Origin of the sequence: Halomonas meridiana (assembly GCF_009846525.1) — a bacterium.
GTDB lineage: Bacteria > Pseudomonadota > Gammaproteobacteria > Pseudomonadales > Halomonadaceae > Vreelandella.
Genome location: NZ_CP024621.1, coordinates 1 through 114,323 on the forward strand (window position 1 = coordinate 1; position 114,323 = coordinate 114,323).

101 protein-coding genes, 6 rRNA genes and 1 other RNA gene (1 of these 108 running past the window's edge) are annotated in these 114,323 nt (G+C 58.4%); 58 read left to right on the plus strand and 50 right to left on the minus strand.

Going from position 1 to position 114,323, the window contains the following annotated elements; genetic code table 11:
* Positions 1-179 precede the first annotated feature (179 nt).
* The 4 genes from dnaA (at position 180) to gyrB (ending at position 6,479) form a co-directional block, all read left to right on the plus strand.
* Positions 180-1,649 (plus strand): chromosomal replication initiator protein DnaA, encoded by a 1,470-nt coding sequence (gene dnaA, locus CTT34_RS00005; protein WP_159340518.1) that lies wholly within the window; start codon positions 180-182, stop codon positions 1,647-1,649.
* Between the two features lie 59 nt (positions 1,650-1,708).
* On the plus strand, positions 1,709-2,812 hold the full coding sequence (gene dnaN, locus CTT34_RS00010; RefSeq protein WP_159340519.1) for a DNA polymerase III subunit beta: 1,104 nt from the start codon (positions 1,709-1,711) through the stop codon (positions 2,810-2,812).
* Positions 2,813-2,915: 103 nt separating this feature from the next.
* Positions 2,916-4,019 carry a DNA replication/repair protein RecF gene (recF, locus tag CTT34_RS00015; RefSeq protein ID WP_159340520.1) on the plus strand — a complete coding sequence of 368 codons (1,104 nt, stop codon included), beginning with the start codon at positions 2,916-2,918 and terminating at the stop codon, positions 4,017-4,019.
* Positions 4,020-4,058: 39 nt separating this feature from the next.
* On the plus strand, positions 4,059-6,479 hold the full coding sequence (gene gyrB / locus CTT34_RS00020; RefSeq protein ID WP_159340521.1) for a DNA topoisomerase (ATP-hydrolyzing) subunit B: 2,421 nt from the start codon (positions 4,059-4,061) through the stop codon (positions 6,477-6,479).
* Between the two features lie 112 nt (positions 6,480-6,591).
* On the opposite strand, the gene gmhB is transcribed toward gyrB, so the two are convergent.
* The 3 genes from gmhB to glyQ form a co-directional block, all read right to left on the minus strand.
* Positions 6,592-7,152, minus strand: a complete 561-nt coding sequence (gene gmhB / locus CTT34_RS00025) for a D-glycero-beta-D-manno-heptose 1,7-bisphosphate 7-phosphatase (RefSeq protein WP_159340522.1) — start codon at positions 7,150-7,152, stop codon at positions 6,592-6,594.
* A 166-nt stretch (positions 7,153-7,318) separates the two neighbouring features.
* Positions 7,319-9,385: a glycine--tRNA ligase subunit beta gene (gene glyS / locus CTT34_RS00030; protein WP_159340523.1), complete on the minus strand. Its 2,067-nt coding sequence runs from the start codon at positions 9,383-9,385 to the stop codon at positions 7,319-7,321.
* On the minus strand, positions 9,385-10,356 hold the full coding sequence (glyQ, locus tag CTT34_RS00035) for a glycine--tRNA ligase subunit alpha (RefSeq protein WP_159340524.1): 972 nt from the start codon (positions 10,354-10,356) through the stop codon (positions 9,385-9,387). Before glyQ ends, glyS begins: the two co-directional genes overlap by 1 nt.
* Before the next feature lie 109 nt (positions 10,357-10,465).
* Between glyQ and rfaD the strand changes: the two genes are divergently transcribed.
* Both rfaD and waaF read left to right on the plus strand, forming a co-directional pair.
* Complete coding sequence (rfaD, locus tag CTT34_RS00040) at positions 10,466-11,422, plus strand: ADP-glyceromanno-heptose 6-epimerase (RefSeq protein WP_159340525.1); 957 nt, start codon at positions 10,466-10,468, stop codon at positions 11,420-11,422.
* The gene (gene waaF / locus CTT34_RS00045) at positions 11,415-12,461 is read left to right on the plus strand and encodes a lipopolysaccharide heptosyltransferase II (protein WP_159340526.1); all 1,047 of its coding nucleotides are present in this window, start codon (positions 11,415-11,417) and stop codon (positions 12,459-12,461) included. The genes rfaD and waaF overlap by 8 nt, the downstream gene beginning before the upstream one ends.
* On the opposite strand, the gene CTT34_RS00050 is transcribed toward waaF, so the two are convergent.
* Positions 12,451-14,103 carry a sulfatase-like hydrolase/transferase gene (locus CTT34_RS00050; RefSeq protein WP_159340527.1) on the minus strand — a complete coding sequence of 551 codons (1,653 nt, stop codon included), beginning with the start codon at positions 14,101-14,103 and terminating at the stop codon, positions 12,451-12,453. The two genes, waaF and CTT34_RS00050, sit on opposite strands and share 11 nt — an antisense overlap.
* A 143-nt stretch (positions 14,104-14,246) precedes the next feature.
* Between CTT34_RS00050 and CTT34_RS00055 the strand changes: the two genes are divergently transcribed.
* Positions 14,247-15,008 (plus strand): glycosyltransferase family 2 protein, encoded by a 762-nt coding sequence (locus CTT34_RS00055; protein ID WP_159340528.1) that lies wholly within the window; start codon positions 14,247-14,249, stop codon positions 15,006-15,008.
* On the opposite strand, the gene CTT34_RS00060 is transcribed toward CTT34_RS00055, so the two are convergent.
* Positions 14,946-16,013 (minus strand): glycosyltransferase family 9 protein, encoded by a 1,068-nt coding sequence (locus CTT34_RS00060; protein ID WP_159340529.1) that lies wholly within the window; start codon positions 16,011-16,013, stop codon positions 14,946-14,948. The two genes, CTT34_RS00055 and CTT34_RS00060, sit on opposite strands and share 63 nt — an antisense overlap.
* A gap of 84 nt (positions 16,014-16,097) precedes the next feature.
* Between CTT34_RS00060 and CTT34_RS00065 the strand changes: the two genes are divergently transcribed.
* A complete protein-coding gene (locus tag CTT34_RS00065; RefSeq protein WP_159340530.1) occupies positions 16,098-17,216 on the plus strand; it encodes a glycosyltransferase family 4 protein in 1,119 nt (372 codons plus the stop codon).
* On the opposite strand, the gene CTT34_RS00070 is transcribed toward CTT34_RS00065, so the two are convergent.
* Complete coding sequence (locus tag CTT34_RS00070; protein ID WP_159340531.1) at positions 17,198-17,941, minus strand: 3-deoxy-D-manno-octulosonic acid kinase; 744 nt, start codon at positions 17,939-17,941, stop codon at positions 17,198-17,200. The two genes, CTT34_RS00065 and CTT34_RS00070, sit on opposite strands and share 19 nt — an antisense overlap.
* Between CTT34_RS00070 and CTT34_RS00075 the strand changes: the two genes are divergently transcribed.
* Genes CTT34_RS00075 through waaA form a run of 3 tightly spaced genes read left to right on the plus strand, consistent with a single transcriptional unit; the run spans position 17,940 to position 21,743 of the window.
* On the plus strand, positions 17,940-19,037 hold the full coding sequence (locus CTT34_RS00075; protein WP_159340532.1) for a glycosyltransferase family 9 protein: 1,098 nt from the start codon (positions 17,940-17,942) through the stop codon (positions 19,035-19,037). The two genes, CTT34_RS00070 and CTT34_RS00075, sit on opposite strands and share 2 nt — an antisense overlap.
* The gene (gene hldE / locus CTT34_RS00080; protein ID WP_159340533.1) at positions 19,027-20,457 is read left to right on the plus strand and encodes a bifunctional D-glycero-beta-D-manno-heptose-7-phosphate kinase/D-glycero-beta-D-manno-heptose 1-phosphate adenylyltransferase HldE; all 1,431 of its coding nucleotides are present in this window, start codon (positions 19,027-19,029) and stop codon (positions 20,455-20,457) included. Before CTT34_RS00075 ends, hldE begins: the two co-directional genes overlap by 11 nt.
* On the plus strand, positions 20,457-21,743 hold the full coding sequence (gene waaA / locus CTT34_RS00085) for a lipid IV(A) 3-deoxy-D-manno-octulosonic acid transferase (protein WP_159340534.1): 1,287 nt from the start codon (positions 20,457-20,459) through the stop codon (positions 21,741-21,743). Before hldE ends, waaA begins: the two co-directional genes overlap by 1 nt.
* Here waaA and rpiA read toward each other — a convergent pair.
* Positions 21,738-22,409, minus strand: a complete 672-nt coding sequence (rpiA, locus tag CTT34_RS00090) for a ribose-5-phosphate isomerase RpiA (RefSeq protein WP_159340535.1) — start codon at positions 22,407-22,409, stop codon at positions 21,738-21,740. The two genes, waaA and rpiA, sit on opposite strands and share 6 nt — an antisense overlap.
* A gap of 157 nt (positions 22,410-22,566) precedes the next feature.
* Here rpiA and ilvA point away from each other — a divergent pair, with 157 nt between their 5' ends.
* Positions 22,567-24,081, plus strand: a complete 1,515-nt coding sequence (gene ilvA / locus CTT34_RS00095) for a threonine ammonia-lyase, biosynthetic (RefSeq protein WP_159340536.1) — start codon at positions 22,567-22,569, stop codon at positions 24,079-24,081.
* Positions 24,082-24,489: 408 nt separating this feature from the next.
* On the opposite strand, the gene CTT34_RS00105 is transcribed toward ilvA, so the two are convergent.
* From CTT34_RS00105 to CTT34_RS00115, 3 genes are all read right to left on the minus strand, one after another.
* A complete protein-coding gene (locus tag CTT34_RS00105) occupies positions 24,490-25,125 on the minus strand; it encodes a 5-formyltetrahydrofolate cyclo-ligase (RefSeq protein ID WP_254436500.1) in 636 nt (211 codons plus the stop codon).
* Positions 25,126-25,131: 6 nt separating this feature from the next.
* Positions 25,132-25,314, minus strand: a non-coding RNA gene (ssrS, locus tag CTT34_RS00110) — 6S RNA.
* A 59-nt stretch (positions 25,315-25,373) separates the two neighbouring features.
* Complete coding sequence (locus CTT34_RS00115; RefSeq protein WP_159340538.1) at positions 25,374-25,682, minus strand: cell division protein ZapA; 309 nt, start codon at positions 25,680-25,682, stop codon at positions 25,374-25,376.
* A 167-nt stretch (positions 25,683-25,849) separates the two neighbouring features.
* Here CTT34_RS00115 and CTT34_RS00120 point away from each other — a divergent pair, with 167 nt between their 5' ends.
* The 4 genes from CTT34_RS00120 (at position 25,850) to CTT34_RS00135 (ending at position 30,419) form a co-directional block, all read left to right on the plus strand.
* Positions 25,850-26,428: a UPF0149 family protein gene (locus tag CTT34_RS00120; protein ID WP_159340539.1), complete on the plus strand. Its 579-nt coding sequence runs from the start codon at positions 25,850-25,852 to the stop codon at positions 26,426-26,428.
* 24 nt (positions 26,429-26,452) lie between these two features.
* Positions 26,453-27,790 carry a Xaa-Pro aminopeptidase gene (pepP, locus tag CTT34_RS00125; protein ID WP_159340540.1) on the plus strand — a complete coding sequence of 446 codons (1,338 nt, stop codon included), beginning with the start codon at positions 26,453-26,455 and terminating at the stop codon, positions 27,788-27,790.
* A gap of 90 nt (positions 27,791-27,880) precedes the next feature.
* Positions 27,881-29,119: a 2-octaprenyl-6-methoxyphenyl hydroxylase gene (gene ubiH / locus CTT34_RS00130; protein WP_159340541.1), complete on the plus strand. Its 1,239-nt coding sequence runs from the start codon at positions 27,881-27,883 to the stop codon at positions 29,117-29,119.
* 43 nt (positions 29,120-29,162) lie between these two features.
* Complete coding sequence (locus CTT34_RS00135; protein WP_159340542.1) at positions 29,163-30,419, plus strand: UbiH/UbiF/VisC/COQ6 family ubiquinone biosynthesis hydroxylase; 1,257 nt, start codon at positions 29,163-29,165, stop codon at positions 30,417-30,419.
* On the opposite strand, the gene CTT34_RS00140 is transcribed toward CTT34_RS00135, so the two are convergent.
* The 3 genes from CTT34_RS00140 to gpmI form a co-directional block, all read right to left on the minus strand.
* Positions 30,420-31,721, minus strand: a complete 1,302-nt coding sequence (locus tag CTT34_RS00140; RefSeq protein WP_159340543.1) for a S41 family peptidase — start codon at positions 31,719-31,721, stop codon at positions 30,420-30,422.
* 102 nt (positions 31,722-31,823) lie between these two features.
* Positions 31,824-32,966: a murein hydrolase activator EnvC family protein gene (locus CTT34_RS00145; protein WP_159340544.1), complete on the minus strand. Its 1,143-nt coding sequence runs from the start codon at positions 32,964-32,966 to the stop codon at positions 31,824-31,826.
* Positions 32,966-34,528 (minus strand): 2,3-bisphosphoglycerate-independent phosphoglycerate mutase, encoded by a 1,563-nt coding sequence (gene gpmI, locus CTT34_RS00150; protein WP_159340545.1) that lies wholly within the window; start codon positions 34,526-34,528, stop codon positions 32,966-32,968. The genes CTT34_RS00145 and gpmI overlap by 1 nt, the downstream gene beginning before the upstream one ends.
* Positions 34,529-34,782: 254 nt before the next feature.
* Here gpmI and CTT34_RS00155 point away from each other — a divergent pair, with 254 nt between their 5' ends.
* The 7 genes from CTT34_RS00155 (at position 34,783) to ruvX (ending at position 39,520) form a co-directional block, all read left to right on the plus strand.
* On the plus strand, positions 34,783-35,205 hold the full coding sequence (locus CTT34_RS00155) for a rhodanese-like domain-containing protein (RefSeq protein WP_159340546.1): 423 nt from the start codon (positions 34,783-34,785) through the stop codon (positions 35,203-35,205).
* 64 nt (positions 35,206-35,269) lie between these two features.
* Positions 35,270-35,779, plus strand: coding sequence for a protein-export chaperone SecB (gene secB, locus CTT34_RS00160; RefSeq protein ID WP_044628537.1), 510 nt, complete (start codon positions 35,270-35,272; stop codon positions 35,777-35,779).
* A gap of 3 nt (positions 35,780-35,782) precedes the next feature.
* On the plus strand, positions 35,783-36,550 hold the full coding sequence (locus CTT34_RS00165) for a 16S rRNA (uracil(1498)-N(3))-methyltransferase (protein ID WP_159340547.1): 768 nt from the start codon (positions 35,783-35,785) through the stop codon (positions 36,548-36,550).
* Between the two features lie 138 nt (positions 36,551-36,688).
* Positions 36,689-37,393, plus strand: coding sequence for a CvfB family protein (locus tag CTT34_RS00170; RefSeq protein WP_159340548.1), 705 nt, complete (start codon positions 36,689-36,691; stop codon positions 37,391-37,393).
* Between the two features lie 69 nt (positions 37,394-37,462).
* Positions 37,463-38,419 (plus strand): glutathione synthase, encoded by a 957-nt coding sequence (gene gshB / locus CTT34_RS00175; protein ID WP_159340549.1) that lies wholly within the window; start codon positions 37,463-37,465, stop codon positions 38,417-38,419.
* A 66-nt stretch (positions 38,420-38,485) separates the two neighbouring features.
* Complete coding sequence (locus CTT34_RS00180; RefSeq protein WP_159340550.1) at positions 38,486-39,043, plus strand: YqgE/AlgH family protein; 558 nt, start codon at positions 38,486-38,488, stop codon at positions 39,041-39,043.
* A gap of 21 nt (positions 39,044-39,064) precedes the next feature.
* Positions 39,065-39,520, plus strand: coding sequence for a Holliday junction resolvase RuvX (ruvX, locus tag CTT34_RS00185; RefSeq protein WP_159340551.1), 456 nt, complete (start codon positions 39,065-39,067; stop codon positions 39,518-39,520).
* Between the two features lie 12 nt (positions 39,521-39,532).
* Here the strand turns inward: ruvX and CTT34_RS00190 are convergent, their stop codons facing one another.
* Positions 39,533-40,558: an aspartate carbamoyltransferase gene (locus tag CTT34_RS00190; RefSeq protein WP_159343665.1), complete on the minus strand. Its 1,026-nt coding sequence runs from the start codon at positions 40,556-40,558 to the stop codon at positions 39,533-39,535.
* 596 nt (positions 40,559-41,154) lie between these two features.
* On the opposite strand from CTT34_RS00190, the gene CTT34_RS00195 reads away from it, so the two are divergent.
* The 4 genes from CTT34_RS00195 to CTT34_RS00210 all read left to right on the plus strand — a co-directional run bounded on the left by CTT34_RS00195 (position 41,155) and on the right by CTT34_RS00210 (position 47,576).
* Positions 41,155-42,687 (plus strand): 16S ribosomal RNA (locus CTT34_RS00195).
* Between the two features lie 293 nt (positions 42,688-42,980).
* A 23S ribosomal RNA gene (locus CTT34_RS00200) occupies positions 42,981-45,871 on the plus strand.
* Between the two features lie 142 nt (positions 45,872-46,013).
* Positions 46,014-46,129 (plus strand): 5S ribosomal RNA (gene rrf, locus CTT34_RS00205).
* The 16S, 23S and 5S rRNA genes sit together here, the layout of an rRNA operon.
* 112 nt (positions 46,130-46,241) lie before the next feature.
* Positions 46,242-47,576 (plus strand): deoxyguanosinetriphosphate triphosphohydrolase, encoded by a 1,335-nt coding sequence (locus CTT34_RS00210; protein ID WP_159340552.1) that lies wholly within the window; start codon positions 46,242-46,244, stop codon positions 47,574-47,576.
* A 4-nt stretch (positions 47,577-47,580) separates the two neighbouring features.
* Here the strand turns inward: CTT34_RS00210 and CTT34_RS00215 are convergent, their stop codons facing one another.
* The 3 genes from CTT34_RS00215 to CTT34_RS00225 are packed head-to-tail and all read right to left on the minus strand — an operon-like array spanning position 47,581 to position 49,613.
* Positions 47,581-48,489, minus strand: coding sequence for a nuclease-related domain-containing protein (locus tag CTT34_RS00215; protein WP_159340553.1), 909 nt, complete (start codon positions 48,487-48,489; stop codon positions 47,581-47,583).
* Between the two features lie 49 nt (positions 48,490-48,538).
* Entirely contained in the window at positions 48,539-48,913 is a 375-nt protein-coding gene (locus CTT34_RS00220) for a translation initiation factor Sui1 (protein WP_159340554.1), read from the minus strand.
* A gap of 1 nt (position 48,914) precedes the next feature.
* Positions 48,915-49,613, minus strand: coding sequence for an HAD family hydrolase (locus CTT34_RS00225; RefSeq protein WP_159340555.1), 699 nt, complete (start codon positions 49,611-49,613; stop codon positions 48,915-48,917).
* A 249-nt stretch (positions 49,614-49,862) separates the two neighbouring features.
* On the opposite strand from CTT34_RS00225, the gene CTT34_RS00230 reads away from it, so the two are divergent.
* Positions 49,863-50,198, plus strand: coding sequence for a hypothetical protein (locus CTT34_RS00230; RefSeq protein ID WP_159340556.1), 336 nt, complete (start codon positions 49,863-49,865; stop codon positions 50,196-50,198).
* Between the two features lie 8 nt (positions 50,199-50,206).
* Here CTT34_RS00230 and CTT34_RS00235 read toward each other — a convergent pair whose 3' ends face one another.
* From CTT34_RS00235 to tkt, 7 genes are all read right to left on the minus strand, one after another.
* Entirely contained in the window at positions 50,207-50,551 is a 345-nt protein-coding gene (locus CTT34_RS00235; RefSeq protein WP_167520867.1) for a hypothetical protein, read from the minus strand.
* A gap of 121 nt (positions 50,552-50,672) precedes the next feature.
* Positions 50,673-51,737: a class II fructose-bisphosphate aldolase gene (gene fba, locus CTT34_RS00240; protein ID WP_062363362.1), complete on the minus strand. Its 1,065-nt coding sequence runs from the start codon at positions 51,735-51,737 to the stop codon at positions 50,673-50,675.
* A gap of 64 nt (positions 51,738-51,801) precedes the next feature.
* Positions 51,802-52,971 carry a phosphoglycerate kinase gene (locus tag CTT34_RS00245; protein WP_159340557.1) on the minus strand — a complete coding sequence of 390 codons (1,170 nt, stop codon included), beginning with the start codon at positions 52,969-52,971 and terminating at the stop codon, positions 51,802-51,804.
* A gap of 59 nt (positions 52,972-53,030) precedes the next feature.
* Positions 53,031-54,059 carry a type I glyceraldehyde-3-phosphate dehydrogenase gene (locus tag CTT34_RS00250; RefSeq protein WP_074211222.1) on the minus strand — a complete coding sequence of 343 codons (1,029 nt, stop codon included), beginning with the start codon at positions 54,057-54,059 and terminating at the stop codon, positions 53,031-53,033.
* A 59-nt stretch (positions 54,060-54,118) separates the two neighbouring features.
* Positions 54,119-54,841 (minus strand): LrgB family protein, encoded by a 723-nt coding sequence (locus tag CTT34_RS00255; protein ID WP_159340558.1) that lies wholly within the window; start codon positions 54,839-54,841, stop codon positions 54,119-54,121.
* Positions 54,831-55,184: a CidA/LrgA family protein gene (locus CTT34_RS00260; protein ID WP_159340559.1), complete on the minus strand. Its 354-nt coding sequence runs from the start codon at positions 55,182-55,184 to the stop codon at positions 54,831-54,833. Before CTT34_RS00260 ends, CTT34_RS00255 begins: the two co-directional genes overlap by 11 nt.
* A gap of 36 nt (positions 55,185-55,220) precedes the next feature.
* Positions 55,221-57,212: a transketolase gene (gene tkt / locus CTT34_RS00265; RefSeq protein WP_159340560.1), complete on the minus strand. Its 1,992-nt coding sequence runs from the start codon at positions 57,210-57,212 to the stop codon at positions 55,221-55,223.
* 246 nt (positions 57,213-57,458) lie between these two features.
* Here tkt and metK point away from each other — a divergent pair, with 246 nt between their 5' ends.
* Both metK and ligB read left to right on the plus strand, forming a co-directional pair.
* The gene (metK, locus tag CTT34_RS00270) at positions 57,459-58,679 is read left to right on the plus strand and encodes a methionine adenosyltransferase (RefSeq protein ID WP_159340561.1); all 1,221 of its coding nucleotides are present in this window, start codon (positions 57,459-57,461) and stop codon (positions 58,677-58,679) included.
* Between the two features lie 205 nt (positions 58,680-58,884).
* Positions 58,885-60,567: an NAD-dependent DNA ligase LigB gene (gene ligB, locus CTT34_RS00275; protein ID WP_159340562.1), complete on the plus strand. Its 1,683-nt coding sequence runs from the start codon at positions 58,885-58,887 to the stop codon at positions 60,565-60,567.
* On the opposite strand, the gene CTT34_RS00280 is transcribed toward ligB, so the two are convergent.
* Entirely contained in the window at positions 60,564-61,499 is a 936-nt protein-coding gene (locus tag CTT34_RS00280; protein WP_159340563.1) for an AEC family transporter, read from the minus strand. The two genes, ligB and CTT34_RS00280, sit on opposite strands and share 4 nt — an antisense overlap.
* A 140-nt stretch (positions 61,500-61,639) precedes the next feature.
* On the opposite strand from CTT34_RS00280, the gene metF reads away from it, so the two are divergent.
* Together metF and CTT34_RS00290 are read left to right on the plus strand one after the other, a co-directional pair.
* On the plus strand, positions 61,640-62,479 hold the full coding sequence (gene metF, locus CTT34_RS00285) for a methylenetetrahydrofolate reductase [NAD(P)H] (RefSeq protein WP_159340564.1): 840 nt from the start codon (positions 61,640-61,642) through the stop codon (positions 62,477-62,479).
* A 147-nt stretch (positions 62,480-62,626) separates the two neighbouring features.
* Positions 62,627-63,838, plus strand: coding sequence for an ArsB/NhaD family transporter (locus CTT34_RS00290; RefSeq protein WP_159340565.1), 1,212 nt, complete (start codon positions 62,627-62,629; stop codon positions 63,836-63,838).
* A 103-nt stretch (positions 63,839-63,941) separates the two neighbouring features.
* Here CTT34_RS00290 and CTT34_RS00295 read toward each other — a convergent pair whose 3' ends face one another.
* From CTT34_RS00295 to prlC, 4 genes are all read right to left on the minus strand, one after another.
* Positions 63,942-66,146 (minus strand): TRAP transporter permease, encoded by a 2,205-nt coding sequence (locus CTT34_RS00295; RefSeq protein WP_159340566.1) that lies wholly within the window; start codon positions 66,144-66,146, stop codon positions 63,942-63,944.
* Between the two features lie 99 nt (positions 66,147-66,245).
* Positions 66,246-67,226 carry a TAXI family TRAP transporter solute-binding subunit gene (locus tag CTT34_RS00300; RefSeq protein ID WP_159340567.1) on the minus strand — a complete coding sequence of 327 codons (981 nt, stop codon included), beginning with the start codon at positions 67,224-67,226 and terminating at the stop codon, positions 66,246-66,248.
* A gap of 280 nt (positions 67,227-67,506) precedes the next feature.
* Complete coding sequence (locus CTT34_RS00305) at positions 67,507-67,755, minus strand: YheV family putative zinc ribbon protein (RefSeq protein WP_159340568.1); 249 nt, start codon at positions 67,753-67,755, stop codon at positions 67,507-67,509.
* A 65-nt stretch (positions 67,756-67,820) separates the two neighbouring features.
* Positions 67,821-69,869 (minus strand): oligopeptidase A, encoded by a 2,049-nt coding sequence (gene prlC / locus CTT34_RS00310; RefSeq protein WP_159340569.1) that lies wholly within the window; start codon positions 69,867-69,869, stop codon positions 67,821-67,823.
* Between the two features lie 201 nt (positions 69,870-70,070).
* Between prlC and CTT34_RS00315 the strand changes: the two genes are divergently transcribed.
* The 3 genes from CTT34_RS00315 (at position 70,071) to CTT34_RS00325 (ending at position 72,777) form a co-directional block, all read left to right on the plus strand.
* A complete protein-coding gene (locus CTT34_RS00315; RefSeq protein WP_159340570.1) occupies positions 70,071-71,411 on the plus strand; it encodes a sodium-dependent transporter in 1,341 nt (446 codons plus the stop codon).
* A gap of 52 nt (positions 71,412-71,463) precedes the next feature.
* Positions 71,464-72,015, plus strand: a complete 552-nt coding sequence (locus CTT34_RS00320) for a gamma carbonic anhydrase family protein (RefSeq protein ID WP_159340571.1) — start codon at positions 71,464-71,466, stop codon at positions 72,013-72,015.
* 90 nt (positions 72,016-72,105) lie between these two features.
* Positions 72,106-72,777 carry a metal-dependent hydrolase gene (locus CTT34_RS00325; protein WP_159340572.1) on the plus strand — a complete coding sequence of 224 codons (672 nt, stop codon included), beginning with the start codon at positions 72,106-72,108 and terminating at the stop codon, positions 72,775-72,777.
* Here CTT34_RS00325 and CTT34_RS00330 read toward each other — a convergent pair.
* The 3 genes from CTT34_RS00330 to CTT34_RS00340 are packed head-to-tail and all read right to left on the minus strand — an operon-like array spanning position 72,753 to position 76,808.
* Positions 72,753-74,135, minus strand: coding sequence for a sigma-54-dependent transcriptional regulator (locus tag CTT34_RS00330; RefSeq protein ID WP_159340573.1), 1,383 nt, complete (start codon positions 74,133-74,135; stop codon positions 72,753-72,755). The genes CTT34_RS00325 and CTT34_RS00330 overlap by 25 nt on opposite strands.
* Complete coding sequence (locus CTT34_RS00335; protein WP_159340574.1) at positions 74,128-76,041, minus strand: sensor histidine kinase; 1,914 nt, start codon at positions 76,039-76,041, stop codon at positions 74,128-74,130. The genes CTT34_RS00330 and CTT34_RS00335 overlap by 8 nt, the downstream gene beginning before the upstream one ends.
* A complete protein-coding gene (locus tag CTT34_RS00340) occupies positions 76,038-76,808 on the minus strand; it encodes a GntR family transcriptional regulator (RefSeq protein WP_159340575.1) in 771 nt (256 codons plus the stop codon). Before CTT34_RS00340 ends, CTT34_RS00335 begins: the two co-directional genes overlap by 4 nt.
* A 323-nt stretch (positions 76,809-77,131) precedes the next feature.
* Between CTT34_RS00340 and lldD the strand changes: the two genes are divergently transcribed.
* The 4 genes from lldD to rrf (CTT34_RS00360) all read left to right on the plus strand — a co-directional run bounded on the left by lldD (position 77,132) and on the right by rrf (CTT34_RS00360) (position 83,763).
* Positions 77,132-78,295 carry an FMN-dependent L-lactate dehydrogenase LldD gene (lldD, locus tag CTT34_RS00345; protein WP_159340576.1) on the plus strand — a complete coding sequence of 388 codons (1,164 nt, stop codon included), beginning with the start codon at positions 77,132-77,134 and terminating at the stop codon, positions 78,293-78,295.
* A gap of 493 nt (positions 78,296-78,788) precedes the next feature.
* Positions 78,789-80,321, plus strand: a 16S ribosomal RNA gene (locus CTT34_RS00350).
* 293 nt (positions 80,322-80,614) lie between these two features.
* Positions 80,615-83,505 (plus strand): 23S ribosomal RNA (locus CTT34_RS00355).
* A gap of 142 nt (positions 83,506-83,647) precedes the next feature.
* A 5S ribosomal RNA gene (rrf, locus tag CTT34_RS00360) occupies positions 83,648-83,763 on the plus strand.
* A gap of 138 nt (positions 83,764-83,901) precedes the next feature.
* On the opposite strand, the gene CTT34_RS00365 is transcribed toward rrf (CTT34_RS00360), so the two are convergent.
* The 4 genes from CTT34_RS00365 to flgA form a co-directional block, all read right to left on the minus strand.
* Positions 83,902-84,642: an SDR family NAD(P)-dependent oxidoreductase gene (locus CTT34_RS00365; RefSeq protein WP_159340577.1), complete on the minus strand. Its 741-nt coding sequence runs from the start codon at positions 84,640-84,642 to the stop codon at positions 83,902-83,904.
* 71 nt (positions 84,643-84,713) lie between these two features.
* Positions 84,714-85,163, minus strand: coding sequence for a flagella synthesis protein FlgN (locus tag CTT34_RS00370; protein ID WP_159340578.1), 450 nt, complete (start codon positions 85,161-85,163; stop codon positions 84,714-84,716).
* Between the two features lie 10 nt (positions 85,164-85,173).
* Positions 85,174-85,440, minus strand: a complete 267-nt coding sequence (gene flgM, locus CTT34_RS00375; protein ID WP_159340579.1) for a flagellar biosynthesis anti-sigma factor FlgM — start codon at positions 85,438-85,440, stop codon at positions 85,174-85,176.
* 84 nt (positions 85,441-85,524) lie between these two features.
* The gene (flgA, locus tag CTT34_RS00380) at positions 85,525-86,301 is read right to left on the minus strand and encodes a flagellar basal body P-ring formation chaperone FlgA (RefSeq protein WP_254436431.1); all 777 of its coding nucleotides are present in this window, start codon (positions 86,299-86,301) and stop codon (positions 85,525-85,527) included.
* Between the two features lie 134 nt (positions 86,302-86,435).
* Between flgA and flgB the strand changes: the two genes are divergently transcribed.
* The 11 genes from flgB to flgL all read left to right on the plus strand — a co-directional run bounded on the left by flgB (position 86,436) and on the right by flgL (position 96,751).
* Positions 86,436-86,864 (plus strand): flagellar basal body rod protein FlgB, encoded by a 429-nt coding sequence (gene flgB / locus CTT34_RS00385; protein ID WP_159340580.1) that lies wholly within the window; start codon positions 86,436-86,438, stop codon positions 86,862-86,864.
* A gap of 25 nt (positions 86,865-86,889) precedes the next feature.
* Positions 86,890-87,300, plus strand: a complete 411-nt coding sequence (flgC, locus tag CTT34_RS00390) for a flagellar basal body rod protein FlgC (protein WP_159340581.1) — start codon at positions 86,890-86,892, stop codon at positions 87,298-87,300.
* 2 nt (positions 87,301-87,302) lie between these two features.
* Positions 87,303-87,995, plus strand: a complete 693-nt coding sequence (locus tag CTT34_RS00395; protein WP_159340582.1) for a flagellar hook assembly protein FlgD — start codon at positions 87,303-87,305, stop codon at positions 87,993-87,995.
* 36 nt (positions 87,996-88,031) lie between these two features.
* Positions 88,032-89,249: a flagellar hook protein FlgE gene (gene flgE / locus CTT34_RS00400; protein ID WP_159340583.1), complete on the plus strand. Its 1,218-nt coding sequence runs from the start codon at positions 88,032-88,034 to the stop codon at positions 89,247-89,249.
* Between the two features lie 31 nt (positions 89,250-89,280).
* Positions 89,281-90,039 (plus strand): flagellar basal-body rod protein FlgF, encoded by a 759-nt coding sequence (gene flgF / locus CTT34_RS00405; protein WP_159340584.1) that lies wholly within the window; start codon positions 89,281-89,283, stop codon positions 90,037-90,039.
* A 30-nt stretch (positions 90,040-90,069) separates the two neighbouring features.
* Positions 90,070-90,852: a flagellar basal-body rod protein FlgG gene (gene flgG, locus CTT34_RS00410; protein ID WP_159340585.1), complete on the plus strand. Its 783-nt coding sequence runs from the start codon at positions 90,070-90,072 to the stop codon at positions 90,850-90,852.
* A gap of 37 nt (positions 90,853-90,889) precedes the next feature.
* Positions 90,890-91,579: a flagellar basal body L-ring protein FlgH gene (locus CTT34_RS00415; RefSeq protein WP_159340586.1), complete on the plus strand. Its 690-nt coding sequence runs from the start codon at positions 90,890-90,892 to the stop codon at positions 91,577-91,579.
* A gap of 114 nt (positions 91,580-91,693) precedes the next feature.
* A complete protein-coding gene (locus tag CTT34_RS00420; protein ID WP_254436475.1) occupies positions 91,694-92,749 on the plus strand; it encodes a flagellar basal body P-ring protein FlgI in 1,056 nt (351 codons plus the stop codon).
* Entirely contained in the window at positions 92,749-93,771 is a 1,023-nt protein-coding gene (flgJ, locus tag CTT34_RS00425; protein WP_159340588.1) for a flagellar assembly peptidoglycan hydrolase FlgJ, read from the plus strand. The genes CTT34_RS00420 and flgJ overlap by 1 nt, the downstream gene beginning before the upstream one ends.
* Before the next feature lie 62 nt (positions 93,772-93,833).
* Positions 93,834-95,492 carry a flagellar hook-associated protein FlgK gene (flgK, locus tag CTT34_RS00430; RefSeq protein WP_159340589.1) on the plus strand — a complete coding sequence of 553 codons (1,659 nt, stop codon included), beginning with the start codon at positions 93,834-93,836 and terminating at the stop codon, positions 95,490-95,492.
* A gap of 14 nt (positions 95,493-95,506) precedes the next feature.
* Positions 95,507-96,751, plus strand: coding sequence for a flagellar hook-associated protein FlgL (flgL, locus tag CTT34_RS00435; protein ID WP_159340590.1), 1,245 nt, complete (start codon positions 95,507-95,509; stop codon positions 96,749-96,751).
* A gap of 53 nt (positions 96,752-96,804) precedes the next feature.
* Here flgL and fliR read toward each other — a convergent pair whose 3' ends face one another.
* From fliR to fliF, 13 genes are all read right to left on the minus strand, one after another.
* The gene (fliR, locus tag CTT34_RS00440) at positions 96,805-97,596 is read right to left on the minus strand and encodes a flagellar biosynthetic protein FliR (protein WP_159340591.1); all 792 of its coding nucleotides are present in this window, start codon (positions 97,594-97,596) and stop codon (positions 96,805-96,807) included.
* A 3-nt stretch (positions 97,597-97,599) separates the two neighbouring features.
* Positions 97,600-97,869, minus strand: a complete 270-nt coding sequence (gene fliQ, locus CTT34_RS00445) for a flagellar biosynthesis protein FliQ (protein ID WP_044629584.1) — start codon at positions 97,867-97,869, stop codon at positions 97,600-97,602.
* Between the two features lie 31 nt (positions 97,870-97,900).
* Positions 97,901-98,602 (minus strand): flagellar type III secretion system pore protein FliP, encoded by a 702-nt coding sequence (gene fliP / locus CTT34_RS00450; protein WP_371825157.1) that lies wholly within the window; start codon positions 98,600-98,602, stop codon positions 97,901-97,903.
* 74 nt (positions 98,603-98,676) lie between these two features.
* Positions 98,677-99,111, minus strand: a complete 435-nt coding sequence (fliO, locus tag CTT34_RS00455) for a flagellar biosynthetic protein FliO (protein WP_159340593.1) — start codon at positions 99,109-99,111, stop codon at positions 98,677-98,679.
* Complete coding sequence (fliN, locus tag CTT34_RS00460; RefSeq protein WP_159340594.1) at positions 99,108-99,626, minus strand: flagellar motor switch protein FliN; 519 nt, start codon at positions 99,624-99,626, stop codon at positions 99,108-99,110. Before fliN ends, fliO begins: the two co-directional genes overlap by 4 nt.
* The gene (gene fliM / locus CTT34_RS00465) at positions 99,623-100,678 is read right to left on the minus strand and encodes a flagellar motor switch protein FliM (RefSeq protein ID WP_159340595.1); all 1,056 of its coding nucleotides are present in this window, start codon (positions 100,676-100,678) and stop codon (positions 99,623-99,625) included. Before fliM ends, fliN begins: the two co-directional genes overlap by 4 nt.
* A gap of 21 nt (positions 100,679-100,699) precedes the next feature.
* On the minus strand, positions 100,700-101,176 hold the full coding sequence (gene fliL, locus CTT34_RS00470; protein ID WP_159340596.1) for a flagellar basal body-associated protein FliL: 477 nt from the start codon (positions 101,174-101,176) through the stop codon (positions 100,700-100,702).
* Between the two features lie 159 nt (positions 101,177-101,335).
* On the minus strand, positions 101,336-102,625 hold the full coding sequence (locus CTT34_RS00475) for a flagellar hook-length control protein FliK (protein WP_159340597.1): 1,290 nt from the start codon (positions 102,623-102,625) through the stop codon (positions 101,336-101,338).
* Positions 102,626-102,647: 22 nt separating this feature from the next.
* Positions 102,648-103,100, minus strand: a complete 453-nt coding sequence (gene fliJ / locus CTT34_RS00480) for a flagellar export protein FliJ (protein WP_159340598.1) — start codon at positions 103,098-103,100, stop codon at positions 102,648-102,650.
* Complete coding sequence (gene fliI, locus CTT34_RS00485) at positions 103,101-104,489, minus strand: flagellar protein export ATPase FliI (RefSeq protein ID WP_159340599.1); 1,389 nt, start codon at positions 104,487-104,489, stop codon at positions 103,101-103,103.
* 4 nt (positions 104,490-104,493) lie between these two features.
* Entirely contained in the window at positions 104,494-105,252 is a 759-nt protein-coding gene (locus CTT34_RS00490) for a flagellar assembly protein FliH (RefSeq protein WP_159340600.1), read from the minus strand.
* Complete coding sequence (gene fliG, locus CTT34_RS00495; RefSeq protein ID WP_159340601.1) at positions 105,245-106,249, minus strand: flagellar motor switch protein FliG; 1,005 nt, start codon at positions 106,247-106,249, stop codon at positions 105,245-105,247. The genes CTT34_RS00490 and fliG overlap by 8 nt, the downstream gene beginning before the upstream one ends.
* Positions 106,242-108,008, minus strand: a complete 1,767-nt coding sequence (gene fliF / locus CTT34_RS00500) for a flagellar basal-body MS-ring/collar protein FliF (RefSeq protein WP_159340602.1) — start codon at positions 108,006-108,008, stop codon at positions 106,242-106,244. Before fliF ends, fliG begins: the two co-directional genes overlap by 8 nt.
* A 256-nt stretch (positions 108,009-108,264) precedes the next feature.
* On the opposite strand from fliF, the gene fliE reads away from it, so the two are divergent.
* Complete coding sequence (gene fliE / locus CTT34_RS00505; protein WP_159340603.1) at positions 108,265-108,591, plus strand: flagellar hook-basal body complex protein FliE; 327 nt, start codon at positions 108,265-108,267, stop codon at positions 108,589-108,591.
* A gap of 129 nt (positions 108,592-108,720) precedes the next feature.
* Here the strand turns inward: fliE and CTT34_RS00510 are convergent, their stop codons facing one another.
* Positions 108,721-109,071: a flagellar protein FlaG gene (locus CTT34_RS00510; RefSeq protein ID WP_159340604.1), complete on the minus strand. Its 351-nt coding sequence runs from the start codon at positions 109,069-109,071 to the stop codon at positions 108,721-108,723.
* Positions 109,072-109,334: 263 nt separating this feature from the next.
* Between CTT34_RS00510 and CTT34_RS00515 the strand changes: the two genes are divergently transcribed.
* The 7 genes from CTT34_RS00515 to flhC form a co-directional block, all read left to right on the plus strand.
* On the plus strand, positions 109,335-111,026 hold the full coding sequence (locus CTT34_RS00515) for an HD domain-containing phosphohydrolase (RefSeq protein ID WP_159340605.1): 1,692 nt from the start codon (positions 109,335-109,337) through the stop codon (positions 111,024-111,026).
* A gap of 172 nt (positions 111,027-111,198) precedes the next feature.
* The gene (gene fliS / locus CTT34_RS00520) at positions 111,199-111,615 is read left to right on the plus strand and encodes a flagellar export chaperone FliS (protein WP_159340606.1); all 417 of its coding nucleotides are present in this window, start codon (positions 111,199-111,201) and stop codon (positions 111,613-111,615) included.
* A gap of 7 nt (positions 111,616-111,622) precedes the next feature.
* Complete coding sequence (fliT, locus tag CTT34_RS00525) at positions 111,623-112,030, plus strand: flagellar protein FliT (protein WP_159340607.1); 408 nt, start codon at positions 111,623-111,625, stop codon at positions 112,028-112,030.
* Complete coding sequence (fliK, locus tag CTT34_RS00530) at positions 112,027-113,244, plus strand: flagellar hook-length control protein FliK (RefSeq protein WP_159340608.1); 1,218 nt, start codon at positions 112,027-112,029, stop codon at positions 113,242-113,244. The genes fliT and fliK overlap by 4 nt, the downstream gene beginning before the upstream one ends.
* On the plus strand, positions 113,228-113,521 hold the full coding sequence (locus CTT34_RS00535; protein ID WP_159343668.1) for an EscU/YscU/HrcU family type III secretion system export apparatus switch protein: 294 nt from the start codon (positions 113,228-113,230) through the stop codon (positions 113,519-113,521). Before fliK ends, CTT34_RS00535 begins: the two co-directional genes overlap by 17 nt.
* 105 nt (positions 113,522-113,626) lie before the next feature.
* Positions 113,627-113,959, plus strand: a complete 333-nt coding sequence (gene flhD / locus CTT34_RS00540) for a flagellar transcriptional regulator FlhD (RefSeq protein ID WP_159340609.1) — start codon at positions 113,627-113,629, stop codon at positions 113,957-113,959.
* Positions 113,956-114,323: the 5' portion of a flagellar transcriptional regulator FlhC gene (flhC, locus tag CTT34_RS00545; RefSeq protein ID WP_159340610.1), read on the plus strand. The gene runs 157 nt beyond the window's last position; the window shows 368 of its 525 coding nt (coding positions 1-368); the start codon lies at positions 113,956-113,958; its stop codon lies off the right edge, out of view. The genes flhD and flhC overlap by 4 nt, the downstream gene beginning before the upstream one ends.

Sequence of the window (114,323 nt, forward strand, 5' to 3'; positions counted from 1 at the left end):
TTGGTGTGGCCAAGCAGAGACATCTTGCCCAAAAAGAGGCTTGTACCCATGACGTCACCGGGTTTTCCTAAGAGCTTATGGTAAGTTGTCCACAGGCGAAAAAGAGCCGCTAGCCCGTGTGGATAACCGTCTCGTTGGGCGCTACAATGGTCGGCCGTTTTCAACCGATGGTGAGATGAGTGTCACTCGCGCTTTGGCAACAGTGCCTGGACTACCTGCAGGACGAACTGAATTCACAGCAGTTCAATACCTGGATACGTCCGCTGCAGGCAGAAGAAGGAGAGACCAATGAGCTGCGCTTGTTGGCGCCGAATCGCTTTGTGCGCGACTGGGTGAGTGATAAGTACGCCAAGCGTATTAGTGAACTGATGCGCGAGCTGGCGCCCTCCAAGCCTCCCAAAGTCAGCTTGACGGTGGGTAGCCGCCGGGCCGCAGCCCCCGCCCCTCAGCCTCGCGATCTAGGTCATCCGGTGTCAGCTGCACCGGCGCAGCCAGCGTCGCCTGCAGTGCATACGCCGCCCCGGGGAGACATCGCCGACGAGCGTGAAATCGATCAACTGCGTGAAGAGAGCGCCGCCAATCGACGCGGTAATGAGCGTCAGGTTCAAGTCGAAGGCAGCTTGAAGCACAATAGCGGCCTGAATCCCAATTTCACGTTTGATACTTTCGTGGAAGGTAAATCTAACCAGCTGGCCCGTGCGGCGTCTCGCCAAGTGTCGGAAAATCCTGGCGGTGCCTATAATCCGCTGTTTTTATACGGTGGGGTTGGCTTGGGTAAAACGCACTTGATGCACGCTGTGGGCAATGCGCTGGCAGGTCGCCGGGAGAATGCCCGCGTGGTTTATCTCCACTCTGAGCGCTTCGTGGCCGACATGGTGAAGGCGCTACAGCTCAATGCGATCAACGATTTCAAGCGTTTCTACCGCAGCGTCGATGCCCTCCTGATCGATGACATTCAGTTTTTTGCCGGTAAAGAGCGCTCCCAGGAAGAGTTCTTTCATACGTTCAATGCGCTGTTAGAGGGCGGTCAGCAGATGATCCTGACCTCTGACCGCTACCCAAAAGAGATCAGCGGCGTCGAAGAGCGTCTGAAGTCGCGCTTTGGCTGGGGGCTCACCGTCGCCATCGAGCCGCCGGAGCTCGAGACCCGGGTAGCGATTTTGATGAAGAAGGCCGATCAGGCCAAAGTGGATCTGCCACACGATGCTGCCTTCTTCATTGCCCAGAAGATTCGGTCTAACGTGCGTGAATTGGAAGGCGCGTTGAAGAAAGTCATTGCTGACTCACACTTCATGGGTAAGACCATCACCCAAGATTTTATCCGTGAGTCGTTAAAAGATCTTTTAGCGCTGCAGGATAAGCAGGTGGGGGTGGATAACATTCAGCGCACGGTGGCTGAATATTACAAAATCAAAGTGGCGGATCTGCTTTCCAAGCGGCGTTCACGCTCGGTAGCGCGCCCCCGACAGGTCGCGATGGCGCTGGCGAAAGAGCTCACCAATCATAGCTTGCCAGAAATTGGCGATGCGTTTGGTGGCCGTGATCACACCACCGTGCTGCACGCCTGCCGCAAAGTAAAAGCGTTGCAAGAAGAGAATGCGGATATTCGCGAGGATTACAAAAACCTTCTTCGTCTGCTAACCAGTTAACCTTTTTCGTTTACGCCTGCCAAGCGGCAGGCCTTTCAGGATAGAAAACCGGAGTTTCGATGAAATTTACCATTTCCCGAGAGGCGCTGCTTCGCCCGCTGACTCTGGTGGCGGGCGTAGTAGAACGGCGCCAAACGCTGCCTGTGCTCTCTAACGTACTGATTCAAGTAGAAGGCGACCAGGTCGCCCTGACCGGTACGGACCTAGAAGTTGAACTAGTAGGTCGCACGGTCGCCAGCCAAGTGAAGCAAGCGGGCGCTGCTACGGTGCCGGCTAGAAAGCTGATGGATATCTGTAAGTCGCTGCCCGATCAGTCCGACATTCAACTGGCGGTCGAAGAAGGGCGTGCGGTTTTACGTAGCGGTCGTTCGCGCTTTACACTTTCTACACTTCCTGTGGCAGAGTTTCCCAATATCGAAGATGCCGACGGAAGTCAGGAGCTTAGCGTTCCCCGTGGCACGTTAAAGCATTTGATCGAGTCCACCTCCTTTGCCATGGCGCAGCAGGACGTACGTTATTACCTCAACGGCATGCTGCTAGAGATTCAGAGCAACCTGCTGCGCACGGTCGCCACCGACGGGCACCGGTTGGCGATGTGCTCGCGTCCTATCGAGGTCGCGGTCAGCCAATCCCAAAAGCTGATCGTGCCTCGTAAAGGTATTTTGGAGCTGTCCCGTCTTTTGGATGACAGTGACGAGCCGGTTAGTCTGACGCTTGGCGCTACCCATGTACGCGCCCATACGGGAGACTTCACGTTCACGTCGAAGCTGATCGACGGCAAGTTTCCGGACTACGAGCGCGTGGTGCCGCGTAATGGCGACAAAGTACTCATCGCCGAGCGTGCCGAGCTTCGTCAAGTGCTGTCGCGTACCGCCATTCTCTCCAACGAAAAGTACCGCGGGGTGCGCCTCTACTTGGAAGAAGGCAACCTCAAGGTCATGGCCAATAACCCCGAGCAGGAAGAGGCCGAAGAGAACGTCGCTGTGGAGTACAACGGTAGCGCCATGGAAGTGGGATTCAACGTGGGCTATCTGGTCGATGTGCTTTCCGTGCTGGACGAAGAGCGGGTACAGATGACCCTAGCCGACCCCAACAGCAGTGCGCTGCTGGAAGAGCCAGGCGGTGGCGATGCGCTCTATGTCGTGATGCCGATGCGCCTGTAACGCACGGAAGGGAGTTGAAGAACGGCGCTTCTGGTTGCAGAAGCGCCGTTTTCGCATAGGGCACGTCTGCCGATTTGAACGGTCTTACAAGGTGCATTGACGGATGAGCGTGACACAACTCACTTTTCAGGGGCTGCGTAATTTAGCGCCGGTCACGCTTCATCCCTCATCGCGTATTAACGTGATCCATGGCGTCAACGGCAGCGGAAAGACCAGTCTGCTAGAGGGCATTCATATCCTCGGCATGGGGCGTTCCTTTCGCACTCGCCAGCTCAAAAACGTCATCCAAACGGACGCCCCCTATATGACGCTGCACGGCCGTTTGGCAGGGGACCCTGAGGTGACCCTTGGCGTGAGGCGTATGCGCGCTCAGCGTGAGCTGGAGCTACGCCTGAGGGGAGAGAAGGGCGTGAGGTTAGCCGAACTCGTCGAGGCCATGCCGCTGCAGCTCATCAATCCAGATGCGTTTCGTTTGCTGGAGGGGTCGCCAGCAGGGCGTCGTGAGTTTTTGGATTGGGGTGTGTTTCACGTGAAACACCACTTTCTGGATGCTTGGCGTCGGACCCGGCGTGCGGTGAAACATCGGAATGCGCTTCTCAGGCGTGGTAGAATAGTGCCCAATGAAATAGCGGTTTGGGAGCAAGAGTTAGCACTCTGGGGCGAACAAATGGATGCGCTTCGCCAAGCATGGTTCAGCGAATTTCTCCCCATGTTCGATAAAACTCTGAAGACGCTATTGCCGCTACCGGGATTAACGTTGCGCTATGCCCGCGGCTGGGACAAGCAGCGCTCGTTGGCAGAAGTGCTGCACGATAGCCGTGATACGGACCAGCAGATGGGGTTTACCCAGCAAGGCCCTCAGCGTGCGGATTTGCACATCCGGCTGAATAAACAGCCTGCCATTGAGGTGCTTTCCAGAGGCCAGCAGAAGCTCGTGGTGAGTGCATTGAAACTAGCTCAGGGTAGGCTTCTGGAAAGTACCGCACAGCGGCACTGTATCTATTTGATCGACGACTTACCGGCAGAGCTGGATGAGCATCACCGCCGCCAGTTCTGTACGTTACTCGAAGAGATGCAGTGCCAAGCATTTATTACCAGCGTCGAACCCACCGCGCTAAGCGACGTTTGGCAGCCTTCTACAGCCGTCGAGATGTTTCACGTGAAACACTCCGCGCAAGGGCTCAGCCAGTGCCAGCCAGATGGGTAGACGACACGGAACGAGACAGACTTCACGACGGAGTGGTCAATGAGCGAGCAGGCTTACGATTCATCAAGCATCAAGGTGCTCAAAGGGCTAGACGCAGTACGTAAGCGTCCAGGCATGTACATCGGTGACACCGACGACGGCACCGGGCTGCACCACATGGTTTTCGAGCTGGTGGATAACTCCATCGATGAAGCTTTGGCCGGTCACTGTAGCGAAATTCGCGTGGTGATCCACCCGGATGAATCGGTAACCGTGAGCGATAATGGTCGGGGGATTCCAACCGAGCTGCACGAAGGTGAGGGTGTCTCTGCGGCTGAAGTTATCATGACGGTGCTCCACGCGGGCGGTAAGTTCGACGATAACTCTTATAAAGTATCGGGCGGCTTGCACGGTGTGGGTGTATCGGTGGTGAACGCTCTCTCTGAAGAGCTGCGCCTGACGATTTGGCGCCAAGGGGAAGTGTTCGAGCAAATTTACCATCACGGCGTGCCGCAAGCGCCGCTAGGCGTCGTAGGAAAAACGGAAAAAAGCGGTACCCGCGTGCATTTTCGTCCGTCACCGGCGACGTTTGCCAATATCGAATTTCACTACGATATTCTGGCGAAACGCCTGCGCGAGCTCTCCTTCCTCAACTCGGGTGTGGCCATTCGCCTGATGGATGAGCGTAGCGGCAAAGAGGAGCTGTTCCACTATGAGGGTGGCTTGAAGGCATTCGTCGACCACCTGAATAAGAACAAGACTGTCCTCAACCCGGTCTTCCACTTTAATGCCGTGCGCGAGGATGGTGTCGAAGTAGAAGTGGCGATGCAGTGGAGCGATGCCTTTACAGAAAACATCTTCTGCTACACCAACAACATTCCTCAGCGGGATGGCGGTACCCACTTGGCAGGGTTCCGTGCTGCGCTAACGCGGACGCTCAACCACTATATCGAAGCGGAAGGCCTGCTGAAAAAAGCCAAAGTGAACACGTCAGGTGACGATGCGCGCGAAGGCTTGACGGCCATCATATCCGTCAAAGTGCCGGATCCGAAGTTCTCATCGCAAACCAAGGACAAGCTCGTCTCGTCCGAGGTGAAGACAGCGGTGGAGCAGGAGATGGGGCGCTTGTTCGCCGACTACCTGATCGAAAAACCCAACGAAGCCAAAGCCATCGTCAACAAGATGCTGGACGCCGCACGTGCTCGTGAGGCAGCGCGGAAAGCCAGAGACATGACGCGTCGCAAAGGCGCGCTAGATATCGCGGGCTTGCCGGGCAAACTGGCCGACTGCCAAGAGAAAGATCCCAGCCAATCAGAGCTTTACCTGGTGGAGGGTGATTCGGCGGGGGGAAGTGCCAAGCAGGGACGTGACCGTCGTACCCAGGCCATTTTGCCGCTAAAAGGTAAAATCCTGAACGTCGAAAAAGCGCGCTTCGACAAGATGCTCTCCTCCGCCGAAGTGGGGACACTGATTACGGCGCTGGGGTGCGGCATTGGTCGGGAAGAATTCAATCCCGATAAGCTGCGCTACCACTCGGTCATCATAATGACCGACGCCGACGTTGACGGCTCGCACATCAGAACGCTGCTGCTGACGTTCTTTTTCCGCCAGATGCCGGAGCTCATCGAGCGTGGCCACATTTTCATCGCGCAGCCGCCGCTTTATAAAATCAAGCGCGGTAAGCAAGAGCTCTATCTGAAGGATGAGCAGGCGATGATCGATTACCTGACCACCACCGCACTGGATGGGGCAGGGCTGCACGTCAATGCAGACGCACCTGGCATTACCGGGTCGCAGTTAGAAGCACTGGTCAATCAGTACCGTAACGTGATGAAGCGTATCGATCGCTTGGCACGGGTGTACCCCATCGAAGTGCTCAAGCAAGCCGTCAATGCGACGGCGTTGCAGGGTGAGGGCAGCTTGAAAGATCGCGTCACCATGGAAAACTGGATTGCCGAGCTGCAAAAAGCCATGGACGACATGGTGGCCTATGAAGGCGGCCCGCGCTATCAGTTCTACCTGCAAGAAGACACCGAGCGTGGCCTGCATCTACCGGCGGTATCGCTGATTGCCCACGGCGTCACCACGGAATATGTGTGGGGCCTGGACTTCTTCGAAAGCGCCGATTACCGCGCCATGGCAGGCTTAGGGGAAACCCTCAACGGCTTGCTGGATGAGGGTGCCTATATCGCCCGTGGTGAGCGCCAGAAGCCCGTTGCACACTTCTCTGAAGTGCTGACGTGGCTGATGCAGGAAGGCCAGCGTGGCCTCTCTGTGCAGCGCTATAAAGGGCTAGGTGAGATGAACCCGGATCAGCTGTGGGAAACCACCATGGATCCGGATAGCCGTCGCATGCTGCGGGTTACCATCGAAGATGCGGTAGCGGCAGATATGATGTTTAACACCCTGATGGGTGACGAAGTGGAGCCGCGTCGCGACTTTATCGAGACCAACGCGCTCGTTGCTAACCTCGATATCTAAGTGGCTTCTTCAATGTGTTTCACGTGAAACATTGAAAAGTATAAACCGCAGGCGCTTCGCCTGCGGTTTTTTTATGAGTGGTTAAGACCAGCGTGAAACTCGCACCAAAAGGTTAGTCCAAGGCCTCTGATAATAGGTCGTCAACAAAGGCAGCCAGGTCAGCGTAGACCAAGGCGTGCTCCAGCCCGTCCCCTTTGGCGAGAGTCTTCTCCCCTTTACCCGTTTTCACGAGAACGCTACGGCATCCCATCACTGCCCCCGCCTGCAGGTCGCGAAGGCTATCGCCCACCATCCAACTGCCTGTCAGATTGGAGAGCGTCAGCTTGTCACGTATTTCGGTCAATAGCCCGGGCAGCGGTTTACGGCAGCCACACTGATCGTCTGGCCCGTGAGGGCAGTAAGCGATATGCGCTATCTGGCCACCTTGCGCCTCCACCAGAGTATGCAAACGCTCGTGCATGGCACTTAGCGTGGCGTCATCGTAATAGCCACGGGCGATGCCGGATTGGTTGGTAGCCACTGCCACGGTAAAGCCTGCCTGCGTTAGACGGGCAATCGCGTGTATGGCAGACGGGTAAGGGATCCATTCATCCAGGGATTTGATATAGGCATCCGAGTCGTGATTAATCACGCCATCGCGGTCCAGTATCACAAGTTGCTGCGCGGTGATCATAAGGCTCTCTTCTGCGAAAACGTATCTGCGTAGGGTAAGCTCTGGTGTACGAATGAGCGAGTGTTTCACGTGAAACATTCATGCGTTCAATAAAAAGCCCGGCTTATCAAAGCCGGGCTATCGATTGCGCCTCTGGGACCGTCGGCGCTCTCAAACATTCACGGTATTACTGGGGTAGCTGAGAGATATCGGCCACTTCCAGGAACAGCGCTTGCAGGCTGGCCAGCAGAGCAAGGCGGTTACGACGAATGGCATCGTCATCCGCCATGACCATGACCTGATCAAAGAAGGCATCGACCGGCTCGCGCAGGGCGGCCAGTGCGTCTAGCGCTTGCTGGTAATCGCCCGCGGCAAACAGCGGTGCCACCTGCTGCTGGCTAGCCGTAACGGCTTCGAACAGGGCTTTTTCCGCCGCTTCTTGAAGAAGCGAGGCGTCTACCTGCATGCTGCCGTCGTGTTCCTGTTTGCTCAAGATGTTGGAAACACGCTTGTTGGCAGCGGCCAGTGCCGCGGCTTCTTCACGCTGGGCGAAGGCTTTCACGGCGCGTAATCGGCGCGCAAAATCCAGCGGATTGGTGACCGGGCGAGCACGAACCGCGAGATACATCTCGGCAGAGATACCCTCTTCCTGACCCCAAGCGCGGAAGCGGTCGAGCATGTACGTCAACACGTCGTCTACCAGGCCATCAGCTTTCGGGAGATTCTGGTGCTGATCAGCCGCCACTTGCAGCAGTTCACGCAAGTCTAGGTTCAGCTCGCCTTTCACCAAAATATTCAGCACGCCAATGGAGGCGCGGCGAAGGGCGAAGGGGTCTTTTGCGCCCGTGGGGCGTTGGCCGATACCGAAGATGCCCACCAGGGTATCCAGGCGATCTGCTAGTGCCAGCGCTTGTCCGGTCAGGCTTTGCGGAATCGCATCGCTGGCAAAGCGGGGCAGGTATTGCTCTTCTAACGCTTGGGCAACTTCTTCGGGCTCGCCATCCTGCTCGGCGTAGTAACGACCCATGATGCCCTGGAGTTCAGGGAATTCGAGCACCATCTCGGTGACGAGGTCACATTTTGCCAGGGCCACGGCACGCTGCGCGTGGGGCACATCGCCGTGAATACGCTCAGCGATAAAGGTCGCAATGGCCGTGCTACGGCGGGCTTTATCCGCCAGTGTGCCCAGCTGCTGCTGGAAGACCACGCTTTCTAGTTGTGGAATGCGCGAGGCCAGGGTCTGTTTGCGGTCGGTGTCGTAGAAGAAGGCCGCATCCGCCAAGCGTGGACGAATGACCTTTTCATTGCCGGAGATCACTTGATCAGGGTCTTGGCTCTCGATGTTCGAGATAGTGATGAACAGCGGCTTCAGCTTGCCCTGATCATCCAGCAGGTGGAAGTACTTCTGGTTGGCTTTCATGGAGGAGATCAGACACTCCGCGGGCACTTCCAAAAAGCGCTCGTCGAAGCTGCCGGTCAGTGCGACGGGCCACTCTACCAAGCCGCTGACCTCGACCAGCAGGTCCTCGTCGATGACGGCGTTGGCTTCTTGAACTTCGGCCTCGGCAAGCACCTGTTCACGAATACGCTCGCGGCGCTGCTGGCGGTCGGCCAGCACGTAGGCGTTTTCCAGTGCTGCTAGATAGTCGTCGGCGTGTTCGAGCTGAAGGGCATCCGGCGCGTGGAAGCGATGGCCGTAAGTGGTACGGCTGGCTTGAAGGCCCAGGGCCTCGGCCGCAATCACCTCGTTGCCATACAGCGCCACCAGCCAGTGAACCGGGCGGGAGAACTCGACGCGGGACGCGCCCCAGCGCATGTTCTTGGGCACCGGCAGCGATTGGAGCGTTTTACGTACCATCTCAGGCAGCAGCGCCTGGACGCTGTCACCCTGCTGCTGTTCGCGGTAGCCAAGCCAGGTGCCTTTATCGGTTTCCAGATGAATCAGGTCATCCACGCTGACGCCGCAGGAGCGGGCAAAGCCTTCTGCTGCTTTGGTGGGGGCGCCGTCTTTAAATGCGGCGGCCAGGGCGGGACCGCGGCGCTCTACTTCGCGGTCTGGCTGCTTGGCGGCAAGCCGGGTAACTTTCACGGCTAGGCGGCGCGGCGTGGCGTAGGCAGTCACCGCTTCGAAGGGAATCTCAGCGTCTTGCAGGCCTTTTTCAATGCCAGCAGCAAACGCGTCTGAGAGCGCGTCCAGCGCGGTGGGTGGAAGCTCTTCTGCGCCCAGTTCTAATAAAAGCGTATCAAAGGCCATTATGCGTCTCCCTGCTCGGCGAGCTCTTCTTGTAACAGTTCACGGCGTAATGCTTCCGATGCCATGGGGAAGCCTGCTGCTTTACGAGACTCGAAGTAGGCGGTGGCAACATCACGCGCCATGGTGCGTACGCGCAGAATGAAGCGCTGACGCTCGGTTACGGAAATGGCGTGGCGGGCATCCAATAGGTTGAACGTATGAGACGCTTTGAGCACTTGCTCGTAAGCGGGCAGCGGCAGGCTCGCAGCCAACAGTTTGCTGCACTCTTTTTCCTGGTGATCAAACGCCGCGAAGAGCTGATCCACATCGGCGTGCTCGAAGTTATACGCCGACTGTTCGCGCTCGTTTTGCAGGTAGACATCGCCGTAGCTGACTTTGCTGCCGTCCGGCGCGATGGCCCATACCAAGTCGTAAACGCTATCGACGTTCTGCAGGTACATGGCGATACGCTCGAGCCCGTAGGTCAGCTCGCCGGTGACGGGGTAGCACTCGATGCCGCCCGCCTGCTGGAAGTAGGTGAACTGCGTCACTTCCATGCCGTTGAGCCATACTTCCCAGCCAAGGCCCCAGGCACCCAAGGTGGGGGATTCCCAGTTGTCTTCCACGAAGCGTACGTCGTGAATCAGCGGGTCGAGCCCTAAACGCTTCAACGATCCCAGGTAAAGATCCTGCAGGTTACTGGGGGAGGGCTTCATCACCACCTGAAACTGGTAGTAGTGCTGCAGGCGGTTGGGGTTTTCGCCGTAGCGGCCGTCGGTTGGGCGGCGGGAAGGCTGAACGTAGGCAGCGTTCCAGGTTTCTGGACCAATCGCCCGCAGGAAGGTGGCGGGGTGGAAGGTGCCCGCGCCGACTTCCATATCGAGGGGCTGAAGGATGACGCAGCCCTGTTCTGCCCAGTACTGTTGCAGAGCAAGGATCAAGCCTTGAAAGGTCGACACATCGGGTGTCGATTGGTTTGTCGAGACACTCATCGCGGAAAGCACCGTTGGCCATGAATTCATAAGCCGTCAAGTATACAATCACAGGCAGATGGGTTATAGGCACGTTAGCCAAAGAGCCGCTTTTGGTAAGGAGAACGAGATGATCGTTGTAACAGGCGGGGCCGGGTTCATCGGCGCCAATATTGTCAAAGCGCTAAATGCTCGTGGCCGTGATGATGTGATGGTGGTCGACGACCTGCGTGATGGTACTAAGTTTGTCAATTTGGCGGACTGCACTCTCGCCGACTACCTGGATAAAGATGATTTTATTGCCCGCGTGAAAGCAGCGCTGCGCGGTGAAACGGTGGATTTACCCACCATCGATGCGATTTTCCATGAAGGTGCTTGCTCGGATACGACCGAGTGGGATGGGCACTACATGATGGAAAATAACTTCGAGTACTCCAAAGTGCTGCTCAACTACTGTGAAAAACTGGGCATTCCTTTTCTGTACGCGTCGTCGGCAGCGACCTACGGCGGCAGCGAGGTGTTCAAGGAAGCGCCGGAGCATGAAAAGCCGCTCAACGTGTACGGCTACTCCAAGCTGCTGTTCGATCAGCACGTGCGCTCGCGCTGGAACGAGCTGACCACGCAGGTGGTGGGCTTCCGTTACTTCAACGTTTACGGGCCGCGAGAGCAGCATAAAGGCAAGATGGCCAGCGTGGCGTACCACAACCATCTGCAGATCCGTAACGGTGAAACGCTGAAGCTGTTCGGTGCTTACGGCGGCTACGAGGCGGGCATGCAGAGCCGCGACTTCGTCTACGTGGGCGATGTGGTCGATGTAAATCTCTGGTTCCTGGATAACCCCAGTGCGTCGGGTATCTTCAATCTGGGCACTGGCCGCGCCGAGCCGTTCAAGGCGATTGGCGAAGCGGTCATCGACTTCTATGGCCAGGGCGAAATCGACTACATTCCGTTTCCTCAAGAGCTGAAAGGGCGCTACCAGAGCTACACCCGCGCTGACATTAGCAACCTGCGTGCGGCAGGCTGCGACGTGGAATTCAAAACCGTTGCCCAGGGCGTGAAAGCGTACTTGGAGTGGTTGAATGGCTAACTCTGCCAAGCGTCTGCTGGTCGTAGGGCCTTCCTGGGTCGGTGATATGGTCATGGCCCAAAGCCTATTCATGACCTTAAAAGCGCGCTACCCAGGTGCCACGCTGGGGGTAGTTGCCCCCGGCTGGTCACAGCCGATTCTCGAGCGTATGCCGCAGGTGGATGAAGTGCTGCCATTGGCAGTGGGCCACGGAGAGTTTGGACTGGCCAGCCGCCGGGAGCTGGCGGCCCGGCTACGGGGCCGTTTTGATCGTGCCATCGTGCTGCCACGCTCCTGGAAAGCAGCGCTGGTGCCGTTCATGGCGCGTATCCCCGAACGCGTGGGCTTCTTAGGCGAGCACCGCTACGGCTTGCTAAAAGAGCGTCGAAAACTCGACAAGCAGGTGCTGGATCAAACCGTCAAACGGTTTGTATCGCTGGGGCTGCCGTTGGAAGAGGCACAAAGCGGGCAGTTCACGATACCCAAGCCACGGCTCACCATCGACCGCGATAATTTGGTGAACTTGCGCCTGTCCCATGCGCTCTCCTCTCGACCTGCCATTGGCATGATGCCTGGCGCAGAGTATGGCCCCGCCAAACAGTGGCCGTTGGCGTACTTTCACGAACTGGCTGCCAAATTGATCAAGGAAGGCTTCGAGGTTCGAGTGCTGGGCGGGGCGAAAGATCATGCGGCAGGGCAGACCATCGTCAAAGGCCTGCCGCATGCGCATAATCTGTGCGGAAAGACCCAGCTGGCCGATGCCGTGGATTTGCTCGCCGATTGTCGTCAAGTGGTCACGAACGATTCGGGCCTGATGCACGTGGCAGCGGCCGTGGGCGTGCGCATCCATGCGCTGTATGGCTCGTCATCGCCCGCTTATACGCCGCCGCTGACGAGCAACGCCGAGATCCACTATCTGGGCCTCTCCTGTTCGCCATGCTTTCAGCGCACGTGCCCGTTAGGCCATACGAACTGCTTGAACGAGCTAGAAGTGGAGCGGGTATATCAGGCAATGCGAGCCGATCGCCATAACGCCAGCGGTGTCATCGTTAGCGCATGATCTCCATTTCATTGGCTTGGTCGGCAGGGGTTTCGGTGACTTGGTCAATGGCGTTCTCGTCAGGCTCGCGCCGTTGGGGCGTGAGTCCATCCCATAGGCGATGTTGCAGCGCGGTTTCCTCTCGTAGGCGCTCGTTTAGCGCTTGCAGTCCATGAATCTCGACCAGCGTAGGCTGGCTGCTGAGCAGCGAAGCGCCTAGCCCTGCGCGATGTTCCTCCAGCGGTAGCCCCATGGCGTCGAGGATCGTGGGGAAGACATCGAGCATGGTCGCGCCTCGGCGCACTCGCTGCGGGCGTATACCGTCGCCCAGCATGATGAGCGTATTGTCACGATCCAGCGCGGTGAGCTGATCCCACACCGATACGCGCATGGTGAGATGATCGCTGAGCACCACGACCAGCGTATTCTCCAATAGCCCCTCTTGTTCCAAACGCTCGATGAAGTCTCGTGCTTGGCGTGCAGAGCACTTCACCGAGTAGAGAATGTCCTGACCATCGAACGGGCCCTGGCGGTCCAGGCAGGTTTGCGAGGGAAAGCCGCTGGGCGCATGGCCCGCGATGCTTAAATTCACCACCGCCCAGGGGCCGTCGTCCTCGTCGCTCAAGCGGCGAATCTCGTCGGCGGTCACGTCGTATAGTGTGTCGTCATACAGCCCCCAGCTATTCACATACTCGGGGTCGTCGAGTTCAGGCAGCAGCTCCTCTTTGCCTTTTACGGTATCGAACTGGTGACCGCGATAGAAAAGGCCCTTGCCGGCAAACTGGGTGCTGGCCCCCCCAAAAAAGCTGAGCCGATAGCCCTGTCCGGCCAGTACGTCTCCTAGGCAGTCAACGCCGGGCACCACCTGATTGAGTGGCTCGAACTGACTATCGTGTAGCAGGCCTGCGGGCATGAGCGGCACGCCGCACTGGCTGGCAATCATTCCGGCCATGGTCCAACCGGTGTTCTCCATCTGATGAATCCCCTCAAACACCAGTCCGCGCTCGCCCAGCGCGGTCAAATCCGCGTACGCGTCGCCAAACAGCTCGTTGCTGTAGGTGCGCTCCATGCTTTCCAAATACATCAGCAGCAGGTTGGGGGAATCGGGCTGGTCGCTGGTTAGAGGAGCCACGTAGCGGCGGTCGAGCCACGCGCCGTCGTCCGTGACGATGGCAGCGCTGCGCTGACCGATGCCATAAAGCAGTGGATTGGCCGCCAGCAGCGCGATGGCGAAGAAGCGCTCGGTCAATCGCCAGCGCTGGTCGTGACGCGATAGCCACGTCACCGACACGAGGACGGCCAAGACCGTCACGGTATAGGTAAGCGCCAGCAGCATTTTACCCGCACCGCCGTGCTCCGCCATGCCCGCCTGCAGGTGAAAAAACACCGCACCCAGGTCGACGTTGCCAAAGCTGTCCGCTAAATAGACATAGATGCTGAATAAGCTAAGGGGCGCCAGCGACCACGGCCACATGGGGCGGTAGCGCGCATTGAGCGGAGCGCCCCAGCGCAGCTTGATACCTATGCCAATCCATACCGCCGCTATCAAAAAAAGCGTCCACCAGGGCAGGCGCGTCAGTACGGTAACGGCATAGCCAAGGCTAAGACCCATCACGACCAGCGGCAGCCAGGGGGTAAGTTTGAGTGACCTTGAGGCGGACATCCTGTATTCCTTTTCAGAACGTGCTAAATGAGGAGGCCAGCTTATCAAAAGACGCGCCTCGTGGCCGTGTTAGCATGTCACTCAACAGGCCTGGAGCACGGATGAACCGTGCGCGCCTTAAACTGAGTGGACAAAGGTGAGACGTGTCTATTTCCGCTGTGTTAATTGTCAAAAACGAAGCGCACCACTTACGTGAGTGCCTGGAAACCCTGACCTGGGCCGACGAAATCGTGGTGCTCGATGCGGGTAGCCAGGATGAGACGTGCGCGATTGCGCGAGAGTTCACTCAGAATGTGAGCGTCAACGCCGACTGGCAAGGCTTTGGTATTCAGCGCCAGCGGGCAGAAGCCCTGGCAACGGGTGAGTGGATTTTGATGGTCGATGCCGATGAGCGCGTGACGCCTGAGCTGCGCGCCAGCATTCAGGCCGCCATTCAGCAGCCGCCCGCTGCCTACAGCGTGAGCCGCCTGTCGTGGTGCTTTGGCCGTTTCATTCGCCACTCTGGCTGGTACCCAGACCGCGTGTTGCGCCTCTACCCGAAACGCCAGGCGGGCTATAACGCTGCGCTGGTGCATGAAAAGCTGGTGGTAGAAGCCGGGCTGATGGAAAAGCCGTTATCCGGCGACCTGCTTCACTACACCTACCGCGACCTGCACCACTATCTTGAAAAATCGGCACATTACGCCCAGGCCTGGGCAGAGCAGCGCGCCGCCCAGGGTAAAACGGCCACGCTGTGGCAGGGCATTAGCCACGGCCTAGCCTGCTTTCTCAAAATGTATGTGCTCAAAGCGGGCTTTAAAGATGGCAAACAGGGGCTGTTGTTAGCCCTGCTGTCCTCTCACTCAACCTTCGCTAAGTACGCCGATCTCTGGGTTCGTACGCAGCCCTCCGAGAAGCAGCGCTGAGATTTGTTCGGCTGCTGCGTTGAGATCGATAGCGGTCATGTCCTGTTGGTCGGCGCCTGAAGGCGGGCTAAACGCTAAGCGCTTTTCCGCCCGGTTGCAGGTTTGCCAGCGCAACGGCGTGGCGGAGCGTTTAGCCGGATAAAAACCCGCCGTGGCGATGTCCAGGCAGCCTGCGATATGCAGCGGGCCGGTTGAACCGGCAATCAGCATGTCCGCTCCGCCAAGCTGTCGGGCAAAGGCATCGACACCTGCGGTGTTGGGGAAGTGGTCTGCTGCAACGCCCTGTTTGGCAAGCTGCTCCCTCAAATCTTGTGCCTGAGGCTGCTCACTGGGGCCAGCGCTAATCAGCCAGCGTAGTGGCAGGTGCTGGCACTGCTGGTGCACTTGAGTGATCAGTGTGGCGTACTGCGCCACCGATAGATTCACAGCCGAGCCGCCGCTGCCAGGATGAACCACCACCACGTGCTCTGAAGCATCGTTGACCAACGTTTGTCGCTGTTTATAACGCTGCGCGTCATCCATCGGCCAGAAGGGGGGCGAGGGCAGGGTGGAAAGCGTTAGCGAAAGGCGAGCCAGCAGTTCACAGGCCAAATCGACGTTGTACTGGTACTCCGGCTTTGCTGATTGCGAGCGGCGCTGGCGTACCCGTACGTTATAGAACACCTGCGCCCACTTGGTCGCCGGGGCAACGCGCAGCGGAATGCCTGCTTTCATGCCTAGCCAACCAATGCGCGGCGTCGAGAACAGCGTTAGCAGTGCATCGAATTTCGATTGTTTCACGTGAAACAATAGCGCCTGCTGCGCCGCTTTATCGGCTTGGCTGCCGGGGTCGATAATGACCTCATCTACCCATGGGCACGCCTTAGCTAACGGGGCCGTATAAGCGGGGACCAGCACCGTAACGTGGGGAGCAGGCGATGCCTGTTTCAAACACGCCAAGGCTGGCCACGCCAACATAAAATCGCCGATTTTGTCGTTACGCACGACAAGCAGTCTCTGCGCCATGATTTAGGCCCCGTTAATAGCAGCCTGTATACTACAAGAGATTGTAAGGATTGTTTAACAGTGGGCGGCTAGGTAGGGCAAGCGATGGCAAATAAGGTACTGCAACTGTGTCTTTCCGATGGTAAGGGCGGAATGGAGCTATACGTAGACCGGGTGATAGAAGATCTGCTGGCGGAAGGTTGGGACGTCATCGGCATCTGCCTGAAAGACACCAAGGTAGAAACTTACATGCAGCGCAACGGAGTGCCGTATAAGGCCTTTGCGAGCAACGGGCAGGCGCTGGTCAACCTGCTGTCGATACGTCGCTGGTTGAAGGAGGAAAACATCTCCGTCATTCACTGCCATAAATCGAGTGATCTACGCCTCACCACCCTGTTAAAAGCGCTGCTACCGAAGCTAAGAATAATTTATACAGATCACGTGGGCGGGCAGCGCCCTAAAAAAAGCGCCTATCACCGTGTTGCCTATGGCAGCGTTGATCGTGTGCTGTCTATTAGCCAAGCAACGTATCAGCGCAATATCCGCAATTTACCGCTTCCTCAGGAGCGAGTGATTTGCTTGCCCCACGGAGTCGATATCGATAAGTACCAGCCCAATCGTGACCCTGCCGCCATTATGGCTAAGCGTGAAGCGCTGGGTGTGCCGGCAGACGCGGTGCTTATCGGGCTGCCGGGCCGGGTGACGCCTGGCAAAGGCCAGGACGTCTGGGTAAACGCCCTGCTAACGCTTGACCCCACGCTTAACTTTTATGCGCTCTCTATCGGTGGCACTGACTATGCGTCAGGTGGCGTGGAAGCGTTCTATGCCGAGCTGCAGCGCACCATCGCGGGCACGCCGCTGGCGGATAAAATCACCTTTCTAGGGCATCGCAGTGACCTGACGGATATTTTGCCCGTACTGGATGTGGTGTGCATTCCGTCAGAAAACGAAGCGTTCGGCCTGACCATCATCGAATCCATGGCCTGTGGGATGCCGATCATTGGCTCGAATACCGGGTCGTTGCCGGAGCTAGTGGATTCTGATTCCGGCGTGTTGGTAGGCCCGTTTGACGTGCCCGCCTGGCGCGATGCCATGGACACGCTAATTCGCGATGCGGCCACACGTCAAGCGATGGGGCGTGCCGCGCGTCGGCGCGTGGAGGAGCACTTCAGTAACAAGCAGCACGTGAAGCGCTTAATGGAGATTTACACGGCGTCTGCATAGCCTGCGTAAAGCGGTGCCATCAGATTTTTCACTTGGCTAGGGGCAAACTTCACCACCGAGCGCTCCAACCGCTGCAGGTTACTTGCCTGCCACTTGCCTGGTGGGCGCAGACGGCAGCGGTCGAGATCGATCAGCCAGGGCTTGCCAGCCTCATCCACCAGGATGTTGCGGGCGTTGAGGTCTACATGGTCCAAGCCTGCTTGATGAAAGCGTTTAATCATCGCGCCGATGCGCTTTAGCAGCGCCTCATCAGCCTCGCCATCGGTGAGTAATGAGGCCAACGCCCGAGCACCGGGGATGCGCACGGTCAGCAGCGCCGCCTCATAGGTCAGCCCAAACCGTGTGACGCAACAGGCCACCGGGCGGGGCACGGGTAGGCCTTGCTCATACAGCGCGGCGGTCAGGCGCACTTCGCGAAACGCTCGGGTGCGTTCTGCCCCCAGCCAGACATAACGCTGCTGGCTGAGTTTGGCGATCAGACCGCCGCGCTGGTAGGGCCGCAGCACCCACTGTTCGTCGTCGCGTGCTTGCAGGAACAAACTGCTACCACGGCCCGGCGCTTCGCCGACCACCAAGTGACGCGCTCGCCAATACGCCGCTTCAAACAGCGCCGTGCTCAAGGGGTGAGTAGGGGAGGACAGTTGGTGTGATGCGCAGGCGTCACTTAAACTGTCAGCATCATGTAGAATCAGCCCATTTTTCTGCTGGAGTGCCGCTAAGCGCATGAAGCCCTCTCTGCCTGCTCAACCAAACCATATTGCCATTTTGCGCCTCTCCGCCTTGGGAGACGTATGCAATCTCGTGCCCACGGTGCGAGCGCTGCAGCGTCAGTGGCCGAGCGCGCGCATTACCTGGATTATCGGCAAGGGGGAGCACAGTTTACTGGCGGGGCTTTCTGGGGTCGAGTTTGTAGTGTACGAAAAATCGACGGGGCTCTCCGGCATGCGCGCTATCTGGCGTGAGCTGGCGGATACCCGCTTTGATGTGCTGCTGCATATGCAGCAGGCCATTCGCGCCAGTGTGCTCTCGCTGGGGCTTAAAGCCAATGTGCGCGTCGGCTATGACAAAGCTCGCGCCAAGGACGCCCAGCACTGGTTTACCCAACACCAGCTAGCGCCCCATGCCAACGCCCACGTGCTGGAGTCATTCATGGACTTCGCCCGTTTACTGGGCGTCGAAGACGACCGCCTAGAGTGGAATCTCGCGGTGCCCGCAGTGGCCTATGAGGAAGCCCGCGCTATTAGTGGCGATGCCCCTTATTTAGTGATTAACCCCTGTAGCAACGCGCGTTTGCGCAACTTCCGCAACTGGTCGGTGGAAGGCTACGCCAGCGTGATTGAACACGCGTGGGTGCAGCACGGTCTGAAGAGCGTACTCACCGGTGGCGGCAGCCCGCTTGAGCGGGAAATGGGTGACCATATCGAAGCGCTCTGCCAGTCAGGAAGTGTGATCAATGCCATTGGCGGCACCTCGTTGAAGGGCGTATTGGCGCTGATCGACAACGCCCGCGCGGTGATTGCGCCGGATACTGGCCCGGCTCATATGGGCAACGCCATGGGCACGCCAACGCTCGGCCTTTATGCCACCACCAATCCCCAGCGGGCCGCGCCCTACTTGTGGCGCGACTTTGCCGTCAATGCCTACCCCGATGCGGTACGCACCTACCTGCATAAATCGGTGGACGAGGTGAGCTGGGGGCAGCGAGTACGCCATGCCGATGCCATGGACTTGATCAAGGCTGACGATGTGATTGCTAAGCTAGACGCGCTGCTGGCGCATACCGCAGCGCAGACCACAACAGGACCCTCGGATGAAAGTTGATTTAACCGCCCTGGAACATGCCCGCGTACTGGTGGTAGGCGACGTCATGCTCGACCGCTACTGGCACGGCGGCACCTCGCGGATCTCCCCAGAAGCGCCGGTGCCCGTGGTACGCGTGGAAGATGCCGACGACCGCCCCGGTGGCGCAGCCAACGTAGCGCTCAACGTGGCGTCCCTAGGCGGCCATGCGGCGCTGGCGGGGGTCGTGGGCGAGGATGAGAATGCCGAGCTGCTCACCAAGCGCCTGGCTGCATCCAATGTAAGCACTTACTTTCAGCGCAGCCCCGACATACCAACGATTACCAAGCTGCGCGTGATGAGCCGTAATCAGCAGTTGCTGCGCTTGGACTTTGAGCAGCGCCTCGACAGTGTGGATACCAGCGGCCTGCTGACACAGGTTGAGCAAGCCCTGCCTGAGTGCGACGTGGTGATTTTATCGGACTACGGCAAGGGCACGCTCAACCAAGTGGAGCGGTTGATCGAGATGGCTCGCCATCACGGCAAGCGAGTGCTGATCGACCCCAAAGGCCAAGACTTCACCAAGTACCTGGGGGCCAGCCTGATTACCCCCAACTTAACCGAGTTTGAAGCCGTGGCAGGCCCATGCGCCACCGACACCATACTGGCCGAGCGAGGCGAAGCGCTGCGTGCTGAGCTGGAACTCGAAGCGCTGTTGATTACCCGCAGCGAAAAGGGCATGACGCTAATTCGTGAAGGCCACGCACCGCTGCATCTGCCCACCCGTGCCCAGGAAGTGTTCGATGTGACCGGCGCAGGTGACACCGTGATTGGCCTGATGGGGTTAGCGCTAGCCGCTGGCCACTCGCTGCCGGAAGCAATGATGCTAGCGAACCTCGGTGCGGGCCTGGTGGTGGCCAAGCCGGGTACCGCCACGCTCTCCATTGCCGAGCTCTACACCGCGCTGCACGGCGATAAGCTGGCCGAATTTGGCGTGATTACGCAGGCAGCATTGGTGGAGGCCGTGCGCGCCGCGCAGCGTCGCGGCGAGCGTGTGGTGATGACCAATGGCTGCTTCGATATTCTGCATGCGGGCCATGTGGGGTATTTAGAGCAGGCCAAGCGCCTGGGCGACCGCCTGATTGTGGCGGTGAACGACGACGCCTCCATTGGCCGCTTAAAAGGGCCAAAGCGCCCCATAAACCCGCTGAACCGGCGGATGCAAGTACTGGCCGGGCTCGGTGCGGTGGATTGGGTGGTGCCGTTTAGTGATGACACGCCCGCCGCCCTGATTGAGCAAGTACTGCCGGATATCCTGGTTAAAGGCGGCGACTACCGCCCCGAGGATATCGCTGGCGGCAGCGCCGTGATTGCCAACGGTGGCAAGGTGAAAGTGCTGGGCTTTGAAGACGGTGTGTCCACCTCGGCGATGATCAGCTCGATTCTGGATCGCGAAAGTTAATGGCGCTATCCCGTTGGCCGCGATTGGCCTATTCGGCGGTGCTGTATGGGCTAGCGCCGCTGATTGGCTGGCGCATCTGGCGTGAGCAAGTACCCACTTACTCGCGGCTCCAGCGGCTGGGGGTGCGCCTTGAACCATTGCCTCCCGCGCCGCGTCTTTGGCTTCACTGTGCCTCGGTAGGTGAGGTACGCGCAGCCCGCCCGCTGATCGAAGGGCTGCTGGCGCGGTTTCCTCACCATAGCCTGCTGCTGACCACCATGACCGCCACCGGTGCCCAGCAGGCGCTGGCGCTGATCGCAGAGCAGAGCGCTACTGATCAGCGTCGTCTTACCCACCGTTTTCTTCCGCTGGATTTCCCCGGCGCGGCCAAGCGCTTTGTGGCCCGCGTGCAGCCTGAGCTTGCCATCCTGTTTGAAACCGAGCTGTGGCCCAATCTGCTTCACGCCTGCCACCGGCAGGCGGTGCCTGTTGCAGTGGTCAACGGCCGACTATCGCCCCGCGCGTTTGCCCGCTATCAGCGTCTTCGCCCGCTGATGCACAGCGCCTTAGCCAACGTGACATGGCTTGCCGCCAAATCGTCAGAGGACGCCGCGCGCTTTCAAGCGCTGGGGTGTGCGGCCGACGCCACCACCGTGGTGGGGTCGCTGAAGTTTGAACAAGCACTGCCTGAAAAGGCGCTGGCAGAAAGTGAGCGCTTACTTCAGGCGTGGGGAGAGCGGCCCGTCTGGGTCGCGGGCTCGACCCGCGATGGGGAAGAAGCGCTGCTGCTCACGGCCCACCGGCAGTTGCTCAAACGCTTTCCAGACGCACTGCTGGTGCTGGTGCCTCGCCACCCTCAGCGCTTTGACGAGGTGGCGGCACTGTGCGAGCGCGAGGGCTGGGAGATTAGCCGCCGTAGCGAGCAGCAACCCGTTACACCCGCCACCCAGATTTACCTGGGCGATACATTGGGCGAACTGGCGGCGCTGTACGGCGCGGGGAGCGTGGCTTACGTAGGCGGAAGCTTGGTGCCGCTGGGCGGGCACAACGTATTGGAACCTGCCGCACTGGGTAAGCCCGTGCTGTGTGGGCCGTCGCTGGAGAACTTCAGTGATGTTGCCGAGCCACTGCTGGCGGCCAAGGCGCTGACCGTGGTGGATACCCCAGAAGCGTTGGCAAGCACCCTGGCAGAGTATATCGCCTACCCTCAACGTGCTCGGCAGGCGGGTGAGGCAGGGCAGGTGGTGATCGAAGCCCATCGCGGGGCGCTGTCGCGCACCCTGGATGGGCTGGGTCGCTATTTATAGCGCCGTCCGCTCTACCCCTTCTGCTTTGCCGAGCAGCAGTACGTCGGCTCCGCGTGCGGCGAACAGGCCGTTGGTAACAACGCCGACGATGCTGTTAATGCGCGCTTCCATGGCGACCGGATCATCGATCATAAAGTTAAAGCAGTCGATGATATGGTTACCGTTATCGGTCACCACGCCCTGACGATAGACGGGCTCGGCGCCTAGCTTGACCAGCTCCCGCGCCACGTAGGAGCGCGCCATGGGAATCACCTCCACCGGCAGCGGAAAGTGGCCCAGCTGTGGCACGTATTTGGAACCATCGGCGATACAGATGAAGCGCTTGGCGCAGGCGGCGACGATCTTTTCTCGAGTCAGCGCTGCACCGCCGCCTTTGATCATATGTAGGTGAGCATTCACTTCGTCTGCACCATCGATGTAGAAAGGCACGTCACCCACATGGTTCAGTTCAAATACCTCGATGCCCAGGCCTTTGAGTCGTTCGGCGCTGGCTTCCGAGCTGGCCACGGCGCCCTTGAATCGGTCACGCAGAGGGCCTAAGCGGTCGATAAACAGGTTGGCTGTCGAACCGGTGCCGATACCTAGTACCGTCTCTTTTTCCAGGTGCGGCTCAATTTCGCGAATAGCGGCATCCGCCACAGCGGCTTTTAGTTCATCTTGTGTCATGATGGTTCCAGTATCAGGGAGGCAGTCGCCCTTAGTATAACGGCCTAAGCGGCGAGTGCCGACGGAAACGCCGCTAGACGTTGCCAGTCGTAATCTGCTACCAATAAAGGTTTTGTTCGCACCCGCCAGGGCCACGTCATTTTTCTGGGATGTCAGCATGCTCGAAGCAACCGTCAAAAAGATCCTCCAAGCCCGCGTTTATGAAGCCGCTTGTGAGACGCCCATTTCGCCCGCTCCCTTTTTGTCGCGTCGTTTCAACAACCAGATTTTGATTAAGCGGGAAGATTTGCAGCCGGTCTTTTCGTTCAAAATTCGCGGGGCCTACAACAAAATGGCCCAGTTGACCGATGAGCAGAAAGCCAAGGGCGTGATCGCCGCTTCCGCGGGCAACCACGCACAAGGGTTGGCCATGGCAGCCAAGCTGATGGGAGTGAAAGCGGTGATCGTCATGCCACGCATCACGCCAGACATCAAAGTACAGGCGGTGCGTGCCCGTGGGGCGAAAGTCGTGCTGAAAGGCGATGCCTTTGCCGCCGCTGCCGAACACGCCCAAGAGCTGATCAAAGAGCATGGCTACACTTATATTCCCCCGTTCGACGATATCGACGTGGTGGCCGGGCAAGGCACCATTGGCGTCGAGATTCTGCGTCAGCACAGCGGCCGTTTGGATGCGATCTTCATCCCCGTGGGCGGCGGCGGGCTGATTGCCGGGGTGGCTGCCTACGTGAAGTACCTGCGTCCGGATATCAAAATCATCGGTGTGGAAGCGGAGGATAGCGCCTGCTTGAAAGCTGCGCTGGACGCCGGTGAGCGCGTGGTGCTGGACCAGGTGGGCGTCTTTGCCGAAGGTGTGGCGGTCGCGCAAATTGGCGAGGTGCCGTTCTCGCTGGTGCGTGATTTGATCGACGATGTGATCACCGTCAATACCGATGAAATGTGCGCCGCGGTGAAAGATATCTTCGAGGATACCCGCGCCGTCGCTGAAACCTCCGGCGCGCTGTCGTTAGCGGGCCTAAAGAAGTACGTGCAGCAAACCGGTGCAGAAGGCGAGACGCTGCTGTGCATTAACTCGGGCGCCAACACCAACTTCGACCGTTTGCAGCATATTGCCGAACGCACCGAGCTGGGCGAGCAGCGCGAAGCCATTCTGGCCGTCACCATCGCCGAAAAACCCGGCAGCTTTAAGAAGTTCTGCCGCACGCTGGGCAAACGCATGGTGACCGAATTTAGCTACCGCTATGCCGACGATAGCGAAGCGCACATTTTCGTTGGCGTACAGGTCAAGCCGGGTGGTGAAGATCGCCAAGCGGTGATCGATAAACTGCGCGAGGGCGGTTATCACGTCGAAGATTTGACCGATAACGAGTTAGCCAAGCTGCATATTCGACATTTAAGCGGCGGCCGCCCCAGCGAGCGTTTCGAAGAAGAGCTGTATCGTTTCGAGTTTCCAGAGCGTCCCGGGGCCTTGATGAATTTCTTAACCCAATTGCCACACGACTGGAATATTTCGCTGTTTCACTATCGCAATCATGGGGCCGCTTATGGGCGTGTACTCGTGGGAATGCAAGTGCCGAGCGAAGACCGGGTTCACGTGACCGAGTACTTAGATGCCATCGGTTACCGCTACTGGCAAGAGAGCGACAACCCCGCCTACCGACTCTTCATGGCGTAACGTAATGTAAGTGCCCGCTAACGGCGCAAGCTAGAGCTGCTAGGCAGTTGAGGGAGTCTGAAACGTTTAATTGCGGGGCTAAAATAGTGCTTTTAGCAGTTGTCATCGAGCCCCTTATGGCCCTATAGTCGTGATCGAAATTAATGAGGTGTGTCATCTTCCCAAAATGAAAAGCTTGGTGACGCACTAAGGGCATTTGGCAACTGCGAAAGACGTTGGAGAAGAGGCATGCGGCGTAGAAAGCCTGATATGGTGATGGCATTGACAGTGGTGTTTTTGCTCGGTGTATTAGCCACTGGATATGCACAGGCGCTGTCGGGGAGTTAACCAACGGTTAATGATAGCGCGCTCAGCACTCATGCTGCACCTACTGGGTGACTAGATAACAAAACGGGCTGATCCTTGTGATCAGCCCGTTTTGTTTGGGCGCGCCACGCCGATATCGCTGGCGACCGCAGTGAGCGGAATATCCCAAGGTTCCACGGGCAGTGCTTCTACCTGCTGGCAGGCGTGGGCCACGCCAATCAGCGCAGGCGCAGGCCCCGGACGACGCATAAACGCCAAACTGCGGTCATAGAATCCGCCGCCCATACCCATCCGGTTGGCCTGCTGATCGAACCCCACCAGCGGCACGATGAGCGTATCCAGGGCCCAGGCGGGCAGCCGATGGCGGCGCTGGGCAGCAAATCGGGGGCATGGCTCAGCAATGCCGAAACGATTGTTGATCATCGGGGTGTTGGCATCATACGCCACGAACCAGAGGCGGTTGCCGCTAAACGGGCGAAGTACGGGCAGGTAGATGGCCACACGGCGTTGGCGTAGCCAAGGAATCAGTGGCGTAGGATCGATCTCGCCATTGACCGGCAGGTAGAGGCTGATGCGCTTGGCGCGACGAATTTCAGGAAGCTGTTTCAAGCGCTGACACAGAGTCAAGGCGGCTTGCCGTTGCTGCTGGGCGGAGAGCGCACGGCGGCGGCGTTTCAAATCGCGCCGAAGGGCCTGCTTGTCGCTAGGTGAGGTAGAGGTCATCTCGCGAAAGGTCATCACAAAGTGTTCCCCAGAATGCCGCTGTCGTTCTGGCCCTGAACCTACTGGTTCAGGTGGGTGGCCGCAGCCAAACCGTCAGGCTTTCCGACGCACGGACATGCACACGGGTCTGGCTAGCATTTGGCCCCCTGGGTACTGCGCATAGGCTCGAGGGACTATAACGACTGGCGTACATCCCAGAGAACATCGCTATCCTAACAGAGCCGCTGCCAATGCCAAAGTCTCGGTTGCAGTGGGCGAGCCGCTCAAGGCTCTTTGCGCGGCCGGGCACCGGCCAATGCACGTTCGAGCCGGTCGTTCAAACGGCTAAGGTTGGCTTCACCCGCACGGTGCTCATCCAGCGCTTCCAGCAGTTCATGGGTAATATTGAGCGCGGCCATGATTGCGATGCGCTCGCTGCCCAGGACGCTGCTTTGGGCATGAATGCCGTGCATGGCGCGGTCCAAATAGCGAGCAGCGCGTTCGAGCTGGGCTTCTTCGCCGGTGTCGCAGGCAATCATATAGCTGCGACCCAGTAGGGTAATCTCTTTCGTTGGCCGCTTTGCGTGACTCATCAAAGGCTCCAGCACGGGCCAGCAAGGGGCCCGATGCGTTAACATCACTACATAGGAAGGATAGACGGCGTTCACTATAAGAGAGCCGCTCATGCGGGGTCAACGCGCAGGCACCCCGCCCTATCCCTGTGGTCATACCTTCATCTTTGGTAAAGCGAGCAAGAATCATGTCATTGATTGACGAGCGCCAGGATTTTTCTGACGTAGCGGATGTATTTTTACTCCACGGCAGCATGCAGTCCCCAGCCTTTCTGGATGGACGACTGTGCGGCTTGTTGGCGCTGCGCGATGTCACCGCCGACGCATGGCTGGAAGAAGTGTGCCTCAGTCTAGGGGTCGAGCAACCCCGTGACCCGGCCAGCGCCGAGCGCCTGTTGGGCTGGCGGCGCCAGACGTTGGAAGCATTGAGCGCGAGCGATATGAACTACGCGCCGCTGCTGCCCGACGAGCTGTTCTCTCTTGCCGAGCAGGCGCAGGGGCTGAAAGAGTGGACATTGGGTTTCATGGAAGTGATCGAGGACGTCGCCGACGACACCCTGCGGGAGCGCTGGTCGCAAACCCTAAAAGAAGCGATCGATGACCTGGAAGGCCTCGGTCAGATCGAGACCGACATCGACGATAGCCCCGAGAACGAGAACGATCTGTTTGCCTTGACCGAACACGCTCGGATGGCGGCCATGCTGCTCTATACCGAACAGCATCCGGGGCAGCCCCAGGTAGAGCAAACCGACGCCCCCGTTCATTGAGCCACCACGCCTAAAGGAGCCGTTATGCCCACGCAACTGCCTCGCCCCGCTGCCATTCAGCCTGAGGAGTACCGCCAGCGTCGAGAGAGGCTCATGGCCAAGCTGCCGAGCCATGCTGCGCTGCTGGTGCCTGGGGCGTCTTTGGTGACCCGCTCCCACGACAGCGAGTACCCCTTCCGCCAGCAGAGCGATTTTTACTACTTGACCGGCCTTCAGGAGCCGGAGGCGCTACTGCTGCTGTTGCCGGGCCGTGCCGAAGGGCAAAGCGTGGTGTTCTGCCAAGACCGCGACCCCACCCTGGAAGCCTGGACCGGCCGCCGTTTAGGGGCGCAGGGCGTTGTCAGCCAGCATGGCCTCGACCAAGCGTTCGAAAATGCCGAGCGTGACGCTCTGCTGCCCACGCTGCTCGATGGCCGTGAGCTGCTTTATGTGCCGCTGGATAATCCCGACGCGCTGAGCATTGCCGAAGACGCGTTGGCCTACTCGCAGGCGGGCATGCGCCGTGGCAAGCCCGCGCTAAAAGGCTGGTTGGATAGTCGCCCGCTGATTCACGAGATGCGCTTGATCAAAAGCCCCGCCGAAATTGCACTGCTGCGCCATGCGGCGGCGATTTCCGCTCAGGCCCACGTGCGCGCCATGCGCACCTGCCAAGCTGGGCTGAGCGAATATCAGCTCCAGGCCGAGCTGGAGCACACCTTTGTTTGGCACGGCGCTAGCGGGCCTGCTTACAGCACGATCGTCGGCGGCGGGGCCAATGCCTGTGTGCTGCACTATATTGAAAACAGCGATGTGCTGGAGGAAGACACGCTGGTACTGATCGATGCTGGGGCAGAGTTCGATATCTACGCAGGTGACATCACGCGCACCTTTCCGGTCAGCGGTCGCTTCAATGACGCTCAGCGGGCGCTCTACCAAGTGGTGCTCGATGCTCAAGTGCGCGCGGTGAATGCCATCGCCCCCGGCGCGACGTTAGCGGAGATCCATCAAGGAGTCGTGGCGGATCTCACCGCTGGCCTCATCGAGCTAGGCCTGCTGTCGGGCGACGTGCAAGCGCGTATCGATGACGAGAGCTATCGGCGCTTCTATCTTCACTCTACCTCGCACTGGCTAGGGCTGGATGTTCACGACGTGGGCACCTATCGCCTCGACGAGGCCACTCCACGGCCGCTGGAACCCGGCATGGTGCTGACCGTCGAGCCCGGCCTTTACATTCCCAGCGACGACGATATTCCCGACGCTTATCGCGGTATCGGTATTCGTATCGAGGATAACGTGGTGGTCACCGACCAGGGCCATGACATCTTGACCGCGGACGTACCGAAACAGGTGGCCGATATTGAGCAGTTAATGGCGAATAAATAACCAGCTGCATCACGCGGCTAATTGATTATGTAAGCTACGTTACGAAATTACGAATCGCAGTGATCGTGCGATATGAACGAGGAGAGGCCAATGCATGGGGCTGAGCAGGGACCACGTCCACAAGCGCCGTCGCCCACCCATGACATCGTGATCGTGGGCGGAGGGCTGGTGGGGGCCAGTTTGGGCTGTGCATTGGCACCGCTCATCAAGCGCCACGGTTGGCGGGTCGCCATCATCGAAGCCAATGCGCTACCGCAGAGCACTGAGGACACGACGTGGCAGCCGAGCTTCGATGCCCGGGCAAGCGCCATTGCCGAAGGCTCGGCGCAGCGCTTTCGCCAGCTAGGCGTGTGGGAAGCGATGCAGGTCGAGGCCACACCGATTAATCGTATTCATATTAGCGAGCGGGGCCGTTTGGGCGCGACGCGCCTTAATGCACAAGAGCTAGGCGTCGCTGCCTTGGGGCACGTGATTCCCAACGCCTGGATGGGGCGCGTGCTGCATCAAAAGCTGCAGCAACTGCCTATCGAGTGGTACTGCCCGGCCACGGTGGCACGGCTAACGCCCACGGCCAGCGGCCACCATTTGCGGCTTTCCGATGGAAGCGAGCTAACGGCGGCGTTGACCATTTTGGCCGATGGCGGCCGCTCGGGGCTGAAGGAGCAGCTCGGAATCGCCAGCCGCCGTCACTCCTATGAGCAAACGGCGGTCATTGCCCATGTGGGCATTAGCCAGCCCCATCAAGGGGTTGCTTACGAGCGCTTTACCTCTGAGGGGCCCATCGCGCTGCTGCCACTGCCGGGGCAGGCCATGGAGCTGGTCTGGACCCACGCCAGCGGCAGTGAAGGCACTCGAATGGCGCTGCCGGATGCAGCGTTCTTGCGCCAGCTTCAGCAGGCGTTCGGTGACCGCGTCGGGCGCTTTACCCGCGTTGGCCAGCGGTTTAGCTATCCGCTGTCGCTAGTGACGGCAGAAGAGCCCGTTCGCCCCGGCTTAGCCGTGTTGGGCAATGCGGCCCATGCGCTGCACCCGGTGGCTGGCCAGGGCTTCAATTTAGCGCTGCGCTCGGTGATGGATTTAGTGGAAGCGCTCTCCCAAGGGGCTCAGCAGCAGCGCTCCTTGGGAGATATGAACACGTTGCAGGCGTTTGAGCGCCGCCGCGCCCAAGACCGCGCCAACGTGATCCGTTTTAGTGACGGCTTAGTGCGGCTGTTTGGTTACTCGTGGCCGCTGCTGCCCCACGCCCGTGGCGCTGGGTTGATCGGCCTTAATTTGATTGGCCCGCTGCGCCGTGGCTTGGCACGCCGCGCGATGGGCCTGGAGCGCTGACGCTCTCATCCAGCGCCCTCAATGACCCAAGCCAAGGAGTGTTATGACAACGCAATCACAAGCAGCTAAGCCGCCCGTCACGCGTTTCGATGCGGTAATTGTTGGCGCGGGTATGGTGGGCACTGCGCTGGCGGGGCTATTGGCAGAAGCGGGAATGCAGGTGGCGCTGGTGGAAGCCAAAGCATCGACGTTGCACCTGGATGACGTCGCTGGCGAGATTCCCGCCCCCCGCGTCAGCGCGCTGACCCCGGTGTCCCAGCGACTGCTCACCCATTTGGGTGCCTGGCCCGCTATGCAGACGGCACGCGTCACGCCGTACCGTTACATGGAGGTATGGGATGCCGAAGGCAGTGGTCATATTCGCTTCTCGGCAGACGAAGCGGGGACCGCCGTGTTGGGTCATATCGTCGAGAATGACGTGACGCTGGCCGCGTTGAACGAGCATGTCGCCAAGCAGCCGACCCTAACGCGCTTGAATGGCGTGCGGGTAGAGGCGCTGCAAACCACGGCGCGTGGCCGCTGGCTGGTGCTCGACGATGGCCGACAGCTGCAAACGCCGCTGCTTGTCGCGGCCGATGGTGCGCGCTCTGCCTTGCGCGCGCTAGCGGGCATCTCGGTAGCGGAGGAGTCCATGGCGCAAGAGGCCGTCGTCACCACGGTGCGCTGCGCACAGCCCCATGGGGCCACCGCACGGCAAGCCTTTATCGCGGGTCGTCCACTGGCGTTCTTACCCCTCACCGTCGACGGGGATGATCGCTACTGCTCCATTGTCTGGTCCACCACGCCTGAGCATGCCCAAGCGCTGACGGCGTGCTCGGCAGAGGCGCTGGGGCAGGCGCTGGGCGAGGCGTTTGATCATCGTCTGGGTGATGTCATGCCCGTGGATAGCGCCTATCGGTTTCCGCTGGTACAGCGCCACGCCCAGCATTATGTGCAGCCCAACTTCGCGTTAGTCGGCGATGCCGCCCACAGCCTGCATCCGCTGGCCGGGCAGGGCGTCAATTTAGGATTGATGGACGCGGCAGTGTTAGCGGAAGAAGTGGTCTTGGCTTGGCGGCGCGGCGCGCCGTGGGGCAGTGTGGCCACGCTGCGCCGCTACGAGCGTCGTCGGCGCTTCGATAACAGCGCCATGCTAGGCTTGATGAAGGGGTTCAAGGGGCTGTTTGGCAGCCAGCATCCGGTGTTTACGCTGGCGCGCAACGTGGGTATGAACGGTATGAACCAGCTCGTGCCGCTTAAACGCTTGGTAATGCGGCAGGCGACCGGAGAGCGAGGCCGCCTGCCGCTATCGTGCCGCTAGCTAGCCGCGACGACGATCCACTACGTTCAGCGCTTTCAGCAGGTTCAGCGCTTCGCTGAGCTGGTAATCCTCGCGCAGCCGCTGAGACATGGCGGCGCGCTCGGGTGGCATATCGCTTTGGCTGCCTAGATGGCCGTCTAAATCCGATTCGCGGATTTCGCGACGCCCTTCCGCCACTTCCAGGCGGCCGCGCACCACTTCGACGTCCGGCTCGATGCCTTGCGCCTGGATCGAGCGGCCATTCGGGGTGTAGTAAAGGGCGGTCGTCAGCTTCAAGCCTTCGCCATTGCCTAGCGGCATGATTTGTTGCACCGAGCCCTTACCGAAGCTCTCGGTCCCCATGATGACGCCCCGGCGCTGATCTTGCAGCGCGCCCGCGACGATTTCCGCCGCCGACGCGCTGCCACTGTTGATGAGGACCACGAGCGGGATGTCGCCCGCTGGTGTATCCGGAGACGCCGAAAACGACATTTCGGTATCCGAGAGTCGCCCTTCGGTATACACGATCAGCCCATCATCGAGGAATAGATCGGCGACGCCCACCGCTGCCTGGAGGACGCCACCGGGGTTATTGCGCAGATCCAGAATCAAACCTTCCAAGGGCCGCTCTCGGGCCATACGCTCGATGGCACGGCGAGCCTGTTCGGGCGTGCGGGACTGAAATTGGCTAATGCGCAAATAGCCGTAGCCGGGCTCCAGCACCTCTTGCTTGACGCTCTCACTGCGGATCACTTCACGGGTGAGGGTGAACTCCCGCGGTGACTCTTCGCCGGAGCGCAGGATCGTCAAACGCAGTGGCGTGCCGGGTTCGCCGCGCATCAAGTTGACGGCTTCCTGCAGTGAGAGGCTATCGGTGGGGGTGCCATCGATGGCCACGATGATGTCCTGAGACAGCAGGCCTGCCCGGGAGGCGGGCGTGTCATCGATGGGCGTGACGACCATCAGTTGGCCATTTTGGGTGCCGACTTCGATACCGATGCCGCCAAACTCGCCCTGCGTGGATTCCCGCAGGCTTTGGTACTCCTCTTCATCCAGGTAGGCCGAGTGGGGGTCGAGCTCGCTGAGCATGCCCCGCATGGCGTTGCGCAGCAGCGTGCGGTCGTCGACCTCTTCGACGTAACCGCGTTTGATACGCTCGAATACCTCGGCGAAGGTTTGAATCTCCTCCAACGGCAGGTCATCGGCGACGCTGTTCGCCGGCTGAGCGGCCAAAGGGAGCGGGGCAGCCAGCAGCGCGAGCGGAAGCAGGGTGGCCAAGAAACGCTTGGCAGGGGCCGATACCTCGGTAACAGATAGCGTCATGCGGACTCCGCTAGGCGAAAGGCAGCGCCAGTGGCACTGCGCGGGTTGTGAGGGTCATGATCAAGAGAGTGACTATAAAGAGAGTAGCATCAGCTTATCCCGTCAACGGCGCGCAATCCAACGTTGCGGATTAATGGGTTCCCCGCCTCGCCGCACTTCGAAGTAGAGCGCTGGCCGGGGCTGCCCGCCGCTGTTGCCCACCCGGCCAATAGCGTCGCCACGATTCACCTGCTGTCCGGGGCGGGCGCTGAACTGCTGCAGGTGCGCATAAAGCGTCATGATCTGGTCGCCATGGTCGATGATCAATAAGTTGCCGAACCCTCGCATCCAATCGGCGAAGACCACGCGACCCGAGTGGACCGCCGTGACCGCCGTGCCTTCGCTGGCCTGAATCACGATACCGTTGTAGTGCACCCCATCCCGCCGCTGAAAGCTGGCGGTGATGCTGCCCTGCACGGGCCAGGGCAGATCCCCTTGCGTGCGGGTGATGTGCGTAGTGGGCGTGGGCTCTGCCAGGCGTGCCAATTCGGCTTGAATCGCGCGGAGCTGCTGCTCTGCCTGCTCGCGGCTCTGGTTCAGGTCGGCCAAGCGTTCCGCCTCGCTCCCGTAGCGATCATCGAGCGTATTGACGACGCCCCGGCGCGCTTCGGTGCGCTCGGCGAGTAGAGCGCTTTGGGTCTCCAGCTCGTCCGCCAAGGTATCCAAACGCGTTTGGCGCTCTGCCAGTGCTTGTTCGGTATCGGCAAGTGCCGTGTCCAGCCGCGCAATATCGGCCAGGCGCTGCTGGCGCGCCTGTGTTAGCCGGTTCAAATAGGCCTGCATACGGTCCAGCTCGGCAGGGTCACGTTGGTTGAGCAACAGCTTGAGCTGGGGCGTAGGCCCTAGCCGATAGAGCGCGGCGAGCTGCTGCCCGAGCGCTTGATACTGAGCTTCCCGTTCGCTCTGCAAGCGTTCGCGGTGCTGACGTAATTGGGTGGTCTCGTCATTGAGTTGGCGCCGCTCCGCCTGAAGCTGGTCCAGCCGCTGGTGGGTCTGGGCGAGCTCGGTTTCCACCGCCTTTAGCTCGCGTTGAGCGCTATCGCGGGCTTGGCCGGTCGCGCTGAGCCGCTCGGCCATGGCGTCGATCTCCTGCCCGAGCGCATCGAGCTGCTCACGAGCAGCGCGTTCGTCCGGCTGCGCCAAGGCGGGCTGCTGGCCCAAGGCCAGCAGCAGAGTGGCAAGGGCGAGTGGTCGCCACATGGGCATTACGTGAAGCGCAGCAGCGGCGTGCCGGTCATCGCCTCAGGCTGTGGTTGATTCATCATGGTCAGCAGCGTGGGGGCCAGGTCGCACAGGCGGCCGTCGTCGAGTTCTGCCGCCCGCTCTCCCACGTACACCAGCGGCACCACAAACGTGGTGTGAGCGGTTTGCGGGGCGCCGGTTTCCGGGTGGACCATCTGTTCGGCATTGCCGTGGTCGGCGGTAATCAGGCAGGCTCCACCCGCACGCTCGATTGCTTCCACCACGCGGCCAACGCAAATGTCGACGGTCTCGATCGCTTTCACGGCAGCGTCGAAATCCCCGGTGTGGCCGACCATGTCGCCATTGGCGTAGTTGCACACCATGAGATCGAAACGGCCGCTATCGATGGCCTCCACAAGCTTGTCGGTAATCTCGAACGCGCTCATTTCCGGCTTTTCGTCGTAGGTTTTCACGTCGCGGGGGGAAGGCACCAAGATGCGCTCTTCGCCTTCGTACTCGGCTTCGTTACCGCCGGAGAAGAAGAACGTCACGTGGGGGTACTTCTCTGTTTCGGCAATGCGCAGCTGGGTGAGGCCACGCTTGGCCACCACTTCGCCTAGGGTGTCGGTGAGGTCGGTAGGCGGGAACGCCGCAGGGGCATCGATGTCGGCGGCGTATTGGGTCATCATCACCAACCCATCGCCTGCCAGCGTTGGGCGCACCTGACGCTCGAAGCCGTCGAAGTCTGCCTCGGTGAAGGCGCGAGTGAGTTCGCGGGCGCGGTCGGAGCGGAAGTTCAGGAATAAGGCGGCGTCGCCATCCTGTAACGTCACGGCGTTACCGTTGCCCGGTACGCGCGTGGCGGCGACGAACTCATCGGTTTCGCCGCGTTCGTAGGCATCACGCAGGCCGCTTTCCGCGCTGGTGGCGGTGTACTCCGCGTGGCCGTCGGTGAGCAGGCGGTAGGCTTGCTCGACGCGTTCCCAGCGGTTGTCGCGGTCCATGGCGAAGAAGCGGCCAATGATGGACGCAACAAAGCCGTTATCGGCACCGACCAGTTCTGCTAGACGGGCGTTGGCGCGCTCGATAGACGCCAGCGCGCTTTGCGGCGGCATGTCCCGGCCATCTAGAAAGGCGTGTACATAGATGCGCTGGGCACCGCGTCGCGCCGCCAGCTCGGCCATGGCGATAAAGTGGTCTTCGTGGCTGTGCACGCCGCCGGGTGAGAGCAGGCCGAGCAGATGCACGGCACGGCCATTGGCGACCGCGTCGTCGATGGGCTTGGTGAGCACCTCGTTGGTGTCCAGGTCACCCTCTTCGATGGCTTTGGTGATACGAGTGAAGTCCTGGTAAACGATACGCCCGGCACCCAGGTTCATATGGCCGACTTCGGAGTTGCCCATCTGGCCGTCGGGTAGCCCCACATGACGGCCATCGGTATGCACGAAGGCGTGGGGGCGGTTAGCCCATAGCGCGTCCATCACCGGCGTATTGGCCGCTGCCACGGCGTTGTGAGCACTATCGGGGTTGTGGCCGTAGCCGTCTAGGATGATCAGCGCCACGGGGCGCGGTGCAGATGATGCCATGAAAGAATCCCTCGTTTGTGGGTCAGCCAAGCGACGTGAGGTACTGTTTGAAACGCTGGTGAGGCCAGCTCCGCCAGTTTTCAGACAACACCTGATAATCGGGGTCGCGACAGGCGCGCGCTTGGGGCATCATAACGCAGGCAGCCGTCGGGCGTCATGGCCTGCGCGGTATGCCCTGTGACGTGTATACTTGTCGCGTTTCTGAGGGCGGTGACGCCGCTTTTTTCTGCATAGACCAAGAGATTGTGTTCGCGATGATCGATCAGCTGTTCGAATTCGTAATGAACCACCCCCTTCTCGTAGGGGCATTTTTGCTGGTGCTCATAGCGTGGATCGTTTACGAAACGCGCAGCGCCTCCTCGAATGCGGTGTCCTCTACCCAGGCCACGCAGCTCATCAACCGCGAAGACGCGGTGGTGCTGGACATCCGTGAGAGCAAAGACTTCAAAGCCGGCCACATCGCAGGCGCTCGTAACATTCCCCAAAGCAGCCTGGATAGCCGCATGAACGAGCTGGAGAAAGTGAAGAGCCAGCCGATCATCGTGGTGTGCAAGCATGGCCAAAGTTCTGGCGCTGCCCAGGCAAAGCTTGCCAAAGCCGGGTTTGAGCGGGCAATGAAGCTGCGCGGCGGCATGATGCAGTGGCAGGCGGATGGCCTTCCGGTGGTCAAGAAGTAAACGAGAGCATACGTCGCGGTAACGCCGCACCCCTTTTTAATGGATGAACAATCAGGAGTATCCCATGGCGGAAGATAACAACACCCCGCAGGCAGGCGCCGCAGAAGGCGAAAAGCCTCAGCTGAAATTCTCGTTACAGCGTATTTACGTGAAAGACATTTCTTTCGAAGCGCCGAACTCTCCGTCCGTGTTCAAGCAAGCGTTCAAGCCGAAGGTCAACCTGGACCTCAATACCACCAGCCAGAAAGTGGCCGACGACCAGTATGAAGTCGTGGTGAAAGTGACCGCACAGGTCAACGACAGCGAAACCGGCACTACCTCGTTCTTGGCGGAAGTCGAGCAGGCGGGCCTGTTCCGTATTTCGGGCATCGAAGGCGCACAGCTCGAGCAAACCTTGGGTGCATTCTGCCCCAACCTGCTGTTCCCGTACGCCCGTGAGTGCGTTGATAACCTCGTCAACCGTGGTGGCTTCCCGCCGCTGATGCTGGCGCCGGTCAACTTCGAAGCCATGTACGCCCAGCGCAAGCAGCGCGAAGCGCAGCAGGCCAGCCAAGCGGCTGAGAACACGCACTAACCCATGTCGGACACGCTGACCGCCGCCGACTGGCAGGCCCAACACGGTAAAATGCCCCGTCTGTATGTGCCTGCCGAGTTAGCCGCGGGCACGACGCTGGCGCTCCCTGACGGCCCGGCCAAGCACGTGACCCGCGTACTGCGCATGGGTGAAGGCGCGCCGCTGATCGTATTCGATGGCAGTGGGCATGAGGCGGGCGTGCGGTTAGCCGAGGTGAGCCGCAAGCAGACGACCGTGACCGTGGAAGCGGTATGGGCGGGTAGCGGCGAGTCACCGCTGGCGGTGCATCTTGGGCAAGCGATTTCCAAGGGCGATCGCATGGATTACGCCATTCAAAAAGCCGTCGAACTCGGAGTGGCGGCGATTACCCCGCTCTATACCGAGCGGGGCGATGTGCGTTTGAAAGGCGACCGTGAAGAAAAGAAGCTGGCGCATTGGCAGGCCGTGGCGGCCAGCGCCTGCGAGCAGAGCGGCCGGGCAGTAGTGCCGCCTGTTCACCCTCCGCAGACGTTAGGCGAGTGGCTGGCCGAGCGCCAAGAGCCGCTGCGCTTGATGTTGCATCTAGCGACGGGTAACGGCTTTGCTCAGTCAGAGCGGCCTACGTCCGCCGCGCTGCTGATCGGTCCGGAAGGCGGGCTGAGCGACACGGATATTCAGGCTGCGACGGCCAGCCACTTCACGCCTCTTACCCTGGGGCCGCGAGTGCTGCGCACCGAAACCGCTCCCGTTGTTGCGCTCACGCTCTTGCAGCACCACTTCGGCGATTTGTAAGCGCTCACTATCGAACCGCTGCCGTCTTTGCTGCGGCAGCGGTTTTTTTGTATCCGGCGCTCGCGTCACTCGACGCCGCTTTGCCTTGCTTTGGCAAGGTACCATAATGAAGATCTACTTCCTGTAAGGACGGCACCCATGGTCCGTGAATCACACGCCACCCCTCGATCTGTCAGCGATGCGTCTGCCCAACTGGGCGATGTGGCCTATTTAACCGTGACGGCGGTGAACAGCACCGGGGCGTTTTTGCGTTGGGGGCAGCCCAAAGACGTGCTGCTCCCTTATAGCGAGCAGCGCTTTCGCCCCGACCCCGGCAAGCGGGTGCTGGTGATGCTGTATAGCGACGACCAGGGGCGACCGGTTGCTACCATGCGACTCGACCGTTTCCTAACGGACGACGCCTGGGCGTTAGAGAAAGGCGACGAAGTCGATGTGGTGGTGGCCGACCGCACGGATTTAGGCATGAAAGTGGTGGTCAATCACCGCTACTGGGGGCTGATCTACCAAGACGACATTACTCAGCCGTTGCGCCGCGGGCAGTCGCTAAAAGGCTTTGTGAAACAGCGCCGCGAGGATGGCCGCGTGGATATTTCGCTGCTACCGCCCGGCGCCGCACGTCTGGACGTGGTGGGTGACAAAGTGCTAAAGGCGCTGCGCGAAAGCGGTGGCTATTTACCGCTAGGCGATAAAAGTTCGGCGCACGATATCAAAACGCGACTAGGGGTGAGCAAAAGCGCCTATAAACAGGCGATTGGCCGACTCTATAAACAGCAGTTGATCACCCTGGCGCCGGATGCGATCCGCCTGGTACCCGGTGCGCTCTCCGATACGTCGGATACCTAGCCGCGGTTGGAGCCGTGCCTGCAGTGCGGCATACTGATGACCTATTGATCCTGCATGGACTGTATTTCGATGAGCCAATCAACGTTGCATCTCGGTGTGGTGATGGATCCCATCAGCGACATCGCGTACAAGAAAGACACCACCTTAGCCATGCTCTGGGCCGCCCAAGAGCGCGGCTATACGCTCCACTACATGGAGCAGGACGATCTTTTCTTGCAGGCGGGTAAGGCCTATGCGCGGATGCGTCCTCTCACCGTGCACCGCAACCCTGAACACTGGTACGACCTAGGCGAAGCGACTCAACGCCCGTTGGCCGAGCTGGACGTAGTGCTGATGCGAAAAGACCCGCCGGTGGATGCCGAATTCATCAACGCGGTACACCTGCTGGGCTTTGCCGAGCGTGAGGGCGTGCTGGTGGTGAACCCCACCGCCGCGCTGCTGCAGTGTAACGAAAAGCTTTTTGCCCAGCAGTTTCCCCAGTGCTGCGCGCCGACGGTCGTCGCCAGCCGCGATGACGTGCTACGCGCCTTTCATGCCGAGCATGGCGATGTGATCTTCAAGCCGCTCGACGGCATGGGCGGCACGGGGATTTTTCATATTGGCCCCGAGGGCCGCAACATTGGCGCGGTGATCGAACAATTGACCCTACGCGGTCAGCGCCAAATCATGGCCCAGCGCTACCTGCCGGACATCAAGGATGGCGACACGCGGATTCTCTTGGTCGATGGCGAGCCGGTGCCTTACGGGCTGGCGCGCATCCCGTCGGCGGGCGAAACCCGTGGCAACCTGGCCGCAGGCGGGCGCGGCGTGAGCCGTGAACTGACCGAACGCGACCACTGGCTGATTCAACAGGTGCAGCCGATGATTCGTGAGAAAGGCCTGATGTTCGTCGGCCTGGACGTGATTGGCGACTACATCACGGAAATCAACGTGACGAGCCCTACCTGCGTTCGTGAAATCGATGATCAGCGTGGCACCGACATTTCCGGAATGCTGCTGGACGCGATCGAGCGTCGTCTGGCTTAACCGGTCACGGCGCACCCGCCCTATGACGCGAGGCTTGCCGAACCATCGGCAAGCCGTAGGAGACGCATGCAAAGTTTAAAGCACCATTTTTTGATGGCGATGCCCCATTTGGAAGACCCCAACTTTGCGGGCAGCCTGATCTATCTATGTGATCACGACCACAACGGTTGCATGGGCGTGATTGCCAACCGCCCAATGGACATCACGCTAGATGCGCTGTTCGAGCAGCTTTCACTAGGAGGCGACGATAGCCCGCATCGCAATGCGCCCGTTTACTACGGCGGCCCGATGCATAAGGATCGTGGCTTCATCCTCCACATGGGAGATAGCCAAGCGTGGGATTCCAGCATCCAGGTGGAGGACGGTATCGCGCTGACGACCTCCATGGATATTCTGCAAGCCTTGGCAGACGGTACCGGTCCCGAACACTTCCTGGTCTGTTTAGGCTGCGCGGGGTGGGACGTGGGGCAGTTGGAAGAGGAGCTCAAAGAGAACGCTTGGCTGACCGTCGAAGGCCAAGGCAGTGTGCTGTTCGATACGCCTCCTGCAGAGCGGCTAACGGCAGCGGCCGGTATTTTGGGTGTCGATCTCAATTTGATGACGCGCAACGCGGGTCATGCATGACCTGTGCGGAGAAGACCTAGCATGGCAGAGCAAGGGCAGCGTCTCATCTTGGCCTTCGATTTCGGTACGCGCCGTATTGGGGTCGCCGTGGGTAACGAGTTGCTCCACAGTGCCCGTGAGTTGCCGCCGCTGACGGCGCGGGATGGTATACCCGATTGGCATTTGGTCACGCGTCTCATCGAAGAGTGGCAGCCAGACCTATTCGTCGTCGGCTTGCCGCTCAATATGGACGGCACCGAGTCATTGATGAGCACCCGCGCCCGCAAATTTGGCAATCGCTTGCACGGCCGTTATGGGAAGCCCTGTGAAATGGTCGATGAGCGGGGCTCGACGCGCGAGGCCAAGCAGATTGCGCGTGCGGCGGGCCACCGAGGCAACTACCGAGAAGAGAGCGTGGATGGCATCGCCGCTGTACTGATTTTGGAAGGTTGGTTTGCCCACCAGGAAGGCCTTCCCGGTGGGCGCAGCGCGTACTGATCCAGCACAGTATTAACGATCGAGCGTGCCGGTTTGAGTGGGCACGAACCAGCGGACAGGTCGGAGGTCTTTCTCGATCAGGTCATCCACCTTGAGCAGCGTGGCAAAAATCGCCATCCGCATGGGGATGCCATTATCGGTTTGGCGGAAAATCGCCAACCGCGGGTCGCCGTTCAAATCGACGTTCAAATCATTGGCGCCAGGGCGGCTATCGCGGGGCAGCGGGTGCATTACGATCGTGCTTTGACTGCAGCGCTGGTCAAGAAAATCGCGGTTGACCATAAAGTCATCGGAAAGCCCCTGGAAGCTCTCGTTCATTTCATCCGTAAAGCGCTCTTTCTGAATGCGGGTGGTGTACACCACATCTAAATCGGCAAAGTCACTGGCCAATGAGTCGCGTTGCTCAATGCGATGCCCGCGAGAAGCCACTAGATCAATTAAGTAGGAAGGCATCTCCAACCCTGGTGGCGACACCAGCGTAATGCGCAGCGGGTCATAGAGTGACAGCAGCTTAATCAGCGAATGCACCGTACGCCCATATTTCAAATCACCGGTCAGCAGAATGTGCGCCCCGCTCAAGCGCTTACCCAGCCGCTGGAACTCCTTGTCGATGGTATAAAGATCCAGCAGGGCTTGGCTTGGGTGCTCGCCTGGGCCATCGCCACCGTTAATGACGGGGACATGGGTGGCGGCGGCGAATTCGGCTACCGAACCTTGGTCTGGGTGACGCATCACGATCGCATCGCAGTAGCCGCTCATGACACGGCTGGTGTCGTAAAGCGACTCGCCCTTGGCCATGGAAGAGAAGGTAAAGCCTGTGGTGTCGCACACGCTTCCCCCCAGTCGGCAGAACGCGGCATTGAAGCTCACCCGTGTGCGAGTGCTCGCTTCAAAAAACAGGTTGCCCAGCACGGCCCCTTCCAACACCCGCGTCACCTGGCGGCGACTAGCAATCGGCTCCATGCGTGCCGCCACGCGTAATAAGTGATCGACGCTATCGCGGTTTAATGAATCGACGGTTAATAGGTGCTGGCTCATCATGGACCTCATCATAAGTGGGCGTGGGTGAAGGTGGCCGCTGTATTAAGGCGCTAAGTGTAACCGCCAATCCAGACGTGCCGAAGCGGTTTCCGCTGTTCATCCGCTGTTCAATATAAGCGGGCAGATGTTCTGGCCGAGACTTTTTTCGACTATTTGATAATTAGCCCTTGCCAACCCGGCTTCGAATCCGTAAAGTACGCATCCGCTGCCGGGGACGCCAAGCGTTACCAGCGGTGCAAGAGGTTAAAAACCTCTGGTTTGTCAGGAAGTTAGCGCCGTCTCGTTATTGATTGGATCGCTCGCTTCACTCGCTGAAAACAGCGGTTGACAAACACCACGGAATGCGTAGAATACGCCTTCCTCGCTGAGGCAACACGGTTCAGGTCATCGAGCCGGCACAGCGAAACAGCTCTTTAACAATTTGATCAGGTAATTCATGTGGGCGCTTGCCGATGAGGGTGAATCATCACCTATTATCAAGGCAAGCGACTCGTCAAACAGGCTTCGGCCTAATGAATGAATTCGTTTGACCCTTGAGCCAAGTTTGGTTCGCTTCTGTGGCCTCGGTCACAGGTAAGAACCGCATTGATCTTAAACTGAAGAGTTTGATCATGGCTCAGATTGAACGCTGGCGGCAGGCCTAACACATGCAAGTCGAGCGGTAACAGATCCAGCTTGCTGGATGCTGACGAGCGGCGGACGGGTGAGTAATGCATAGGAATCTGCCCGATAGTGGGGGATAACCTGGGGAAACCCAGGCTAATACCGCATACGTCCTACGGGAGAAAGGGGGCTTCGGCTCCCGCTATCGGATGAGCCTATGTCGGATTAGCTAGTTGGTGAGGTAAAGGCTCACCAAGGCAACGATCCGTAGCTGGTCTGAGAGGATGATCAGCCACATCGGGACTGAGACACGGCCCGAACTCCTACGGGAGGCAGCAGTGGGGAATATTGGACAATGGGGGCAACCCTGATCCAGCCATGCCGCGTGTGTGAAGAAGGCCCTCGGGTTGTAAAGCACTTTCAGCGAGGAAGAACGCCTAGCGGTTAATACCCGCTAGGAAAGACATCACTCGCAGAAGAAGCACCGGCTAACTCCGTGCCAGCAGCCGCGGTAATACGGAGGGTGCAAGCGTTAATCGGAATTACTGGGCGTAAAGCGCGCGTAGGTGGCTTGATAAGCCGGTTGTGAAAGCCCTGGGCTCAACCTGGGAACGGCATCCGGAACTGTCAAGCTAGAGTGCAGGAGAGGAAGGTAGAATTCCCGGTGTAGCGGTGAAATGCGTAGAGATCGGGAGGAATACCAGTGGCGAAGGCGGCCTTCTGGACTGACACTGACACTGAGGTGCGAAAGCGTGGGTAGCAAACAGGATTAGATACCCTGGTAGTCCACGCCGTAAACGATGTCGACCAGCCGTTGGGTGCCTAGCGCACTTTGTGGCGAAGTTAACGCGATAAGTCGACCGCCTGGGGAGTACGGCCGCAAGGTTAAAACTCAAATGAATTGACGGGGGCCCGCACAAGCGGTGGAGCATGTGGTTTAATTCGATGCAACGCGAAGAACCTTACCTACTCTTGACATCCTGCGAATTCGGTAGAGATACCTTAGTGCCTTCGGGAACGCAGAGACAGGTGCTGCATGGCTGTCGTCAGCTCGTGTTGTGAAATGTTGGGTTAAGTCCCGTAACGAGCGCAACCCTTGTCCTTATTTGCCAGCGCGTAATGGCGGGAACTCTAAGGAGACTGCCGGTGACAAACCGGAGGAAGGTGGGGACGACGTCAAGTCATCATGGCCCTTACGAGTAGGGCTACACACGTGCTACAATGGTCGGTACAAAGGGTTGCGAGCTCGCGAGAGTCAGCCAATCCCGAAAAGCCGATCTCAGTCCGGATCGGAGTCTGCAACTCGACTCCGTGAAGTCGGAATCGCTAGTAATCGTAGATCAGAATGCTACGGTGAATACGTTCCCGGGCCTTGTACACACCGCCCGTCACACCATGGGAGTGGACTGCACCAGAAGTGGTTAGCCTAACGCAAGAGGGCGATCACCACGGTGTGGTTCATGACTGGGGTGAAGTCGTAACAAGGTAGCCGTAGGGGAACCTGCGGCTGGATCACCTCCTTAAACGATGTCTTCCCCTCGCGGTAAGCGCTCACAATGAATTACCTGATCAGAATGCTGTTGTTACGCAGTGATAAGCGCTGTTTTCACGTTAAAAAAAGAAAAGGTCTTTCTTTTCCTTTTAAAGTGAAAAAAGCATCCGCTTATCACTGCGCATAGCAGTCGCTCTTTAACAATGTATATCATGCTGACATGAACGTTTGTTGAAACGTTCATACGTAATTGTTAAGTGATACGTCTCAAGCGTATCCGGCAATCGTTATCATTGCGAGATACCAGACCCCTTCGGGTTATAGGGTCAAGCAATGAAGCGCACACGGTGGATGCCTAGGCAGCCAGAGGCGATGAAAGACGTGGTAGCCTGCGATAAGGTTCGGTGAGGTGGCAAACGACCTGTGACCCGGACATCTCTGAATGGGGAAACCCACTCAGCATCAGCTGAGTATCCTACGCTGAATACATAGGCGTAGGAGGCGAACCAGGGGAACTGAAACATCTAAGTACCCTGAGGAAAAGAAATCAACCGAGATTCCCCTAGTAGCGGCGAGCGAACGGGGACCAGCCCTTAAGCATGTGACTGATTAGGCGAATACGCTGGGAAGCGTGGCCATAGTGGGTGATAGCCCCGTAGCCGAAAATCTGATCATGTGAAATCGAGTAGGTCGGGGCACGAGAAACCTTGACTGAAGACGGGGGGACCATCCTCCAAGGCTAAATACTCCTGGCTGACCGATAGTGAACCAGTACCGTGAGGGAAAGGCGAAAAGAACCCCGGAGAGGGGAGTGAAATAGATCCTGAAACCGTGTGCGTACAAGCAGTAGGAGCGGACTTGTTCCGTGACTGCGTACCTTTTGTATAATGGGTCAGCGACTTATATTCAGTGGCGAGGTTAACCGTATAGGGGAGCCGTAGGGAAACCGAGTCTTAACTGGGCGACACAGTCGCTGGATATAGACCCGAAACCGAGCGATCTATCCATGAGCAGGGTGAAGATTGAGTAACATCAATTGGAGGCCCGAACCAGGATCTGTTGAAAAAGATTTGGATGACTTGTGGATCGGAGTGAAAGGCTAATCAAGCTCGGAGATAGCTGGTTCTCCTCGAAAGCTATTTAGGTAGCGCCTCACGTATCACCGCCGGGGGTAGAGCACTGTTTCGGCTAGGGGGTCATCCCGACTTACCAACCCGAGGCAAACTCCGAATACCGGTGAGTGCCAGCGTGGGAGACACACGGCGGGTGCTAACGTCCGTCGTGAAAAGGGAAACAACCCAGACCGTCAGCTAAGGTCCCCAAATCCTGGTTAAGTGGGAAACGATGTGGGAAGGCTCAGACAGCTAGGAGGTTGGCTTAGAAGCAGCCATCCTTTAAAGAAAGCGTAATAGCTCACTAGTCGAGTCGGCCTGCGCGGAAGATGTAACGGGGCTAAACCAGGTACCGAAGCTACGGGTTCATCCTCTGGATGAGCGGTAGAGGAGCGTCGTGTAAGCCAATGAAGGTGTGTTGAGAAGCATGCTGGAGGTATCACGAGTGCGAATGCTGACATGAGTAACGATAAAGGGAGTGAAAAACTCCCTCGCCGGAAGACCAAGGGTTTCTGTTCGACGCTAATCGGAGCAGAGTGAGTCGGCCCCTAAGGCGAGGCCGAAAGGCGTAGTCGATGGGAAACGGGTCAATATTCCCGTACCGGACATGATTGCGATGGGGGGACGGAGAAGGCTAGGTGAGCCAGGCGTTGGTTGTCCTGGTGAAAGTGAGTAGGCTGGTGTCTTAGGTAAATCCGGGACGCTAAGGCCGAGACACGAAACGAACGGACCACGGTCCGGAAGTCATTGATGCCACGCTTCCAGGAAAAGCCTCTAAGCTTCAGATCATGTGCGACCGTACCCCAAACCGACACAGGTGGTCAGGGTGAGAATCCCAAGGCGCTTGAGAGAACTCGGGTGAAGGAACTAGGCAAAATGGTGCCGTAACTTCGGGAGAAGGCACGCCGGCGTAGGGTAATGGGACTTGCTCCCCGAGCCCGAACCGGTCGAAGATACCAGGTGGCTGCAACTGTTTAGTAAAAACACAGCACTCTGCTAACGCGCAAGCGGACGTATAGGGTGTGACGCCTGCCCGGTGCCGGAAGGTTAAGTGATGGTGTTAGGCCTCGGCCGAAGCTCTTGATCGAAGCCCCGGTAAACGGCGGCCGTAACTATAACGGTCCTAAGGTAGCGAAATTCCTTGTCGGGTAAGTTCCGACCTGCACGAATGGCGTAATGATGGCCACGCTGTCTCCACCCGAGACTCAGTGAAATTGAAATCGCCGTGAAGATGCGGTGTACCCGCGGCTAGACGGAAAGACCCCGTGAACCTTTACTATAGCTTCACACTGGACGCTGATGTTGCCTGTGTAGGATAGCTGGGAGGCTTTGAAACCCGGACGCCAGTTCGGGTGGAGCCAACCTTGAAATACCAGCCTGGCATCATTGGCGTTCTCACTCAGGTCCGTTATCCGGATCGAGGACAGTGTGTGGTGGGTAGTTTGACTGGGGCGGTCTCCTCCCAAAGCGTAACGGAGGAGCACGAAGGTACCCTCAGCACGGTCGGACATCGTGCAATGAGTGCAAGAGCATAAGGGTGCTTGACTGCGAGACAGACACGTCGAGCAGGTGCGAAAGCAGGTTCTAGTGATCCGGTGGTTCTGTATGGAAGGGCCATCGCTCAACGGATAAAAGGTACTCCGGGGATAACAGGCTGATACCGCCCAAGAGTTCACATCGACGGCGGTGTTTGGCACCTCGATGTCGGCTCATCACATCCTGGGGCTGAAGTCGGTCCCAAGGGTATGGCTGTTCGCCATTTAAAGTGGTACGCGAGCTGGGTTTAGAACGTCGTGAGACAGTTCGGTCCCTATCTGCCGTGGGCGTTGGATGTTTGAGAAGAGCTGCTCCTAGTACGAGAGGACCGGAGTGGACGACCCTCTGGTGTTCCGGTTGTCACGCCAGTGGCATTGCCGGGTAGCTATGGTCGGACGGGATAACCGCTGAAAGCATCTAAGCGGGAAGCCCCCTTCAAGATGAGACATCCCTGAGGCCTAGAGCCTCCTAAAGGGCCCAGCGAGACCAGCTGGTTGATAGGCACGGTGTGGAAGCGCTGCAAGGCGTTGAGCTAACGTGTACTAATGGCCCGTGAGGCTTGACCCTATAACACCCAAGGGGTCTGGTCGCGATGATAACGATCGAGTGGATCGCCACTCAGAAAACCGGATACGCATCCGCCAGCCAAGGCGCTGACGGACAAGAGACGATCACACAACATTCAGCATGATATGCATTACCTGTTACGCCTGACGACTATAGCACGCGTGAACCACCTGATCCCTTGCCGAACTCAGAAGTGAAACCGCTTAGCGCCGATGGTAGTGTGGGGTCTCCCCATGCGAGAGTAGGTCATCGTCAGGCACTTATACCGCAAAGAACCCAGCCAAACGGCTGGGTTTTTTGTTTGCCCGTCGATCCCGTCGTTTTATGTCAGCATTTTTATGTCAGAATGTGCACTCCAAGGAGGAGCGCTATGACACAAATGCAATGGGATCAGTTACTTTCCCCACGACGCCTTCACGATAAACGAACGGACAGCACCCGGGAAATTGGGCGTAGTCCCTTTCATAAAGATCATGATCGCATTGTCTTTTCCGGCTCTTTCCGACGCTTGGGGCGTAAAACCCAAGTGCACCCTCTGACGGAAAACGACCACATTCACACCCGCTTGACCCACTCTCTCGAAGTTGGCTGCGTCGGCCGTTCGCTTGGGATGATTGTGGGCGAGCTGCTGCGGGACCGTCTCCCTGACTGGATCACCCCCGCAGATTTGGGCGTGATCGTGCAAACCGCATGCCTTGGCCACGATATCGGTAATCCGCCCTTTGGCCACGCCGGTGAGTACGCGATACGCGATTGGTTTCGCCGTGCCCAGGGAAGTGGCCTGCTGGATGGCTTGTCCGATGCCGAGCGAGACGATCTGTTGACCTATGAAGGCAACGCGCAGGGCTTCCGCGTCATCACCCAGATCGAGTACAACCAGTTCAACGGTGGCATGCGCCTATCGGCGGCAACTTTAGGCACGCTGCTGAAATATCCATGGACGGTCCGCTATAGCGGGCGGGCGGGTAAGTTTGGCTGCTACCAGTCAGAGCAGGCGCTATTGAAAGAGGTAGCGGATGCGGTGGGATTACTTCCCCAAGGAGAGCAGCGCTGGTGTCGCCACCCGCTGGCCTGGCTGGTCGAAGCAGCCGATGATATTTGCTACGCCTTGCTAGACCTGGAAGACGGTCTGGAGATGGGCATTCTGCGCTACGAGGAAGTGGTCGAGATTCTGCGTCAAATCGCTGGTGAGTTTCCGCCCGAATATGCCGAGATGCAGCGTAAAAATGTCTCGCAACGCCGCCGGATCGCCCTACTCAGAGGCGCCGCCATGGAGCGTGCCGTCAACGATGTGGGGGCTGTCTTTGTACAGCATGAGCAGGCGCTGCTCAGCGGTACTCTCAGCGAGGATTTGTTGGAGCTGTGTCACCCGGATTTAGGCTGGGGAGTGCAGTCCGCCAAACAACTCGCCCGAGAGCGCATTTTTCAGAATGAGCGCAAGGCGAAGCTGGAGATTGGTGCCTACACCACGCTGGGTATCCTGTTAGAAGCCTTCATCGGTGCCGCTCATGAGCTGCACCACACCGGGCAAAGCTCTTTTAAGCACCAGCGGGTACTGGCGTTAATTGGCGAGAACACCCCGCTACCCTCTTGGACCCTCTATGACAGCTACCGGCGCATGCTGGACTTCATTGGCGGGATGACCGACCACTACGCGGTCGATCTTGCCCAAGAGATGGGGGGCGGCTACGCGGCGACTGAATGAGGCATTAGACAGACGGTTGGCGGAGGTGCTTGAGCTCCATCAACCGTGCCCGCTCTAGCAAAACATGAATGACCTTGTCATGAATGGCATCGCTTAGCTGTCCTGGCGTGATGTCGGTCAGCTGCTTGGCCAGCTGTTCGCCGCTGACCACGAGAATATCCGGCGAGGCTTCGCTGGTGTCGATTTCCCAGCCGGGCAAAACCAGGACCCCTTTCACCGGTACCGGTACACCGCAGCGGCGCTCTAACCACTGGCTCAGCCAGCTGACACCCTGGCGCGTTTTGTGCAGCGGCCGCCGCTCCTGCCAGTGCGGGAAGCGCAGCCGCTCACGCTCTACCGCCACGCAGTTCAACTCTTTGCCATTGCTACCAATGGCCAGTGCCCTGGCGCGGGTTTCCACGACGAATACGCCGTGAGGGGTGACCACCACATGGTCAATGGTGAAGCTATCCGTAGGGACGTCATGAAACACGTAATAGGGGTGCGCTTCAGGGCGAACCAGACGTTCCAGCTCTTGGCCTACGGCAAGTTCGCAGGCAAGCCCCAGCTTCAAGCGGCGGATGCGCTGATAGTCACGCACCAACAGCAGCGAAAACGCCAACACCAAGAGTGTGCTCAGCAGGCCATACAGCGCCCACTCGACCCAGTCCTGTTTATCGACGAAGAGCATTCGTCCCATGCCGTAGACCAGCGGCGCAAGGCTGACCAGAGGCCCTAAAGTGCCGTTAAGAAACAGGCTTGAAAACGCTTGATCGAGCCGATGGCGAAGCGCCTGCCCCGGCTCGCGGAGCGGCGCATCGAAGGGGGAATGAACGCGGGCATCGTGAAGACTACGCAAGGCTAATACGATGCCGCCCATCGCTGCCATGGGAAACAAAAAGATGAGCGGTAGCAGGTATTCCAACCAAACCATTATCGTGCCTTGCCCTTTCGCCATGAGCCGGGGATGTGCGTTGTCCGCTTCAACCGCCCGCCAATTTCACCTGATAACCCATTGAGGTTAAGGCATCGCGCAGTGTTTCGCGATGGTCGCCCTGGATTTCTATCACACCCTCTTTAACGGCGCCGCCGGTGCCGCAGCGCTGTTTGAGTGTTTTGGCCAGTGCCTTGAGCTCCCCTTGGGGGAGCGGCACGCCGCTGATGGTCGTGACTCCCTTGCCTTTACGACCGCTGGTCTCACGGCGGATACGAACGATCCCATCCAATTCGGCAAGCCGCGCTTGCTCGCTGGTGGCCTCACAGCGGCAGTCGTCGATGGGGGCTCTGCAGTCAGGGCACGTTTTGCCATGCTCGGTGGAGTAAACGAGGCCACTTAGCTGATCACGTAATGAAGCCATACTATTTCTCTGTTGAGTGATGAGGCATTGCGGCCTGCCATCGCTCGTGGGTCAGTTGCTCGACAACGGCAGGCAGCTGATACATGTTACTCATCATGATAGCGCCTTCCGGCGTTGCTTCGGCATCGGGAAAGCGATTCAGATGGATCACGGTCATGCCTGCTTGCAGCGCCGCGTGAACACCGACCAGCGCATCGTCGATGGCAATGCAGTCCTTCGCCGCAAACCCCATGATACTGGCTGCGTGCAGATGTAAACAGGGCTCCGGCTTCCAGCAGTTAGCGGTATAGCCACTAAACAGCCGATGACCGAAATAGTCGCTGAGACCGGTCGCCTTTAGAGCGGTACGAATCTTGGTTTCAGGCCCATTGGAGACCACGGCGCTGGGGTAGTGGGCCAGTGCATCGAGCGACTCGCGCGCGCCGGGAATGGTGGTGAGCTCATTGGCGAGGCGCTCCGCCAGTTTGGCGCGCATGGCTTGTTCCATGCGGTTCAAGCGCTCGGCATCAACCTCGCCATAGCGGGTTTGCAGTTCTGCCACGATACGTCGGAAGCGGGCCCCCCGAAACTCGCCAAGATAATCGGAAGAAGCAAAGGGGAGACCGACCGTATTGAGGCCGCGAGCCATCTCTTCGGCCAGTAGGGGTTCGCTATCGACGAGGGTGCCATCACAATCAAACAGCAGAAGTGGGAGCGGCATGGGAGTTCCTTGCAGCGTGACAAGCGCTACTCGCGTTAATTTAAGCCGACTAGACGACTATTGAACGAGATTTTTCTGGCTTTGTGAACACTGTTTTATAATTTTTTACAGTGAAGCTGCGCGACCATACCGCTGAGCGCTCGCTACCCTCGGTTAACTGCCCGGTTTTCAAGGCAATCTATGTGAATCATCGAGAGACCGGCTATAGTAGGTAGGCAACGCCGCGATAACCATAAAATGGAGATGTATATGCGATTCACCCCTTGGTTCCTCTCATTGGTCGTGGGTACCGCGCTGATGGCTTCTGCAGGTAGCGTGTTGGCAGAGCCTGAAGCCGATGCCGATAGCGAGCAGCACCAAGCGCTGGATGATGCGGCGCTGGAGGAGAAGTACGGCATCAAGGCCGGGGCCGTTCAGCGTGACGAGTCGACCACCGATATGGCCGCGGCTGACGAGACGGAAGAAAACACCGACAACGGTGGTGACGATAGCGACAACACCGAAGGCGGCACCGGTGGTACCGGTAGCGCCGAAGATGCCATTGAAAACGGCGAGGACGAGCAGAGTAACGACGATAACGAGTGAGTGTGCCGTTAGCGGGAGAGGCGTCGTGAGTTGGCGCTACTACGTTGATGATAAGGTTTCATCGCTTTCTGGCTGGTAATCCACCAGGGGGCGTATTGACCGCTCATCGCGCTGAAAAATGCTTTTTGCATCACGAGGCCAGCTTCCATGCTGGCCTCGATCTTTTCGGTCACCATGCGCTGGTTTTCACGCATCATGGCGGGGCTAAAAAAGGGCTGGGTTTGCCATAGCTGTTGGCGCATGGCGATCGTGGACAGCGACGAACTCCATAGTTCCATCCCCATCATGCCGACTTTCCACAAATCGAACATAGCGGTGGGCGGGGTAAACAGGGGTATTGGGGAGTGCTTCATAGTGAGAGCTGCCTGGTGAAGAAATGTGGGGTAGCGCTCTCTAGTAATAGCCTATTTGTGCTGCATTGCAACAAAAAAGGCGGCCCGAAGGCCGCCTTAGCGTTGCTAATTGCTTAGCTGCTTACTTAATTTTAGGAGCCAACTCGCCGCGCTCGTAGCGCTGGAACATCGCTTCCAGGCTGATCGGCTTGATTTTGCTTGCGTTGCCAGCAGTGCCAAAGGCTTCGTAACGGGCGATACACAGATCGCGCATAGCGGTGACGGTCTCTTTCAGGAATTTGCGCGGATCAAACTCCGACGGATTCTCCGCCATGAAGCGGCGCACGGCACCGGTGGACGCTAGGCGCAGATCGGTGTCGATGTTCACCTTGCGCACGCCGTGCTTGATGCCTTCGACGATTTCCTCAACCGGCACGCCGTAGGTTTCCGGAATTTGACCGCCGTAGCGGTTGATGACTTCCAGCCACTCCTGCGGCACGGAAGAGGAGCCGTGCATGACCAAGTGGGTGTCCGGGATGCGCGCGTGGATCTCTTTGATACGCTGAATAGAGAGCGTGTCGCCGGTCGGCGGCTTGGTGAACTTGTATGCGCCGTGGCTGGTGCCGATGGCAATCGCCAGCGCGTCGACCTGAGTCGCTTTGACGAACGCGGCGGCTTCTTCGGGATCGGTCAACAGCTGTTCCATGTCCAGCTTGCCTTCGGCACCAATGCCGTCCTCTTCACCGGCCATGCCGGTTTCCAGGCTACCTAGGCAGCCCAGCTCGCCTTCAACCGATACGCCACAGGCGTGGGCCATTTCTACTGCGCGACGAGTGACGTCAACGTTGTAGTCGTAATCCATCGGCGTCTTGCCATCTTCACCCAGCGAGCCGTCCATCATGACGGAGGAGAAACCGAGCTGGATAGAGCGCTGGCACACGGCGGGGCTGGTGCCGTGATCCTGGTGCATCACTACCGGAATATGCGGAAACTCTTCTACCGCTGCCAAAATCAGGTGGCGCAGGAAAGGGGCGCCTGCGTATTTGCGCGCGCCAGCGGAGGCCTGCACGATCACCGGAGAGTCGGTGGCATCGGCGGCTTCCATGATGGCCCGCATCTGCTCGAGGTTGTTGACGTTGAACGCGGGGATGCCGTAGCCGTATTCGGCGGCGTGGTCGAGCATCTGGCGCATGCTAATTAAAGCCATGGGGTCACCTTGTAGGTTGTCAGTGTGAACGGGTGCAGTGAGCGTGCAGTGTCAGCGTGATGGTTCAGCCGCGCTTTGCTGCGGCTTCTAATGCGGCTACCGCCGGTAGCTGTTTGCCCTCGACGTACTCTAGGAACGCGCCGCCGCCGGTAGAGATATAGGAAACACGGTCGGCAATGGCGTACTTGTCGATAGCGGCCAGGGTATCGCCACCGCCAGCAATCGAAAACGCGCTACTTTCGGCAATGGCAAGAGAGAGTACTTCGGTGCCTTTGCCAAATTGATCGATCTCAAAAACGCCCACGGGGCCGTTCCACAAAATGGTGCCGGCATCTTTGAGCAGGCTGGCCAAGTGGGCCGCGGTGTCCGGGCCAATATCCAGAATCATCTCGTTATCAGCGACCTGGTCCACCGGTTTGACTACCGCTTCTGCGGATTCAGAGAACTCCGTGGCCACAACGACGTCAGTGGGCAGCGGAATAGAGACTTTCTCCATTAGCGCTTTGGCTTGACCGATCAGGTCGGCTTCGTAGAGCGATTTGCCCACATTATAGCCTGCCGCCGCGATAAAGGTGTTGGCGATCCCGCCGCCGACGATGAGCTGGTCGCACTTATCGGAGAGGGCGGTCAATACGTCGAGCTTCGTAGAGACTTTGGAGCCGCCCACAATCGCCGCCATGGGTCGCGCCGGGGTCGCTAAGGCTTTCTCCAGTGCGTCCAGCTCCTGGGCCAGCAGCGGGCCTGCACAGGCGGTGGGCGCAAAGCGGGCCACGCCGTGGGTGGACGCTTGAGCGCGGTGGGCGGTGCCGAAGGCGTCCATCACGAAGATATCGCACAGCGCGGCGTACTGCTTGGCCAGCGGTTCGTCGTCTGTCTTCTCGCCGTTATTGAAGCGCACGTTCTCAAGCAGCACCACGTCGCCGTTGCTGAGCGTGGGCGCGGTGTCGAGGTAGTCGTTGATCAGTTTGACGGGGCTACCCAGCAGCTCGCCAAGGTGTTCGGCCACGGGAGCTAAGGAGAACTCCTCAGCAGGCTCGCCTTCTGTGGGGCGGCCCAGATGGCTCATGAGCATTACTTTGGCTCCCGCCTTGGCTGCCGCTTGAATGGTCGGCAGTGCGGCGCGCAGGCGGGCATCGCTGGAAACACGGCCGTTTTTGATCGGCACGTTCAGGTCTTCACGAATCAGCACGCGCTGCCCTTCCAGGGGCAGGTCGGTCATTTTTTGCACGTTCATGTGAGCGGTTTCCTCGTGTTCAAGCGAATGTAAGAGCGCTAGGTAGTGCTGCCCATCAATTAGCGAAACGTTGCCAAGCGCTGGCTGATATCCAGCATGCGGTTGGCAAAGCCCCACTCGTTATCAAACCAGCACAGCAGCTTGATCAAGCGTGTGCCAGCCACCCGGGTTTGGGTGGCGTCTAGAATGCCAGAGCGGGGGTCATGATTAAAATCGATCGATGCCATGGGGGCTTCGGTATAGCCTAGCACCCCTTGTAAGCGCTGCTGGCTGGCGCTGTGTAGCAGCGCGTTCACCTGGGCGGCGCTGGTATCGCGGCGTACGGTCAGCGCGGCATCCATAGCAGAGACGTTAATGGTGGGTACCCGCACGTGCAGGCACTCAAAACGCCCGGCCAGGCTCGGCATCAGGCGGCTGATACCCACTGCCAAGCCGGTATCCACCGGCACAATCGACTGCATGGCAGAGCGAGTTAAGCGCAGGTCGGTTTGATGATACGCATCGATCACCGGCTGATCGTTCATCGCTGAGTGAATCGTGGTGGTGACGCCGTGCTCCAGGCCCAATGCTTCATCCAGCACGGTGAGCAGCGGCACCAAACAGTTCGTGGTGCAGGACGCCGCAGAGAGGATGCGCTGGGTGGGGGCAAGCTCATGCTCGTTGATGCCCCACACGATGGTGGCATCCACATCGTTTTCAGCGGGCTGGGAGAACAGCAGCCGCTTGGCCCCAGCCGTTAAGTGCTGCTCGGCGGTGGCGCGATCCTTAAAGCTACCCGAGCACTCCAGCACCAAGTCGATATCCAACTCACCCCAGGGCAGCGCTTGCGGGTCGCGTTCGCACAGCACGTGGATGCGCTGGCCGTTGACGAGCAAGGCGCTACCATCGTTGTCCACCTCACCTGGGAAGCGTCCGTGGGTAGTGTCGTAACGGGTGAGATACGTGATGGTGGCGAGGTCAGATAGCTCATTAATCGCCACCACCTCAAGCTCTGGGTGTTGGCGTTCCACCAGTGCTCTCAGCACGCACTGGCCAATGCGTCCATAACCATTGATAGCAATGCGATATTTAGTGGAAGCGTTCGCCATGTTGCGATGCGGCTCTTAGAAAAAGTGGCCCGATGATAGCGTATTTCACCGGGGGTTGCTTACCCAGCCCCGATGCCCACTAGCCGCCACGCCAGCGGCAACAGCAGCGCGGTAAAAATACCGGTTAGGCTCATCCCTAGCGAGGCAAACGCCCCGGCGGTAGGGCTAATATCAAACGCCCGCACGGTGCCAATGGCGTGCCCGTTGAGCCCCAGCGCAAAACCGATGATGCGCTCATCGTTGATACGTAGCAGCCGAGCCGCCAAGCTAACAAAGGGGATGGTCAGCACGCCGGTCACTAGCAGCGAGCCCATTAACAGCGCCACGTTGCCGCCGAGCTGTTCGGTGATGCCGATGGCAATAGGCGCGGTCACCGACTTTGCCGCAATGGAGGCCAAAATGTCTGGGCTCGCGCCTAACAGCCAGGCAATGCCCAAGGCATAGCAAGCCGCCAAAGCAGCAGCAATAGGCAGGCAGGCGGCTAGCGGTCGCCAGAGTTCACGGATTCGCGGCAGTTGCTGGTAAAGCGGCATACCCAGCGCCACCGTGGCGGGGCCTAACAGCACGGTTAGCCATGTAGCGCCCTGCTGGTAGGTGGCGTAAGGCAGCCCCAGCAGCGCCAGTATTGCGGCCAAAAGGAGTGCCGCGATCAAAATAGCGGGCAGCCAGGAGGGCTTACCCAGCCGTATAAAAACTGCGCTGCCCACCAAATAAGCGGCCAGCGTTAGTCCAACGGCCAGTAAAGGCGTTGCGGTTAAGGTGGGCAGCAGGTTAGTCAGCATGGCTGCGTCCCATCAAACGCGTTAGTAACCATAGCGTGGTGAACACGCTGAGCAGCGTGCCGAATAGCAGGGCGGCCACAATGGCCAGCCATTGGCCCGCCAACTCATCCAGAATAAAGAACACACCCACCACACCCGGCATAATAAGCATAGCCAGAAGCGCAATCAGCGGTTGGGCAGCGGCAGCAAGGCTGGAGGGCACTCTGCCGATCATAGCGAGGGTGGCGCACAGCAGCAGCATGCCCACCACCCCAGAAGAGATGGGTAAACCGGAGAAGTGAATGACCACTTCTCCGATCAACCAGTAGCTAATTAGCCATAACAGACCGTTTAGCGCGGGCATCGCGATGCCCGCACTGCGTGACCCGTGAGCGGGGGATTAACCCAGCAGCTCATTGGCTTGTTTAACAATGTTCTCGACGGTAAAGCCGAAGTGCTTGAACAGCTCGCCAGCCGGGGCCGACTCACCAAAGGTGGTCATGCCAATCACGCGGCCATCGAGACCAACGTATTTGTACCAGTAGTCGGCATGGCCGGCTTCGATGGCAATACGCTTGGTGACGGCTTTGGGTAGCACGCTTTCACGGTAGTCAGCGTCTTGGCCGTTAAAACGGTAAGCGGACGGCATGGAGACTACGCGCACGGCTTTACCCTGCTGCTCCAGCTCGGCCGCGGCGTCCATCGCCAGGGAGACTTCGGAACCCGTGGCAATCAGGATCAGCTCTGGGGTGCCTTCGCTATCTTTCAGCACATAGCCACCGCGCTGGATAGACGCGAGCTGGGCCTTGGTACGCGGCTGGTGCGGCAGGTTCTGGCGCGAGAGTACCAGCGCCGTCGGGCCAGAGTGGCGCTTAATCGCGGCATCCCAGGAAGCGGCGGTCTCCACGGCGTCACAGGGGCGCCACGTGTTCAGGTTCGGCGTGGTGCGCAGGCTGGTGAGCTGCTCGATCGGCTGGTGCGTCGGGCCATCTTCACCCAGGCCAATAGAGTCGTGGGTAAACACGTAAATAGCCTGCTGACCCATCAGCGCCGCCATACGCACGGCGTTGCGCATGTACTCCATAAAGATCAGGAAGGTGGCGCCGTACGGCACGAAACCGCCGTGCAGAGCGATACCGTTCATCACCGCGCCCATGCCGAATTCACGCACCCCGTAGTGCAGGTAGTTGCCGCTGGCATCGTCAGGGGTGATCGCTTTCGCGCCCTTCCAGAAGGTCAGGTTAGACGGCGCTAGGTCAGCGCTGCCGCCGAGCAGTTCCGGCATTTGCGGGCCAATTACGTTCAGCGCTTCAAACGACGCTTTACGCGAGGCAATGCTTTCACCTTTCTCTTGGGCCTGCTGGATCAGCGCTTCAGTCGCCAGCTCCGTGGGCAGCTGCGCTTTCATGCGGCGCTTGAATTCACGCGCTTCTTCCGGGAAGGCTTCAGTGTAGCGAGCGAAGCGGCCTTCCCACTCTTGTTGGCGCGTTTTACCAGCGTCGCGGGCATCCCAGGCGGAGTAAATCGGCTCGGGGATATGGAAAGGCGCGTGCTCCCAGCCCAACTGTTTACGTGCCAGGGCCACTTCGTCGTCACCCAGCGGTGCGCCGTGAGCTTCTTCTTTGCCCTGCTTGTTGGGGGCACCAAAACCGATAATGGTTTTGCAGATGATCAGGCTAGGCTTGTCGTCATGGCTCTTCGCCAGCTCAATGGCCGCCTTGATCTCGTCAGGCTTGTGACCGTCGACGTTCGGTACCACGTGCCAGCCGTAGGACTCAAAGCGCTTGGCGGTGTCGTCGGTGAACCAGCCTTCGACTTCGCCATCGATAGAGATGCCGTTGTCGTCGTAAAGGGCTATCAGTTTGCCCAACTGCTGAGTGCCCGCCAGGGACGCCGCTTCGTGGGAGATACCCTCCATCAAGCAGCCATCGCCCAAGAAACACCAGGTGTGGTGGTCAACGATGGTATGGCCGGGGCGGTTGAACTGCGCGGCCAGGGTTTTCTCGGCAATCGCGAAACCCACTGCGTTGGCAAAGCCTTGGCCCAGCGGGCCGGTAGTGGTTTCGATGCCGGGGGCGTAGCCAAACTCTGGGTGGCCAGCGGTGGGCGAGTGCAGCTGGCGGAAGTTTTGCAGCTGTTCCAGGCTCAGCTCATAGCCGCTTAGGTGTAAAAGCGAGTAGAGCAGCATGGAGCCGTGACCATTCGACAGCACGAACCGATCACGATCGGCCCACTTGGGGTCTTCGGGGTTGTGCTTGAGGTAGTCATTCCACAGCACCTCGGCAATATCAGCCATACCCATGGGGGCGCCAGGGTGGCCGGATTTGGCCTTCTGAACAGCATCCATGGAAAGGGCGCGAATGGCATTGGCCAGCTCAAAACGGGACGGCATGGGGGTGCTCCTCGCCTGAAAACGGAAAGAATAAAGGCGCTATTGTCGCTGACTTCCCCGGCGGCGGCAAATTCTCAGGGGCACGTTGTGGGAAGAACTTGCAACAGCGTGTAGACTCTGGCTCCCGAAGTGGTGGTGAAAGTGATGGTGCCGCTTCTTTATACGGGCAGGGGACTTCCTGCCATGATTTCCTGCTGATGCTGCGGTCATAACAGAGCAGCCGTCATACAGAGGGTCGAGTGCGCGATGAGCGAATATTCCCTGTTTACCTCCGAGTCCGTTTCCGAAGGCCATCCCGATAAGATTGCCGACCAGATTTCAGACGCGGTGTTAGATGCCATTATCGCCCGGGATAAACAGGCCCGCGTTGCCTGTGAAACGATGGTGAAGACGGGCGTTGCCATTATTGCCGGTGAGATCACCACCTCCGCGTGGGTGGATCTAGAGACGCTGGTGCGTGATGTGATTACCGATATCGGCTACACCTCTTCTCAGGTGGGCTTCGACGGTGCCACGTGCGGCGTCATCAACCTGATTGGCAAGCAGAGTGTCGATATTGCTCAGGGCGTTGATCGTACCAAGCCGGAAGACCAAGGCGCGGGCGACCAGGGCCTGATGTTTGGCTACGCCACGAACGAAACCGATTCGTTCATGCCAGCGCCGATCCACTACTCGCACCGTTTGGTCGAGCGTCAGGCGGAGTTGCGTAAAAACGGCCTGCTGCCGTGGCTGCGTCCGGATGCCAAGAGCCAGGTCACTTTCCGCTATAACGCTGAAGGCCAACCGTGTGGCGTGGATGCGATTGTCCTGTCGACTCAGCACGACCCGGAAATCGATCAAGAAGACCTGCGCAAAATGATTAAGCGTGAAGTCATTGAGCAGGTGATTCCCGCTGAGTGGTTGGATGCCAATACCCAGTACCACATCAACCCGACCGGCAAGTTCGTGATTGGCGGCCCGGTGGGCGACTGTGGCCTGACCGGTCGTAAGATCATCGTCGATACCTACGGCGGCATGGCGCGCCACGGTGGCGGCGCGTTCTCGGGCAAAGATCCGTCGAAAGTAGACCGCAGCGCCGCGTACGCTGGCCGCTATGTGGCGAAAAACGTCGTAGCAGCGGGCTTGGCGGACAAGTGCGAGATTCAGGTCTCCTACGCCATTGGCGTGGCCGAGCCTACCTCGGTGTCTATCGACACCTTCGGTACTGGCAAAATCGACGACGCGAAAATCGTTGGGCTGGTGCGCGAGCACTTCGATTTGCGCCCCTACGCAATCACCAAGATGCTCGACCTGCTGCATCCGATGTATCGCCTCACGTCTGCGTATGGCCACTTTGGCCGCGAGCCGTTTGAGCACAGCTACAGCTGGGTAGACGACAAAGGCGAAACGCATACCGAGACGTTTACAGCCTTCCCGTGGGAAAAAACTGACAAAGCAGACGCGCTGCGTCAGGCCGCTGGCCTATAAGCTTCCCGCAAGCGCAATGAGCGTCATGGGTTAGCGAAAAGCGCCCCTTGGTTCACGCCAGGGGGCGCTTTTTTTATGGGTCGAACACGGTTCCGAGAGCGGCTTGCTGCGCATTGCATCTCTGTCAGTTTCCTATAAGTTAACTTTAATAAGGACTGAAAAATTTCCCGTTCACCACGTGAGGATGCGTATGTCGGGTTGGCGAATGACAGGAATAGCGAGCCTAGCGGCAGCCTGGTTAATGAGTGTCACTTTTTCCGCACAGGCAGACATGTGCCCCGACTGGCCTGCCGAGCGGCTGGCGCTGGAAACCCAGGCGCTAGCTGAACATATCGAAGTGTGGGACCGCGCTTACCATGATAATGGCGAATCGCTGATTGCTGATGAGCTGTACGATCAAGCGCTGGCACGGTTGGAAAACTGGCAAGCTTGCTTGGATTCCCCGACTCCCCATCAGCCGCTTACCCGAGTGACCAGCAGCGACGGTACCCGCACGCATCCGGCCGCTCAAACCGGGCTCACTAAAGCCGATGAGGACGGTATTCGACGCTTTACCAGCCGCCGCGAAGACCTATGGATTCAACCCAAGGTGGATGGCGTGGCGGTGACGCTGCGTTATCAGAATGGGGAGCTCGTCGAGGCTGTTAGCCGTGGAGACGGTGAGCGGGGGCAGGATTGGACGGTGCGTGTTCAGCAGCTGCCCGGTGTGCCCGTAACGCTTCCTGAGCCCGTCTCTGCGGTGCTGCAGGGCGAGCTTTACTGGCGGCTGGATAATCACGTGCAGGCACGCCAGCCAGATTCGGGTGCCCGAGGTGCCGTGGCCGGTGCCATGGCGCAGCGCAACCCGAGCCAAGAGACGCTGAATCGCATCGGCTTATTCGTATGGGACTGGCCGGATGGCCCGACGCAGATGACCGAGCGGCTAGCGCAACTGACGGCGCTAGGGTTCGATACGGCCGATTACACCCACTCGATCAGCGGCCAGGAGGCGGCCGCTGAGTGGCGCGAGCGGTGGTTCAACGGCCCGCTGCCGTTTGCCACCGACGGCGTGGTATTAAAACAGGCTGAGCGCCCTGGCGTGCGCCGCTGGTCGTCATCGCCCCCTGAGTGGGCGGTGGCCTGGAAGTATCCGTCTCAGCAGGCGCTTGCTCAGGTGCGCGGGGTCGAGTTTCGGGTGGGGCGCACCGGGCGCGTAACGCCGCTGCTATGGCTCTACCCGGTAACTCTGGAAGGGCGGCGCATCAGCCGCGTGTCGCTGGGTTCATTGGAGCGCTGGCAGGCGTGGGACGTGCGCCCAGGTGACCAAGTGGCGGTGACGTTGGCGGGCTTGACGATTCCTCAGGTAGACAGCGTGGTGTGGCAAACCCGTGAAAGAGCCGCCCTAAGCGCCCCGCCGCCCGAGCGCTACCATCTGTTGAGCTGCTTTACGCTAAGTTCAGACCTAACATCAGGATGCAACGCCCAACTGCTGGCCCGCTTAACCTATCTCAGCGAGCAGCTGGGCATGCGGGGGATTGGCGAAGGCACGTGGCAGGCGCTGATGGAGGCCGGTGTGGTGACGGAGCTGCTTGGCTGGTTGGAGCTGACGCCGGAGCAGCTACAGCAAGCCCACGGTATTGGCGCGACCACCGCCACAGCGCTGATGGCGCAATTCAATGCGGCGCGCCAAGCGCCCTATGCGACATGGCTGACGGCGCTGGGAATGCCCCCCGGTGGCGACGCTGGGCTGGGTGATTGGTACACCCTCGCGGGTTACTCTCGATCCGACTGGCAAGCCACCCCAGGCGTTGGCCCGGTACGCGGCGAAGCGCTCGTTGCCTTCTTCAGCCATCCAGACGTGCAGCGCATGGCCCGCCAACTGCAGCAGGCGGGCGTCGATGGGTTTTAACCGAGCCCGGTGAGCCGCAGCATCAGCCCCAGATAGAGCGGGATCAACAGCGGTGCCAGCAGTGTGGTGGTAAGTACCGCTAAAGCACCTTTCTGCGGCTGAATGCCCAACTCCATAGCTACAACGACGACGTTCGAGGCCATTGGCACCACGCCCAATAGCAGCAGCGCCATCGCCAGCTCTGGTGCCAGCGGCGTGAACTGCTGGAGCACCAGCACCGCCCCCAGCATCACCAGCGGCCAGAGCAAATAGCGCAGGCCCACGCAGGTCGCCACAAAGCGCGTATCCCACGCGGCGAGGGTGACCTGGCTTAACGTCATGCCAATGATCATCATGCCCAGCAGGGTATAGGTGGCGGGAAAGACCGCTAATGAACTCATCAGTGATTCCGGCAGCGTGGCGTTGAGCGCGTTTAGTAGCAGCGCTAAGAGAAACGCATAGACCAGCGGCAGACGAATAATTTTGGCCAAGCTCTGGCGTACCGAGAAGTGGCCCCGGGCGCTCAAATAAAACCCCACCGTGAACTCGTATAAATTGATGCCCAGCATGCAGAAGAGATACAGCGTCACCCCTTCCGGCGGTAGCAGAATCAGCGCGACGGGCAGCCCAAAGTAGCCGGTATTACCGGTGCCAGAAGAGAACGCCAGCAGCGCGCCTTCCTGCGGGCCAAAGCGGTGTTGGGTAACCCAGCGCACGGCCAGTGCCATGGCGCTGACCAACAGAAACATCGCCAGGGTGAGCACCAAATACTCTAAGGTGGGGCCGCCGTTCATCAGCGCGCGAAAAATTGTCAGCGGCGCAATTAGGTACACCAGCAGCGTGGCGATCGGGCGCGGGTCTATTTTCAACCGTTGGGCGGCAATAAAGCCGAGCCCCACATACCCTAACAGCATGAGCAGCGGGCCCATTAACGCGCTGGGTGCTAAGTCCATATCTCCTCCTTGATAGACGCGGTGGTGCCAACATGAGCCGAATTGAAGGTCGACCGTGGAATCTTTCATTAGCCGCTGCGCGGCGAAGCAGCGAGAATACCCTAAATAATGATCACGTTACCGCACTGCGAGGATAAACCATGAGCAGCCAAGAGCATCCGTTAGGTATTAGCTTTGAATTCTTTCCGCCCAACACCGATGCCGGTCGGGAGAAGCTAATTCACGTGCGTGATGAGCTGGCCGCTCGTAACCCGCGTTTCTTCTCGGTCACCTACGGCGCGGGTGGCTCCACCCAGGCGCGCACTCGGGATATCGTGCGCACCGTTAGCCAAAGTGGCATCACCACGGCGCCGCACCTCTCCTGCATCGGCAGCGAAAAGGCCCAGCTCCGTGATCTGCTGGCGCAGTACCGCGAAGAGGGCGTCGATAGCCTAGTGGCCCTGCGCGGTGACATGCCCTCCGGGATGGCCAGTATTGGCGAGCTACGCTACGCCAATGAATTGGTCGAGTTCATTCGTAATGAGACAGGCGACCACTTCGACATCGCGGTCGCGGCGTATCCGGAATCTCATCCACAGGCCCCCAGCCTCGATAAGGATGTGGAAAACTTTGCCCGCAAGATGAATGCGGGGGCCAATATGGCGATTACCCAGTACTTCTTTACCGCCGATGCCTACTTCCACTTCGTTGATAAAGCGCGTGCGCTGGGCGTCGAGCAGCCGATCATTCCCGGCATCATGCCGATCACCAACTACACCAAGCTGGCGCGGTTTTCCGATGCCTGCGGCGCGGAAATTCCCCGCTGGATTCGCAAGCAGTTAGAAGCCTACGGCGATGACAGCGACGCCATTGCCGCCTTTGGTACCGATGTAGTGACTCGTCTGTGCGAGCGGCTACTGGACGGAGGCGCGCCGGGCCTGCACTTCTACACGCTGAACCAGGCAGCCCCGGTTTTGAAGGTGGTGGATAACCTGAGCTAACGCTTTTGCCTGCTGATCATACCGGCCTGCATCCTTGATGCAGGCCGGTTTTTTATGGGTCTCTAACAGGTTTTTAGCGCTTTGTGGCGCTCAGTAAGCGCCGTATGATGCCTGCTCTTTTTGCGCTTTGAGAAGGAGCACCACACGATGTGGTTGATCACTGCCATGTTCGCATTCACCTACCTGGGCATGGCAGTGGGCCGCTTGCCTGGCCTGCAGGTCGACCGCTCTTGGATGGCCCTCGCGGCGGCGTGTGTCTTGCTGGTGACCGGCACCGTTCAGCTGGAGGAGATTGCCAGCCATATCGACATCGGCGCGCTGGTGCTGCTGATGGCGCTCATGCTGGTCTCGGCCCAGTTTGGCTTTTCAGGGGTGTATCACCAGCTGTCAGAGTGGATGGCCCGGCATGCGGAACAGCCTAACAAACTGCTGCTCGGCGTAGTGCTGTTGGGCGGCGTGCTATCGGCGCTGTTGGTCAATGACATTGTCGCCTTTGCGCTGACGCCGCTGCTGTGCCAGACGCTGCTGGCGCGAGGGTTAGACCCTCGGCCGTTCTTGTTGGCCCTGGCGATGTCCTGCAACGCAGGCTCGGCGGCGAGCCTAATCGGCAACCCGCAAAATATTCTGATTGGTCAGGCGGGCGACTTAGCGTTTTGGGATTACACCCTGCAAGCCGCCGTTCCTGCGCTGGTCGCGCTGATGACAACCTACAGCGTCATCTGGCTCGCTTGGCGGCGGCGCTGGTGGCTCAGTGGCCCCGCTTCGGTGCCATTGGCAACGGCGCCTGTGGCAGAAAGCCTTCGCTATAAGCCACTGTTGGCTGCTGTTGCCTTGTTGGTGCTGTTCTCGACACCGCTCCCCCGCGAATGGTCGGCGCTGGCCGTGGCGCTGGTGTTGATGATGTCGCGCCGCGTGGCCAGCCACCGCTACACACACGCCGTCGACTGGAATCTGCTTCTGCTGTTTGTGGGCCTATTTATCGTCACGGGGAGTGTGGCATCGCTGCCAGAGGCTAGCGCGGTCGTGAATCGTCTGGTCGGTGAAGGCGGGCTGCCCAGCGATGCGTGGAGTATCGCGGGTATGTCGCTGGTGGCCAGTAACGTGATTGGCAATGTCCCTTTTGTGGTGCTGCTGTTGGGGTTATTCCCTGCACTGTCAGAGTCCACCCTCGTCATGCTGGCGGTCATGTCGACTCTGGCCGGGAACCTACTGTTGATCGGCAGCGTGGTAAACCTGATTGTGGCAGAAGGCGCGAAGCGTCAAGGGGTCCACCTTGGGTTTATAGAGTTCGCTAAAGTGGGTGTGCCGGTCACCCTGCTATCGATGCTGGCCGCAGCGCTCTGGTTCACGCTGGGCTGAGCGCCATCCGCTAGGCGAATAAAAAAGCCGGAACCTTTCGGTTCCGGCTGTTGCGTGGGTGGTACGCGGTTTTGCGTAGCGTGGCTCTGGTAAACGTAACGGTTTAGGTAGCGTTTGCCGTTGCCTTGCCTTTGCCTCCGTGCTGCTTGCGCTGCATGAGGAAGAGCACGGCACCAATCGCCAAGCCTGCCACGTCGGTATAGATACCGCCGTAAATCAGGAATAGCGCGCCCACTAACATCACCAAGCGTTGCACCACATTCACCGGCCCGAAGAACCACTTCTGCACCATACCGGAGAGCAGCACGATGCCCAGTGTGGCGGTGAGGCCAACGCGTAGGATCTGCATCGCCGAGCCTTCCATCAGCATGGCTGGGCTGTAGAAGAACATGAACGGCACGATAAACGCCGCCAAGCCGATCTTGAACGACGCCACCGAGGTGCCCATGGGGTTGTCCCCAGAGATACCGGCGGCCGCGTAGGAGGCCAGCGCCACCGGCGGCGTAATGGCCGAGACCACGGCGAAGTAGAACACGAAGAAGTGGGCAATCAGCGGCTCGATGCCGATGTTGATCAACCCTGGTGCGACCACCGATGCGGCCACTGCGTAGGCCGCTGTGGTCGGCATCCCCATGCCCAGCAGAATGCTGATCAGCATGGCGAAGAACAGCGCCAGCAGTTGGCTAACGCCCGCCAAGCCCAGCAGCAGCGAAGAGAAGCGCGCGCCAACACCGGTCAGCGAGATCACGCCCACGATCAACCCCGCGCAGGCACACACGGCAATGATCTGAATGGACATGGTACCGGCAAGCTGCAGCGCTCTTAGAATGGCGCGCAGGCCCATCTTGTTGGGTGAAATCCAGCTGACGACGGCCGCAGAGGCAGTGGCCAGCGTACCCGCACGAATCACCGAGTAGCCCATGAACAGCGCCACGATCAAAATGATGATCGGTGCGAACAGGTAGACCTGCTTCACTAGCTTGGAGAACAGCGGAATCTCGTCTTTGCGCATGCCGCGCATGCCTTTACGGGCGGCTTCGAAATCTACCATGAAGTAGATCGATGCAAAGTAGAGAATGGCCGGAATGACGGCGGCAATGGCGATTTCGGTATAGGGGATACCGGTCACTTCCGCCATGATGAACGCGCCCGCCCCCATGATAGGCGGCATGATCTGACCACCGGTCGAGGCGGCCGCTTCGATCGCCCCTGCACTACGAGCGGGGTAACCTACTTTCTTCATCAGCGGGATGGTCAGGGAGCCGGTGGAGACCACGTTACCAGCCGACGTACCGTTGATCATCCCCATCAAGCCAGAGGCAAAGATGGCGACTTTCGCCGGGCCACCCCGGGCGCGGCCTGCCGCGGCAAAGGCGAAGTTGACGAAGTAGTCGCCCACTTTGGAGGCCTGCAGGAACGCGGCAAAAATGATGAACAGAATGATATAGGTGGACGAGACCGCCGTGGTCGGGCCGAGAATGCCCGCATCGGTATAGACCTGACTAAAGAAGCGCTGGACCGACAGGCCAGGATAGCCCAGGAAGCCGGGTAAATAGGGGCCTGCGAAGACATAGGTCAGGAACACGGCCGAAATAACGACCAGCGCCAACCCTGCCACCCGGCGAGTCAGTTCGAGAATCAGCAGCGAGCCTGCGATGGCTGCCCAAGAGATGCCGGGCGGCGCAAACGAGGTGCCGGTGGACATCCGCATGGTGGTGTTGAAGGCCATCAGTAGGTAGCCCGCGCTGGCCAGTGCGCACACCATGAGCACGAGATCAGCGGCGTTGAAACGGTGGCGCGCCTGGCGGTAGAACCAGGAGAGCACGATGGCGACCGCCGTGGTGGCCATCAGTGGGTAGCCAAAGTGCAGCGTTTCTATGGCCGGGTCGATACGCATGGCCCCGCCGTTGATGGTCTGCTGCATCAAAACCACTTGGACCAGCGAGTACACCGCAGGGATCAACAGCGCATAGCTCACCCATTTCAGCCAAGCAGGGGAGGCTTGCTGGTCATCTTCAGCAAAGCGGGCACCGGCAAACAGCCCGTAACCCAAAATCAACGCACCGGCGATGTGAACGATACGGAACGACCAGGTTTCCATGGGGTACACGTTGAGTGAAAACAGGTGGAAACCTGAGTAGGCAATCGCCAGTGCTGCAAATAGCAGGAACTGCCAGCCAACGAATAGGCGGCGGTTGGGCTCAACAACTTCTTCATCGACGCCATCGGCAATCGAGTCGGGCGTTGATGAAGCCGCTAGGGCGTCATCCTTGAGGCCGTTGGGGTCTTGGTCGGTATTGTGACTCATCAGAGGTCACCCTCACAGCAAAAGCAGAGAAAGGGGCAGTAGCGAACGCTGCCCCGCCCGACAGGATCGGCAGCGGGGCAGCGCGATGGTGCGTCGTACTTACTTGATCATGTCGTCAGAGATGTCGTAACCGTTCTCTTCGTACCAGCGTGCTGCACCCGGGTGGAAGGGCAGGACGGTGTTATGAACGATGTTCTCCGGAATGCTGGTTTCAGCACTGCGGTGTACGTCGCGCATCCGGTCGTTGTTTTCCATGGTCGCTTTGGTGACTTCGTAGATGAAGTCTTCCGGCAGGTCGCAACCGGCAATGGCGAAGTTCCACATGGAAACGGCACGAGCGTCCTCTTCCAGCGTGGTGTAGGTGCTGGCGGGGATCGTGAACTCAGCAACCGGATAGTTATCCAGCACGGTGGCCAGCTCTTCTTCGGTAAATTCGATGATGTTCACGTCGGTTTGTACTTCCAGCTGGCTAACCGCCGGAATCGGGATGCCCGCTGCGAAGGCGACAACGTCGAGCAGACCGTCCTGAAGCTGGCCGCCCAGATCCGACCAGCCGCCGTTACGACGCTCGAAGTTCACGCCCAGGGTCTCCAGCATGGCCGGGAAGTAGGTGTCAGACGTCGAGGCGGCCGGGCCGAAACCGATGCGCGCACCATCAGGAATGTCTGAGATGGAGGTAATGCCGGAGCTAGAGAGCGCCGCGATGGAGAACGGTGTCTCGTACATCGGGAACAGCGCGCACACGTTGTCCATCACCAGGCCGGGGGCCAGCGGGCTTTCGCCTTTCATGGCATCGGATGCCGGGCCCATGGTGGTCAGGCCGAAGGCCATATCGCCACTGTGCACCAGCGCCAGGTTTTGGGTCGGGCCGCCGGTGACTTCGCCGCCGCCAGAAACGTCTAGCTCTTCGGCAATGAAGTTTGCCCAGCCAGAACCGTAAACGAAGTAGGTGCCGCCCTGGCTGGCAGTTCCTACGGTGAAGTTGGTCGGCCACTCGGAGCGATCCGCTTGGGCAGTGCCAGCGGCGAGAAGTGCGCTACCTGCGAGCAGGGCAATCGTTTTGGGCATCGTATTGCGCATGGCGAGATTTCCTAAGCTGTTATTGGGATTATCGTCTGGCGTGTGCGGGACACCGCCAGTGCTTCATCATTAAGCAGCTTATACAGAGCGATACTCGTGCCATGTATGCATTTTTATTTTTAAATCAATAAATTGAAAAATCGGTCTTCAACTTTGGTTGAAACACAAAAGGCGCGGAGTGTCTGGCTTTTCGCACGGATCAGGCAGGCAGGTGTGCGGAATTCCGCACACTTGGCAGGCGGGGTGTTCGCCGCACCCTGCGACGGGGCGGCGAGGGGCGTTATTTCTTTTTGCCAGGATCTAGAATACGCACGGGCTGGATGTCCTGAACTTTCTGCTCGTCGCGAACCTGGTTCACTCGGGTGGTGAGCTCCGGGGCCGCTTCGTCTTCGATGGGCAGCTGCTCGAAAAAATCGCAGCTGACGCACTCCCGGTAGCGAATACCGTTCTGCTCCCAGGCGCGGATGCGATCCATGGCGGCGCAGCGTGGGCAGGTCACGCCCGCGATAAATCGTTTAACACTCGACATACCTTTACTCCCAAGGTGTGACGGCCATGCCGCCACACCGTATCGAAACAAACGGTCGGGGCGGCTTAGGCCGCGCGAATACCGCTATGGCGCAGCAGCGGCTCGACGCTGGGTTCACGGCCTCGGAAGGCGCGGAATAGCTCGGCGGCATCCCGCGCGCCGCCTTGCTCCAGAATCTCTTCACGGAAGCGCTGACCAGTGGTGGGATCAAAGATACCCGCCTCCTCAAAAGCGCTCCAGGCGTCGGCGGAGAGCACTTCTGCCCACTTGTAGCTGTAGTAGCCGGCAGCGTAACCGCCCGCAAAAATGTGGCTGAAGCTATTTTGGAAGCGGTTGAAGTCGACCACGGGCACGACGGAGGTTTGGCGACGCACGTCGTCGAGCAGCGCTTGAACATCGCTGGCCGAAGGCGCTTCCAGCTCGTGGTGAAGGCGCAGGTCGAACAGTGAAAACTCGATCTGACGCACCATGCCCATGGCGGACTGGAAGTTTTTCGCCGCTTGCAGCCGCTCGAACAGAACGTCCGGCAGCGGTTCGCCGGTGTCCACATGTTTGGCCAGCAGGTCGAGGCCTTCCCGCTCCCAGCAGTAGTTTTCCATGAACTGGCTGGGCAGCTCGACGGCATCCCAGGCGACGCCGTTGATGCCCGAGACGTCTGCCACCTCTTGCTTGGTCAGCATATGGTGCAGGCCGTGGCCAAACTCGTGGAACAGCGTGGTCACTTCGTCATGGGTGAGGAGTGCAGGCTTGCCGCCCACCGGCGCGGTGAAGTTGCAGGTCAAGAAGGCCACGGGGAGCTGCACGCCGTTTTCGGTTTTGCGGCGTACCCGGCAGTCGGCCATCCACGCACCGCCCCGTTTACCTTCGCGGGCGTAGAGATCCAGGTAGAACCCGGCAATCGGCGTGCCCTGTTCGGTAATACGGAAGAAGCGCACGTCGTCATGGTAGCTCGGAGCGCTGCTGTCTTCTGTTACTTGAACGCCATAAAGGCGCTCGACGACTTGGAACAAACCATCGACGACCCGCGGCGCGGGGAAGTAGGGGCGCAGCTGCTCTTGGGAAATAGCGTAGCGTGCTTCGCGCAGTTTCTCGCTGACGTAGGCGACATCCCAGGGTTTGAGTGTCTCGATACCTAGCTCGTCACGGGCGTAGGCGCTGAGTTCGGCGAACTCCTCCTGCGCTTGCGGTTTGGCGCGGCGGGCGAGGTCTTCCAGGAAGTCCAGCACCTGCGCGGGGGAGTCTGCCATTTTGGTGGTCAGCGAGTAGTCGGCGTAGGTGTCGAAGCCCAGCAGTCCCGCCAGTTCCTGACGCAGGGTCAGTATTTCTTCCAAAATGGGGGCGTTGTCGAATTTGCCTGCGTTGGGACCCTGGTCGGAGGCGCGGGTCACGAAAGCGGTATATACCTCCTCGCGCAGCTCGCGGCTGTCGGCGTAACTGACGATGGGGAAGAAGCTGGGGAAATCCAGCGTAATGCGATAACCCTCCACGCCTTTGGCGTCTGCCAGCGCTTTAAGGGTCTCCAGGGCGCTCTCCGGAACGCCCGCCAGCGCCTCGCGATCCTGAATGTCTTTGTGCCACGCCTGAGTGGCGTCCAGCACGTTGTTAGAGAACTGGTTAGAAAGCGTGGAGAGGCGGGACTGAATCTCGCCGTAACGGGCTTTCTTATCTGCCGGTAGGTCGACCCCGGCCAAACGGAAATCCCGCAGGGCGTTATCCACCGTACGCTGTTGAGCAGCCGTGAGCGTTGGCCAACTCTCGCTCTCCTTTAGCGCCTGCCAGCCTTTGAACAGCCCTTCGTGCTGACCGACCCAAGTGCCAAATGCAGAGAGTTTTTCCAGGCAGGCTTGGTAAGCATCGCGCAGCTCGGGGGTGTTCATGGTGCCGTTGAGGTGCGACACCGGCGACCAAGCTTGGGAAAGACGGTCATTCACTGCTTCCAGCGGGGCGGCAAAGTTCTCCCACGTTGGGGGGGTGGTAGCGGACTGCTGGGCTAGGCGATCAATCGCCTCGCGGCTCTCATCGAGCAGCGTGTCCACGGCAGGCACCACGTGGTCGGCACGAATGTCGGCGAAAGGGGGAAGCTCGTGGCTCTCTAGCAACGGGTTGCGGGACATAAGCACCTCGGTAGCAATCAAGTTAGGGGCGCACAAAAACGTGCGCTGATGATGACACAGTGCGGGCAGTGAGGCGTTGTTTCAATGCTTGACCCGCTGCAAGCGTTTGGCCTGGGGGCAGGCGCCTGCTAGTCTTGCCGCCTTTCCATATCCGTAATCTGCAAGTGTCACCAACAATGCCACCCATGGCAGGAGCAAGTAATGAGTGAAACGCTAGAGCGCTGGGGGTCGAAACGGGCCTTTATCTTGGCGGTAACAGGTGCTGCGGTTGGGCTGGGTAATATTTGGCGCTTTCCCTATGTGGCGGGGGAGAACGGCGGTGCTGCTTTCCTGTTGATTTACGTAGCGTTCGTGCTGCTGTTAGGTATTCCCGTGATGATGGCGGAAATCCTGATTGGGCGTGCAGGGCGGCGTGGGCCGATGCAGGCGCTCGGCGTGCTGGCGTCAGAAGCCGGGGCTTCCCGCCATTGGCGCTGGTTGGGGCTGTTTGGCGCGTTCACCGTGTTCTGTATTTTGTCGTTTTACTCGGTGGTCTCCGGCTGGTCGATTGAGTTTTTAGTGGCCTCGGTGAACGGCAATTTTGACGGTGCCAGCGCTGCCGAGATCGGCGCGGGGTTCGACGCGTTTCTGGCGAACCCTGGGCTGCTGATCTTCAACCACTCGCTGTTCCTCTTCATGACCATGACGGTGGTGGCAGCCGGGGTGGCCAAAGGGCTCGAGCGGCTCAACAACCTGCTGATGCCGCTGCTTTACGGGTTGCTGCTGCTATTAGCTATTTATGCCACTACTACGTCGGGCTTTGGTACCGCGCTGTCGTGGCTCTTTCTGCCCTCCTTCGAGGACGTGACGCCTACTGTCGTGTTACATGCCATGGGCCATGCCTTCTTTACGCTGGCAGTCGGTGCCTGTGCGCTGATGGCGTACGGGGCTTACATGCCCGATGAGCAGAGCCTGCCAAAGGCGGCCTTTGCCGTGGCGGTGCTGGACATTAGCGTGGCGCTGCTGGCAGGCATTGCGATTTTCTCGGTGGTGTTTGCCCAGGGCATGGACCCCGCCGATGGACCAGGACTCATGTTCGTGACGCTGCCCATCGCTTTTTCCGAGCTGCCCTGGGGCTCACTCTGGCTCAGCGTATTTTTCCTGCTGCTGCTGCTGGCCACCTGGACCTCGGCGATTAACCTTGCCGAGCCGATGGTGGCCACGCTGCAGGGGCTGGGCTGGCGGCGCAGTCTTTCGACCGCCGTGGTGGCGATCAGCGTCTGGCTTCTGGGCCTGCTATCGGCGTTCTCGTTCTCGACGCTGGCCGAGTTTAGGCCGCTGTTTGGGCGTAACGTGTTCGAACTGGTGAGCAGTATTCCGCCCGATATTTTCCTGCCCTTGGGTGGTTTGCTGATTGCTACCTTTGCCGCTTGGGTGATGCCGCAAGCGCTGGTCGTGAAAGCGCTGGGCGTGGGCGATGGTGGCTATGTCATGTGGCGTAATATCGTTCGCTGGGTCTCGATTCCATTGACGTTTATTGTTCTACTCGGCGGGTTGCTATAGTGATGTCATCCCGCGTCGTCACGAAACGCAAAACGCTTTAGAGGAGTGTGCCATGAGCAGTGCCCTACGAACGTATCAAGGCGTCTCGCCGCAGTTGGGTGAGCGTGTCTACATTGATCCCGCCAGCGTGGTGATTGGCAATGTCACGCTCGGCGATGACTGCTCGGTCTGGCCCATGACGGTGATTCGTGGCGATATGCACCGCATTACCATCGGCGCGCGTACCAGCGTTCAAGATGGCAGCGTGCTGCACATCACTCACGCGAGTGACTTTAACCCCGACGGCTTTCCGCTCACCATTGGCGAGGATGTCACCATTGGCCATAAGGCCATCCTGCATGGCTGCACGCTAGGTAGCCGTATCTTGGTGGGCATGGGAGCGATCGTCATGGACGGTGCCGTGGTGGAAGATGAGGTGATCATTGCCGCTGGCGCCGTGGTGACGCCCGGGAAGCGGCTGGAGAGCGGCTATGTTTACGCAGGCAACCCGGCAAAGGCGCTGCGCCCGCTCAAGGAGAAAGAGCGCGCGTTCTTTCCCTATACCGCTGGCAATTACGTGAAGTTAAAAGATCAGTTTCTCGGCGATGCCGAAAGCGGTCGCTAAGCGCTTGCCCTACCACTCTTTTTTCTAACATAGCCATGTTGCACGCTCTAAAAATCTGGTAATTTATCCAGTTTTCCAGGGTGCCGCGACATGGCTAATTTTCGCACGCATATTACGGTAGCAGCAGCGGGCGGCACGCTAATGGCCTACGTTGGCTGGCAGGCCCAGTGGTGGGGAGCGCCGCAAGCGCTGCTGGTCATTGCTTTGGTGGCCTTTGGCGGCATTCTGCCCGATATCGACGCCGATCGGTCCCGCTCTATCCGCCTGATTTTCAATCTATTATCCGTTCCGTCACTGGTGCTGGGCGTGCTGCTGCTCCAACCCTGGCTGACGCCTGGGTTGCTGCTGGTGGCCTGCGGGGGCATCTACTTTTCGGTGCGCTATTTAGCAGCGGTGCTGTTTTCGCGCCTGACCGTGCACCGTGGCATCTGGCATTCGCTGATGGCCGCCGGGCTTTGCGCGCTGGCCACCGCTGCCATTAGCTACCATTTATTGGTGCAGCCGGCTTGGCTGGCGTGGTCCCACGGGGCGGCGGTGCTGCTCGGCTTCATCATCCATCTGAGCCTGGACGAGCTGTTTAGCGTCGACTTGGAGGGCGCGCGGTTGAAGCGCTCGTTCGGTACGGCGCTGAAACTGGGCGATAGTCGCCGCCCGCTCTCTAACCTACTGATGCTGATTGCCCTGCTGGTGCTGGTGCCCTGGGTGCCCCCGTGGGGGGTGCTGCTGGAGCTCTTTCATCAAGGCTCACTGCTGTGGCGATAGTCGTCGGCGCTGAGGCCATGCTTCTTTAGCTTGTCGTAAAAGGTTTTGCGGGGAATCCCCAGATGGCGACAAACATCGGTCACGCGGCCATGGTGGCGGGCCAGGGACTGGCTGATCAGACTCTTCTCGAATAGCTCTACCTGACGCGGCAGCGTGGGTTCTTGCGTATCTGCGGCAACCCCCTCCAGAAGGACATCCAGGCGGTAGTCGAACGCCGCGCCTAACAGTACATAGCGTTCTGCTAAATTACGCAGCTCGCGAACGTTGCCGGGCCAGTCGTGGGCCAGCAGCGCGGCCACGGCATGGCTATCCAGGGTCGGTGCTTCCAGGCCGCTGCGGTTGGCGGCGACCACGGCAAAGTGTTGGAAGAGCAGCGGGATATCTTCCCGCCTTTCCCGTAGGGCTGGCAGCGGGAGCGTCACCACATTGAGCCGGTAATAAAGATCTTCGCGAAAGCGCCCCTCGTCAGCGGCGACTTTCAGGTCCACTTTGGTAGCGGCGATAACGCGAATATTGAGCGGCACCGCTTCGTTGGCCCCTAGGCGCTCCACGCTGCGCTCTTGAAGCACGCGCAGCAGCTTCACCTGTAGAGCCAACGGCATCGACTCGATCTCGTCTAAAAAGACCGTGCCGCCGTTGGCGTGCTCGAATTTGCCAATGCGCCGTTCGACTGCGCCGGTAAAGGCGCCTTTTTCATGGCCAAACAGCTCGGACTCGATGGTGTTTTCCGGCACCGCGCCGCAGTTGATGGCCATGAAGGGGCTGTTACGCCGGGCACTGCGCTCGTGAATGGCCCGGGCGACGAGGTCTTTGCCGGTGCCCGTTTCGCCAAACAGCAGCACGTCGGCTTCCACCTGGCTGATGCGCTGGATCATGGCGGCAAGCCGTGAGATCACTGGCGTTCGCCCAACCAGGCGCGGGCCCAGCGCGGCTTGCTGCACCTCTAGCTCGGCTTTCAAGCGCAGGTTTTCGAGGCTTAGCTGGCGCTTTTCGATGCCACGCCTCACCACATCCAGCAGCTGGTCGCCCGCGAAGGGTTTTTCCAGAAAGTCCCAGGCTCCTGCCCGCATCGCCTCTACCGCAGTGGAGATATCGCCATGGCCGGTAATCAGAATGATCGGCAGCGTGGCATCGCGGCTATGCAGTTCATGCAGCAGCGCCATGCCGTCCATGCCAGGCATGCGTATATCGCTGACGATGACGCCGGGAAAGTCGGGTGGCAAAGCGGCCAGCGCCTGTTCGGCGGACTCGAAGCAGTGGGGCGTATAGCCCGCGAGTTCTAAGGTTTGGCTGGCGGTGATGCGAAGATGCGGCTCGTCGTCGATCACCATGACCGGCAGTGTCGACGGCTCATGCATGGGATGGGTTCTCCTGTTCATGGCGGGAGGGGGAAGGCGCTGGCGAGCGTGGCAGGGTTACCGTAAAACAGGCACCGCCATTGGCCAGATTGTTGGCCTGTAGCTTGCCTCCCAGGTCTTCCATAATACGCGAGGAGATCGAGAGTCCTAGCCCTAATCCGCTGCCCGGTGCTTTGGTGGTAAAAAAGGGCTCAAAAATGTGTCCCAGATGATCCGTTGCAATGCCTGGGCCATTGTCTGCCACGCTGATGACCACGTAGTGATCGTCTACGTGGGTGCTAAGCGTGAGCACAGGCGCTTCGATCTCCTTCATGGCCTGAACCGCGTTACCGATCAGATTCACCAGCACCTGCTCCAGGCGCACCAGGTCGCCCTCTACCCAGAGGGTCTCTTCCGGCCACTGCTGGACGACGTGGATGCCGTCATCGCGAAGGCGGCTATGGAACAGCCGCAGGGCGTACTCGATGCACGCCTGTACCGAAATCGTTTCCTGGCGCTCGCTGCTCTTGCGGGAGAACTGGCGCAACTGGGCGCTAATGTCGGCCATGCGCTCGGTGAGTTCGACAATGTGCGCCAAGTTGGCGTCGGCGCGTTCGATCCGTGCCAGTTCGATGAAACGGCGAGCGTTTTCCGCATAGGCGCGAATGGCGGCCAGGGGCTGGTTGAGTTCGTGATTGATGCCTGCTGCCAGTTGCCCTAGCACGGCGAGCTTGGCAGCTTGAATCAGTTCGTTCTGGGTTTGGCGTAGGTTGGCCTCTGCCCGTCGCCGCTCTTCGATCTCATCGGAGAGGCGCTGGTTGCTGGCGACTAAGTCGCGGGTACGACGCTCGACGCTGACTTCGAGCTCATCGCGCACGCGGGCGAGCGTTTGGCGCTCCCGCTCGGCAAAGGCTTCGCGCTCTCGGCGCAGTCGGAGACGTTGCCAGCCAATGCCGCCCGCCAGGGCGATGACGCCGTAAAGTCCGCCCGCCATCAGGGCGGCAATCCACTGGGCGTTCATGACCGGCGTCAGCGGCTTGAGAATATGCATTTGCCAGCCAAACTCGGGGATGGGGCGCGTCAGGCTCAAATAGCGCCCGCCGCTTAGCGGGCCATGGGCAAAGCTCACAAGGTAACTGCCGGGCCCGTAGGGGGTATCTAGTTGAATGCCGGACGGCGTGAGCGGCTCCATGGCATAGCGGCGGGTGTCACGGAGCGCGTCACGCTGTTCGTCGCTCAGCGGATAGAGAGCGTTCATACGCAGTTCGGGGTGGCTGGCCATGAAGATGATATTGTCGCTGTCGGTGACGAACAGCTCGGCGTCCTGTTCGGCCCAGCTCTCTTCGACATCATCGAGCAGCACTTTGACGACGATCACGCCATCGGGCTTGGCATCGGGAGAGGTATCGTCCAACCATACCGGTGAGGAGAAGTAGTAGCCGCGCTCCAGGGACTTGATACCTAGCCCGAAAAACCGTCCCTGGCCGCCTGCGATGGCATCCGAGTAGTAGCTACGGAAGGCATAGTTCTGGCCAATGAAGGTGTTCGGACGATGCCAGTTGCTGGCGGCAATGGTGTTGGCATCGCGATCCAGCAGGTACACGTCCGAGACGCCTGAGGTGAAGCGAAAGCGATCCAGCAGCAGGTTGAGCGGCATAGGGTCTTGGCTATCAGGAGAGTCCAAAAAGCGCTGAACGCCTTCCCGAGTGGCTAGCATTTGTGGCAGGTAGTCGTAGCGCAGCAGATAGCCGTTCAAGTTGGCGGCTGAGAGACGTAGCTCGTTCTCGGCGTCATCCTGCAGATTCGACAGCGCCTGTTCACGGGCGAGCTGGGCCGCCTGCCACATGCACAGCAATAGCCCCACAGGAATGGCGATCAGCCATAGCCGACGCCAGCGCCGCGCGGTAGGACTGAGGTGATTGCTCATGCCGGACTGCTGGTGCCCTGGGCGCGGCGTAAGGCCCGCTGGGCGCGGGTTTCGGCTCTGGCCATCTCAAGCAGCCCCTCTTCCACATACACTAAGTGCTCGTGGGCGCGTGCTCGGGCGTCTTCCGCACGGCCTTCTAGGATGGCATCCAGCAAGGCGCGGTGCTGCTTCATGAGTTGGGTGCGAGAGTCGGGCTTGGCGAACAGATGGGCCAAGTTATCCACGATGCTCTGTTCGAGCAGGTGGAAAATGCCGCGAATGGTGTGCAGCAGCAGCACGTTGTGCGCGGCTTCCGCGATGGCGAGATGAAAGGCTGCGTCTAGTTTTGCTTCCTGAGCCGGGTCGGCACCGACGAAGCCACCATCGAGCTCCTCGAAGCGCTGAATGAGAACGGCTTTGTCGGCAGGCGTGGAGCGAAGGGCCGCGTAGTAGGCGGAAATGCCCTCCATGGCGTCACGGAATTCCAACAGATCCAAATGGAATTCGTTATGGCGCGAAAGCATTTCCAGCAGCGGATCGGTGTAACCGCTGTTCAGCGTTTCGTTCACGAACGTGCCGCCGCCCTGGCGGCTGGTGAGCAGGCCTCGGGCTGCCAGCTTTTGAATGGCCTCTCGCAGCGATGGGCGCGATACGCCGAAACGCTCGGCCAGCTCCCTTTCTGGGGGTAAACGCTGGCCGGGCTTGAGGCTGCCTTCCAAAATCATGGCTTCCAGGCGTTCCGTTATCACGTCGGCAAGGCGCTGTTGACGGAGCGGAGGGTAGGTCATCGATAAGTGCTCCCTTAATTGGTAAGACCAATAATAGGGCGTTTCAGAGGGCGACTCAAGCAGCGAATACCGTGTTCGCCAGAGATCGTGGCTAAACTAAGGTCTATAGCTCGGCTACCCGTCAGGTGGGATCTTCGTTTGACATGCCATCAGCTTGTCATTAACGTTACTAAACGTTGGTTGTCAATTGGTATGACCAATGCAAGCTGAATGGCAGGCGTATCGCTGTGTACGGTCAGTCGTAGTGTAAAGCCATCGCCAGCGATTTCGCGCCTACTCTTAGTGGCTACTTACAATAACGTCTTCCGTGCATAGGGCCCGTCATGATCATCTCTGCTTCAACGGATTACCGCCAGGCTGCCAAGCGCCGCCTTCCTCCCTTTCTCTTCCATTATGCCGATGGCGGGTCGTATGCCGAGCATACGCTGCGTCGCAATGTCGATGATTTGCGCGATGTCGCGCTGCGTCAGCGTGTGCTTAAGGATATGTCGTCACTTTCACTGGAAACCGAGCTATTGGGTGAAAAGCTCGCCATGCCGCTCGCACTAGCTCCCGTTGGACTTGCGGGTATGTATGCTAGGCGTGGCGAAGTGCAGGCGGCGCGCGCAGCCACCAAGAAGGGGGTGCCGTTCACGCTCTCTACCGTGTCGGTATGCCCCATAGCGGAAGTCGCTGCCGCCGTGGAGCGTCCCATCTGGTTTCAGCTCTACGTGCTAAAAGATCGTGGCTTCATGAAGCACGTGCTGGAGCGCGCGAAAGCTGCAGGTGTGAAAACGCTGATTTTCACCGTCGATATGCCGGTGCCCGGCGCTCGCTATCGTGATGCCCACTCCGGTATGAGTGGTAAGCATGGCCCCATGAGGCGCATGCTTCAGGCAGCGCTGCATCCTCTATGGGCATGGGACGTCGGCATTCATGGCCGCCCCCACGATCTGGGGAATGTGTCCGACTACCGAGGCAAGCCCACCGAGCTGGAAGACTACATTGCCTGGCTGGGTGATAACTTCGACCCGGCTATCTCCTGGAAAGATTTGGAGTGGATCCGTGAGTTCTGGGATGGCCCGATGATCATCAAAGGGATTTTAGACCCAGAAGATGCGAGAGATGCCGTGCGTTTTGGTGCCGATGGAATCGTGGTGTCGAATCATGGCGGCCGACAGTTGGATGGCGTGCCCTCTACCGCACGTGCGCTCCCTGCCATTGCAGATGCTGTCAAAGGTGACTTGGCCATTTTGGCTGACTCTGGCGTACGCAGCGGACTAGATGTAGTGCGAATGATTGCCATGGGTGCGGACACTGCGCTCATTGGTCGTGCTTTCATCTATGCACTGGCAACGGCGGGTGAAGCGGGGGTGGCCCACCTGCTCGACCTGTTCGAAAAAGAGATGAAGGTTGCCATGACCCTAACAGGCGCTCGTACGATTGCAGACTTAAACTCTGAATCGCTGGTATCTGAAGCGATGAGTACGCTGAATCATTCAGCTTAGTAGAGTGGAGAGACACACAACGTTTCAGCTTAGCAGGGTCATGTTGGAGTTTTTTTACAAAACCCTCTTGCCAACCCGGCTTCGAATCCGTAAAGTACGCATCCGCTGCCGGGGACGCCAAGCGTTACCAGCGGTGCAAGAGGTTAAAAACCTCTGGTTTGTCAGGAAGTTAGCGCCGTCTCGTTATTGATTGGATCGCTCGCTTCACTCGCTGAAAACAGCGGTTGACAAACACCACGGAATGCGTAGAATACGCCTTCCTCGCTGAGGCAACACGGTTCAGGTCATCGAGCCGGCACAGCGAAACAGCTCTTTAACAATTTGATCAGGTAATTCATGTGGGCGCTTGCCGATGAGGGTGAATCATCACCTATTATCAAGGCAAGCGACTCGTCAAACAGGCTTCGGCCTAATGAATGAATTCGTTTGACCCTTGAGCCAAGTTTGGTTCGCTTCTGTGGCCTCGGTCACAGGTAAGAACCGCATTGATCTTAAACTGAAGAGTTTGATCATGGCTCAGATTGAACGCTGGCGGCAGGCCTAACACATGCAAGTCGAGCGGTAACAGATCCAGCTTGCTGGATGCTGACGAGCGGCGGACGGGTGAGTAATGCATAGGAATCTGCCCGATAGTGGGGGATAACCTGGGGAAACCCAGGCTAATACCGCATACGTCCTACGGGAGAAAGGGGGCTTCGGCTCCCGCTATCGGATGAGCCTATGTCGGATTAGCTAGTTGGTGAGGTAAAGGCTCACCAAGGCAACGATCCGTAGCTGGTCTGAGAGGATGATCAGCCACATCGGGACTGAGACACGGCCCGAACTCCTACGGGAGGCAGCAGTGGGGAATATTGGACAATGGGGGCAACCCTGATCCAGCCATGCCGCGTGTGTGAAGAAGGCCCTCGGGTTGTAAAGCACTTTCAGCGAGGAAGAACGCCTAGCGGTTAATACCCGCTAGGAAAGACATCACTCGCAGAAGAAGCACCGGCTAACTCCGTGCCAGCAGCCGCGGTAATACGGAGGGTGCAAGCGTTAATCGGAATTACTGGGCGTAAAGCGCGCGTAGGTGGCTTGATAAGCCGGTTGTGAAAGCCCTGGGCTCAACCTGGGAACGGCATCCGGAACTGTCAAGCTAGAGTGCAGGAGAGGAAGGTAGAATTCCCGGTGTAGCGGTGAAATGCGTAGAGATCGGGAGGAATACCAGTGGCGAAGGCGGCCTTCTGGACTGACACTGACACTGAGGTGCGAAAGCGTGGGTAGCAAACAGGATTAGATACCCTGGTAGTCCACGCCGTAAACGATGTCGACCAGCCGTTGGGTGCCTAGCGCACTTTGTGGCGAAGTTAACGCGATAAGTCGACCGCCTGGGGAGTACGGCCGCAAGGTTAAAACTCAAATGAATTGACGGGGGCCCGCACAAGCGGTGGAGCATGTGGTTTAATTCGATGCAACGCGAAGAACCTTACCTACTCTTGACATCCTGCGAATTCGGTAGAGATACCTTAGTGCCTTCGGGAACGCAGAGACAGGTGCTGCATGGCTGTCGTCAGCTCGTGTTGTGAAATGTTGGGTTAAGTCCCGTAACGAGCGCAACCCTTGTCCTTATTTGCCAGCGCGTAATGGCGGGAACTCTAAGGAGACTGCCGGTGACAAACCGGAGGAAGGTGGGGACGACGTCAAGTCATCATGGCCCTTACGAGTAGGGCTACACACGTGCTACAATGGTCGGTACAAAGGGTTGCGAGCTCGCGAGAGTCAGCCAATCCCGAAAAGCCGATCTCAGTCCGGATCGGAGTCTGCAACTCGACTCCGTGAAGTCGGAATCGCTAGTAATCGTAGATCAGAATGCTACGGTGAATACGTTCCCGGGCCTTGTACACACCGCCCGTCACACCATGGGAGTGGACTGCACCAGAAGTGGTTAGCCTAACGCAAGAGGGCGATCACCACGGTGTGGTTCATGACTGGGGTGAAGTCGTAACAAGGTAGCCGTAGGGGAACCTGCGGCTGGATCACCTCCTTAAACGATGTCTTCCCCTCGCGGTAAGCGCTCACAATGAATTACCTGATCAGAATGCTGTTGTTACGCAGTGATAAGCGCTGTTTTCACGTTAAAAAAAGAAAAGGTCTTTCTTTTCCTTTTAAAGTGAAAAAAGCATCCGCTTATCACTGCGCATAGCAGTCGCTCTTTAACAATGTATATCATGCTGACATGAACGTTTGTTGAAACGTTCATACGTAATTGTTAAGTGATACGTCTCAAGCGTATCCGGCAATCGTTATCATTGCGAGATACCAGACCCCTTCGGGTTATAGGGTCAAGCAATGAAGCGCACACGGTGGATGCCTAGGCAGCCAGAGGCGATGAAAGACGTGGTAGCCTGCGATAAGGTTCGGTGAGGTGGCAAACGACCTGTGACCCGGACATCTCTGAATGGGGAAACCCACTCAGCATCAGCTGAGTATCCTACGCTGAATACATAGGCGTAGGAGGCGAACCAGGGGAACTGAAACATCTAAGTACCCTGAGGAAAAGAAATCAACCGAGATTCCCCTAGTAGCGGCGAGCGAACGGGGACCAGCCCTTAAGCATGTGACTGATTAGGCGAATACGCTGGGAAGCGTGGCCATAGTGGGTGATAGCCCCGTAGCCGAAAATCTGATCATGTGAAATCGAGTAGGTCGGGGCACGAGAAACCTTGACTGAAGACGGGGGGACCATCCTCCAAGGCTAAATACTCCTGGCTGACCGATAGTGAACCAGTACCGTGAGGGAAAGGCGAAAAGAACCCCGGAGAGGGGAGTGAAATAGATCCTGAAACCGTGTGCGTACAAGCAGTAGGAGCGGACTTGTTCCGTGACTGCGTACCTTTTGTATAATGGGTCAGCGACTTATATTCAGTGGCGAGGTTAACCGTATAGGGGAGCCGTAGGGAAACCGAGTCTTAACTGGGCGACACAGTCGCTGGATATAGACCCGAAACCGAGCGATCTATCCATGAGCAGGGTGAAGATTGAGTAACATCAATTGGAGGCCCGAACCAGGATCTGTTGAAAAAGATTTGGATGACTTGTGGATCGGAGTGAAAGGCTAATCAAGCTCGGAGATAGCTGGTTCTCCTCGAAAGCTATTTAGGTAGCGCCTCACGTATCACCGCCGGGGGTAGAGCACTGTTTCGGCTAGGGGGTCATCCCGACTTACCAACCCGAGGCAAACTCCGAATACCGGTGAGTGCCAGCGTGGGAGACACACGGCGGGTGCTAACGTCCGTCGTGAAAAGGGAAACAACCCAGACCGTCAGCTAAGGTCCCCAAATCCTGGTTAAGTGGGAAACGATGTGGGAAGGCTCAGACAGCTAGGAGGTTGGCTTAGAAGCAGCCATCCTTTAAAGAAAGCGTAATAGCTCACTAGTCGAGTCGGCCTGCGCGGAAGATGTAACGGGGCTAAACCAGGTACCGAAGCTACGGGTTCATCCTCTGGATGAGCGGTAGAGGAGCGTCGTGTAAGCCAATGAAGGTGTGTTGAGAAGCATGCTGGAGGTATCACGAGTGCGAATGCTGACATGAGTAACGATAAAGGGAGTGAAAAACTCCCTCGCCGGAAGACCAAGGGTTTCTGTTCGACGCTAATCGGAGCAGAGTGAGTCGGCCCCTAAGGCGAGGCCGAAAGGCGTAGTCGATGGGAAACGGGTCAATATTCCCGTACCGGACATGATTGCGATGGGGGGACGGAGAAGGCTAGGTGAGCCAGGCGTTGGTTGTCCTGGTGAAAGTGAGTAGGCTGGTGTCTTAGGTAAATCCGGGACGCTAAGGCCGAGACACGAAACGAACGGACCACGGTCCGGAAGTCATTGATGCCACGCTTCCAGGAAAAGCCTCTAAGCTTCAGATCATGTGCGACCGTACCCCAAACCGACACAGGTGGTCAGGGTGAGAATCCCAAGGCGCTTGAGAGAACTCGGGTGAAGGAACTAGGCAAAATGGTGCCGTAACTTCGGGAGAAGGCACGCCGGCGTAGGGTAATGGGACTTGCTCCCCGAGCCCGAACCGGTCGAAGATACCAGGTGGCTGCAACTGTTTAGTAAAAACACAGCACTCTGCTAACGCGCAAGCGGACGTATAGGGTGTGACGCCTGCCCGGTGCCGGAAGGTTAAGTGATGGTGTTAGGCCTCGGCCGAAGCTCTTGATCGAAGCCCCGGTAAACGGCGGCCGTAACTATAACGGTCCTAAGGTAGCGAAATTCCTTGTCGGGTAAGTTCCGACCTGCACGAATGGCGTAATGATGGCCACGCTGTCTCCACCCGAGACTCAGTGAAATTGAAATCGCCGTGAAGATGCGGTGTACCCGCGGCTAGACGGAAAGACCCCGTGAACCTTTACTATAGCTTCACACTGGACGCTGATGTTGCCTGTGTAGGATAGCTGGGAGGCTTTGAAACCCGGACGCCAGTTCGGGTGGAGCCAACCTTGAAATACCAGCCTGGCATCATTGGCGTTCTCACTCAGGTCCGTTATCCGGATCGAGGACAGTGTGTGGTGGGTAGTTTGACTGGGGCGGTCTCCTCCCAAAGCGTAACGGAGGAGCACGAAGGTACCCTCAGCACGGTCGGACATCGTGCAATGAGTGCAAGAGCATAAGGGTGCTTGACTGCGAGACAGACACGTCGAGCAGGTGCGAAAGCAGGTTCTAGTGATCCGGTGGTTCTGTATGGAAGGGCCATCGCTCAACGGATAAAAGGTACTCCGGGGATAACAGGCTGATACCGCCCAAGAGTTCACATCGACGGCGGTGTTTGGCACCTCGATGTCGGCTCATCACATCCTGGGGCTGAAGTCGGTCCCAAGGGTATGGCTGTTCGCCATTTAAAGTGGTACGCGAGCTGGGTTTAGAACGTCGTGAGACAGTTCGGTCCCTATCTGCCGTGGGCGTTGGATGTTTGAGAAGAGCTGCTCCTAGTACGAGAGGACCGGAGTGGACGACCCTCTGGTGTTCCGGTTGTCACGCCAGTGGCATTGCCGGGTAGCTATGGTCGGACGGGATAACCGCTGAAAGCATCTAAGCGGGAAGCCCCCTTCAAGATGAGACATCCCTGAGACCTAGAGTCTCCTAAAGGGCCCAGCGAGACCAGCTGGTTGATAGGCACGGTGTGGAAGCGCTGCAAGGCGTTGAGCTAACGTGTACTAATGGCCCGTGAGGCTTGACCCTATAACACCCAAGGGGTCTGGTCGCGATGATAACGATTGAGTGGATCGCCACTCAGAAAACCGGATACGCATCCGCCAGCCAAGGCGCTGACGGACAAGAGACGATCACACAACACTCAGCATGATATGCATTACCTGTTACGCCTGACGACCATAGCACGCGTGAACCACCTGATCCCTTGCCGAACTCAGAAGTGAAACCGCTTAGCGCCGATGGTAGTGTGGGGTCTCCCCATGCGAGAGTAGGTCATCGTCAGGCACTTATACCGCAAAGAACCCAGCCAAACGGCTGGGTTTTTTGTTGCGCGCTCGAAAGCGCGCCATGACCAGCCCCGGGCTCCCTGTGCTCGGGGCTTTTTGGTGTGTGGGTGGCGTCAGACGTTGATGAAAGACGTCGTTACCACTCGATCGACTCGCCTGCCCAGTCCCAGAAACTGCCAGTCTCTTCCGGCGACCGTTTGGCCATCACGTCGATTAGCTGTTTCGCCACGAAGTCAGCGGTAAACAGCTTACCGCTTGGAATCCGGGCTTGGAACGGCTTCGAGAGAGACGTATCTGTCGTGCCTGGGTGCAGGCAGAGAACGATCGACTGCTTATTCAACCGTGTTAGCTCGATCGAGGCGGTCTTCATCAACATATTGTGCGCGGCTTTGCTGGCACGGTAGCTATACCAACCGCCATACCCATTGTCATTGATGGAGCCGACACGGGCTGAGAGGCTAGCGATGATCGTGGGGTGCTTCCCTTGCAGCGAGGGCTTGAGGGCGGCAATTAGCAGCGCAGGCGTTGCCGCATTGATGTGCATGACGTGGGCGAATGCCTCGTCATCCAGTTGCTCTAGGCGCTTTTCAGGCTGTATACCTCGGGAATCATCATGGAGTAGGCCCACCGCATTGAAGAGTAAGTGAACCGGTTGGCCGTCTAAGGCGCTACATAGCGCCTCTCGGCCTGATGGAGTAGTGATGTCTGCAGCCAGCGCATCGAGTTTGGGGTGATGTGCAGCTATCGCTGAGCGGCTAACTGCGATGACACGCCCCGTTTGAGGGGATGACAAAAGGCGTTGCAGCATTGCATGACCAATGCCGCCATTGGCGCCTGTAATGACCGCGTTAAAGCCTTCGGGGAGATGAGGAAACATGACACGCTCCAACAATGAACACTCTTGTTCTCATTGAAGCGCTTTGTATAGATTTTGTCTAGGACAGCCGTTCAAGCCGATGCATTGATACGACCTGGCTGGGCGCTGTTACGACCATTCGGCTTATACAGTGTTTTTTCGGCAATTTGTCGAATGTAGTCGAGCATCTCTTGGTTATGCTTCATGCGTAACGACAGCATTTGGCCGGTCAATGCATTCATTCGTGAGACGCGTTCACTCTTTTCGAGCAGGCTTTCCCATGTCGGTAGGCACGCTGCGTCAGTAGCGGCTTGTTTGGCTCCCAGGGCACCTTCCGGATAGCCAAGCTTGGCTTGGACGCCACGGCGCAACACTTCCATGCGCTCCAACTCGTCCAGTAGTGCCTGCTTTTTAGCAGCGATCTGCGTTAATACGTCACCGTCGATACTGCCTTTGGTCAGCTGCTCCTGCTCATTGGAAAGTAGCGCAATGAGATCTTCAAGGCGCTGCAACTGGCTGGAAAGAAGGCGTGAAAGGCTCATAGGATAAACGTTACAGGTCGTTCAAATTGGCGATAAGGCCATCTGCGATACGATCGGCACGCACTTCGAGTCGACCTTCACGGATGGCATCACGAATCTCTTGGACCTTAGCCATGTCGATGTCTTGGCTGTCATCGATACTAGATGGGCTAAGCTGAGTCGTTTCACGGGTCGAATTACCCGTTTCCGGTGGCTTAGTGCCACCAATTTTTTGAGCATCATCACGCTGCTGCGCGGGGGTGTTGCGAAGCAGCGGATTGAGATTATCGATTTTCACGTTGTTGGCCTCATCGTCAACGTTGGGGCGCCGCGCGCTATATTACTTTTATCGGCTTTCTATAGAGAAACTTTAGATGATCGACTAAAAATCCACCATTAAAGTCCCTTGGCCAATCACTCGCGCGTTCATGATGTCACGAGGACCAAAACGTACACGGATGGTTTCACCTTGGGCACCATCCGCAAGTGCCTCCCCCTCCCGGGACACGCGAAAGCCGGTACCTTCCGCTATGACCGTGACACGCTGGCCACGTTCCACGAGGCTAGGGGCTTGTAAAAAATGTGCTTGGAAGGTGCTGCCGCTGCGGATAGGCCGCTGCGCGACCTTGCCCACGACCTCATCTTCACTCGTGAGTGCTTGAGAGGAGAGATCGCTCAAGTTGCCTTCACGCTGAGTTAGCATGGCTGCTGTAATCAAGGCTCCGCGCTCGATATCTTGGCTCGCTACGATATAACGACCAATCACGTCCACCTGCGCCTGCAGATAGCGGGTCTGGCGGCCTGCTTCACCGCAGCGAACGCCCACAGATACACGACCGATAGGAGCCTGATCCGCATTGGGTAAAAATGGGGTGGGCTGCAAACAGGCGGGTAGGTGCGGTGACGGCGGTGCGATATCGATGACCACTTCCTCGCCCAGCGCTTGAGCTTCTTGGTACAAGAACTGCTGCACGGCATCGACCAGTGCTTGGTCTGTCGTTTGTGCCCAGGCGGGCTGAGGCGTGCCGACATACAAAAGTAATAACAAACCATTAAAAATTGCTGAGCAGCGTGCAGCAAAATGCAGCAAGTGGCGCATGGGAAAGTCGCTCAGGTTAGAGGAACAGACGGCTAGCATCAGCCCGGGAGTGTAATGCAAAAGTACCTCCCGCATCATGGGAAATGCTGGTGTAAACGGTAGCTGTTCCATGCTTTAAGGTGAAAGCCGCACGCCTATCATTCATCATCAACAATTTCCGATTTATTTTTGCCTCTCAGCGAGCGAGGGTCGGCATGATTGATCAGCTTGAATCTGCCTTTAACTTCCATCAGCAGGCACTGGGGTTGCGGCAGCAACGGCACCAAGTGCTAGCCGCTAACATTGCCAATGCCGACACGCCTAACTATAAGGCGCGGGACATCGACTTTGCCAGCGAGCTGAAGAAAGCCGTGGACGGCAGCCAGGCACAGCAGCAGAACGGTGGCTTGGCATTGGCGCGTACCTCCGATCGCCATTTGGCGGGTGAGGGGCCTGCCTGGCAAGGCGCAGGAAGTGCAGATTTGCTGTATCGAATTCCTGACCAGCCAAGTCTCGATGGCAACACCGTCGACATGGATCGCGAGCGAACACAGTTTGCCGACAATGCGGTGCGCTATCAGGCTGCGCTCACCATCATGAACCGTCGTATTCAAGGCCTGAAAAATGCGATGCAGCCTGAATAACCTAGTGATAGGAGAAGAATAAGCGATGTCGATGTTTTCAGCGTTTGATATTGCCGGTTCGGCCATGAGCGCCCAAGCCCAGCGGATGAACGTCACGGCGAGCAATATGGCGAATGCCGATAGTGTGGCAGGGCCCGATGGAGAAACCTACCGCGCCAAACAGGTCATGTTCGAAGCTCAGGCCCAGAATAACCGTTATGGGGTGGGGGGCGTACGGGTCACGGAAGTACTGGAAGACGACTCTCCGCTACGGATGGAGTACATGCCGAACCACCCCGCAGCGGACGAAGAAGGCTACGTTGCCAAGCCCAACGTCGAGCCGGTGCACGAGATGGTCAATATGATTTCTGCGTCACGCTCTTATCAAGCCAACGTGGAAGTTTTCAACACAACCAAGCAAATGATGGTTCAAACGCTATCGCTCGGTGAGGGCTAACGATGAATATTGACACGAGTGTCGTTAATAGCATTAACAGCAATGGTTCTACTTCTGGCCTCTCCACGCGTCAGTCTGCCGAACTGCGCGATAGCTTCATGACGCTACTGATCACACAGTTGCAGAACCAAGACCCGCTCAACCCGATGGAAAATGCGGAGATGACGTCTCAGCTCGCGCAAATCAATACGGTGAGCGGCATCGAAGAGCTGAACGATACCTTGAACGGCATTACCCAGCAGATGGATGCGGCGCAAACGCTGCAGGCGGCTGGGTTAATCGATAAAGCCGTACTGGTGCCAGGCAATAACGTGATGGTCAGCGTCGATCCTGACAATGGTTCGTACGCTACTCCGTTTGGCATTGAGCTCGATTCCCCTGCTGAGCAGGTAGAAGTCACGGTGACCAGTCAGTCCGGTGAAGTGGTTTATACCAATCAACTGGGCAGTGTAGCGGCGGGGGTAGAGTCATTTAGCTGGGGTGGCACGACCAACGGGGGCGATGCCGTTCCTGAGGGCGCTTATCGAGTTAATTTCAAAGCTACGAATGCCGAGGGTGAACTGCTGGAGTCGCGCGCATTGAATTATGCCTTGGTACAAGGCGTTTCGCCTGGAGCAGGTGGCAGTGACGTACGTCTTGACCTCGGTGCGATATATGGCCAAGTGACACTCGACCAAATCAAGCAAATTCTTTGATTACTCGCTAATCGATACTTTCTTCAGGGGAACATCATGAGTTTTACACAGGCACTTAGTGGCTTAAACGCTCAGCAGGAAAAACTCGGCGTCGTTGGCAACAACATTGCTAACTCTCAGACCGTTGGTTTCAAAAGCTCCAACGTGCAGTTTGCCGATGTCTTCGCAAACTCGCGCGTGGGCTTAGGGGTTCGGACCTCCGCTGTGTTGCAGAACTTCAGTCAGGGCAACATCGAGTCCACCAGCCGTAACATGGATCTGGCAATTGCCGGTGAAGGCTTCTTCCGTTACCAACAGCCTAATGGTGAAATTGGCTATTCGCGCAATGGTCAGCTGACCATGACGTCGGATGGTCGGCTCGTGAATGCCCAAGGGGCTCAGATCATGGGCTACCCCGCCGATGCCGAGGGCAACGTGCAAGAGGGCGGTAACGTGGTGCCCATGGAAATTCCACCTGGCGATTTGCCTGCAAACGCCACGACTGGGCTGGATATCTCGTTAAACCTGAACTCTGGCCAGCCAGTGATTGCTGCCGCGTTCGACGCGGATAATGCGAACACTTATAACTACTCTACCAACGCGACGGTCTTCGACTCCCAGGGTAACGCGCGTAACCTTTCCGTCTACTTTACTAAAACTGCCGCTAACGAGTGGGAAGTTAATGGGCGTTTGTCAGGTGGCCCCGCGGATGGCGGCACCTATGATGTGGCCCTGGGTAACCTGACGTTTACCCAAAACGGCACGTTACAGGCGGACAATTCCACCAATGCTTTGTTCAACAACAACGAATTTGGTGCCGGTAACCCGCTGGCAGCCCTGGATATCGAGCTGAGCTTTGAAGGGTCTACCCAGTTTGCCAGCGAATCCACGGTCAATGACACCGTACAGGACGGCTATACGTCAGGTGCGCTCGTTGGTATCACCATCGAGGAAGATGGCACCATCATGCGCAACTACTCGAACGAAGAGTCGCGCGCTGCTGGCCAGGTGACATTGGTGACTTTCCGTAATCCAGAAGGTCTGCGCCCTGAGGGTGAAAACTTGTGGGCAGCCACTGGAACCTCTGGTCAAGAGCTGCTGGGTGCGCCGGGCGCTGGCTTGCGCGGTTTAATCCAGCCAAGTGCGATTGAAACATCCAACGTGGATATGGCCCGTGAGCTGGTCGATATGATCGTGGCTCAGCGTGCCTACCAGGCAAACTCACAGACCATCAGTACTCAGGACGAGCTCCTGCAAACCATCATTAATATTTAATGAGTGGGCCAACGGGTAAGGAGTAAACGTCTTGGATCGCATGCTATACACCGCCATGAGCGGCGCAAAACACACGATGGACCAACAGTCGGTAGTGAGCAACAACCTATCGAACGTGTCGACCGCTGGGTTCCGCGCTCAGCTTCAGGCCGTGCGCTCGGTGCCCGTGCAGGGCGATGGCGCACTACCCACTCGGGTCTCGGCAGTAGCCACGACGCCGGGAACCGATTTCTCACAAGGCCCTATCGAGCGTACTGGACGTACGTTGGACGTGGCCATGCAGGGAAATGCTTGGATGGCGGTGTTAGCAGACGACGGGACCGAGACGTATACCCGCCGAGGCGACTTACAGCTCGACAGCGATGGGGTGCTGTTGAGCGTAGGTCGGCCTGTCATGGGAGATGCCGGTCCCATTGCGGTGCCGCAGGGCGCGCAAATTTCATTTGGGGCCGACGGTACGATCAGTGCCATTCCTCAGGGGGAAGGGCCTGAAGCAATCGTGGACGTTGGCCGTATCAAACTCGTCACGCCGGATGAGCAGGGATTAGAACGCGGCGACGACGGACTTTTTAGAGCGCCACCCGGTGAGGATGGTGCGCCTGGCGTGCTGCAAGCGGATGAGGATGCTCGTTTGGTCAGTGGTGCGCTGGAAGGCAGTAACGTGAGTGCCGTCGATGCCATGGTATCGATGATCGACGTGGCGCGCCGTTACGACATGCAAATGAAAATGCTCAGCTCGGCGGACGAGAATGCCCAGCGAGCCAACAGTATTCTCGCTATTCAGGGCTAATCGCAGCCACTCAGCCAAGGGAACCTACGTATGATCAAGTCTTTGTGGACTGCCAAAACCGGACTAGAGTCTCAGCAAACCAAGCTGGATGTCATTTCCAACAACCTCGCGAACGTCAGTACCAATGGCTTCAAGCGTTCGCGGCCTGTTTTCGAAGACCTGCTTTATCAAAACATGCGCCAGCCGGGCGCGCAGAATAACATTCAGGACCGTCTGCCTTCCGGTATGCAGATCGGTACCGGGGTGCGTGCCGTGGCTACGGAGCGCTTGCACACGCAAGGCGGCTTGGAAGAAACGGGCAACTCCCGCGATCTCGCGATCAATGGTGAAGGCTTTTTCCAAGTGCTTTTGCCAGACGGCACGATTGGTTATACCCGTGACGGCAGTTTCCAGCTGAACGAAAATGGCCAGATGGTCACGGCGAACGGCTATCCGCTCGAGCCAGCGATCTTCGTGCCGGCCAATGCGCTATCGGTGTCGATCGGTGAAGATGGCACGGTGAGTGTGCGTCAGCCGGGAATCGCTCAAGATGCCGATATTGGCCAAATCAACGTGGCTTCCTTTATCAATCCAGCGGGTTTGGAAAGCATCGGTGGCAACCTTTACCTGGAAACCGGTGCCTCGGGGGCGCCGAACCAAAACGCGCCGGGTAATAACGGTGCCGGGCGACTGTTCCAAGGGTACGTCGAGACCTCGAACGTCAATGTCGTCGAAGAAATGGTCAACATGATCCAAACGCAGCGAGCTTACGAGATCAACAGTAAAGCTGTCTCGACCAGTGACGAAATGCTAGCGCGCTTAAGCCAGCTCTAATGCCACTGTTCGTCAGAGCTTCTTAACGGATCGCGCTATGTTGAAATCAAACCTTATGTTACGCCGCGTCGTGCTGGCTAGCTTAGCGCTGCTGGTGCTGCTGACCGCAGGGTGCGCGCAGATACCCCGCGCGTCCGTCGTGGGCGAGCAAGAGCAGATCACCATCGTCGATCGGCCACCGCCGGTGCCTAACGGCTCCATCTATCAGGCGCGCCGGGGCTATCAGCCGCTATTCGAAGATCGTCGCCCCCGTACCATAGGCGATATTCTCACCATCGTGCTCGATGAAGAGGTAAGCGCGAGTAAGAATGCCCAATCCAACGCCAACCGCTCTGGCAGTGCGAGTCTGGACTTAGCCCAGCTTCCGGATGTGCTGGATACGTTGGCCGAGTACGGTTTCGATATCGAGGGCGCCAGCGATTTTGCGGGCGGCGGCGGCTCTCAGGCGAACAATACGTTTACCGGTACGATCACCGTCTCCGTATTAGAAGTGATGAATAACGGCAACCTGCGGGTACGCGGCGAGAAACAAATCGCGATCAACCAGGGCACCGAATTCATTCGCTTCTCGGGCGTCGTGAATCCTCGTACGATCACCGCGCAAAATACCGTGCCGTCGACTCAAGTGGCCGATGCACGGATCGAGTACGTGGGCGATGGCTATATCAACGAAGCGCAGCATATGGGGTGGTTGCAGCGCTTTTTCCTGAATGTGTCGCCGTTCTAGGCGTGTTAACGAGCTCGACAACAGAGACCTGGTGAAATGGCTATGCAGTGGAAAGCGTATCAACGTCTAACAGCCACCGTGCGTGTCGCAGCGTTCGTGGCACTCTGTTTGGTGATGTTGCCGGCCCACGCTGAGCGCGTGCGTGAGCTGGCAAGCTTTGCAGGCGTTCGTGATAACCAATTAGTCGGTTACGGTTTGGTCGTGGGTCTCGACGGAAGCGGCGACCAAACGACCCAAGCGCCCTTCACCAGTCAGAGTTTGACCAACATGCTGTCGCAGTTGGGTGTGACGGTGCCGCCGGGTACCAACCTGCAGCTGCGTAACGTGGCCGCCGTCATGGTCACAGCAGATCTGCCCCCCTTTTCTCGTCCAGGTCAACGCTTGGACATCGTCGTGTCCTCCATTGCCAACGCGAGCAGTTTGCGCGGTGGCACGCTGCTTATGACGCCCCTCAAAGGTGCCGATGGTGATACGTATGCGATTGCCCAGGGCAATATGCTGGTAGGCGGTGCGGGGGCACAAGCGGGCGGCAGCAGTGTGCAGATCAACCAGCAGGCATCAGGCCGTATTCCCAACGGTGCCCTCGTCGAGCGAGAAGTGCCGTTGAACCTGGGAGGCAACGGGGGAGTATTGGAGTTGCAGCTCAACGATGCCGACTTTGGGACCGTGCAGCGTATGGTTTCTGCGATTAATAGCGAGTTTGGGCAATCCGTCGCCTATGCACGCAATGGCCGTGTCATCGCTCTGGACGGCCCTATGGATGCCAATGAGCGGGTCAACTTCATGGCGCGCGTCGAGAACGTCCAGGTGACACCGACCGAGGCGCCCGCCAAAGTCGTGCTGAATGCACGCACTGGCTCCGTCGTGATGAATAGTGCAGTGACGCTTCGTCGCGCTGCCGTCGCGCATGGCAACCTCTCCATCATGATCGATACCCAGTTTGGCGTCAGCCAGCCTAACCCCTTAGGGCAGGGCGAGACCGTGGTCGTGCCGGACGCGGATATCGATATCGAACAGCAAGAAGCCTATCTACAAATCGTCGAAGGCGCCGATTTGGCAGACGTGGTGAACGCATTGAACGCGTTGGGGGCCACTCCTCAAGATTTGATGTCGATTTTGGAAGCGTTGAGAGCGTCAGGCTCTTTACGTGCTGAGCTGGAGATCATCTGATGAGCATGGGCGATATGACCAGCCAGTTCGCGCTGGATATGAACGGGTTCCAGCGGCTGCAGCACAATGCCCGCGTCGACCCTGAAGCCGGTGTGCAAGGTGCGGCACAGCAATTCGAAGCTTTGTTCATCCAAATGATGGTCAAAAGCATGCGGGATGCCACGCCGACCTCGGGACTGTTGGAGAGTCGCGATACTACGTTCTATCAATCCATGCTCGACCAGCAGTGGTCCCAAGTCATGGCTTCCCGTGGCATTGGTCTGGCCGATGCGCTAGTGGAGCAGTTGCAGCGTCAAGGCGCGGTTGGACAAGCCAGCAACCCGGACCAAGAGCTTCAGGCACTGATTGCAGGCATCCCCCGTGGGACGCCGCGCGTTTTAGACAATCCGCTACAGCCTAACAACGTCCAGGCGCCTGCCAGTACGGGCAGCGGGCGTTTTTATGACGAGCTGGACGCTATTCGCCAACAGGAAGAGGTGAGCAGCGCCCCCGCCGCGTTAGCAGACGCCCCGCGTCCGGCGGCGTCTTCACATGAGCATGTCGCACGGTTCGTGCAAACGCTGGCCACGCCTGCGCAGGCGGCCAGCGCCGCTACCGGTGTGCCTGCCGAGCTTATTTTGGCGCAGGCAGCCCTGGAGACAGGCTGGGGGCGGCATGAAATAGCCACCCAGCAAGGCCGCAACAGCTACAACGTATTTGGCATTAAAGCGGGTAGCCAGTGGCAAGGCAAAACCACCGATATCGTGACCCACGAGTACGTGGACGGTCGCCGTACGCAAGTCGTCGATACTTTCCGTGTGTACGACTCTTTCGAGCACGCCTTTACCGATTATGCCAACTTGATTGGCAACAACCCTCGCTATGCGGGTGTTTTGCAAGCGGCCAATGCCGAGCAGGCGGCACGTGAGCTGCAGCGTGGCGGTTATGCGACCGATCCGCGTTACGCCGATAAGCTGGTATCGGTGATGAATACCATGGGCCCATTAAATGCCGCAGGAAGCCTTCTAGCGGATTCTCGCTAGCGACACCTCAAGTTTGTCTGCGTATTGCCGATAAGTAGAAAATCGGCCTAAGGAATTGAACCATGAGCATGTTTTCGATCGGCTTAAGCGGCCTCAACGCGGCGCAGAATGCCCTCAATACCACGAGTAACAACATCAGTAACGTCTATACGCCTAGCTACAACCGCGAGCTGACCCAGCTTGGTGAAGGGCGTGTGGGTGGGGGTGTCCGAGTCGATGATATCGAGCGCCAGTTCAATACCTATGTGGCCGATCAGCTCAATAACGCCAAGACCCAGTCCAGCGCGTTAGATACGTACTACAACCAAGTCTCGCAGATCGATAACCTGCTAGCCGACCGGGATGCGGGTCTTTCCCCGCTCATGCAGACGTTCTTTTCTTCGCTGGAAGATCTGGCAAGCTCCCCCTCTGATCCTGCGGCACGCCAGGGAGTGCTTGGGACGGCGAACACGCTGAGTGCGCAGTTCCGCTCGTTCGATGGCTACTTGCAGGACATGCAAAGCAACATCAACAACCAGATCAAAGATGAGATCACTCAGGTCAACAATACGGTGGAGCAAATTGCCGGTCTCAATAAAGAGATCGCATTGGCTCGCGCACGTACGGGCGAAGCGCCCAACAGCTTGTTGAACCAGCGCGACTTTCTTGTCTCCGAGCTCAACGAGCGCATGGATTTACGGCTGAACGTGCAGGATGGCAAGACGTACAACATTAGCTTGCCTAACGGTCAGCCGCTCGTCACGGGGACCAGCTCGTTCAAATTAGAACCTGTGCAGGCTGACTACGATCCTCAGCGGACGATCGTGGGATATCGCGATGGAGGCGGTAACCTGATTCAGTTGGACGAGTCCACGGTCAAAGGGGGCGCGCTGGGGGGATTGATGACATTCCGGTCAGAAACTCTCGATAAAACGCAGAACCAGGTTGGTCAGCTTGCCGTATCGCTGTCCGTCGCATTTAACGAACAGCACAAGCAAGGCGTCGATTTGGACGGCGAGCAGGGCGGCGACTTCTTCAATGTACGCGCACCACAAGCCTACAGTTACGAAGACAACAGCCCTGTAACGATCGACGCCATCGAATTTGATGCTGATGCTATCGATCAGCTGCGTGCAACGGATTACACCGTCAGTTTTGCAGGCGGCGCACCTACCGTGACTCGTAACGATAGCGGTGCAGACGTCGATATCGGTACAGGCTGGGACGCTGCCAATAATACGCTATCGTTTGGCGGCCTCTCCATGACGTTTAGCAATACGCCGGCCGACGGGGATCAGTTTGAGGTACAACCCGTTCGTCGAGCCGCTAACGGTATGGAAGTGAATCTTATTGATGCTGATAAAATTGCCGCGGGCTTACCTATTAATCCTAATGACGATCCTGCAGATTGGATTGCCGCAGGCGCGGGTGATAATAGCAATGCATTATTGCTCCAAGATTTGCAAGGTCAGGATATTGTTGGCGGCAGCGCGTCCGTAAGCGGTGCCTATGGCGCGCTTGTCAGTGACGTGGGTAATCGCACCAACATTACCCAGGTCAATCTGGATGCACGCCAGGGCCTGACGGATCAACTACGCGCCGTACAGCAGTCGGAGTCTGGGGTGAACCTTGACGAAGAGGCGGCCAACTTGATTCGTTACCAACAGTTCTATCAAGCCAATGCCCGTGTGATCGATACCGCCGGTACGATCATGGACACCATTTTGAATCTGCGTAATTAATAGGAGCTTAGGCGATGCGTGTCAGTACGGTCACTATGTATGAGCAGAGTACGGCTTCTATCAATCGTCAGCAAAATGACTTTTTGAAAGTGGGGCAACAAGTTGCCAGTGGGCGGCGTGTCGTCAATCCGTCGGATGACCCACAAGCGGCATCCCGTGCGGTAGGTGTCGACCAGTCGAAAGCCATCACACAGCAGTACGAAGACTCTCGTGTATCTGCGCGTAACTCATTGGCACAAACGGAAAGCATTCTCAACAGTATTAGCGATGCGGTGACTAGCGCCAAGACGCTGCTGATCCAAGCGTCCAGCGATACGTTGAGTGATGTTGACCGTGAATCCATTGCCAGTGAGTTGAAGGGTGTTTACGAGACGATGATCGGTCAGGCAAATGCCACCGATGGTAACGGCCGCTATATCTTTGGTGGTTACAAAGACGACGCTCCGCCCTTCGTTAAGTCTGCCGCTGGCAACGTCCAATACAACGGTGATATGAACGCGCGCGCTCAGCGCGTCGATGCGTCTCGCCTCATGCCCGTGACGGAAAATGGGGCGACGATTTTCCAAGGAGTGCCAAGCGGCGCAGGCTATATAGCCAAAGCCGAGTCAGCCAACCAGGGCAGCGTGACGTTCAGTGGTCCACAAGTGACCAATGTCAACGATCCAGATTATGGTGAAAGCTTCCGCGTTCTTTTCGACGAAGATGGAGGTGGTAACCCGACTTACACCGTCGAGCAGTTCGATGGGGCTGCTTGGCAGCCAGTCGCCGGTCTTGAGGATCAAGCTTACGACGAGTCAGCTGGCGAGCAAGTGAGTTTTGGAGGGGTGAGCCTGACTCTGAAAGGGGCGCCTGAGGTTGGCGATGAAATCCTAGTCGCTCAGCCTGGCAGTGATCAGCTTTCGGCCGATCTGTTTCAAACGATGGAAGCGGCTATCCGTGTACTAGAAACGCCAGCAGAAAATGGCACGCAGAAAGCAGCCCTGCGGAATACGCTGAACACGTCCATGCGTGAGTTGGATAACTCGTTGGACAACGTATTGACGGTCCGTGCCTCCGCCGGTGCCCGGCTCAACGAGCTAGACGTCATCGATGCAGTTGGCAGTAACCGCATGCTCAACTACGAACAAACGCTTTCGGACTTGGTTGATCTCGATTATGTCGACGCTATTTCCGAGTACAGCTTGCGCCAAGTAGGCCTTCAGGCGGCTCAGAAAGCGTTCGTAGATATCAAAGGCATGTCGCTGTTCGACTTCATGTAGTCTTCCAGCGTGTAACGTTTTATGGAAAGCCTCGGCCATCATGCCGGGGCTTTTTAGTTCAAGGGTGCCATCGTTTCGATAAGACTTTGGGTGAAGCTGATGCCTTGGCTAAACAGCTGTTGCAGAAAGCTGCCAATATCACTCATCAATACCATTAGCAGGACGATGCCAACGGTCAACGACGTAGGAAAGCCGATATTGAAAACGGTCAGCTGCGGCGCTGAGCGGTTCAAGATACCTAGCGATAAGCTAATAATCAGCAGCGAAGCCACCAACGGAAGGGCGAGCAGCATGCCGGAGGCAAAAATTGTCCCTGCATACCTTGCCAGCAACTCGAAGGCATTCGGATTTAAACTGCCAACCCCGATGGGGAGCGTTTGAAAGCTCATCACCAGCGTCTCTAGTACCATCAAATGCCCATTAAACGCGAGAAACATCAGCAGCGTGATCATGTAGAGAATACGTGATAGCACCATGATGTTCGTGCCGCTCGACATGTCGAAAAAGCTCGCAAAGGCCAGACCCATCTGTAAACCGATAAACTCACCGGCGGCCTGCACGACAGCAAATACGACATGCATGACCAGCCCAATCGCGATGCCGATCAGCATTTGTTCGATGATGATGCCAAGGCCTGCCCACGACATGAGCGGTACGGCGGGCATGGGAGGCAGCACCGGCGCAATGACGATGGCAATGACAGCCGCTAACGACACCTTTGCTGGTGTGGGAATGCTGGAGTGTCCCCAGAGCGGGGTGGCCGTCATAAACGCCGTAATGCGTACGAAAGGCCAAAAGAAGGCAACCAGCCATCCTTGTAACTGTGCAAAGGTGACCTCGACCACTGCTTACATCACCATTGCAGGGATATTGGTGAACAGGCGCGTTGTGAAATCGGTAATCAAGCCAATGAGCCAGGGGCCCGCCAGCACTAAAACGGCAAAAACAGCCAGAATCTTGGGAATGAACGTGAGCGTCATCTCGTTAATTTGAGTGGCCGCCTGAAACAAGCTGATAATGAGGCCCGTAAAAAGGGCGGCGAGTAGCATGGGGCCTGCCAGGAACAGCGTTACGCGCATGCCTTGATAAGCGACGCTCATCACCATTTCGGGTGTCATGGATAGATGCTCCTTGCCGCGCCCTGCGACGTTAAATCATGTAAAAACTTTCTGCTAGCGAGCCAATGATGAGCTGCCAGCCATCGACCAACACGAAGAGCATGAGTTTGAAAGGCAGTGAGATGGTGACAGGAGGCACCATCATCATCCCCAGCGCCATCAGCGTACTGGCCACCACCAAATCGATAATCAAAAAAGGAATGAAAATGGTAAAGCCAATTTGAAACGCCGTTTTGAGTTCGCTGGTGACAAAGGCGGGGAGCAATACGCGCATCGGTAGCTCCTCTGGACCTTGCAGAGGGCCGATATCGGCGAGGCGAACGAACAAAGCAATATCAGGTTCCCGTGTTTGAGCCAGCATGAACTCACGAAATGGGAGTTGAGCACGCAGTAGAAACTCTTCGAAGTTGATCACCTCATCCGTGAGAGGCACCCAGGCGGTGTCGTACACCTGATTCAACACGGGAGACATGATAAAAAACGTCAGAAACAGTGCAATACCCAGCAGCACCTGATTGGGCGGCGTTGCCTGTGTGCCCATGGCGGTACGCAGTAGGCTAAGCACGATGATAATGCGCGTAAAGCTGGTCATCATCAACAGCATCGCTGGCAAGAAGGCCAGAGAGCTTAAAAAAAGCAGCGTTTGTAACGAGAGTGACCACTGCTGCCCGCCATCTTCGGTGGGCTGTGAGACGAGGCCGGGTAACTGCTGTGCTGCGGCGGGGAAGGCCATCAGACCGCCCGCAAGCAGTAGCGCAAATAGCCACCAGCGACGCGAAAAGAGCCGAGCAACATACGAAACGTGTGTCATGGTGAGTGCTGAGAGTCTGAAGGGGAGCGGTCGCTTTTGTCACGGTTCTTGGCCAGCGCATTGGCCAAGCGCTGAGCGAAACGAGACGGCGGAGTTTCGGGTGTGTGGGGGCGGTTTGCCGGTGCCGGCCGCTCATGCAACTTGCTGATGCGACCGCTGCTCACGCCCAGTACCAGCCACGTGTCTTCCACTTCGACCACGACGACGCGTTCGCGGTTACCCACTGCGGTGGTTCCGACGATCCGCAATCGCGCGCCCTGGTCGAAACGATGCTGTTGCCAGCGCTTGAGCAGCGAGGTGCAGAGCAGAATGATCGCAATCACCAGCGCAAGCGCAGCGGCGGTTTTGCCCAGTGCCGCCATACCAATGAGAGCGTCGCCGCCGCTTAGTGCATCCACCGAGGATTGGGCGCTGGAGGTTGCCACGCTCATCGGTTGAGTTTATGAATCCGCTCGGAGGGCGTAATGATTTCCGTAATGCGGATACCGTATTTGTCTTCGATGACGACCACTTCGCCCTGGGCAATCAGATAACCATTGATCAGGATATCCATAGGCTCCCCGGCCAGGCCTTCTAGCTCGATGACGGAACCCTGTGCCAGCTCTAGCAGCTGTTTGATCGTAAGCTTCGTACGACCCAGCTCCACCGTCAGCTTGACCGGAATATCCATGATCATTTCGAGATCACGAGAAGGGGCGCTACCCTGCTCACCGCTCAGCGGGCGGAATACCTCGTCGCTGGCGGATTTGGCCTGGGGCGGCTCGGGTTCGGGCTCATCCTCTGCATCGGATTGCTCGGCTGCCTCCTGTTCCGCCATGGCGGCTGCCCAGGGGTCCTCGTCTTCGCTGGCGGCATCCGCGTCAGAGGAGGGCTCTTCTTGTTCAGACATGGCTTCCGCCCAATCGTCATCAGAGACTTTTTGATCGGGTTTGTTAGGGTCAGTCATGCTTTGGATTCCTTGGCTTTCTGTCGCGTTGAACCTTTAATAAAGTCCTTGGACGATACGTTATTCATAGCAGCATGGTCGATCATACGTAGCACCCGTAACGCGCGCTGCTGACGCTGACTACCGTACTCGCACTCCATGACGGGGACCCCATCAACGCGTGCAGTAATCGTGCTGGGAATATCCACCGGCAAGACATCCCCCTTTTTCAGTCCCATTACCTGAGCGATACGGCTGGGAATTTGTGCAAATTCCGCGACCAGCTCCACCTCCGACTGGCGTAGCTCGCTGGCCATTCGGCGTGACCAAGAACCGTCGCTATCGTGGTTGCTGTCGTTGATCGGGTTGACCAGCAAGTCGCGCAGCGGCTCGATCATGGCGTAGGGCATGCAGACTTGGAAGCTGCTCGAGAGATTGCCAACTTCGATGTTGAACTTGGTATTCACCACGATTTCGTTGGGTGAATTGGTAATGTTGGCAAACTTCGACTGTACCTCGGAGCGTAAAAAGTGGACATCGATCGGATAGACCACTTTCCAAGCTTCTTGATACGCATCGATGGCAAGATTCAATAAACGCTGAATAATGCGCTGTTCGGTATTCGTAAATTCGCGCCCATCCGACTTGGTAACGAAGCGTCCGTCGCCCCCAAACAGGTTGTCTACCACCATGAAGACCAGGTTTGGTGGGAAAACGACAAGACCCGAGCCACGCAGCGGTTTCATCGACACGATGTTGAGGTTGGTCGGCACCGGTACGTTGCGTGAAAAGTCACTGAAGCTTTGGTAGCGCACTGACTCGACAGTAATGTCAGAGCTACGGCGAATCAGGTTGAACAGCCCGTTGCGGAAGTAACGAGCAAAGCGTTCGTTGATAAAGTCGAGCGCGTGCAGACGCTCGCGAATGACCCGGTGTTGTGTCGACGGGTCATAGGGGCGAATCCGCGACTCATCCTGGGTTGGAGACGACGTTGCCGACGGCTCGTCATCTCCGCTGACGCCTTTGAGTAAGGCATCGATCTCTTCCTGGGACAGTAGATCGTCCTGCGACATGAACGGCTCCCGTTCCCTAGGCTATTGCACAATAAATTCGGTAAACAGCACTTCCCGAAGATCCAAGGGAGGCTGGTTTTCCGTTAGCGGAACGCTCAATCGGCGAATGATCTCTTGGGCGAGCGTCTCTTTACCTTCGGTCGAAGTCAGCTGTTCTGCCTGCTTGCCGGATAAAAGAATCAGGAGACGGCTACGCACTTGCGGCATGTGCTCTTCGATGAGCGCCTTGCTCTCCTCGTTACCAACACGCAGGGTAATGCCTGTATAGAGAAGGCGTGACCCGTAGCGGTCATCCGCTAAGTTGACGGTAAAGGGCTCGATCTGGGTAAACACCGGAGGGGTGTGCTCCACCGTTTGCTGCTGAGCGTCACCCTCGGCGCTGTTATCGCGCTGGTCGAGTACGAGATAGATCGCTGCTGCTGCTCCTGCAGAGGAGAGCAAGACAAGAACGATCATTACCCAAAGCAGTTTTTTTGATCCGCCGCTTGATTCTGCCATTGTTGTTCCCATGATGTTCACGCATGACGCTAGCCAAGCATTATGCCTAACGCGAGTGATGGTGAAGAAACGAACAGGCTTCCTTGGGGAGCCTATCTTTTGGTTTAGCTAGTTAATCCGATCATTACTACGTACGTCATGACCAAGGCATACGTTGCCTTACGCATACAGGTCGACTCGCCCATCCAGCGTCACGGGCGTGCTTTCCGACGTAGGCGCTCCGATGTCGCCCTCTACGCTGCTGCCATCACCCGAGGCACCGCCACCGCTTTGTTGGGCGAAAGCTTGCTCGTTGGAGGCATTTTGCTCACCTACAGAGGTCTCTCCTAGCGAAATTCCCTGTTCTGCCAGCGCTTCGCGAAGCTGTGGAATCGCTTGCTCTACGACTTGGCGCACCTGCGCATGAGCCGACAGGAAATGCGCTTGAGCGCCATGTTCGGTCATCTTCAGTGAAATGGAGAGCGGTCCTAGCTCGGCTGGGTGCAGCTTCATTTGAATGTGTTGCTCACCGCCTCGTTGGGCAAATTGCACGAGCTGCTGGCCAAGCTGTGATGGCCACGCAGGATGCGACACTGGCGTCCCAATGGATGAGGGCAGGGACGTGCTCGATGACGCGGCGATAGGTGTCGAAGCTGGGGTGGCACCGTTGCCGGTGCCCGGTAAGTTCAAGGCTAGCTCGCCTGCACTGCTAAACCGCGCAGTTCCCTCGCTTGCACCACTGCTGACCGCCAGAGCGCTCGCGATGGCCTCGCTACTGATCCCTGGGTAAGGCGGGGGTGTTGGCAGCGTCGGTGCCGTTAACGTGCCAGGGGTGGCTGGCTTGCCCTCCGTGGGGGAATGGGCGGGCGTGTGACTGAGTAGCGCGGCAATTTGCTGATTGAGTGTGTCAACACGCTGGCGAGACCCCGCCGTGTCCGTGTTGGCAGTGAGCTGTTGATAGGCGGTCACCAGGGCGGCAGCGTCCTGGTGGCTGATCGCTAACTGCTCTGCAATGTCGGCAATCGACAAGGTGTCTGTCGTGGATGCGCTCGATTGAGCTGGCGAATCACTAAACGCTGCGACCAACGAGAGACGGCTGGCGATTTCATCCAGCGCTGACAGAGAAGCATCGGTCGTGCCGTTGAGCACGCTTGGCAGCGTCGCCAGCTGCTCTGCAGAGGGTTGCTCTGTGTTTTGCAGCTGCGCAAATAGCGCTGCCAAACCTTCTTGATCAAGCTCAATGCCCAGTGAGTCTAGCAGTGCCGCGAACTCTTTTAGATCGGTCGTTGCCTGCGAAGTAGGTGCCGAGCTGGCAGAAAGCGCTTGGGGCAATCGCGGTTGTCCTTCGTTGGCCTGCAGCATGGCTTGACGAAAAAGGCCGTTCGAGACGCTTTGAGCCCCCGTCGTCTGCGACGTCGACGCGCCACTTCCCTGACTAGGATTCGCAGAAAGTAACAGTTGAATATTCATGAATAGGCTTCCTGACGCGACGCTAAAGGGGTTTATCAGACTGCTGACGAGCCAGACGGTTAGTCACCATGTCATCGCTCACTTTTTGCTCGTGGCGTGCTTGGCGGCGGTGCTCCTCTAATAACCGACGCGAGGCCAGTGTATCGTAAGAGGAGAGTTTGCGCTGCTCCTGCTGCCAGTGCTGTTGGCTTTGTTGCACGCGTTTTTGCTGCGCCGCCAACGCTTGCCGGGCACGGCTCAGGGCGGCGTCCAGCGACGCCAAGAACTGTTGATAGTTGTACATGGTAGCGGGGTCGATACCGTCACGCATGGCCTGCTGTAAACGCTCGGCATACTCGACGCGATAGCGGTTGAGCGAGTGTAACTGTGCTTCGGTTTGCTGCTGCGTTTGACGCTCTTGCGCCAGCAGTTTGCCGGCTTGATCGCGCGCATCGCGCGCGAGATCTGTCAGCATATCGAGCTGTTGATGACTCATTTAGCCTCCCACTACCGTGTGCAGGGCTTGGCGTGACTCTTCAAGCGTCGCACACTCCTCGATATTTTGTTGAAGGAATCGCTCCAAGTCAGGAAAGCGATTGACGGCTTCGTCTAGCCGAGGGTCATGTCCTGGGCTATAGGCACCTACGCTAATCAGATCGCGATTGCGCTGATAGCGTGAAAAAATCTGTTTGAACGTGCGCGCCTCTTGCTGCTGCGCTGGCGTCACGATGGCGGTCATCGCACGGCTGATAGAGGCTTCTATATCGATGGCAGGGTAGTGACCAGCCTCGGCTAGCGTGCGAGACAGCACGATATGGCCATCCAAGATCGCCCTGGCCGAGTCGGCGATGGGATCCTGCTGGTCATCCCCCTCGGTGAGCACGGTATAGAACGCCGTAATCGAACCGCCACCTCGCTCTGCATTGCCGGCTCTCTCTACCAAACCAGGCAATTTGGCGAAGACGGACGGCGGATAGCCTTTCGTGGCGGGTGGTTCGCCAATGGCGAGGGCGATCTCCCGCTGTGCCATCGCATAGCGTGTCAGGGAGTCCATGATCAGCAGCACGTTGCGACCGGCATCGCGAAACCCTTCGGCGATGCGCGTTGCATAGGCAGCCCCTTGTAAGCGCTGTAGCGGCGACGTGTCAGCAGGGGCAGCGACAACCACTGCTCGTCTACGCCCCTCTGGCCCCAAAATATTGTCAATAAAGTCCTGTACTTCGCGACCACGCTCGCCAATCAAGCCCACCACGATCACATCGGCTTGGGTATAGCGCGCCATCATGCCCAGCAGAACCGATTTACCCACGCCGGAACCTGCGAATAGCCCCATGCGCTGGCCACGACCCACGCTTAGCAGTGCATTGATGGCGCGAATGCCAACATCGATTTGTGATTCGATGGGCGCACGTGACAGCGGATTGAGCGGCCGAGATTGGAGCGTCGTGCGGGGAGCTTCCTCCACGCCTTCACGATCATCGAGCGGATTGCCATTACCATCCAAGACTCGCCCGAGTAGCTCGTCACCGATCGGGAAGCGGCGCGCACTGTGACCATTGCCATCGACCAGGGGAGTGACGCGTGCGCCCGGCATCAAGCCGGAAATTTCTTCGAGGGGCATCAGGTAGAGCTTATCGCCCGAGAAGCCGACGACTTCGGCTTCGGCATGCTTATCGCTGTCGTTCAAGCGGCCATCTGCGCCCGGAAGTTCGATCTGGCAGGCGCTGCCAACGGCGACGCGTAAACCGACCACTTCGATCACCATGCCCGTTGCACGCACCACACGACCGCTAGAGCGGTAATACGGCAGCCGACCAACGCGCTGAGTCGTGCGCTGAAGGGCTTTTTGCCATCGCTGTTGATGGGGGCAACGGAGGTGGTTCATCGCATTACCCCGAGGATGCCGCGCTATGGCGTTTACGGAGCTGAGCCTGAACGCTGTGCCAACGGCTCTCGAACGTGGCATCCAGTTCGCCCTGGGCACTGGTCAGGCGGCAACCCCCCCGAGTCAGTTGGTCGTCTGGTTGCAGCGTCCAGCCGGCGGCTTCCAGTTCGCTGCCTAAGTGCTCGGTGACCAGCTCGTGATCGGTGGGGTTGAGCCACAGTCGCTGTTTACCCACCAGTGGAGGCTCCGTGTGCAGCAGTTCCCGCACGATGGCGAGGATATGCTCGGGGTGCGCGTCTAGTGCGTCGCCTGCTAGCTGCTTACCGGTGGTCAACGCCAGCTCTGCCAGATCGTGGGCGATGGTTTCGTCGAGACGCTCGAGGGCCTCCGAAAACTGTTTGGCCAAAGCCGCTAGCGGGGTCACGCTCTTGCGAATCTGTTCATTGAGTTCTTGCGCGGCGTGCTCACGCCCTTCGCTTAGTCCTTGGGCATAGCCCTCGTCGTGGCCACGCGTCAACCCTGCCTGATACCCCTCCTCTTCGGCAGCTTGGCGAAGACGTTCGTAAATCTCTTGGCGCTCTTGCTCTTCACGGGCACGCGCCTCTTCTGCGGCGCGCCGGGCGGCCTCGACTTTACGCTGGTGCTCGCTTGGCACGGCGGCGCGGCTGTCAGGCTGTGCACGGCTGGGCGCTGCCAGCTCGTCCATCTGCCAGCGCCGCCACTCGCCGTGGCGATCAAACTCTGGCGTATGCGTATTAGACATACTCGTCGTCTCCGCCCGCTAGGACGATCTCTCCGGAATCGGCCAGACGGCGGACGATCTGCAGGATCGCTTTCTGCTCGGTTTCTACCTGAGAGACGCGAATGGGGCCACGGGCTTCCATGTCTTCGCGTACCAAATCGGCGGCGCGCTGGGACATGTTGCGCAGGAACTTGTCCACCAACGCGTCCTGGGCACCCTTGAGGGCCACCACCAAGGAGTTGGTTTCGACTTCCTGTAGGACCATCTGAATGGCGCGGTTGTCCAGGTCCAGCAGGTTCTCGAAGAGGAACATCTCGTCGATGATCTTCTGGGCAAGGTCTTCGCTGTGCGAGCGAACGGTTTCGATGGCCACCTCTTCCTGAGAAGAGTTCATCAGGTTGAGGATCTCTGCGGCCGTTCTTACGCCGCCCATCTTGCTGCGCTTGAGGTTTTGACCGTCGAGCATGCTGGTGAGTACCTCGGTGAGCTCTTGGAGAGCCGCTGGCTGTACGCCACTGAACGTCGCAATCCGTAGGACGACATCGTTACGCAGCTTCTCTTCGAACAGCTCGAGAATATCGGCCGCCTGATGGCGGTCCAGGTGTACCAGAATGGTGGCAATGATCTGCGGGTGCTCGTCGCGGATGAGTTCGGAGACCATGGACGCTTCCATCAGGTTCAGGGCATCGATACCTGAATTTTCGCCCGTGGTTTCGAGAATGTCTTCGATGAGGCTGGTAGCCCGCTCACTGCCGAGCGCTTTGGTCAGCACCGAGCGAATGTGCTCGCTCGAGTTGAGGTTCAGCGCCACGAACTCTTCGGTTTCACGGTGGAACGCTTCCAGCACGGCTTTCATGTCTTCATGCGAAACTTGGTGAAGCCGTGCCATTTCGGTACTGATCTCTTGCACTTCGCTGGCGCTGAGGAACTTGAAGACCTCGGCGGCGCTGTCTTCATCCAGTGCCAGCAGGAGAATGGCACTTTTACGTGCGCCGCTCATTTCAGCAATGCTAGTCATTGGCGTTCATCCAGCTGCGAATGATCATAGCGACCATGCGAGGATCTTCCTGGGCCATCTCCCGCAGGTCGTTAAGATTGTGTTCGTAGAGCGACGTTTTACGACGACGCTTGGGCTTGTTGCTGTAGGTGTCTTCCTCGTCGCCCTCGCCTTCGCTGCCTTCTTGCTCGTCCTCTTCACCGCCTACGCTGGTGTTCAGCGTGCCGCCAGGCATGGCAGCCGCCATGACCGGGGGTTGCGTATAGCGTTTGATCAGCGGACGCAAAATCAGCCAATAGAGCAGTAGGGCAGCGATAGCAACAAGAAGGTAGCGACCCAAGGTCGCTGCCATGGCGATGTTGTCGGGGTGTTGCCACCAAACAGGCTCGACGCGAGTGTCATCGTCGCCAGCAAAGGGCGTATTCACCACTTCTACCTGATCGCCTCGCAGCTCAGAGAACCCCATGGCCTGCTGAACCAAGCGCTCGATTTGTGCGATCTCTTCGGCGCTGAGGGCCACTTGCTCTACTTCGCCCTCTTCGTTCGTGACGTTACGGAAGTTGACCACGACCGCTGCAGAGAGTCTTTGCACTTGGCCCAGACGATGCTGAATGTGCTCGATGCTACGATCAACTTCGTAATTCACGACGTCTTCTTGGCGCAGATTGCGTAACGCGCCCGGTTCGGCCTCGCCGTCTCCTTCGCCATCGCCCTCTTCGGCATCGGGCTGATTGATCGGGGAGGGCGCCACACCCGGCGGGGTGTTGCTGAGGGCGCCGGGAATGCCGGTGGCAAGAGGGTCTTCGCCATCATAAGAGAGGCTCAATTGACGGCTGCGCACGGCTGATTCGTTGGGTGCCTGGTTGGGGCTATAGCGCTCGGAGGTCTGCTCACGACGTGAAAAATCGATCTGCGCGGCTACTTGGGCGCGCACGTTATCACTGCCCATGATGGGCGACAGGATGTTTTCGATACGCTGCTGGTAAGAGCGCTCGACTTCCGTGATGTACGCCAACTGAGTGCCGTCGAGGTCACCCCCCTGGGCGCTGTTGGCCGTGAGGAGACGCCCGTTTTGATCGACGACGGTGACGTCTTCGATAGCAAGCTCTGGCACGCTGCTGGAGACCATATGAACGATGGCGCTCACTTGTCCCTCGCCCAGCACTCGACCCGGCAGCAGGGTCAGCACCACCGACGCTTTAGCAGGCTCGCGGTCGCGGATGAACACCGACGGCTTCGCCATGGATAGGTGAACCCGCACGCCTTCGACGGGGCCAAGCGACTCGATGGAGCGAGCAAGCTCGCCTTCCAGGCCGCGTTGGAAGTTGACCTGCTCAGCAAACTGACTGATCCCGAACGCCTGGGTTTCCATGAGTTCAAGGCCAAGATTGCCCCCTTGCGGGAGACCCTGCTCAGCCAGTTGAAGGCGCAGCGTGTGCACTTGGTCGCTCGGGACTAGCAGTGCTTGGCCGCCCTGGCTGAACTGGTAAGGAACGCCGCGGGTATCTAGCTCAGTGATGATTCGGCCGCCGTCGGCTTCGCTGAGATTGCTGTAGAGCACCCGGTAGTCGGGACTGCTGGCCCACATGAAAAGGGCCGCCACCACCGCGATGGACGCGGCAGCCGCCACCAGTACCACCACAAGCGGATTGCCGCGCAGCTGTTTCATAGTGCGCTCAAAAGCCGATGGGTTGCTGGGTTCGTTCTCTGCGGCTCCGCTACGCGGAGGGCTTTGTGTCGTGCTGTTTTGACGGCCTGCCGTCGCACCCGTTTCGCTCATGCGTCCCTCCACAAGGGAAGGCAAAACGGGGGTCGACCAAGGCGCATCACCAAAGAAGGCATAGGCTATATCCGTCAATCGCGGTTATCCGCTGAAAGAATGAAGCGGAATTGTGATGGACGCCATTATCCGGGGGTGCGTCGACCATAAATGAACGAAAAGCTTGGCTTTTCACACGCATTTGTTCGTATGAGGCTTTTCGTACCGATGGTAGGCTTGCGGCATTAAATGAACACCCGCACATTGAGGCAAGCGTATGAGTTCACCTTCCATACAGTCTGCGCTGCAGCAGATGCAGGGGCTCGCCGCCCAAGCGGCCCAGCCTATCAAGGGCGAGCAACTGACGACGGCGGTCGGGCAGTCTGGCTTTGGCAGCGAGCTACAGGCCTCTATCCAGCGCATCAATCGTTTGCAGCAGTCGGCGAATGCAAAAGCCATGGCCTTTCAGGCTGGCGAGCCGAACATCGAGCTCAACGATGTCATGGTCGACATGCAAAAAGCGAGCGTGGCCTTCCAAATGGGGATGCAGGTGCGCAACCGCTTAGTAACCGCCTACCGCGATGTCATGAACATGCAGGTGTAATGCGACTGGCTTAGGTCGACGGGACATGAGGTCGGCATGGGCATAGGGCAGTTGATGGTCTGTCATCTCTTGGTGGTAGCGCTCATCCTTGGGCGCTCGGTCTGGATGAGAGGGTCGGATGCCTTGTTGTTACGCCTGTAGCGAGATGAGCTTGCCTTGTAACTCCTCCAGACGCTCAGCCATCTGCAGTAGCTCCTCGGCGGGTATCTGACGTATGACATCGCCCGTTTCACGATCGATGACCCGGGTGATGATGCGTGAAGAGTGTTCGCTGATATCGAACTCTAGCCCTCGCGGTCGCATGACGTCATTGATGCGCTGGAGGGGCTCGATCAGGGCGTCTTTCGTGGTCTGTTCGGCGTCCGAAGGTGCCTCCGTGATGGCCGCGATCTTGGCGGAGTGAGTGTCGATGCGTGAGCGTTCCTGGGGTAGAGCAGCGACGAGCGGGGGTGTGGTTGAGTCGATGATGAGTGGGCCCATGTACAACGTTCCTCTTTAAGCTAAGCCTGTCATGGCTGGGTAACGTAACCGAGTAAAGGCGCGAGGCCGTTTACCGTTCGGTGATGAGCCTCTTCAGAAGTCTATCGGCGTATTTGCCGCCAACTTTATAGTTTTTACTATAGACGAAAAGAAAGTGTTATTAGCCCTATGGCGGGCATACGGCTCCATAAAAGCTTCTGTTATGCTCTGCTGCTTTGTGATGAGTGTTAACGCATAACGCGTTCGGGGAAAGCGAGGCACGCATGGAAGTCCAGCAAGATGAGTACGAGAGCGTCACGAGTCCGTCGGCCATTAGCTCTCTGTTAAATACCATGATCGAGAGCGGCGGCGTTTCTCTGTGCTTGGCAACTCCTGATGCGCGGCCCGAGCCTATCGTGTTGATGGAGCAGCACGAGGGCGACACGCTCGTCATGGATCTGTCGTCCGTTGATTATCTGCTCAGTCGTTTGCAGCAGGGGGAGCAGTTCTTCCTACGTGGTCAGTCCCAGGGGAAAGTGGTCAGAACGCCGCTTCTCTCGTTGACCGAAACCCGCCGTTCTGGCGGTCGTTTTTTATGCTGTAGTGATTATCCGGCCTCGGTTGACGTGTTGCAGCGTCGTGAATCTTACCGTGCCGAACTGCGCATGGGTATGGTGGTTGCGGCAACCGTGTTTGGGGAGGGGGGCGACAACGCGTTGGGAGAGCTGCGCGACCTATCTCAAGACGGCTGTCAGCTCGAATTGCCGCTGACGGCCAGCGGTGTCCTGGCCGAGACCGATGCGCCGCTGAAGCTCGCTTTTACCTTTCCAAACGGCACTTATTTTGAAGTTCACGCGGTCGCCCGTCACCAAAAGACCGATCCTGAGCGCCACTTGCTTCGCGTTGGCTTCCGTTTTGCCGGCTGCACGTCTGAGCAAGAGCGGCAGATTTGGTACTTCGTCTGCGAGATCGAACGCGAGGCATCGCGCTATAAGAAGGACGTTCAGGAAGAGCGTCAGCCGTCGCCACTCTTCGAGCAGCCCGGTCGGCGGACGCCGGATACCGAGCATGTAGGACGACGCGATATTCGCCGCTACGCGACGCCGATGGCGCGCCGCTTGGTCAAAGTGGCGGCGTATTTGGATGCTCAGCTGCTGCTGTTACAGCAGGGGAGTGACATCGATTCGCGCCAGCTGTCGCGCAACGCAGATCGTTTGTTGATGCTTCACGAAGAGGATCGTGAGGGCTTGCTTTTTGCCTCTCGCTGCCTCTCTTTGGAGCCACTGCTGGTGCGCCACGGGATTGCCGTCGCGGTGCATTTGCTGGATTTGGTGGGCGATAACATGCCCCGAGAAGTGCGCAAAGCGATTGTGGCGAGCGGGCTGGTGCACGACCTGGGCAAGGCGCTGGTCCCTCAGGTGGTGTTCAAGGCGCCCCACTTCGAGGCGAACCACCGCCGCGCGTTAAGCGAGCACGTATCACTGCTATTGGCGCGTTTGCATACCTGTCAGTGGCTGTCTGCCACCGTGGCGCAGGCGGTGATTGGCGGAATCAATGAGCGTCTCGACGGCAGCGGTTATCCAGAAGGGTTGACGGGAGACGATATCAACGAGCTGGCGAAAGCGAGTGCGATCGTCGACGTGGTCGAAGCCATGCGGCGTGATCGGGCCGATCGTCCTGCGCGCACGGCTCAGCAGATCTATCGTCATCTTCTCGCGCATCCTCACCAGTTCGACCCGCGCTGGATCAAGCGTTACATCGAGCATTTCAAAACGTTGCCGGTGGGCTCGCTGGCGCTCTTCTCGAGCGAGCAGTTGGCCTGGATTCTACGCCTCGATGAGAGTGGCGCGCCGTCGGAGGTGGTGCTGACGCAGCAGTCAGAGCCGCCCATGCGTGACACTCTGGGAGCGGTTGTTCGCGGTGATGTCTTGGAGCGTTTGGGTAAACCCATTCGAGAAGTGGCGGTCTCAACGTAAAGCACCAGGGCAGTGCAACCGGCCAAAATTAAAACGTAATTAGGCTTAAAGTCCGCGCTGCCTGCGCCGATATATTCAGTAAGTGAGCAAGCACGCTCAACCATCAAGATGAAACAGCCGTTTGCCGCGATGGGCGCGGCTGTGGTTTTACCTCAAACAGGAGTGCCCGCTAATGACTTACACTCGCGGTGGCGCCGCTAACGGACGTGGTGCAAATGCGTATGCCCGTGTCGGCGTTGAAAGTGGTGTTATGTCTGCTGATCCGCATCAGCTGATCGTGATGCTCTTTGACGGTGCTCAGGCAGCCATCCGTGCGGCGCGTATTCACATGCAGGCTGGTAATCGGGCAGAGAAAGGGCGCTCGATTTCCAAAGCCCTCGATATCATCAATAACGGTTTGGCAGCTGCCCTCGACCATGAGAAAGGTGGTGTGATTGCCGAGCGACTTGCATCGCTCTACGACTACATTGCTCGCTTGCTGTTGACGGCTAACCTGCGCAACGACGAAGAGAGCCTCAATCAAGCCGAACGGTTGCTTGAAGATATCGCTTCCGCCTGGCGTGAAATCGGTCAACAGCAGAGTGCATGAGGCAAGCATGGCAGCTTCCGAAACAGCCCATCGTCATTCGCAGCAGGCACTCCTGGATGCCTATGCAAAGCTGTTGGTGCGCGTGCACTATATGCACGAGCTCGCCAACGCAGAAAAGTGGGCAGAACTGATCGAGCAGCGCAGCAACTATGTAGTGCTGGTCGAAGAGGTGCGTGAATTAGATGTCACGGTGGTGCTCGATGCTCAGGCCAAGCAGCGCAAGTCCGAGCTGTTGGAGCAAATCCTGGAGCACGATGTCGAGATTCGCCGCCGTTTGGTCGCCCGACGCGATGAGCTTGGTAAGTTGATTGGCGTGACCCAGCGTCAGCGCGACCTGCACCGTGCGTATGCGCCGCAGCAGGGAGCATACAACGGTTACGAGAGCGACCCCTCTCGCGATAAGGGGGCATCGTGAGTGGCATTACGCCGCTTATCGACACTCTTTTACATCAAGTGCTTGGTCGCCAAGCCGAGGTGTCCACGCAGCGTGCGCTGAATGCCCCCGTGCAACCTGTGTATGCCGGTGACGGTCCGCGAGCACTGCAAGGAGATGCCGGGCTGGATGGGCGCCCACTGGCACCGCTACTCGGTGACCTAAAGCGCCTGCCAGGCTCTCCCGATGGGTTTCGTCAGGCGCCTCCTGGTACGCTGCCCGGTAATGCGCCCAGCTCGACACAAACCCACTTTAGCCCTGCCGCACGCACCATCGCCGATGTGTTGCTGCGTTTTCCTGCGCCTCCCACCGTGCTGCGCCCCCAGGCCCCGTTAATGTCGACGCAGGAGCCGCCTTCGGCACCCGTAGTGGCCAATCGGTTAGAGGCGAGCATTCGTGATAGCGGGCTCTTTTACGAAGCGCATCTCAAGCGCTGGTTTCAAGGCGATACCTCTCGGCAGCAGTTGATGCGTGAGCCGCAGATGCAGCCAGGGCCTCGCCCTGCCGCTGTTTTCGTACCCAGTTTCACGTCGGCAGTGCTGAGTGCCACCGCCACTGCGCCCGCCTCGGCGCTGGTGACAAGCACCGCGCCATTCACCATTTTGCCGAATACCCCACTGACCCCTTTGACAGGCAATCAACCGTTGCTGGAGCGGCCCGCCATGTTGCCGCCCAGCCCCAATGCCGTGCCATCGCCCCTGACGAACAGTCGAGAGCTCCCCCAGTTGCCTGTCGCCCTGCCGGCAAGCAGCGAATGGGACGTGTCGAGTCGTGGGCCAAGAGAGATTGTGCACGAGAGTCTTCAAGGGCTGGTGCGTCAACAGCTAGAGATGATGGTAACGCCGACGCTGCGTTGGGAAGGTGATGTTTGGGCGGGCATTTTTATGGCGCTCGTCATCAACCTGCCCGGCCGCGACGGGCAAAAAGAGGGAGCGGGTGACGAGGGCGAAGCCGACGAGGGGTGGCGTTCTGAAATGCAGCTCGATGTCCCTAACCTGGGGCGTTTCAACATTGCACTTGCACTTTACCAGGGAGCCTTGACGATCGACCTAACGGCCGAGGACGCCGAGACGCGGCAGCGCCTGGAAGAGGGGGTGGGCGCGCTGGAACAACGATTGAGCGCGTTCGATTTTCGTAAAGTTAAGGTCATGGTTAGACATGTAACATTGGAGAGCGATGATGGCGACCTCGGGTGATCGACGCCGCCAAGCCGTCGCGCTGGCCTATCAAGAGGGAGAGCAAGCCCCGCGTGTGGTCGCGAAAGGGTATGGCGAACTCGCGGAGCGCATCATGGCAGAAGCGCAGCGCCAGGGGATTTACGTACACGATGCCCCTGAGTTGGTAGCACTACTGATGCAATTGGACTTGGATGCAGAGATACCCGCCAGTTTGTACCAAGTCGTCGCTGAGCTGCTCGTCTGGGTCTTCGAGCTATCGGACGGAGGGCTGAATCAGCGTGAAAGGCTCAAGTAGCCAATACAAGCGTTGTATGCAACCATGATACTGGGTAAGAAAAAGTCATCAATGGCGCCAGTATAATGGTCACAATGTCGCGCCTGTGTCGTTCGATGGGACACTATGAGTCAAACAAGCTTTCTCGATGAGATTCAAGAAATTAACTTAGCGTATTTGCTACTTGCGCAGCGCCTGCTAAGCGAAGATCGCGAGCCGGCCATGTTTCGCCTAAAAATCGACGGCGAGCTCGCCGACCTTTTGGTATCGCTCAATGCATGGCAGCTCACCAAGCTTGCGCGTAGCAATCAGTTGGTATGCCGGTTCAGCCATTCGAGTGGTCAACGGCTACGCGAAATTCTCGAAAACCCCAGGGATCAAGGGCTATCAGGCCTGCATGCGTCGCTGTTATCTGCCTGTGAGCCGATGACATCGCTAACGTCAGGAGAGTCGAAGTGAGCCAGAAGAGCTTGGTTGATGAAATGCACCAAGTGCAGCTGGCAATCGAGCTGATTGAGTTAGGTGCACGTTTGCAGGTGCTGGAAACGGAAACGGAGCTGAGCCGCACGCGCCTGATCAAACTTTATAAAGAGGTGCGGGGCATGTCGCCGCCCAAAGGGATGCTGCCATTCTCTGCAGATTGGTTCGTCACTTGGCTGCCCAACGTGCACTCCTCTTTTTTCTACAACATCTATGTCGGGCTGTTGAAAGGCGCGGGCTGTGAGCGCATCGATGCTTTCGTCAAGGCGTATCGCTTGTACGAAGAGCAAATCTCGCTGGAGGATGTGGAGCCAGTATTAGGGTTAACGCGCGCTTGGACACT

Bases quoted from the DNA above. Each gene is read 5' to 3' on its own strand.
- dnaN (WP_159340519.1), top strand. From the start codon at position 1,709: ATGAAATTTACCATTTCCCGAGAGGCGCTGCTTCGCCCGCTGACTCTG.
- recF (WP_159340520.1), top strand. From the start codon at position 2,916: ATGAGCGTGACACAACTCACTTTTCAGGGGCTGCGTAATTTAGCGCCG.
- gyrB (WP_159340521.1), top strand. From the start codon at position 4,059: ATGAGCGAGCAGGCTTACGATTCATCAAGCATCAAGGTGCTCAAAGGG.
- gmhB (WP_159340522.1), bottom strand. From the start codon at position 7,152: ATGATCACCGCGCAGCAACTTGTGATACTGGACCGCGATGGCGTGATT.
- glyS (WP_159340523.1), bottom strand. From the start codon at position 9,385: ATGGCCTTTGATACGCTTTTATTAGAACTGGGCGCAGAAGAGCTTCCA.
- glyQ (WP_159340524.1), bottom strand. From the start codon at position 10,356: ATGAGTGTCTCGACAAACCAATCGACACCCGATGTGTCGACCTTTCAA.
- rfaD (WP_159340525.1), top strand. From the start codon at position 10,466: ATGATCGTTGTAACAGGCGGGGCCGGGTTCATCGGCGCCAATATTGTC.
- waaF (WP_159340526.1), top strand. From the start codon at position 11,415: ATGGCTAACTCTGCCAAGCGTCTGCTGGTCGTAGGGCCTTCCTGGGTC.
- CTT34_RS00050 (WP_159340527.1), bottom strand. From the start codon at position 14,103: ATGTCCGCCTCAAGGTCACTCAAACTTACCCCCTGGCTGCCGCTGGTC.
- CTT34_RS00060 (WP_159340529.1), bottom strand. From the start codon at position 16,013: ATGGCGCAGAGACTGCTTGTCGTGCGTAACGACAAAATCGGCGATTTT.
- CTT34_RS00065 (WP_159340530.1), top strand. From the start codon at position 16,098: ATGGCAAATAAGGTACTGCAACTGTGTCTTTCCGATGGTAAGGGCGGA.
- CTT34_RS00075 (WP_159340532.1), top strand. From the start codon at position 17,940: ATGAAGCCCTCTCTGCCTGCTCAACCAAACCATATTGCCATTTTGCGC.
- CTT34_RS00070 (WP_159340531.1), bottom strand. From the start codon at position 17,941: ATGCGCTTAGCGGCACTCCAGCAGAAAAATGGGCTGATTCTACATGAT.
- hldE (WP_159340533.1), top strand. From the start codon at position 19,027: ATGAAAGTTGATTTAACCGCCCTGGAACATGCCCGCGTACTGGTGGTA.
- waaA (WP_159340534.1), top strand. From the start codon at position 20,457: ATGGCGCTATCCCGTTGGCCGCGATTGGCCTATTCGGCGGTGCTGTAT.
- rpiA (WP_159340535.1), bottom strand. From the start codon at position 22,409: ATGACACAAGATGAACTAAAAGCCGCTGTGGCGGATGCCGCTATTCGC.
- ilvA (WP_159340536.1), top strand. From the start codon at position 22,567: ATGCTCGAAGCAACCGTCAAAAAGATCCTCCAAGCCCGCGTTTATGAA.
- CTT34_RS00105 (WP_254436500.1), bottom strand. From the start codon at position 25,125: ATGACCTTTCGCGAGATGACCTCTACCTCACCTAGCGACAAGCAGGCC.
- CTT34_RS00115 (WP_159340538.1), bottom strand. From the start codon at position 25,682: ATGAGTCACGCAAAGCGGCCAACGAAAGAGATTACCCTACTGGGTCGC.
- CTT34_RS00120 (WP_159340539.1), top strand. From the start codon at position 25,850: ATGTCATTGATTGACGAGCGCCAGGATTTTTCTGACGTAGCGGATGTA.
- pepP (WP_159340540.1), top strand. From the start codon at position 26,453: ATGCCCACGCAACTGCCTCGCCCCGCTGCCATTCAGCCTGAGGAGTAC.
- ubiH (WP_159340541.1), top strand. From the start codon at position 27,881: ATGCATGGGGCTGAGCAGGGACCACGTCCACAAGCGCCGTCGCCCACC.
- CTT34_RS00135 (WP_159340542.1), top strand. From the start codon at position 29,163: ATGACAACGCAATCACAAGCAGCTAAGCCGCCCGTCACGCGTTTCGAT.
- CTT34_RS00140 (WP_159340543.1), bottom strand. From the start codon at position 31,721: ATGACGCTATCTGTTACCGAGGTATCGGCCCCTGCCAAGCGTTTCTTG.
- CTT34_RS00145 (WP_159340544.1), bottom strand. From the start codon at position 32,966: ATGCCCATGTGGCGACCACTCGCCCTTGCCACTCTGCTGCTGGCCTTG.
- gpmI (WP_159340545.1), bottom strand. From the start codon at position 34,528: ATGGCATCATCTGCACCGCGCCCCGTGGCGCTGATCATCCTAGACGGC.
- CTT34_RS00155 (WP_159340546.1), top strand. From the start codon at position 34,783: ATGATCGATCAGCTGTTCGAATTCGTAATGAACCACCCCCTTCTCGTA.
- secB (WP_044628537.1), top strand. From the start codon at position 35,270: ATGGCGGAAGATAACAACACCCCGCAGGCAGGCGCCGCAGAAGGCGAA.
- CTT34_RS00165 (WP_159340547.1), top strand. From the start codon at position 35,783: ATGTCGGACACGCTGACCGCCGCCGACTGGCAGGCCCAACACGGTAAA.
- CTT34_RS00170 (WP_159340548.1), top strand. From the start codon at position 36,689: ATGGTCCGTGAATCACACGCCACCCCTCGATCTGTCAGCGATGCGTCT.
- gshB (WP_159340549.1), top strand. From the start codon at position 37,463: ATGAGCCAATCAACGTTGCATCTCGGTGTGGTGATGGATCCCATCAGC.
- CTT34_RS00180 (WP_159340550.1), top strand. From the start codon at position 38,486: ATGCAAAGTTTAAAGCACCATTTTTTGATGGCGATGCCCCATTTGGAA.
- ruvX (WP_159340551.1), top strand. From the start codon at position 39,065: ATGGCAGAGCAAGGGCAGCGTCTCATCTTGGCCTTCGATTTCGGTACG.
- CTT34_RS00190 (WP_159343665.1), bottom strand. From the start codon at position 40,558: ATGAGCCAGCACCTATTAACCGTCGATTCATTAAACCGCGATAGCGTC.
- CTT34_RS00210 (WP_159340552.1), top strand. From the start codon at position 46,242: ATGACACAAATGCAATGGGATCAGTTACTTTCCCCACGACGCCTTCAC.
- CTT34_RS00215 (WP_159340553.1), bottom strand. From the start codon at position 48,489: ATGGTTTGGTTGGAATACCTGCTACCGCTCATCTTTTTGTTTCCCATG.
- CTT34_RS00220 (WP_159340554.1), bottom strand. From the start codon at position 48,913: ATGGCTTCATTACGTGATCAGCTAAGTGGCCTCGTTTACTCCACCGAG.
- CTT34_RS00225 (WP_159340555.1), bottom strand. From the start codon at position 49,613: ATGCCGCTCCCACTTCTGCTGTTTGATTGTGATGGCACCCTCGTCGAT.
- CTT34_RS00230 (WP_159340556.1), top strand. From the start codon at position 49,863: ATGCGATTCACCCCTTGGTTCCTCTCATTGGTCGTGGGTACCGCGCTG.
- CTT34_RS00235 (WP_167520867.1), bottom strand. From the start codon at position 50,551: ATGAAGCACTCCCCAATACCCCTGTTTACCCCGCCCACCGCTATGTTC.
- fba (WP_062363362.1), bottom strand. From the start codon at position 51,737: ATGGCTTTAATTAGCATGCGCCAGATGCTCGACCACGCCGCCGAATAC.
- CTT34_RS00245 (WP_159340557.1), bottom strand. From the start codon at position 52,971: ATGAACGTGCAAAAAATGACCGACCTGCCCCTGGAAGGGCAGCGCGTG.
- CTT34_RS00250 (WP_074211222.1), bottom strand. From the start codon at position 54,059: ATGGCGAACGCTTCCACTAAATATCGCATTGCTATCAATGGTTATGGA.
- CTT34_RS00255 (WP_159340558.1), bottom strand. From the start codon at position 54,841: ATGCTGACTAACCTGCTGCCCACCTTAACCGCAACGCCTTTACTGGCC.
- CTT34_RS00260 (WP_159340559.1), bottom strand. From the start codon at position 55,184: ATGCCCGCGCTAAACGGTCTGTTATGGCTAATTAGCTACTGGTTGATC.
- tkt (WP_159340560.1), bottom strand. From the start codon at position 57,212: ATGCCGTCCCGTTTTGAGCTGGCCAATGCCATTCGCGCCCTTTCCATG.
- metK (WP_159340561.1), top strand. From the start codon at position 57,459: ATGAGCGAATATTCCCTGTTTACCTCCGAGTCCGTTTCCGAAGGCCAT.
- ligB (WP_159340562.1), top strand. From the start codon at position 58,885: ATGACAGGAATAGCGAGCCTAGCGGCAGCCTGGTTAATGAGTGTCACT.
- CTT34_RS00280 (WP_159340563.1), bottom strand. From the start codon at position 61,499: ATGGACTTAGCACCCAGCGCGTTAATGGGCCCGCTGCTCATGCTGTTA.
- metF (WP_159340564.1), top strand. From the start codon at position 61,640: ATGAGCAGCCAAGAGCATCCGTTAGGTATTAGCTTTGAATTCTTTCCG.
- CTT34_RS00290 (WP_159340565.1), top strand. From the start codon at position 62,627: ATGTGGTTGATCACTGCCATGTTCGCATTCACCTACCTGGGCATGGCA.
- CTT34_RS00295 (WP_159340566.1), bottom strand. From the start codon at position 66,146: ATGAGTCACAATACCGACCAAGACCCCAACGGCCTCAAGGATGACGCC.
- CTT34_RS00300 (WP_159340567.1), bottom strand. From the start codon at position 67,226: ATGCGCAATACGATGCCCAAAACGATTGCCCTGCTCGCAGGTAGCGCA.
- CTT34_RS00305 (WP_159340568.1), bottom strand. From the start codon at position 67,755: ATGTCGAGTGTTAAACGATTTATCGCGGGCGTGACCTGCCCACGCTGC.
- prlC (WP_159340569.1), bottom strand. From the start codon at position 69,869: ATGTCCCGCAACCCGTTGCTAGAGAGCCACGAGCTTCCCCCTTTCGCC.
- CTT34_RS00315 (WP_159340570.1), top strand. From the start codon at position 70,071: ATGAGTGAAACGCTAGAGCGCTGGGGGTCGAAACGGGCCTTTATCTTG.
- CTT34_RS00320 (WP_159340571.1), top strand. From the start codon at position 71,464: ATGAGCAGTGCCCTACGAACGTATCAAGGCGTCTCGCCGCAGTTGGGT.
- CTT34_RS00325 (WP_159340572.1), top strand. From the start codon at position 72,106: ATGGCTAATTTTCGCACGCATATTACGGTAGCAGCAGCGGGCGGCACG.
- CTT34_RS00330 (WP_159340573.1), bottom strand. From the start codon at position 74,135: ATGCATGAGCCGTCGACACTGCCGGTCATGGTGATCGACGACGAGCCG.
- CTT34_RS00335 (WP_159340574.1), bottom strand. From the start codon at position 76,041: ATGAGCAATCACCTCAGTCCTACCGCGCGGCGCTGGCGTCGGCTATGG.
- CTT34_RS00340 (WP_159340575.1), bottom strand. From the start codon at position 76,808: ATGACCTACCCTCCGCTCCGTCAACAGCGCCTTGCCGACGTGATAACG.
- lldD (WP_159340576.1), top strand. From the start codon at position 77,132: ATGATCATCTCTGCTTCAACGGATTACCGCCAGGCTGCCAAGCGCCGC.
- CTT34_RS00365 (WP_159340577.1), bottom strand. From the start codon at position 84,642: ATGTTTCCTCATCTCCCCGAAGGCTTTAACGCGGTCATTACAGGCGCC.
- CTT34_RS00370 (WP_159340578.1), bottom strand. From the start codon at position 85,163: ATGAGCCTTTCACGCCTTCTTTCCAGCCAGTTGCAGCGCCTTGAAGAT.
- flgB (WP_159340580.1), top strand. From the start codon at position 86,436: ATGATTGATCAGCTTGAATCTGCCTTTAACTTCCATCAGCAGGCACTG.
- flgC (WP_159340581.1), top strand. From the start codon at position 86,890: ATGTCGATGTTTTCAGCGTTTGATATTGCCGGTTCGGCCATGAGCGCC.
- CTT34_RS00395 (WP_159340582.1), top strand. From the start codon at position 87,303: ATGAATATTGACACGAGTGTCGTTAATAGCATTAACAGCAATGGTTCT.
- flgE (WP_159340583.1), top strand. From the start codon at position 88,032: ATGAGTTTTACACAGGCACTTAGTGGCTTAAACGCTCAGCAGGAAAAA.
- flgG (WP_159340585.1), top strand. From the start codon at position 90,070: ATGATCAAGTCTTTGTGGACTGCCAAAACCGGACTAGAGTCTCAGCAA.
- CTT34_RS00415 (WP_159340586.1), top strand. From the start codon at position 90,890: ATGTTGAAATCAAACCTTATGTTACGCCGCGTCGTGCTGGCTAGCTTA.
- CTT34_RS00420 (WP_254436475.1), top strand. From the start codon at position 91,694: ATGTTGCCGGCCCACGCTGAGCGCGTGCGTGAGCTGGCAAGCTTTGCA.
- flgJ (WP_159340588.1), top strand. From the start codon at position 92,749: ATGAGCATGGGCGATATGACCAGCCAGTTCGCGCTGGATATGAACGGG.
- flgK (WP_159340589.1), top strand. From the start codon at position 93,834: ATGAGCATGTTTTCGATCGGCTTAAGCGGCCTCAACGCGGCGCAGAAT.
- flgL (WP_159340590.1), top strand. From the start codon at position 95,507: ATGCGTGTCAGTACGGTCACTATGTATGAGCAGAGTACGGCTTCTATC.
- fliQ (WP_044629584.1), bottom strand. From the start codon at position 97,869: ATGACACCCGAAATGGTGATGAGCGTCGCTTATCAAGGCATGCGCGTA.
- fliP (WP_371825157.1), bottom strand. From the start codon at position 98,602: ATGGCCTTCCCCGCCGCAGCACAGCAGTTACCCGGCCTCGTCTCACAG.
- fliO (WP_159340593.1), bottom strand. From the start codon at position 99,111: ATGAGCGTGGCAACCTCCAGCGCCCAATCCTCGGTGGATGCACTAAGC.
- fliN (WP_159340594.1), bottom strand. From the start codon at position 99,626: ATGACTGACCCTAACAAACCCGATCAAAAAGTCTCTGATGACGATTGG.
- fliM (WP_159340595.1), bottom strand. From the start codon at position 100,678: ATGTCGCAGGACGATCTACTGTCCCAGGAAGAGATCGATGCCTTACTC.
- fliL (WP_159340596.1), bottom strand. From the start codon at position 101,176: ATGGCAGAATCAAGCGGCGGATCAAAAAAACTGCTTTGGGTAATGATC.
- CTT34_RS00475 (WP_159340597.1), bottom strand. From the start codon at position 102,625: ATGAATATTCAACTGTTACTTTCTGCGAATCCTAGTCAGGGAAGTGGC.
- fliJ (WP_159340598.1), bottom strand. From the start codon at position 103,100: ATGAGTCATCAACAGCTCGATATGCTGACAGATCTCGCGCGCGATGCG.
- fliI (WP_159340599.1), bottom strand. From the start codon at position 104,489: ATGAACCACCTCCGTTGCCCCCATCAACAGCGATGGCAAAAAGCCCTT.
- CTT34_RS00490 (WP_159340600.1), bottom strand. From the start codon at position 105,252: ATGTCTAATACGCATACGCCAGAGTTTGATCGCCACGGCGAGTGGCGG.
- fliG (WP_159340601.1), bottom strand. From the start codon at position 106,249: ATGACTAGCATTGCTGAAATGAGCGGCGCACGTAAAAGTGCCATTCTC.
- fliF (WP_159340602.1), bottom strand. From the start codon at position 108,008: ATGAGCGAAACGGGTGCGACGGCAGGCCGTCAAAACAGCACGACACAA.
- fliE (WP_159340603.1), top strand. From the start codon at position 108,265: ATGAGTTCACCTTCCATACAGTCTGCGCTGCAGCAGATGCAGGGGCTC.
- CTT34_RS00510 (WP_159340604.1), bottom strand. From the start codon at position 109,071: ATGGGCCCACTCATCATCGACTCAACCACACCCCCGCTCGTCGCTGCT.
- CTT34_RS00515 (WP_159340605.1), top strand. From the start codon at position 109,335: ATGGAAGTCCAGCAAGATGAGTACGAGAGCGTCACGAGTCCGTCGGCC.
- fliS (WP_159340606.1), top strand. From the start codon at position 111,199: ATGACTTACACTCGCGGTGGCGCCGCTAACGGACGTGGTGCAAATGCG.
- fliT (WP_159340607.1), top strand. From the start codon at position 111,623: ATGGCAGCTTCCGAAACAGCCCATCGTCATTCGCAGCAGGCACTCCTG.
- CTT34_RS00535 (WP_159343668.1), top strand. From the start codon at position 113,228: ATGGCGACCTCGGGTGATCGACGCCGCCAAGCCGTCGCGCTGGCCTAT.
- flhD (WP_159340609.1), top strand. From the start codon at position 113,627: ATGAGTCAAACAAGCTTTCTCGATGAGATTCAAGAAATTAACTTAGCG.